101 protein-coding genes and 1 tRNA gene (1 of these 102 running past the window's edge) are annotated in these 114,374 nt (G+C 68.7%); 62 read left to right on the top strand and 40 right to left on the bottom strand.

The window, feature by feature from the left end; genetic code table 11:
• A protein-coding gene (locus PV762_RS17320; protein WP_421036246.1) for a methyl-accepting chemotaxis protein crosses the window boundary here: on the top strand, positions 1-588 show its 3' end. 969 nt of this gene lie to the left of the window's left edge; 588 of the gene's 1,557 nt are visible here — the last part of the coding sequence; its start codon lies beyond the left edge, outside the window; it ends in the stop codon at positions 586-588.
• Positions 589-681: 93 nt separating this feature from the next.
• On the opposite strand, the gene PV762_RS17315 is transcribed toward PV762_RS17320, so the two are convergent.
• Complete coding sequence (locus tag PV762_RS17315) at positions 682-1,947, bottom strand: MFS transporter (protein WP_421036245.1); 1,266 nt, start codon at positions 1,945-1,947, stop codon at positions 682-684.
• A gap of 78 nt (positions 1,948-2,025) precedes the next feature.
• On the opposite strand from PV762_RS17315, the gene PV762_RS17310 reads away from it, so the two are divergent.
• From PV762_RS17310 to PV762_RS17185, 26 genes are all read left to right on the top strand, one after another.
• On the top strand, positions 2,026-3,078 hold the full coding sequence (locus PV762_RS17310) for an AraC family transcriptional regulator (RefSeq protein ID WP_421036244.1): 1,053 nt from the start codon (positions 2,026-2,028) through the stop codon (positions 3,076-3,078).
• A gap of 294 nt (positions 3,079-3,372) precedes the next feature.
• Positions 3,373-4,080 (top strand): PPC domain-containing protein, encoded by a 708-nt coding sequence (locus tag PV762_RS17305; protein ID WP_421036243.1) that lies wholly within the window; start codon positions 3,373-3,375, stop codon positions 4,078-4,080.
• A 10-nt stretch (positions 4,081-4,090) separates the two neighbouring features.
• On the top strand, positions 4,091-6,022 hold the full coding sequence (locus PV762_RS17300; protein ID WP_421036242.1) for a S8 family serine peptidase: 1,932 nt from the start codon (positions 4,091-4,093) through the stop codon (positions 6,020-6,022).
• A gap of 341 nt (positions 6,023-6,363) precedes the next feature.
• Positions 6,364-9,084 carry an RHS repeat domain-containing protein gene (locus PV762_RS17295; RefSeq protein ID WP_421036241.1) on the top strand — a complete coding sequence of 907 codons (2,721 nt, stop codon included), beginning with the start codon at positions 6,364-6,366 and terminating at the stop codon, positions 9,082-9,084.
• Positions 9,085-9,087: 3 nt separating this feature from the next.
• Positions 9,088-11,454 (top strand): RHS repeat domain-containing protein, encoded by a 2,367-nt coding sequence (locus PV762_RS17290; RefSeq protein WP_421036240.1) that lies wholly within the window; start codon positions 9,088-9,090, stop codon positions 11,452-11,454.
• A 13-nt stretch (positions 11,455-11,467) separates the two neighbouring features.
• On the top strand, positions 11,468-11,980 hold the full coding sequence (locus PV762_RS17285) for a hypothetical protein (protein ID WP_421036239.1): 513 nt from the start codon (positions 11,468-11,470) through the stop codon (positions 11,978-11,980).
• Between the two features lie 525 nt (positions 11,981-12,505).
• A complete protein-coding gene (locus PV762_RS17280) occupies positions 12,506-13,498 on the top strand; it encodes an EpsD family peptidyl-prolyl cis-trans isomerase (protein ID WP_421036238.1) in 993 nt (330 codons plus the stop codon).
• Positions 13,495-14,364, top strand: a complete 870-nt coding sequence (gene epsE, locus PV762_RS17275) for a polysaccharide export protein EpsE (protein WP_421036237.1) — start codon at positions 13,495-13,497, stop codon at positions 14,362-14,364. Before PV762_RS17280 ends, epsE begins: the two co-directional genes overlap by 4 nt.
• 64 nt (positions 14,365-14,428) lie before the next feature.
• Positions 14,429-15,841, top strand: a complete 1,413-nt coding sequence (gene epsF, locus PV762_RS17270) for a chain length determinant protein EpsF (protein WP_421036236.1) — start codon at positions 14,429-14,431, stop codon at positions 15,839-15,841.
• Positions 15,841-16,764: a polysaccharide biosynthesis tyrosine autokinase gene (locus tag PV762_RS17265; protein WP_421036235.1), complete on the top strand. Its 924-nt coding sequence runs from the start codon at positions 15,841-15,843 to the stop codon at positions 16,762-16,764. Before epsF ends, PV762_RS17265 begins: the two co-directional genes overlap by 1 nt.
• A 145-nt stretch (positions 16,765-16,909) precedes the next feature.
• The gene (gene xrtB, locus PV762_RS17260) at positions 16,910-17,845 is read left to right on the top strand and encodes an exosortase B (RefSeq protein ID WP_421036234.1); all 936 of its coding nucleotides are present in this window, start codon (positions 16,910-16,912) and stop codon (positions 17,843-17,845) included.
• A 53-nt stretch (positions 17,846-17,898) separates the two neighbouring features.
• Positions 17,899-18,654, top strand: a complete 756-nt coding sequence (locus PV762_RS17255; RefSeq protein ID WP_421036233.1) for an exosortase C-terminal domain/associated protein EpsI — start codon at positions 17,899-17,901, stop codon at positions 18,652-18,654.
• Positions 18,651-20,156: an O-antigen ligase family protein gene (locus tag PV762_RS17250; protein WP_421036232.1), complete on the top strand. Its 1,506-nt coding sequence runs from the start codon at positions 18,651-18,653 to the stop codon at positions 20,154-20,156. Before PV762_RS17255 ends, PV762_RS17250 begins: the two co-directional genes overlap by 4 nt.
• Positions 20,153-21,145, top strand: a complete 993-nt coding sequence (locus PV762_RS17245; protein WP_421036231.1) for an acyltransferase family protein — start codon at positions 20,153-20,155, stop codon at positions 21,143-21,145. Before PV762_RS17250 ends, PV762_RS17245 begins: the two co-directional genes overlap by 4 nt.
• 19 nt (positions 21,146-21,164) lie before the next feature.
• On the top strand, positions 21,165-22,850 hold the full coding sequence (locus tag PV762_RS17240) for an Atrophin-1 multi-domain protein (RefSeq protein ID WP_421036230.1): 1,686 nt from the start codon (positions 21,165-21,167) through the stop codon (positions 22,848-22,850).
• On the top strand, positions 22,847-23,548 hold the full coding sequence (locus PV762_RS17235) for a serine acetyltransferase (RefSeq protein ID WP_421036229.1): 702 nt from the start codon (positions 22,847-22,849) through the stop codon (positions 23,546-23,548). Before PV762_RS17240 ends, PV762_RS17235 begins: the two co-directional genes overlap by 4 nt.
• Positions 23,545-24,750, top strand: a complete 1,206-nt coding sequence (locus PV762_RS17230) for a glycosyltransferase (protein WP_421036228.1) — start codon at positions 23,545-23,547, stop codon at positions 24,748-24,750. The genes PV762_RS17235 and PV762_RS17230 overlap by 4 nt, the downstream gene beginning before the upstream one ends.
• Entirely contained in the window at positions 24,743-25,951 is a 1,209-nt protein-coding gene (locus tag PV762_RS17225; RefSeq protein ID WP_421036227.1) for a glycosyltransferase family 2 protein, read from the top strand. The genes PV762_RS17230 and PV762_RS17225 overlap by 8 nt, the downstream gene beginning before the upstream one ends.
• 16 nt (positions 25,952-25,967) lie before the next feature.
• Positions 25,968-26,813 carry a WecB/TagA/CpsF family glycosyltransferase gene (locus tag PV762_RS17220; RefSeq protein WP_421036226.1) on the top strand — a complete coding sequence of 282 codons (846 nt, stop codon included), beginning with the start codon at positions 25,968-25,970 and terminating at the stop codon, positions 26,811-26,813.
• A gap of 41 nt (positions 26,814-26,854) precedes the next feature.
• Positions 26,855-28,069 (top strand): acyltransferase family protein, encoded by a 1,215-nt coding sequence (locus PV762_RS17215; protein WP_421036225.1) that lies wholly within the window; start codon positions 26,855-26,857, stop codon positions 28,067-28,069.
• Positions 28,066-28,974: a hypothetical protein gene (locus PV762_RS17210; protein ID WP_421036224.1), complete on the top strand. Its 909-nt coding sequence runs from the start codon at positions 28,066-28,068 to the stop codon at positions 28,972-28,974. Before PV762_RS17215 ends, PV762_RS17210 begins: the two co-directional genes overlap by 4 nt.
• Before the next feature lie 32 nt (positions 28,975-29,006).
• Positions 29,007-30,467: a lipopolysaccharide biosynthesis protein gene (locus tag PV762_RS17205; RefSeq protein ID WP_421036223.1), complete on the top strand. Its 1,461-nt coding sequence runs from the start codon at positions 29,007-29,009 to the stop codon at positions 30,465-30,467.
• Between the two features lie 34 nt (positions 30,468-30,501).
• Complete coding sequence (locus PV762_RS17200) at positions 30,502-31,707, top strand: glycosyltransferase family 4 protein (protein ID WP_421036222.1); 1,206 nt, start codon at positions 30,502-30,504, stop codon at positions 31,705-31,707.
• A 61-nt stretch (positions 31,708-31,768) separates the two neighbouring features.
• The gene (locus PV762_RS17195; RefSeq protein ID WP_421036221.1) at positions 31,769-32,707 is read left to right on the top strand and encodes a hypothetical protein; all 939 of its coding nucleotides are present in this window, start codon (positions 31,769-31,771) and stop codon (positions 32,705-32,707) included.
• Positions 32,708-32,879: 172 nt separating this feature from the next.
• The gene (locus PV762_RS17190) at positions 32,880-33,887 is read left to right on the top strand and encodes an NAD-dependent epimerase (RefSeq protein ID WP_421036220.1); all 1,008 of its coding nucleotides are present in this window, start codon (positions 32,880-32,882) and stop codon (positions 33,885-33,887) included.
• A gap of 70 nt (positions 33,888-33,957) precedes the next feature.
• A complete protein-coding gene (locus tag PV762_RS17185) occupies positions 33,958-35,295 on the top strand; it encodes a UDP-glucose dehydrogenase family protein (protein WP_421036219.1) in 1,338 nt (445 codons plus the stop codon).
• Between the two features lie 125 nt (positions 35,296-35,420).
• Here the strand turns inward: PV762_RS17185 and PV762_RS17180 are convergent, their stop codons facing one another.
• Entirely contained in the window at positions 35,421-37,112 is a 1,692-nt protein-coding gene (locus PV762_RS17180) for an Atrophin-1 multi-domain protein (RefSeq protein WP_421036218.1), read from the bottom strand.
• A gap of 576 nt (positions 37,113-37,688) precedes the next feature.
• Between PV762_RS17180 and kdsA the strand changes: the two genes are divergently transcribed.
• The gene (gene kdsA, locus PV762_RS17175) at positions 37,689-38,528 is read left to right on the top strand and encodes a 3-deoxy-8-phosphooctulonate synthase (protein WP_421036217.1); all 840 of its coding nucleotides are present in this window, start codon (positions 37,689-37,691) and stop codon (positions 38,526-38,528) included.
• Positions 38,529-38,564: 36 nt separating this feature from the next.
• Here kdsA and PV762_RS17170 read toward each other — a convergent pair whose 3' ends face one another.
• From PV762_RS17170 to PV762_RS17120, 11 genes are all read right to left on the bottom strand, one after another.
• On the bottom strand, positions 38,565-39,758 hold the full coding sequence (locus PV762_RS17170; RefSeq protein ID WP_421036216.1) for an acyltransferase family protein: 1,194 nt from the start codon (positions 39,756-39,758) through the stop codon (positions 38,565-38,567).
• Positions 39,759-39,824: 66 nt separating this feature from the next.
• Entirely contained in the window at positions 39,825-41,066 is a 1,242-nt protein-coding gene (locus PV762_RS17165; RefSeq protein ID WP_421036215.1) for a UDP-N-acetyl glucosamine 2-epimerase, read from the bottom strand.
• A gap of 7 nt (positions 41,067-41,073) precedes the next feature.
• Entirely contained in the window at positions 41,074-41,625 is a 552-nt protein-coding gene (rfbC, locus tag PV762_RS17160) for a dTDP-4-dehydrorhamnose 3,5-epimerase (protein WP_421036214.1), read from the bottom strand.
• Positions 41,625-42,515, bottom strand: a complete 891-nt coding sequence (rfbA, locus tag PV762_RS17155) for a glucose-1-phosphate thymidylyltransferase RfbA (protein ID WP_421036213.1) — start codon at positions 42,513-42,515, stop codon at positions 41,625-41,627. Before rfbA ends, rfbC begins: the two co-directional genes overlap by 1 nt.
• A gap of 13 nt (positions 42,516-42,528) precedes the next feature.
• Positions 42,529-43,410, bottom strand: coding sequence for a dTDP-4-dehydrorhamnose reductase (rfbD, locus tag PV762_RS17150; protein WP_421036212.1), 882 nt, complete (start codon positions 43,408-43,410; stop codon positions 42,529-42,531).
• Positions 43,411-43,422: 12 nt separating this feature from the next.
• On the bottom strand, positions 43,423-44,481 hold the full coding sequence (gene rfbB / locus PV762_RS17145) for a dTDP-glucose 4,6-dehydratase (protein ID WP_421036211.1): 1,059 nt from the start codon (positions 44,479-44,481) through the stop codon (positions 43,423-43,425).
• 58 nt (positions 44,482-44,539) lie between these two features.
• Positions 44,540-45,820 (bottom strand): nucleotide sugar dehydrogenase, encoded by a 1,281-nt coding sequence (locus PV762_RS17140; protein ID WP_421036210.1) that lies wholly within the window; start codon positions 45,818-45,820, stop codon positions 44,540-44,542.
• Between the two features lie 102 nt (positions 45,821-45,922).
• Complete coding sequence (locus PV762_RS17135) at positions 45,923-47,332, bottom strand: mannose-1-phosphate guanylyltransferase/mannose-6-phosphate isomerase (protein ID WP_421036288.1); 1,410 nt, start codon at positions 47,330-47,332, stop codon at positions 45,923-45,925.
• 127 nt (positions 47,333-47,459) lie between these two features.
• Complete coding sequence (galE, locus tag PV762_RS17130; protein WP_421036209.1) at positions 47,460-48,482, bottom strand: UDP-glucose 4-epimerase GalE; 1,023 nt, start codon at positions 48,480-48,482, stop codon at positions 47,460-47,462.
• Positions 48,483-48,495: 13 nt separating this feature from the next.
• On the bottom strand, positions 48,496-49,680 hold the full coding sequence (locus PV762_RS17125; protein ID WP_421036208.1) for a hypothetical protein: 1,185 nt from the start codon (positions 49,678-49,680) through the stop codon (positions 48,496-48,498).
• Positions 49,681-49,732: 52 nt separating this feature from the next.
• Positions 49,733-51,127, bottom strand: a complete 1,395-nt coding sequence (locus tag PV762_RS17120) for an undecaprenyl-phosphate glucose phosphotransferase (RefSeq protein ID WP_421036207.1) — start codon at positions 51,125-51,127, stop codon at positions 49,733-49,735.
• Positions 51,128-51,264: 137 nt separating this feature from the next.
• On the opposite strand from PV762_RS17120, the gene PV762_RS17115 reads away from it, so the two are divergent.
• Positions 51,265-51,798, top strand: a complete 534-nt coding sequence (locus PV762_RS17115; protein WP_088403180.1) for a hypothetical protein — start codon at positions 51,265-51,267, stop codon at positions 51,796-51,798.
• 8 nt (positions 51,799-51,806) lie between these two features.
• On the top strand, positions 51,807-53,360 hold the full coding sequence (gene ubiB / locus PV762_RS17110) for a ubiquinone biosynthesis regulatory protein kinase UbiB (protein ID WP_421036206.1): 1,554 nt from the start codon (positions 51,807-51,809) through the stop codon (positions 53,358-53,360).
• Between the two features lie 102 nt (positions 53,361-53,462).
• Here ubiB and PV762_RS17105 read toward each other — a convergent pair whose 3' ends face one another.
• The 4 genes from PV762_RS17105 to PV762_RS17090 form a co-directional block, all read right to left on the bottom strand.
• Positions 53,463-54,260 (bottom strand): sigma-70 family RNA polymerase sigma factor, encoded by a 798-nt coding sequence (locus PV762_RS17105; protein ID WP_421036205.1) that lies wholly within the window; start codon positions 54,258-54,260, stop codon positions 53,463-53,465.
• 148 nt (positions 54,261-54,408) lie between these two features.
• Entirely contained in the window at positions 54,409-54,678 is a 270-nt protein-coding gene (gene sctS / locus PV762_RS17100; protein ID WP_421036204.1) for a type III secretion system export apparatus subunit SctS, read from the bottom strand.
• Between the two features lie 10 nt (positions 54,679-54,688).
• A complete protein-coding gene (sctR, locus tag PV762_RS17095; RefSeq protein ID WP_421036203.1) occupies positions 54,689-55,393 on the bottom strand; it encodes a type III secretion system export apparatus subunit SctR in 705 nt (234 codons plus the stop codon).
• Positions 55,375-56,472 (bottom strand): FliM/FliN family flagellar motor switch protein, encoded by a 1,098-nt coding sequence (locus PV762_RS17090; protein WP_421036202.1) that lies wholly within the window; start codon positions 56,470-56,472, stop codon positions 55,375-55,377. Before PV762_RS17090 ends, sctR begins: the two co-directional genes overlap by 19 nt.
• A gap of 130 nt (positions 56,473-56,602) precedes the next feature.
• Between PV762_RS17090 and PV762_RS17085 the strand changes: the two genes are divergently transcribed.
• The 7 genes from PV762_RS17085 (at position 56,603) to PV762_RS17055 (ending at position 65,755) form a co-directional block, all read left to right on the top strand.
• Positions 56,603-57,430 carry a FliH/SctL family protein gene (locus PV762_RS17085; RefSeq protein ID WP_421036201.1) on the top strand — a complete coding sequence of 276 codons (828 nt, stop codon included), beginning with the start codon at positions 56,603-56,605 and terminating at the stop codon, positions 57,428-57,430.
• 110 nt (positions 57,431-57,540) lie between these two features.
• Complete coding sequence (sctC, locus tag PV762_RS17080) at positions 57,541-59,334, top strand: type III secretion system outer membrane ring subunit SctC (RefSeq protein ID WP_421036200.1); 1,794 nt, start codon at positions 57,541-57,543, stop codon at positions 59,332-59,334.
• 67 nt (positions 59,335-59,401) lie between these two features.
• On the top strand, positions 59,402-60,631 hold the full coding sequence (locus PV762_RS17075; protein ID WP_421036199.1) for a hypothetical protein: 1,230 nt from the start codon (positions 59,402-59,404) through the stop codon (positions 60,629-60,631).
• A gap of 58 nt (positions 60,632-60,689) precedes the next feature.
• The gene (locus tag PV762_RS17070) at positions 60,690-62,843 is read left to right on the top strand and encodes an FHIPEP family type III secretion protein (RefSeq protein WP_421036198.1); all 2,154 of its coding nucleotides are present in this window, start codon (positions 60,690-60,692) and stop codon (positions 62,841-62,843) included.
• A gap of 16 nt (positions 62,844-62,859) precedes the next feature.
• On the top strand, positions 62,860-63,930 hold the full coding sequence (locus tag PV762_RS17065) for a hypothetical protein (protein WP_421036197.1): 1,071 nt from the start codon (positions 62,860-62,862) through the stop codon (positions 63,928-63,930).
• On the top strand, positions 63,924-65,279 hold the full coding sequence (locus PV762_RS17060; RefSeq protein WP_421036196.1) for a FliI/YscN family ATPase: 1,356 nt from the start codon (positions 63,924-63,926) through the stop codon (positions 65,277-65,279). The genes PV762_RS17065 and PV762_RS17060 overlap by 7 nt, the downstream gene beginning before the upstream one ends.
• Before the next feature lie 80 nt (positions 65,280-65,359).
• Positions 65,360-65,755, top strand: coding sequence for a hypothetical protein (locus PV762_RS17055; protein ID WP_421036195.1), 396 nt, complete (start codon positions 65,360-65,362; stop codon positions 65,753-65,755).
• A 37-nt stretch (positions 65,756-65,792) separates the two neighbouring features.
• Here PV762_RS17055 and PV762_RS17050 read toward each other — a convergent pair whose 3' ends face one another.
• The 9 genes from PV762_RS17050 to PV762_RS17010 all read right to left on the bottom strand — a co-directional run bounded on the left by PV762_RS17050 (position 65,793) and on the right by PV762_RS17010 (position 71,482).
• Positions 65,793-66,935, bottom strand: coding sequence for an EscU/YscU/HrcU family type III secretion system export apparatus switch protein (locus PV762_RS17050; RefSeq protein WP_421036194.1), 1,143 nt, complete (start codon positions 66,933-66,935; stop codon positions 65,793-65,795).
• 19 nt (positions 66,936-66,954) lie between these two features.
• The gene (locus tag PV762_RS17045; protein ID WP_421036193.1) at positions 66,955-67,761 is read right to left on the bottom strand and encodes an EscT/YscT/HrcT family type III secretion system export apparatus protein; all 807 of its coding nucleotides are present in this window, start codon (positions 67,759-67,761) and stop codon (positions 66,955-66,957) included.
• Between the two features lie 9 nt (positions 67,762-67,770).
• On the bottom strand, positions 67,771-68,469 hold the full coding sequence (locus PV762_RS17040; RefSeq protein ID WP_421036192.1) for a GNAT family N-acetyltransferase: 699 nt from the start codon (positions 68,467-68,469) through the stop codon (positions 67,771-67,773).
• A complete protein-coding gene (locus PV762_RS17035) occupies positions 68,466-69,185 on the bottom strand; it encodes a hypothetical protein (RefSeq protein ID WP_421036191.1) in 720 nt (239 codons plus the stop codon). The genes PV762_RS17040 and PV762_RS17035 overlap by 4 nt, the downstream gene beginning before the upstream one ends.
• A complete protein-coding gene (sctJ, locus tag PV762_RS17030; RefSeq protein ID WP_421036190.1) occupies positions 69,182-70,003 on the bottom strand; it encodes a type III secretion system inner membrane ring lipoprotein SctJ in 822 nt (273 codons plus the stop codon). The genes PV762_RS17035 and sctJ overlap by 4 nt, the downstream gene beginning before the upstream one ends.
• Positions 70,000-70,356 (bottom strand): hypothetical protein, encoded by a 357-nt coding sequence (locus PV762_RS17025; RefSeq protein ID WP_421036189.1) that lies wholly within the window; start codon positions 70,354-70,356, stop codon positions 70,000-70,002. Before PV762_RS17025 ends, sctJ begins: the two co-directional genes overlap by 4 nt.
• A gap of 13 nt (positions 70,357-70,369) precedes the next feature.
• A complete protein-coding gene (locus tag PV762_RS17020; RefSeq protein ID WP_421036188.1) occupies positions 70,370-70,906 on the bottom strand; it encodes a hypothetical protein in 537 nt (178 codons plus the stop codon).
• A 92-nt stretch (positions 70,907-70,998) separates the two neighbouring features.
• Entirely contained in the window at positions 70,999-71,238 is a 240-nt protein-coding gene (locus PV762_RS17015) for a hypothetical protein (RefSeq protein WP_421036187.1), read from the bottom strand.
• Positions 71,239-71,299: 61 nt separating this feature from the next.
• Positions 71,300-71,482, bottom strand: a complete 183-nt coding sequence (locus PV762_RS17010) for a hypothetical protein (protein ID WP_421036186.1) — start codon at positions 71,480-71,482, stop codon at positions 71,300-71,302.
• 184 nt (positions 71,483-71,666) lie between these two features.
• Here PV762_RS17010 and PV762_RS17005 point away from each other — a divergent pair, with 184 nt between their 5' ends.
• The 5 genes from PV762_RS17005 (at position 71,667) to PV762_RS16985 (ending at position 78,320) form a co-directional block, all read left to right on the top strand.
• Positions 71,667-73,112, top strand: coding sequence for a sodium:solute symporter family protein (locus PV762_RS17005; RefSeq protein WP_421036185.1), 1,446 nt, complete (start codon positions 71,667-71,669; stop codon positions 73,110-73,112).
• A 114-nt stretch (positions 73,113-73,226) separates the two neighbouring features.
• Positions 73,227-73,586, top strand: a complete 360-nt coding sequence (locus PV762_RS17000; protein ID WP_421036184.1) for an FmdB family zinc ribbon protein — start codon at positions 73,227-73,229, stop codon at positions 73,584-73,586.
• A gap of 21 nt (positions 73,587-73,607) precedes the next feature.
• Positions 73,608-74,282 (top strand): DUF502 domain-containing protein, encoded by a 675-nt coding sequence (locus PV762_RS16995; protein WP_421036183.1) that lies wholly within the window; start codon positions 73,608-73,610, stop codon positions 74,280-74,282.
• 172 nt (positions 74,283-74,454) lie between these two features.
• On the top strand, positions 74,455-76,248 hold the full coding sequence (gene aspS / locus PV762_RS16990; protein ID WP_421036182.1) for an aspartate--tRNA ligase: 1,794 nt from the start codon (positions 74,455-74,457) through the stop codon (positions 76,246-76,248).
• 479 nt (positions 76,249-76,727) lie between these two features.
• Complete coding sequence (locus PV762_RS16985; protein ID WP_421036181.1) at positions 76,728-78,320, top strand: hypothetical protein; 1,593 nt, start codon at positions 76,728-76,730, stop codon at positions 78,318-78,320.
• Between the two features lie 35 nt (positions 78,321-78,355).
• Here the strand turns inward: PV762_RS16985 and PV762_RS16980 are convergent, their stop codons facing one another.
• From PV762_RS16980 to PV762_RS16970, 3 genes are read right to left on the bottom strand one after another with little or no spacing between them, the layout of a single operon-like run.
• A complete protein-coding gene (locus PV762_RS16980; protein WP_421036180.1) occupies positions 78,356-79,054 on the bottom strand; it encodes a flagellar basal body L-ring protein FlgH in 699 nt (232 codons plus the stop codon).
• Positions 79,055-79,065: 11 nt separating this feature from the next.
• On the bottom strand, positions 79,066-79,626 hold the full coding sequence (locus PV762_RS16975; RefSeq protein WP_421036179.1) for a cell division protein FtsI: 561 nt from the start codon (positions 79,624-79,626) through the stop codon (positions 79,066-79,068).
• Positions 79,627-79,628: 2 nt separating this feature from the next.
• A complete protein-coding gene (locus PV762_RS16970) occupies positions 79,629-80,042 on the bottom strand; it encodes a hypothetical protein (protein ID WP_421036178.1) in 414 nt (137 codons plus the stop codon).
• A 303-nt stretch (positions 80,043-80,345) separates the two neighbouring features.
• On the opposite strand from PV762_RS16970, the gene nudB reads away from it, so the two are divergent.
• Genes nudB through clsB form a run of 3 tightly spaced genes read left to right on the top strand, consistent with a single transcriptional unit; the run spans position 80,346 to position 82,992 of the window.
• The gene (gene nudB / locus PV762_RS16965; protein ID WP_421036177.1) at positions 80,346-80,897 is read left to right on the top strand and encodes a dihydroneopterin triphosphate diphosphatase; all 552 of its coding nucleotides are present in this window, start codon (positions 80,346-80,348) and stop codon (positions 80,895-80,897) included.
• On the top strand, positions 80,894-81,721 hold the full coding sequence (locus tag PV762_RS16960; RefSeq protein WP_421036176.1) for an endonuclease/exonuclease/phosphatase family protein: 828 nt from the start codon (positions 80,894-80,896) through the stop codon (positions 81,719-81,721). Before nudB ends, PV762_RS16960 begins: the two co-directional genes overlap by 4 nt.
• A complete protein-coding gene (clsB, locus tag PV762_RS16955; protein ID WP_421036175.1) occupies positions 81,718-82,992 on the top strand; it encodes a cardiolipin synthase ClsB in 1,275 nt (424 codons plus the stop codon). The genes PV762_RS16960 and clsB overlap by 4 nt, the downstream gene beginning before the upstream one ends.
• Before the next feature lie 121 nt (positions 82,993-83,113).
• On the opposite strand, the gene PV762_RS16950 is transcribed toward clsB, so the two are convergent.
• The 3 genes from PV762_RS16950 to hutU are packed head-to-tail and all read right to left on the bottom strand — an operon-like array spanning position 83,114 to position 87,851.
• Entirely contained in the window at positions 83,114-84,475 is a 1,362-nt protein-coding gene (locus tag PV762_RS16950) for an alpha/beta hydrolase (protein WP_421036174.1), read from the bottom strand.
• Between the two features lie 49 nt (positions 84,476-84,524).
• Entirely contained in the window at positions 84,525-86,084 is a 1,560-nt protein-coding gene (hutH, locus tag PV762_RS16945) for a histidine ammonia-lyase (RefSeq protein ID WP_421036173.1), read from the bottom strand.
• 60 nt (positions 86,085-86,144) lie between these two features.
• Positions 86,145-87,851 carry a urocanate hydratase gene (gene hutU / locus PV762_RS16940; protein WP_421036172.1) on the bottom strand — a complete coding sequence of 569 codons (1,707 nt, stop codon included), beginning with the start codon at positions 87,849-87,851 and terminating at the stop codon, positions 86,145-86,147.
• 101 nt (positions 87,852-87,952) lie between these two features.
• Between hutU and hutC the strand changes: the two genes are divergently transcribed.
• The 7 genes from hutC (at position 87,953) to PV762_RS16905 (ending at position 96,222) form a co-directional block, all read left to right on the top strand.
• On the top strand, positions 87,953-88,687 hold the full coding sequence (gene hutC, locus PV762_RS16935) for a histidine utilization repressor (protein WP_421036171.1): 735 nt from the start codon (positions 87,953-87,955) through the stop codon (positions 88,685-88,687).
• A 122-nt stretch (positions 88,688-88,809) separates the two neighbouring features.
• The gene (locus tag PV762_RS16930) at positions 88,810-89,364 is read left to right on the top strand and encodes a HutD family protein (protein ID WP_421036170.1); all 555 of its coding nucleotides are present in this window, start codon (positions 88,810-88,812) and stop codon (positions 89,362-89,364) included.
• A 62-nt stretch (positions 89,365-89,426) separates the two neighbouring features.
• Positions 89,427-90,638 (top strand): imidazolonepropionase, encoded by a 1,212-nt coding sequence (gene hutI, locus PV762_RS16925; RefSeq protein WP_421036287.1) that lies wholly within the window; start codon positions 89,427-89,429, stop codon positions 90,636-90,638.
• Positions 90,639-90,665: 27 nt separating this feature from the next.
• Positions 90,666-91,490, top strand: a complete 825-nt coding sequence (hutG, locus tag PV762_RS16920; protein ID WP_421036169.1) for an N-formylglutamate deformylase — start codon at positions 90,666-90,668, stop codon at positions 91,488-91,490.
• Positions 91,487-92,860 (top strand): formimidoylglutamate deiminase, encoded by a 1,374-nt coding sequence (gene hutF, locus PV762_RS16915; protein ID WP_421036168.1) that lies wholly within the window; start codon positions 91,487-91,489, stop codon positions 92,858-92,860. The genes hutG and hutF overlap by 4 nt, the downstream gene beginning before the upstream one ends.
• Before the next feature lie 123 nt (positions 92,861-92,983).
• Positions 92,984-94,540: a methyl-accepting chemotaxis protein gene (locus PV762_RS16910; protein WP_421036167.1), complete on the top strand. Its 1,557-nt coding sequence runs from the start codon at positions 92,984-92,986 to the stop codon at positions 94,538-94,540.
• A 125-nt stretch (positions 94,541-94,665) separates the two neighbouring features.
• A complete protein-coding gene (locus PV762_RS16905) occupies positions 94,666-96,222 on the top strand; it encodes a methyl-accepting chemotaxis protein (protein ID WP_421036166.1) in 1,557 nt (518 codons plus the stop codon).
• Between the two features lie 69 nt (positions 96,223-96,291).
• Here the strand turns inward: PV762_RS16905 and PV762_RS16900 are convergent, their stop codons facing one another.
• Entirely contained in the window at positions 96,292-97,974 is a 1,683-nt protein-coding gene (locus PV762_RS16900) for a diguanylate cyclase (RefSeq protein ID WP_421036165.1), read from the bottom strand.
• Positions 97,975-98,085: 111 nt separating this feature from the next.
• On the opposite strand from PV762_RS16900, the gene PV762_RS16895 reads away from it, so the two are divergent.
• Both PV762_RS16895 and PV762_RS16890 read left to right on the top strand, forming a co-directional pair.
• Positions 98,086-99,051, top strand: a complete 966-nt coding sequence (locus PV762_RS16895) for a DUF429 domain-containing protein (RefSeq protein ID WP_421036164.1) — start codon at positions 98,086-98,088, stop codon at positions 99,049-99,051.
• Positions 99,048-99,977 carry a ketopantoate reductase family protein gene (locus PV762_RS16890; RefSeq protein ID WP_421036163.1) on the top strand — a complete coding sequence of 310 codons (930 nt, stop codon included), beginning with the start codon at positions 99,048-99,050 and terminating at the stop codon, positions 99,975-99,977. The genes PV762_RS16895 and PV762_RS16890 overlap by 4 nt, the downstream gene beginning before the upstream one ends.
• Here PV762_RS16890 and PV762_RS16885 read toward each other — a convergent pair.
• The 5 genes from PV762_RS16885 to PV762_RS16865 all read right to left on the bottom strand — a co-directional run bounded on the left by PV762_RS16885 (position 99,967) and on the right by PV762_RS16865 (position 104,723).
• Positions 99,967-100,494: a spore coat U domain-containing protein gene (locus PV762_RS16885; protein ID WP_421036162.1), complete on the bottom strand. Its 528-nt coding sequence runs from the start codon at positions 100,492-100,494 to the stop codon at positions 99,967-99,969. The two genes, PV762_RS16890 and PV762_RS16885, sit on opposite strands and share 11 nt — an antisense overlap.
• Before the next feature lie 347 nt (positions 100,495-100,841).
• Positions 100,842-101,762 (bottom strand): arginase, encoded by a 921-nt coding sequence (rocF, locus tag PV762_RS16880; protein WP_421036161.1) that lies wholly within the window; start codon positions 101,760-101,762, stop codon positions 100,842-100,844.
• Positions 101,763-101,804: 42 nt separating this feature from the next.
• On the bottom strand, positions 101,805-102,713 hold the full coding sequence (locus PV762_RS16875; RefSeq protein ID WP_421036160.1) for an LOG family protein: 909 nt from the start codon (positions 102,711-102,713) through the stop codon (positions 101,805-101,807).
• Positions 102,714-102,809: 96 nt separating this feature from the next.
• Positions 102,810-103,559, bottom strand: coding sequence for a HesA/MoeB/ThiF family protein (locus tag PV762_RS16870; RefSeq protein WP_421036159.1), 750 nt, complete (start codon positions 103,557-103,559; stop codon positions 102,810-102,812).
• Between the two features lie 3 nt (positions 103,560-103,562).
• Positions 103,563-104,723, bottom strand: coding sequence for a S1C family serine protease (locus PV762_RS16865; protein ID WP_421036158.1), 1,161 nt, complete (start codon positions 104,721-104,723; stop codon positions 103,563-103,565).
• 13 nt (positions 104,724-104,736) lie between these two features.
• Between PV762_RS16865 and PV762_RS16860 the strand changes: the two genes are divergently transcribed.
• Positions 104,737-105,489 carry a Nif3-like dinuclear metal center hexameric protein gene (locus PV762_RS16860; RefSeq protein WP_421036157.1) on the top strand — a complete coding sequence of 251 codons (753 nt, stop codon included), beginning with the start codon at positions 104,737-104,739 and terminating at the stop codon, positions 105,487-105,489.
• Complete coding sequence (gene pdxA / locus PV762_RS16855) at positions 105,486-106,514, top strand: 4-hydroxythreonine-4-phosphate dehydrogenase PdxA (RefSeq protein WP_421036156.1); 1,029 nt, start codon at positions 105,486-105,488, stop codon at positions 106,512-106,514. The genes PV762_RS16860 and pdxA overlap by 4 nt, the downstream gene beginning before the upstream one ends.
• Before the next feature lie 24 nt (positions 106,515-106,538).
• On the opposite strand, the gene PV762_RS16850 is transcribed toward pdxA, so the two are convergent.
• Both PV762_RS16850 and mscL read right to left on the bottom strand, forming a co-directional pair.
• The gene (locus PV762_RS16850; RefSeq protein WP_421036155.1) at positions 106,539-108,959 is read right to left on the bottom strand and encodes a DUF1631 family protein; all 2,421 of its coding nucleotides are present in this window, start codon (positions 108,957-108,959) and stop codon (positions 106,539-106,541) included.
• Positions 108,960-109,076: 117 nt separating this feature from the next.
• A complete protein-coding gene (mscL, locus tag PV762_RS16845; RefSeq protein ID WP_421036154.1) occupies positions 109,077-109,520 on the bottom strand; it encodes a large conductance mechanosensitive channel protein MscL in 444 nt (147 codons plus the stop codon).
• A 220-nt stretch (positions 109,521-109,740) separates the two neighbouring features.
• On the opposite strand from mscL, the gene petA reads away from it, so the two are divergent.
• The 6 genes from petA (at position 109,741) to PV762_RS16815 (ending at position 114,105) form a co-directional block, all read left to right on the top strand.
• Positions 109,741-110,337 (top strand): ubiquinol-cytochrome c reductase iron-sulfur subunit, encoded by a 597-nt coding sequence (petA, locus tag PV762_RS16840; protein ID WP_421036153.1) that lies wholly within the window; start codon positions 109,741-109,743, stop codon positions 110,335-110,337.
• 32 nt (positions 110,338-110,369) lie between these two features.
• Positions 110,370-111,770, top strand: a complete 1,401-nt coding sequence (locus PV762_RS16835) for a cytochrome b (protein ID WP_421036152.1) — start codon at positions 110,370-110,372, stop codon at positions 111,768-111,770.
• A gap of 26 nt (positions 111,771-111,796) precedes the next feature.
• On the top strand, positions 111,797-112,579 hold the full coding sequence (locus PV762_RS16830) for a cytochrome c1 (protein ID WP_421036151.1): 783 nt from the start codon (positions 111,797-111,799) through the stop codon (positions 112,577-112,579).
• Positions 112,580-112,746: 167 nt separating this feature from the next.
• Positions 112,747-113,364, top strand: coding sequence for a glutathione S-transferase N-terminal domain-containing protein (locus PV762_RS16825; RefSeq protein ID WP_067276593.1), 618 nt, complete (start codon positions 112,747-112,749; stop codon positions 113,362-113,364).
• 14 nt (positions 113,365-113,378) lie between these two features.
• Positions 113,379-113,942 carry a ClpXP protease specificity-enhancing factor gene (locus PV762_RS16820; RefSeq protein WP_421036150.1) on the top strand — a complete coding sequence of 188 codons (564 nt, stop codon included), beginning with the start codon at positions 113,379-113,381 and terminating at the stop codon, positions 113,940-113,942.
• An 87-nt stretch (positions 113,943-114,029) separates the two neighbouring features.
• Positions 114,030-114,105 (top strand) — tRNA-Thr (locus tag PV762_RS16815).
• The last annotated feature ends 269 nt before the right edge of the window (positions 114,106-114,374 follow it).

The raw sequence follows: 114,374 nt of genomic DNA, 5'->3' as shown, positions 1-114,374 counted from the left end.
CAGCAGGCGGACCGGCTGGCGCGTTCCGCCAGCGAGGTGGCGCAGCGCGGCGGCGCGGTGGTGACGCAGTTCGTCGAGACCATGCGCGGCATCGAGGAGAGCAGCCGGCGCATCGCCGACATCATCGGGACCATCGACGGGATCGCGTTCCAGACCAACATCCTCGCCTTGAATGCGGCCGTCGAGGCGGCGCGGGCGGGCGAGCACGGCAAGGGCTTCGCGGTGGTGGCGTCGGAGGTCCGCGCGCTGGCGGGGCGCAGCGCGGAGGCCGCCCGGGAGATCAAGCTGCTGATCGCCGCGAGCGTCGAACGCGTGGAGCAGGGCACGGGGCAGGTGGAGCAGGCCGGCGCCACGATGTCGGAGATCGTGGCGGCGATCGGTCGGGTGACCGATGTCGTGGGCGAGATCAGCAGCGCGACGCGCGAGCAGTCGCAGGGCGTGAACCAGGTCGGCGAGGCGGTCAACCAGATGGACCAGGTGACGCAGCAGAACGCCGCGCTGGTCGAGGAATCCGCCGCCGCCGCGGAGAGCCTGCGTCAGCAGGCGCAGGCGCTCGTCGCGTCGGTGGCACGATTCCGGCTCGGGTAACACCCGTCCGCTCGGTCGGACTCCCTCTCCGGCACTGCGGGAGGAGGCGGGGGGGAGGGCCAGCGGCGGTGGCGGTACGGCAGCCCTGACGTCTCAGACCTTGGCGACGCGCGGTCCGTGACGCAGCGTGAGCAGTGTGCCCAGCGTGATCGCCGCCGCGGCGAAGGCCGGTCCGCCGAGCGCGCCGATGTGGTCGACCAGCATGCCGCCGCCGATGGCGCCGCTGGCGATGGCGATCTGGAAGGCGGCGACGAGCAGCCCGCCCGCGCCCTCGGCCTGGTCCGGCGCGGCGCGCACGATCCAGGTCTGGAAGCCGACCGGGAAGGCGCCGAAGGCGAAGCCCCACAGCACGACCGCGACCGCGGTGACCCAGGCCGAGCTGCCCGCCATCAGCAGCGCGGCCGCAAGGACGACGATGAGCGATCCGCCCGCGACGATGGCGCGGCGCTCGCTGCGCTCGGCCAGGAAGCCGCCGACGAGGTTGCCGAAGAAGCCGCCGATGCCGTAGCCGAGCAGCACCGCCGAGATCATCGAGACCGGCAGGTGGGTGATGTTTTCCATCAGCGGCCGGATGTAGGTGAAGCCGGCGAAGTGACCGGAGATGACGAGCAGCACCGCCAGCAGCGCGACGCGCACGCCGGGGCGGGTGAGCAGTTCGCCGAGGACGCGCAGGTTGGGGTTGTCCTTGGGCGGCAGCCTGGGCAGGGTCAGGAGTTGCGCCGCCAGCGTGACGAGGCTGAGCACGCCCGCCGCGACGAAGGCGCTGCGCCAGCCCCACATCTCGCCCATCCAGGCGCCGATGGGCGCGGCGCAGACGGTCGCGACCGAGACGCCGGCCAGGATGACCGACATCGCGCGCGCGAACAGGTGCATGGGCACGAGTCGCATCGCCAGCGCCGCGGCCATGGACCAGAAGCCGCCCAGCGCGACACCCAGGATGACGCGCGCCGCGAGCAGCACGCCCAGGCTGGAGGCGGTGACCGCCATGACGTTGGACAGCACCAGCAGCAGCGTCAGCGCGATGAGGACGAGGCGCCGGTCGAAGCGTTTCGTCAGCAGCGGGACGGACGGCGCGGCGACGGCGCCGACCAGCGCGGTCGCCGTGACCGTCTGGCCGGCGGCGCCGGCGCTGATGTTCAGGTCGGCGGCCATCGCGGTGAGCAGGCTCGCGGGCAGGAACTCCGCCGTCACGAGACCGAAGACCCCCACCGTGAGCGACGCGATCGCCGCCCAGTGGGCGGGTTCCTCCGCCGCGGGGGAAGAGGCAGTGGGGGAGGTGGCAGTGGGGGAGGTGGCGGTGGGGGAGGTGGCGCCAGCGACAAGGGGGGCGGCCGGAGGGGCGGTGCGGGAGGGAGACACGGCGGAGAAGAGGGGACAGTGGGTATGGCCTTCAGCTTATGGGTAGGATCCAGGCGTTTCCATGCCGGAATAGCCGAAATGCTTGACGATTCCTCCAGGGCGCCCACGGAGCCCTTGCCGCCGACACCGCTGAAGCCTGCGGACCTGCTGACGCAGATCCTGCTGGGGCTGCGGCTGGAAGGCGTCGAGTACGGCCGCTGCCTGATGCGTGCGCCCTGGGCCATCGCCTTCCCGGCGCGCAAGGAGGCGCGCTTCCACTTCCTGGCGCGCGGCACCGCGTGGCTGAAGACGCCGGGCAGCGATTGGGTCCGGCTCGATGCCGGCGATGCGGTCCTGCTGCCGCGCGGCAGCGCGCATGTGCTGGCGAGCGCGCCGGACCTGCCTGCGGTCGAGATCGACGCGATCGCGCGTCGCACGGTGGCGGAGGACATCTACCTCGTCGGCGCCGAAGCCGTGGCGATGGCAGGCGCCATGACGGCGGCGGGCGCCGATGCGCCCGCGGAGACCGCTCCGGCGGAGGAGTCGCCCGACGTCATGTTCTGCGGCGCGATGCGCTTCAACCTGGACCCGCTGCACCCCTTGCTGGCGATGATGCCGGACGCGATGCGGGCCAACGATCTGGCGCGCCGCGACCCGACGGTGCCGACGCTGCTGGAGGCGATGGAGCGAGAGGTGGCGCTGGACCGCATCGGCGCCTGCGGCATCCTGTCGCGGCTGGCCGACGTGCTGGCGGCCAGCATCATCCGCGCGTGGGTGGAATGCGCCTGCAACGACGCCAGCGGCTGGATCGCCGCGGTGCAGTGCCCGGGCATCGGCAAGGTCATCGCCGCGATCCACAACGAGCCCGAGCGCGACTGGAGCGTGCCCGAGCTGGCCGGCCTGATGGGCGCGTCGCGCTCCCGCTTCGCCGAGGCGTTCACGAAGACGGTCGGCGAGAGCCCGGCCAAGTACGTGGCCAAGGTCAAGATGTTCCAGGCCCGCCGCTGGATCGCGCACGAGGGCATGCGCGTCGCGGTCGCGGCGGACCGGCTGGGTTACGACTCCGAGGCCTCGTTCAGCCGCGCGTTCAAGCGCATCGTGGGGCAACCGCCCGGCGCGCTGCGCCGCTCGGCCGCGCGCCCCCCGGGTTGATCCGCGGCGCCACGCGCCTCGCGCCGTTCGCGGGCCGACGCGGGCGGCAGAGGTCGTACGACCCGGGCTAACCCGGAGTCGGCGGGCTTTACACCCCTGTGTCGCGGGGGATCCCCATGGATCGGGGTGTATCCGGCAGGACGCTCGCAAACTCCGATGGCATCGGAGTTTCCAGCGATGTCCCTCGAAAAATCGTGACAGTTGGCACAGCTTGTGCAGCCGTTCCCTCCGTTCAGCACCGCACCGAGCGCGGTTGTGCCGCGCGGGGTGTCCAACCTTTCAGGGGAACGTCCGATGTTCACGCGACTCAAGAGCTTCAAGAGCCTTCAGAACCAGTGGCTGCCGATGGCGGCCGCAGCAGCCCTGGCCTTCGGCGCGGCGTCGTCCGCGCAGGCCGCCGCGGTCTTCGTCGAAGGCGGCGATGCCGGTGAAACGATCATCACGGCCAAGACCTTCCTGGGCAGCGGCCCGATCGACGCGATCCAGGGGACGCTGGACGGCGACGCGGACCTGTTCGCGATCTACCTGACGGCGGGCACGGCGTTCTCCGCCACGACGACCGCATCGGGCATCGACTACAACTTTTTCGACACGGTCCTGTACCTGTTCGACGCCGCGGGCAAGGGCCTGATCGGCAACGACGACGACGGCGTCGTGGGCGGCTCTCAGTCGACGCTGAGCAACTACATCCCGACGGTGAGCGGCCTGTACTACCTGGCCATCACCGGTGCCGGCTACACGCCGGTGAGCGGCGGCACGCCGATCTTCCCGTCGCTGCTGGGGCAGGGCGGCAACGTCGCCGCGATCGGCGGTTCCGGATCGCTGACCGGCTGGAGCAGCCTGACCAATGAATTCGGCGATTACGAAATCCAATTGGTCGGTGCAAGCGCCGCCGCCGCCTCCGACGTGCCCGAACCCGGCAGCCTGCTGCTGGCCGGCGCCGCCCTCGGCGCGGCCGGGCTGATCCGCCGCCGCAAGCCCGTCACCCCCGTTCAAGCCTGAGGAGCCGCCCATGACGACTTCCATCCGTACCGCTTCCCCTGCTGCTTCCCGCACCGCTCCCCGTCTGCGTGTCCTGAGCGCGCTGCTGGCCCTGGCCGCCTGCGGCGGCGCCTACGCGCAACACGCCAAGCTCGACAGTGCGCTGTCGGACCTTGTCGACCAGCAGTCGCGCCGCCAGCTGCGCTCGCTGGCCGTCGATGCCGACGAGTTCAAGCCCTACGTCCGGTCGCTGTCGGACGCGCAAGGACGCGTGCTGGTCGACATCTATCTGGAGGCGGGCACCTCGATCGACGACTTCAAGGCCCAGCTCGAGGCGTCCGGCGCGCGGGTGACCGGCGTCAACCGCGCGTTCAACCACGGCGCGCTCTCGGCCTACGTGCCGAGCTCGGCGCTGGCCTCGCTCTCGGGCACCAGCGGCCTGCACCTGGCCAAGCTGACGCGTCGTCCGCACAAGAACGTCGGCCTGACGACCTCGCAAGGCGCGCCGGTGCTGCGCAGCAACGTCGCCAACGCGGCGGGCTGGACCGGCGCGGGCATCACGGTGGGCGTGCTGTCGGACTCCTACGACGACTCGCCGTTGAGCTTCACCACGGTGCGCGCGGCCAACGACATCGCCTCCGGCGACCTGCGTCCGCCGAAGTGGGTGCTGGACATCGGCGCCGATCCGAGCAACTCGGACGAAGGCCGCGCGATGATGCAGATCGTGCAAGACGTGGCCCCGGGCGCCGACCAGTGCTTCGCCACCGCCTTCGCCGGCGAGGCTGCGTTTGCCGACAACATCCGCCGGCTGCGCACGGAACCGGCCTGCCGGGCCGACGTGATCGTCGACGACGTCTTCTACTACGACGAGCCCTTCTTCTCCGACGGTCAGGTCGCGCAGGCGGTCAACGACGTCGTCACCAGCACGACGCTGCCGGGCCGTCCGGTCTCGTACTTCTCGTCGGCGGGCAACCAGGGCTCGGCGGGCGGCGGCGGCGCGATCGACGTGCCGGTCGCGACCTTCTCGACCTCGCCGACCAACCTGGGCAACGTCAACCTGGCGTCGCTGAACACCTGCACGAGCGCGCCGGCGTCGGGCAGCACCAAGGCCAACCAGGGGGGCGGCTTCCTGGACTTCGGCGGCGGCACCTACGCGCTGCCGGTGACCTACAGCGGCGCGGGCTCGACGCTGCTGCTGCAGTGGGACGACCTGTTCTATCAAGGCAAGGTCACGACCGACCTGAACTTCTACCTGATCAACGCGGCCGGCAACTGCGTGTTCACCTTCGCGACCAACAACATCGCGGCGGACTTCGGCGAGGAGATCGTCGGCCTGTCGGGCGGCGCCAGCGGCACCTACCGCATCATGATCGGCCGCACGAGCGCGGGCACCAAGCAGGCCTCGCGCGTGCGTATGGTCAACCTTGACGGCTGGGGCGGCGCGCCGTTCCAGGTGCGCAGCGGCCCGACGACCTTCGGCCACAGCGCGGCGGCCGGTGCCAACAGCGTGGCGGCCTACCGCTACACCTTCCCAGCGACGCAGCAGACGCCGTTCATCCCGGCGTTCGAGAGCTTCAGCAGCCCCGGCCCGGTGACGATCGCGTTCGATGCGGCGGGCAACCGCCTGGCTGTGCCGGAGACGCGCAAGAAGCCGGACTTTGCCGCGCCGGACGGCGGCAACACGACCTTCTTCTATCCGAGCTCGGATTACGAAGGCGACGGCTTCAACAACTTCTTCGGCACCAGCGCGGCCGCGCCGCACGCCGCTGCGGTCGCGGCGCTGATGCTGCAGAAGGCCGGCGGCCCCGGCTCGCTCACGCCCAAGCAGGTCAAGAGCCTCCTGCAGGGCACGCCGGCGGCGCGGGTGATCCCGTTCTCCGGCGGCAACGCGGTGAAGGGCTGGAGCCTGTACGACGGCTTCGGTCTGATCGACGCGGTGAACGCGCTGAACAAGCTGCCCTGATCGAGCCTGCCATCGTCCCGGGATGACCGGGACGATCGAAGGTCTCCGAGGCCGCCGTCCGAAAGGTCGGCGGCCTTTTCCTTTCTGGTGCTCGGTGGCACGCAAGTCCTGACCCCGTGACGGTGCGCTGACATGCGGCATCCCTCTTTGGAGGGTGCTGTTCCTGCGCGCAAGCTCATAGCAGAATCCGCGCGTTCATTCACGGGGAGGACGTCGTCCATGCGCAAAGACGCGTGACGACGGCGAGGTCGGCGCGATGCGTTCATCGTGCAGGACGCCGCTGCATGTCGTTTCCTCCTGCCGGATGCCATTGCCGGACATGAGCCGGGGAGGAAACGTCAATGAGTTCGGGAATCACGTCTCGCCACGATGCTGCGCCGCATGGTGCTCATTGCGGTGCCACCAGCGGGCGCATCCGCGGTCGCAGCGACTGGATCGGCGCCGTCGTCGTCCGGTTGATGGTCGGTCTGCTTGCCGCGCTGCTCCTGCAGCCGGCGACGGCCCACGACCGGCGGCTGCCCCCGATCAAGTGGGACGACGCTCACGTGACCTTCTACGGCGCGTTTGCCGACGGGCCGGGCGGCTGCCCGAGCGACAGCCGGTTCATTCCCGATATCTCCTGCAACTACACGATCCGGGTCACTTCCAAGGCGCCGAGCACGCCTGAACTGACGCTCGCGCAAGCGATGGCGTTCCGCTCCTCGCGCCTGAACGGGCAGGACAAGTGCAGCACGCCGGTCAGCTGGTCGGTGGGGGCCTGCACGGTGAATGCCGCTGGCGTGAGCTGGGGGGTGTTGAGTTGCCCCATCACAGGGACGGCGACGACCATAAATTCCGACCCTTCGTGCAGCACCACAACGCCGGGCGAAGCCGTGGTCTACAACAACACGCTGTCGATTCAGAAGACCTGCGCCAGCCCGATAGGCAACTCCGCGGGCATGGCGTTCGACCCGGAGACGCGGGAGTGCGTGTGTACTGAAGGGGTTTACGACGCCGGTCAGATGGCCTGCGTCCGTGTGCCTGACAAGGCGTACCAGGCGCCTTGCGACCTCTGCAAGGGCAATCCCATCATGCCCATGACCGGCGCCAAGACGCAGTCGGTCGACCTGGGCTGGCAGCCGTGGCTGCCCCTGCGCCTGACATACAACTCGACCCGGCGCATCCCGTACCAGGCCGGCAGCGGAGATCCGTTCCTGCGTTCCGAGTCGACTTCGGTCAGTCCGGACTGGACGCTGAGCCTGGACCGCCAGCTGCTCATCAACTCATCGGACTACGTCCGCATCGTCAACGTGTCGCGCGGGGACGGCATGTGGACCAGCTTCACGCGAGCCGCTTCCACTGTGTTTGCGCCGGCTTCCAGCGCGAGCAACGACCGCATCCGCGTGATCGTCCCGGGGCCGCTGTTCCTGTACTTCGATCAGTCCGCGATGACGATCGAGACCTACACGTATCTGGGTCGCCTGCTCAACATCACGCACATCGGCGGCGCGGCGATGAACTTCCAATACAGCAACGCGTCGTTCTTGACCGACCAGGTCCGCGAGGGCGGCCTGCTGGTCTCGATGAAGGACCACTTCGGGCGCGAGTGGAAGTTCGGGTACGAGGACCGCGGTGAGGACCTGCGCTCGCGCATCAACGCGATCGTCGATCCGGGCAATGGCATCACCGCGCTGGAGTACGGCGCGGGCGACGGCGTGAGCAAGGTGACCTGGAGCGACAGCACCTCGCGCCAATTCCTCTACGAAAACACCAATCTCAGCTGGGCGCTCACGGGTTACCTCGACGAGAACGGCGTGCGTGCGGGTCGCTACGCCTACGACAGCGACGGACGCGCGATCTCGACGGAGCGCGCGTTGGGCTTGGACCGCTATTCGGTGGCGTGGACGGCGCCCAGCCGGTGGCAGGTCAACGAGAACTGGGACTCGTACACCGGATGGATGCTGCGCGATCACGTGCTGACGCCGCCGACGGGCATCGTCGTGACCAACCCCAACGGACAGACGGAGGCCGTCACGGCGGCCGGCTCGCTCGGTCAGGTGAAGTGGACGTCCAAGGCTCAGGCGGCGGGGGCGGGCAGCGCTGCCGCGACGACTAGCCGCGTGCTCGACGCCAACCGGAACGTCGTCCAGCTGGACGAATACAACGGCAACCGCAGTTGCATGGCCTACGACATGGACCGCAACCTGGAGACCTCCCGCGTGGAGGGACTCTCGGCCGCGACCGCCTGCGAGGCGGCGCAGGTCGCGCTGCCGACGGGCGCCCGGCGCGTGAGCACGCAGTGGCATCCGGATTGGCGCCTCGCGGTGAAAACGGCGGAGCCGCGCCGCATCACGACGCTGGTCTTCAACGGTCAGCCCGACCCGTTCAGCGGCGGCGCGGTGGCGAGCTGCGCGCCCACCAGCGCGCTGCTGCCCGACGGCAAGCCGCTCGTCGTGCTGTGCAAGCGCGTGGAGCAGGCGACGACCGATGAGACCGGAGCGCAGGGGTTCACTGCCGCGTTGCAGTCCGGCGTTCCGGCCCGCACCGCGAGCTGGACCTACAACGCGACGGGTCAGGTGTTGACCGAGACGGACGCGCTCAACCAGATCGTCGTCACCAACGAGTACTACGTCGACACGACGGTCGACCACACCTTGGGCGATCTCAAGACCTCCACCAACGGCGCAGGTCATGTCACGCGCTTCACGCGCTACGACGCCTACGGCAAGCCGCTTGAGGTGATGGCGCCCAACGGCGCGACGACCACCTACGCCTACGACCAGCGACAGCGCGTGACGTCGATGACCACCAACGGCAAGGCGACCTCCTATGAGTACTTGCCTACGGGGCTGCTCAAGCGCTCGGTCCAACCGGGCGGAGGCGCGGTGAACTACGAATACGACGACGCGCAACGCTTGCTCGCCGTCTTCGACTCGCTGGGTAATCGGATCAGCTACACGCTGGACGCGAGCGGCAACCGGACCAGCGAGGTCGCCAAGGACCCGCTGGGCGCGCTGAAGCGGACGATGAGCCGCACCTTCGACGCGCTGAACCGCGCGCAGCAGACGACGGGGAGGGAATGAGCCATGAATCGCATCAAGACGAATTCGAAGTGGATCGGGCTCGCGCCGATCGTGGTTGCGCTGATCAGCGTGATCGGCTTCAACGCACATGCCGCCCCTCTGCCGCCTCCGCCGGTCTCTCCGGCGCCGGTCACCGACTACGAGTACGACGCCAATGGCAATCCGACCAAGGTCACCAAGGCCAAGTGGATTCCCGGTTTCGCGTTCTCGACGACCAACGCGTACGACGCGCTGGATCGGGTCAAGACCAGCACGGACGCCCGCAGCGGCGTGACGAAGCTGGGCTACGACGGCATCGATCAGCTCAAGCAGGTCACGGACCCTCGCAATCTGGTGACGAGCTACCAGCGCAACGGCCTGGGCGACATGAGCCAGCTGGCAAGCCCTGACACCGGCATTGCCAACAGCACCTTCGACGCGGCCGGGCGCTTGATCACGCGGACCGACAGCCGCAACGTGCAGGCGACCTACGGGTATGACGCGCTCAACCGCCTGACCTCGGCGATCTACACGCAGAGCGGCCAGACGGCGCTGAACTACGCGTGGACCTACGACCAGACGGACGGCGACTTCGGCGCAGGCGTCGGCAAGTTGACGACGGCCACCAGCCCGTCGGGGAACACGAAGTACGGCTACGACCTGGACGGCCGCCTGATCACGGCGATCCAAACGGTGGGCACGACGGTTCTCACGACGCGCTACGGCTACGACGACGATGGTCGCGCCACTCGGATCACGTATCCCTCGGGCCGCGTGCTGACGATCCATTACAACGCCGAGCGGCCCGTGGCCATGAGCCTGGCGCCGGATGCGTCGAGCGCCGCAGTGCCGCTGATCAGCGACATCCAGTGGGAGCCGTTCGGCCCGGTGCGCAGCTGGCAGATGCAGATGGCCAGCGGCACGAAGCTGCAAGAGCGCGTTTACGACGAGTTCGGTCGACTGGTCCGATATCCGCTGGGCGAGGTCGTGCGCGACATCACCTACGACGCGGCGGACCGCATCGTCAGCTACACGCACCTGGACGCAACGACCGGCCAGTCCACGGCAGCCGCGCAGGCGATGAACCAGAGCTTCGGCTACGACGAGCTAGGGCGCCTGACGAGCATCATCACGCCGAGCAACTCATGGGCGATCGGCTACGACGCCAACGGCAACCGGACCAGCGTGGCGATCAACGGCGCGTCGCGCGGCTACACGACGGAGACGACGAGCAATCGGCTCACGAGCATCTCCAATCCCGCGCGGGGCTTCGGCTACGACGCAGCCGGCAACACGCTGAGCGATACGGGACTGGCCTACACGACGACGTATCGGCTCGACAACCGGATGGGCACGCTGACCAGAAGCGGCCTGACCACGACCTACCAGTACGACGCTGGCGGCCAGCGCGTGCGCAAGGAAAACAGCGCAGGGCTGCGGAACTTCGCGTACGACCAGGAAGGGCACCTACTCGGCGAGTACAGCGCGACGGGCGTGGTGCAGGAGTACGTGTGGCTGGGTGACACGCCGGTGGCGGTGATTTCAGGAACGGTTACAGCACCGCTGCCGATGCTCGTGTACACCGATCACTTGAATACGCCGAGGGTGCTGGTCGACAAGAACGACGCTGCGCGGTGGCGGTGGATCAGCGAGCCGTTTGGGACGGGGCAGCCGGAGCAGGCACCGGCGGGGCTGGCTCAGATCGTCTTCAACCTGCGCTTCCCCGGCCAGTTCTTCGACAGCGAGTCAGGGCTGTATTACAACTACTTCCGGGACTATGACCCGACGTTGGGGAGGTATGTGCAGAGTGATCCGATTGGCCTGGAGGCTGGCATCAATACTTATAGTTATGTTGATTCGAGCCCGCAGAGCGCTGTCGACCCGTTGGGTTTGGACCGGTGGGGAGACACGATGTGTCTGCCGACCCATATCTATGTTGTGCAAAGCACGGGCAATGGAAAGGACGGTCCGACTTGGGGAGCGTCAGGATCCGCATCAAACGAATCGCCTGAATCAGCCGCGTTCATGAGCTTTCCAGCGAATTCGTTTCCAGACAAATCTTATGGCAGCCCCGGGATTGTCGACGGCACATATTCTGGACAATATGGACGCACCGCGCATGGCTTTCCTAGTGTCAAAAAGCGCGGACAGGGAATTGTGCTGAACAATAATGATCCCATCTCTACACTCGGTGCCAACCCGGCACAGGGGGGCATGCCCGTTGCGGACTACGTTCACATGCATTGTCAGAATTTTGGGCAAGCGCGCAGCGACACTAATAGAGGATCGGCCGGATGCGTCACCGTTCGTGGCGACTATTGCGCGCAGCTTTGGGATCTGGTGGAAAAGCAATGCAACAAGAACGTGATTGTCCATGTCATCCGAAATTAGGAGCGGTGTAAAAATGAAGCGGACTGCCACTTCCCTTCTTCTGCTACTGTTAATCAGCACCGCTGCAAGCGCGGGCTCAAAGTCTTCCGCGGTCGCAGAGCTTCGCGCCCGGCTGGATCGGAGTGATGTTGCAGCCGTCAATGCGTATCTTTCGGCGCATTGGGAATCGCGTATGGCGCCGCTTGCCACGGCTGTTCAGAGGTGCGATCGTGAGGCCCTTGATTTGAGTGTCCGCTTGCTGGATACGACCAATCTGGAGGCTCTTCAAGGACATACATATTCCTTGGAACTAGCGATGGGAAAGTGCCCTGAAAAACTATTGCCTTTGGTTCGTGTGGATCAGGTGGCAATGCTCTGTGCAGTGAATGCCTTTTCTGAAGGACATCCCTCCGTCAAGATTGATCGAGAGTTGGATCGACGGATGACGGCTTTGAGGAGGCATCGCGTCGTCGCGGAATCGCAAACGGGGTCCGCCTGCCTGGATCGCTATACAGAGCTGCGCGCCTCCCTTGATGGCGGTGGCTAAGGTAAGCAGATCTTCGAATTGAAGCGGCATGGCGCGCGTGATGTGGCAGACACTCGGCAACGCTTTTGTGCTGGTCGTGATCAGAGACGGTGCGCTCGTGCGCGTGCCGTCTCGGTGATGCTGCAAGGGATCCATCGGACGCCGTGAGGCGTGCTGACTTTTGCTGGACATCGGCATCGCCGACCGGGTCGGTCGCCCCGATTTCCCGTGCCTGCCACCCCGCGTTTCCGCTCACCCGCTGACGGCTTTTTCACGTCGTTGCAATGACGACTTCAGAGGCGGTTTTTCATCCGTCTTTACAGCGCGCATCCCCCTTGTTCATGGGGTCTCCGACCGCCCGGAGCCTTGGGCCGGGACCCATTCTTGCTATGGACCCCTGCGAACCCGGGATGGGGGCTTCCAAGCCCTCCGGAACGGGTAAGTTCAGTCATGGTGCAGGGCTACACTCGCCGCTCGCGTACGCGTAGAGCACCCCAAAAGGGGCCGCCGGACAGACACAACATCAAGGTCGACACCATGCTTGCGATGAGGACTCGGGATCACGGAATTCAAGAGCGACGGGCCACTCCGGCCCTCGCCGTCACCACGGCCGTCCTGGCCGCCGTGCTGCTCGCCGCCTGCGGCGGCGGCAGCGGCGCCAAGGCCTCGCAGACCGCGGCCAAGGTGAACAAGGAAGAGATCACCGTCCACCAGATCAACTTCGTCCTGCAGCGCCAGCCCAACGTCAAGCCCGAGCAGGTCGACGCCGCCTCGCGCCAGATCCTCGAGCGCCTGATCGACCAGGAACTCGCCGTCCAGAAGGCCCAGGACCTCAAGCTCGATCGCGATCCGCGGGTGGTGCAACAGATCGAAACCGCCAAGCGGGAGATCATCGCCAGGGCCTATGCTGACCACCTCGGCGACACGGCCAGCAAGCCCACCGACGAGGAAATCAGGAAGTACTACAACGACAAGCCGGCACTTTTTGCCGAGCGTCGCATCTACAACTTGCAGGAAATCAACATCGAGGCGAAGCCGGATCAGTTCGAAGCGATCCGCACCAAGCTGCAGGCCGCCAAGACCCTCCCCGAATTCCTCGAAGCGCTCAAGACCGACAACTTCAAGTTCGTCGGCTCCCAGATGGTGCGCTCGGCCGAACAGATCCCGCTCAACAACCTCGACGCGATCTCCCGGCTCAAGGACGGCCAGTTCATCATGAACGGCAATCCCAACGGCATCTCCGTGCTGTTCCTCGCCGGCTCGCAACGCCAGCCCGCCACCGAGGCGCAGGCGCGTCCGTCCATCGAGATGTTCCTCCTGAACCAGCGTCGCGCCGAGCTCGTCGCCAAGGACATCAAGTCCATGCGCGACAACGCCAAGATCGAATACGTCGGCAAGTTCGCCGAGGCCGCCTCTGCCCCCGCGTCCTCGCCGGCCTCCACCCCGACCGCCGTCTCCAATACCGCCTCCGATCCCGCCGCCGGCGTGATCGCCCCGGCGGACTCCAGTTCAACTTCCAAGGGCCAAGGCATCCAATGAAGCACCTGCGTCGCCTCTCCATCCTCGCCATCGCCGCGCCGGCCCTCCTGGCCGCGGCTCTCTCCACCGGCGCGTTCGCGCAGACCGCCACGCGTCCGGCCACCTCGCCGGCCCCGGTCGGCCTGTCCACCGGCGGCGCCGCGGAATATCGGCTCGGGTCGGGCGACGCGATCAAGATCAGCGTGTTCCAGAACCCGGACATGACGCTGGAATCGCGCGTGTCCGAAGCCGGCACCATCAGCTTCCCGCTGCTGGGCGTCGTGAAGATCGGCGGCCTGTCGATCAGCGAGGCCGAAGCCCGCATCGCCGACGGCCTGAAGAAGGGCAACTTCGTCAAGCAGCCCCAGGTCACCATCCTGGTGCTGAAGGTCACCGGCAACCAGGCCAGCGTGCTGGGCCAGGTCAACCAGCCGGGCCGCTACCCGCTGGAAGTCGCCGACACCCGCCTGACCGACCTGCTGGCCAACGCGCGCGGCGTCTCGCCCGCCGGCGGCGACCTGCTGGTGCTGACCGGCCAGCGCGCCGGCAAGCCCTTCCGCGTCGAGATCGACCTGCCCACGCTGTTCGGACCGAACGGCCGCGAGCAGGACGTGGTGGTCCTCAACGGCGACGTGCTGTGGGTCGACCGCTATCCGATGATCTACATCTACGGCGAAGTCCAGAAGCCCGGACAGATCCGCCTGGAACGCGGCATGACCGTGCTGCAGGGCCTGGCCGCCGGCGGCGGTCTGACGCTGCGCGGCACCGAGCGCGGCATCCGCGTCCACCGCAAGGACGGCGCCGGCAAGGTGCAGGAAGTGAAGCCGGCCATGGACGAGTCGCTCAAGGACGGTGACGTGATCTTCGTCCGCGAGAGCCTGTTCTGAGTTTTTCCCCGATCCTGTCCTCGCGCAGTAACCCCGGGCCCCGCGCCCGGCGAAGGAGTGCATGGTGACGCCCAGCAAATTGATGTCGATCATCCTGGCCCGCTGGCAGCTCGTGCTGCTGGTGGTCCTGGTGACCACCGTGACGGCGCTCGGCGTCAGCCTCGTGCTGCCCAAGCGCTACCTGGCCAGCGCCTCGGTCGTGGTGGACGCCAAGCCCGACCCGGTGTCGGCGCTGATCTATCCCGGCATGGCTTCGCCCGCCTACATGAACACGCAGGTCGACGTGATCGCCAGCGACCGCGTGGCGCTGCGCGTCGTGCGCGACCTGCGCCTGACCGAGCAGCCCGAGCTGCGCGAGCAGTGGCAGTCCCAGGGCGCCGAAGGCAGCATGGAGCAGTGGGTCGCCGCGTTCCTGCAGGCCGGCATGGAAGTCAAGCCGTCCAAGGAGAGCAACGTGCTGGTGGTGACCTACCGCTCGCCGTCGCCGCAGGTCGCCGCGCAGATGGCCAACGCCTTCGTCAAGGCGTACATCGCCACGACGCTGGACCTGCGCGTGGAACCCGCCCGCCAGTACGCCGGCTACTTCGACCAGCAGGCCAAGGCCGCCCTGGAGCGCCTGGAGCAGGCCCGCGGCAAGCTCTCCGCCTATGAGCGCGAGCACGGCATCCTCGCCACCGATGAACGCCTGGACGTCGAGAACGCGCGCCTGAACGAGCTGTCCTCGCAGCTGGTGGCGCTGTCGTCGATCGCGACGGAGTCGCGCAGCCGCTCGGGCCAGGCCGCGCGCGGCGGCGACCAGCTGCCGGACGTGCTCGCCAACCCGGTGGTGTCGCAGCTCAAGGCCGACGTCAGCCGCGCCGAAGCCAACCTGCAGCAGCTGAGCACCCGCTACGGCGACAACCACCCGCAGGTGATCGAGGCCAAGGCCTCGGTGGCCGACACCCGCTCCAAGCTGAACGCGGAAATCCGCCGCGTGACCGGCTCGGTCGCGGTGACCAGCAACATCAACAGCGCGCGCGAGGCCGAGACCCGCGCGCAGATGGACGCGCAGCGCGCCAAGGTCGTCAAGCTCAAGGAAGCCCGCGACGAGGCCGGCGGCCTGATGCGCGAGGTCGAGAGCGCCCAGCGCGCCTACGAGAACATCACCACGCGCCTGACGCAGACCAACCTGGAAAGCCAGTCCACGCAGAGCAACGTGAACCTGCTCGCCGAGGCGACGCCGCCGCTGCGGCCCGCGTCGCCGCGCGTGGCGCTGAACACCGCGCTGGCCTTCGTGGCCGGCCTGGTCCTGGCGGTCGGCATCGCGCTGCTGCTGGAACTGCGTGATCGCAAGGTCCGCGACGCCGACGACGTCATGGCCGTGCTGCCGCTGCCGATGCTGGGCGTGCTGCCCGCGCCGGGCAAGCGCGCGCAACTGCCGTCCGCCGAACGGCGCCTGCTGGGGAGCAATCCCCGCCCCAGCCGAGGAGCCGCCTGATGTCGGATCTGAAGGAACCCATTCCCCTGGCTCACAGCAAACCCGTGGACGGACCTCTCAACAAAACCCCCGGAAGCGGTGCCGGCGTGCACGACCGCTCGATCGGCGCGATCATCGCCGAGACCCGCAACCTCAGCGCCGACCAGGTCGAGCGCGTGCTGCAGTACCAGCGCGAGCGCGGCATCCGCTTCGGCGAAGCCGCCGTGGCGCTGGGCTACGCGAACGCCGAGGACGTGCTGGAGGCGCTGTCCAAGCAGTTCCACTACCCCTACACGCCGAACGAGCGCAAGGCCCGCAGCCCCGAGCTGGTGGCGCTGAACCAGCCGTTCTCGTCGCAGGCGGAAGTCTTCCGCGCGATCCGCAGCCAGATCACGATGCGGCTCTACCGCGAGGGCGATTCCCGCCGCGCGCTGGCCGTCATCAGCCCCGACACGATGGACGGGAAGAGCTACTTCACCGCCAACCTGGCGGTGACGCTGGCGCAGCTGGGCGGCCGCACGCTGCTGGTCGACGCGGACCTGCGCCGTCCGCGCCAGCATGAGATCTTCGACGTCAACAACCAGGCCGGCCTGTCCTCGATCCTGTCGGGTCGCAGCGAGCCGCGCGTGATCCAGCAGGTGGAGGGCCTCAACAGCCTGTTCATCCTGCCGGTGGGGGCGGTGCCGCCCAACCCGGTGGAACTGCTGGAACGGCCCGCGTTCGGCATGCTGATGCGCGAGCTGGCCGGCAAGTTCGACCACGTGCTGGTGGACACCTCCGCCAGCCGCTACGGCGCGGACGCGGCCATCGTCGCGTCGCGCTGCGGCGCGGCGCTGGTGCTGGCGCGCCAGAACCAGTCGCGGGTGAGCGCGCTGCAGGATCTCACCGACAGCCTGGACGGCGTTTCCACCACCCTGGTGGGCACCGTCATGAACCAATACTGACACCGGATACCGGGCGAGACATCACAGCGGCCGCAGAGCCGCGCGTGCGTCGATAGCATCGACGGCAACGACAGCATGGAAGGCAGGGCCACGGGGCCTTGCCGCCGCATGTCCGGAACCATCAGCAGGGATCGCAGTGAACGCCATGACGCAAGATGTCCTCCCCGGCGCGACGGGCCGCCCGGGCGCGCCTTTTCCGGCTTTCTGGGCCGCCAACCGGGTCGCGCTGATCGCGCTCGCGATCGGCCTGGCCGCGATGTACGCGCCGACCATCGTCGACTTCCTGCGCGGCCCGTGGCGCGGCGACCGCAACTCGCACGGGCCGATCGTGCTGGCGCTGTCGGCCTGGTACTTCTATTTCCAGACGCGGCGCATGGCGCGCCAGGGCAAGCCGTTCCGCGCCCGGCCCGCGCCGGTCGCCGGCTGGACGCTGGTCGCGCTGGGCCTGGCGGCCTACGTGCTGGGCCGCTCGCAGTCGATCGCGGTGCTGGAGATGGGCTCCATGATGCCGCTGCTGCTGGGCCTGGCGCTGGTGCTGCTCGGCCCCGAGATCGCGCGGCGCTACGGCTTCGCCTTCTTCCTGCTGCTCTTCGCCGTGCCGCTGCCGGCCTCCATCGTCGACGTCATCACCCAGCCGATGAAGCTGGCCGCCTCCTGGGGCGCCGAGCACCTGATGTACGCGCTGGGCTACCCCATCGCGCGGGCCGGCGTGATCCTGCAGATCGGCCCCTACCAGCTGATGGTCGCGGACGCCTGCGCGGGCCTGAACTCGCTGTTCACGCTCGAGGCGCTCGGCCTGCTCTACATGAACGTCGTGCGCCACGAATCGGTGTTCCGCAACATCGCGCTGGCGCTGCTGATCGTGCCCATCTCCTATTGCTCCAACGTGATCCGCATCCTGATCCTGGCCCTCCTGACCTATCACCTGGGCGACGACGTCGGCCAGGGCTTCATGCACGAGTTCTCCGGCATGGCGCTCTTCCTGATCGCGCTGATGCTGATCGTTGGCGTCGACGGCCTGCTGCGCGGCCTGTCGCTGCGCTGGAACCGCCTGCGTGGCACGACGGAGGCCGCGCCATGAGCTCGCCGATGCCGCCCGAGCCACCGGTTCAGCCGGTTCAGCCGGATCTGCGGATGGCGCCCACGAAGGGCACACCGCCCAAGCCCACCGGAGAGTCCCCGTCCGGCGAGCCGCTGCCGCGCTTCTCGCGCCGCACCTGCCTCACCGGCGCCGCGCTGATGGGCGTGGCGGCCGTGGGCGCGTGGCTGGCCACGCCGCGGCTGCAGGCCGTCACCGGCGCGCCCAGCCTGGACGCGGTCGTGCCGAAGGCCTTCGGCGACTGGCGCGTGGTGGCCGACTCGACCGCGCAGGTCGACGTGTCCCAGGGCGTGGAAACGGTGCTGGAGCAGCCCTACGACCAGACGGTGATGCGCACCTACGCCAACAGCCGCGGCGAGCAGGTGATGCTCGCGCTGGCCTGGGGCGAGCGCCAGCGCCAGGACGTCAAGGTGCACCGGCCCGAGGTCTGCTACCCCGCGCAGGGCTACGCCGTGCGCGTCAACGAGGCCGGCCCGCCGATCGCCACGGACGGCCGCGCGCTGCCGGTCCCCACGACGCAGCTGCTGGCCGAAGCCCGCGGCGGCGGTTTCGAGGCGGTGCGCTACTGGATCCGCATCGGCGACAGCTACGGCGGCGACGGCCTGGCCGCGCGCTGGTACATCCTGAACGAAGGCCTGGCGGGCCGCGTCCCCGACGGCATCCTGGTGCGCGCGTCGCAGCGCATGGCGCAGGCCGCGTCGGCCGTGGCGTCGCAGGCGCTGATGGCGCGTTTCCTCGCCGAGCTGGTGGCAGCCGTCCCGGCCGGCGCGCGCGGGATGCTGGTCCGATGAGCGCGGCGACCAATACGGCGAGCCCCGCGCGGGGCAGGGGCCTGAACCCCTACGGCAACGAACGCCGCCGGCGCCTGCCGGAATGGCGCACGCTGCTGTGGGCGCTGGTGATCGCCGGCGGCTGCATGTTCCTGGGCCTGGTGTGCGTCGTCATGGGCGACATGGTGGCGCAGAAGCCGGTGTTCTTCGTGGTGCTGCCGGTGGCGCTGGTCGTGGTCTTCATGTTCCTGGCCAATCCGAAGTCGCTGCTATTCACCATCATCCTGCTGCGCGCCATCGGCAACCCGGTGCTGGAGGAGGCGCGCTTCGCCAGCTTCGGCGGCCTGGGCGGCCTGATGAACCTGGCGGTGATCCTGCTGGCCGTGGTGTTCTGGATGCGCGAGCCGCGCCGCATCCCGCGCGTGGCCTGGATGGTCTGGGTGCCCTTCATCGCGATGCAGGCGGTGGGGCTGCTGTACTCGCCGGACCGCCTGCCGGAGCTGCGCACCTTCCTGGGCACGCTCAGCACCATGGCGATGTTCGTGGTGGCCTTCTACGTCGTGGACGACTGGACCTCCTTCGACCGCATCCTCAAGCTGGTGATCTGGTCCTCGGTCCCGGTGGCGATCTACACGCTGATCGCGATCGCCCGCGGCGACGTCCACATCTCCAACGACCCCGCCGCGATGGGCCGCTACAAGGGCCCGTTCTCGCATCCCAACATCCTGGCCTTCTACCTGGTGCTGATGCAGGGCGTGCTGCTCTACCTGTGGAAGAACGCCCGCACGCTGGCCAACTCGACCACGGCCCAGCGCCTGGCGATGGCCTTCTACCTGCTGATCCTGCTGGCGCTGCTGGGCGCGACCAAGACGCGCAGCGCGTGGATGGCCGCCGGCGCGATGTTCTTCCTGTACGGCCTGCTGTTCGAGCGCCGCTTCCTGCTTTACCTGCTGCTGGTGCCGCTGCTGGCGCTGCTGGTGCCCGACATCCGCGACCGCGTGCTCGACATCGGCCAGGGCAACGTGGTGGTGCAGTACGCCAAGCTGAATTCCTTCACCTGGCGCCGCGTGCTGTGGGAGGACGCCATCGCCTGGATGGCGCCGATGCGCTACGCCTTCGGCTACGGCTCGGGCGGCTTCTTCTTCAACTCGCCGACTTTCTTCAGCCTGAGCGGCGGCATGACCACCGGCGCGCACAGCGTGGCGGTGCAGATGCTGTTCGACGTCGGCGTGGTCGGCCTGGCCGCCTACTACTGGAAGTACTGGCGCGCGGGGCAGATCTTCTGGCGCTTCCGCCGCGAGGACGCGCTGCTGTCGGCGATGTTCATCGCGCTGCTGATCGGCTACGTGGTGGTCTCGCTGTCCGACAACATGCTGAGCTACCTCGTCTTCAACTGGTTCTTCTGGTTCGTCATGGGCGCGGGCTGCGCCATCGTCTGCCATGAGAAGGCCGACATCGGCCGCCGGCCGCGGCGCGTCGTGCGCCGCGTGGCGCGACCGTGGGCGGTGACGGAGCCGGCATGAGCACCGCCGGCGCCCGTTCCCCGGTCCTGGACGGCGTGCGCGGACTGAGCATCGTGACCGTGCTGGTCGCGCACCTGCTGCCGCTCAACGCCCTCGGCCCCCGGCTCAACGAATCGGTCGGCATGCTGGGCATGGCGCTGTTCTTCGTGCTGTCCGGTTATTTCATCGGCAAGCAGGTGCTGGTCCACGTGCACCCGCTGGAGTTCGTCGCCAAGCGGCTGCTGCGCATCCTCCCGCTGGCCTGGCTGGTGGCGGTGGTGGTCGCGGCGATCTGGCACTTTCCGCCGGAGGCGCTGGCCTCGCACCTGCTGTTCTACGCCAACCTCAGCGACGCCGGCATGCGCGTGCCGCTGGACCACTTCTGGAGCCTGTGCGTGGAGCTCCAGTTCTACGCGCTGGCCACGCTGCTGCTGTTCTTCCGTCCCGCCGTGGCCCGCGTGGCGATCCCGGTGCTGCTGGTCGCGGTGACCAGCTACCGCGTCTACATGAGCGGCTACAGCGGCAGCATCACCTGGTACCGCATCGACGACATCCTGGCGGGCTTCGTGCTGGCGATCCTGCTGCACTCGCCCAGCCGGCGCGAGGCGCTCGCCTTCTTCGAGCGGCCCGTCGTGCTGTGGGGCGCGGCGCTGATGCTCTGCCTGGCCTGCTACAACGTGGACGGCAACATCGCCTCGTTCGTGCGGCCGTATGCGGTGCTGGTGCTCACCGGCGCGCTGATGTGCCAGCCGCGCTCCGCGCCGTCGGTGTTCCTCTCGCGCCCGTTCTGGGCCTACCTCGCGGCCGTGTCCTTCGCGGTCTACGTGCTGCACGTGCCGCTGGAGCACACCTGGCTGGGCTCCGGCGATGTCACCGAAAAGTACCTCAAGCGGCCGCTGCTGCTCGGGGCCGTTTTCCTGCTCGCGCATCTGTCGACGTTTTACTTCGAGCGACACTTTATTGCGATGGGCCACCGAGTGAGGATGTCCAATGCGGTTCGTAGTACTTGAGGCTGGACGGATGTCGTCGATGCTCACAATCCGTTCCGTCACCTTCCGCCCCGCCGCCTGGTTGTTGCCCGTCGCTGTCGCCGCTCTGGCGGCGTCGACCGGCCTCGCAACGACCGGCGCCTTCGCCGCGCCGCAGGCGGCCGATCGCGGCGCCAAGGCCGAGGCCTCCGACAGGAACGACCCGCATGCCCGCGCGGTGCGCCAGCTGCGTTTCGGCACGGCGGACCGGCCGTTCGCGGCGGACTCGCCCTGGAACGCGCGCCCCATCGGCGTGACGCTGGGCACCGACGAGATCCCCAAGGCCAAGAACTATCCGACGCTGGAAGACGGGAAGTGGTCGACCGGCGTGTTCGTCGCGTCGCCCGACGACAAGCCGGTGACGGTGCTGCCGCTGCCGGGACGCAAGGGCATCTGGGATCCGGACGCGGAAACCATGCGCGACCAGATCACGATCCCGCGCTGGCCCGCCGGCGTCGAGCCCGCGAGCGCGGCCGACGGCCACGGCGACATCGTCGATCCGGTGGACCGGATGATCCATTCGTTCAACGTGCTGCGCTTCATCGACGGCCAGTGGCGGGCCGACCAGTACGCGTGGACGAAGCTCGACGGCCGCGGCTGGGGCGAGCCCGGCCACTACTTCCAGGGCGCGCGCGCCGCCGCGGTGCCGACCATGGGCGGCCTGGTGCGCGCCAAGGAGATCGACGACAACGACGAAGTGTTCCGGCACGCGCTGGCGATGTCGCTGACGCACACCGGCCTGTCGCCGGATCCCGCCTACATCTTCCCCGCGACCTCGGCCGACACCGGCGCGAAGTCCAACACCGGCAAGGTGCCGCAGGGCGCGTTGATGATGCTGCCGCCGGACTTCGACACCGAGCGCATCAAGGATCCGCTGCTGCGCAAGGTCGCGCGCACGCTCAAGGTCTACGGCGCCTACGTCGTGGACCGGAACGTCGAGACGCCTTACGTGATCTACGTCGAGATGGGCGCCAACAAGTCGCCGATGAAGCGCGGCTGGCATCCCGAGTTCGCGGCCGAGCTGGACCGCGTGCGCGGCGGGCTGCGCCAGGTGATGTCGGTGGATCGCTGGGTCGACGGCAACGGCCGGCCGATGTCGATGGACACGCCGCAGAACCGGTTCTCGCTGCGCGGCCCGTGGAAGCGCGGCGGCAATGACGCGGCGATGAAGTCGGCCGCGACGGGGACGACCGCCACCGCGGCCGCCGGCGGCGATCGCACTGGCGCCGGTTACGACACGCGCCGTCAGGCCGTGGTGTTCCCGGCGGGCGAGGGCGTGACGGTGCTGGTCAACGACTCCGGCCGCAGCCTGCAGCCGGTCACCTGGGCGAAGCCCGAGGCCGGCAAGCGCTACAAGCTGACCGCGACCGCCACCGGCGGCGCGAAGCTTCAATTGCAACTGCTTGATGCAGGCCGACGCACGACGCTGTTCGACAGCGGCGAGCTGGCCGACGGGGCGAGCAGGACCTTCGAATGGCCCGAAGGGCAGGGCGCCGTGCGGGTCACCGTGCGCAGCGGCCCCGGCCCGGGCGAATCGTCGGTCGGCGGCGCGCTGGTGCCCGTGGACGCGAAGGACGATTCGAAGGATGTCGCGCCGGACAAGTCCGACAAGTCCGACAAGTCCGACAAGTCGGACAGGACCCGCGCGAAGACGCAGGACAAGGCTTCTCCGGGGAGTGCCCGATGACGCTGCGCGCGCACCGCGACCCCGACTGGGCCGCCGACGTCGCCCGCTGGGGCCTGGGCCGCATGCCGCTGCGCGAGCAGTCGATGTGGGCGCTCTGGGTCTACCGTTACGGCCGCCGCGTCGACGCGGCGCCGGCGGGCGTCGGCCAGAAGCTGCATCGCAAATTCCACTTGCTGCTGCACACGGTCGTCGAGACGCTGACCGGCATCAGTCTGCCCAAGCAGACGCGCATCGGGCCGGGCCTGCAGATCTGGCACTTCGGCGGCATCTTCGTGAATCCGGGCACCGTGATCGGCGCCGGCTGCACCTTGCGCCAGGGCGTGACGCTGGGCAACCGCGTCGACGGCGGACCGTGTCCCGTGCTGGAGGACGGCGTCGAGCTCGGCGCGTATGCGCAGGTGCTCGGCGGCGTGCGCCTGGGCGCCGGCTGCAAGGTCGGCGCGATGAGCGTCGTGCTGCAGGATGTGCCGCCCGGCGCGACCGCCGTCGGCAATCCGGCACGCATCCTGCATAAAGCGCCGGCCGGATCCCCGGTCGGCACGGCGTCTTCATCGGCTTGCGCCGCGAGCGGTGCCGTGAACGACGCCGGGAACGATGCTTGCCCTCGCGACGAGGTCCCCGGCAGCGATGCCGGACCGCACAAGAACAAGCTTCCGGCCCCCGTGAACGGTCAGGAGTCTGGGAGTTTGACCCTTTGAAGATCGCCTACCTCGTCAATCACTACCCGAAGGTCAGCCACACGTTCATCCGCCGCGAGATCCTCGCGCTGGAGAAGCAGGGCCAGGACGTCCTGCGCGTCGCGGTGCGCGGCTGGGACGATCCCGCGCCCGATGCGCAGGACCAGGCGGAGAAGTCCCGCACGCATTACCTGCTGCGCGGCGGCGCGCTGTCGCTCGGCGGCGCGCTGGTCCGTGAGGCGCTTCGCGCGCCCGGACGTTTCTTCGGTGCGCTCAAGCTCGCGCTGCGCATGGGCCGTCGCGCCGACCGGCCGCTGCCGCTGCACCTTGTCTACCTCGCCGAGGCCTGCGTCGCCTTCAAGCTGATGCGCGAAGCCGGCGTCACGCACGTGCACGCGCACTTCGGCACCAACTCGACCGAGGTCGCGATGCTGCTGCATGCGCTCGGCGGTCCGGGCTACAGCTTCACCGTCCACGGTCCCGAGGAATTCGACAAGCCCGAGTTCCTGCACCTGGGCGAGAAGATGCGCCGCGCACGCTTCGTCGTCGCGATCACGTCCTTCTGCCGCAGCCAGCTGTTCCGCTGGGTCGAGCGCGCGCACTGGGCCAAGGTGCAGGTCGTGCACTGCGGCCTGGAGCCGGGCTTCCACGCCGGCGCCGACACGCCGCCGACGGGCAAGCGTCTCCTGGCGATCGGACGCCTCGCCGAGCAGAAGGGTCACCTCTTGCTGATCGAGGCCGCCGCGCTGGTAGCGAAGCATCGCCCTGACTTCGAGCTGGTGCTGGCCGGCGACGGCGAACTGCGTCCCGCCATCGAGGCGCGCATCGCCGAGCTCGGCCTGCAGCGCACGGTGCGCATCACCGGCTGGATCGGCAGCGACCAGGTCCGCGCCGAGCTGATGGCCGCGCGCGCGCTGGTGCTGGCCAGCTTCGCCGAGGGCCTGCCCGTCGTCGCGATGGAAGCGATGGCGCTGGGCCGTCCGGTGGTGAGCACCTCCATCGCCGGCATCCCCGAACTCATCGTGCCCGGCACGCACGGCTGGCTGGTGCCGGCCGGCGACGCGCAGGCGCTGGCCGACGCGATGCGCGATTGCCTCGACTGCGACGACGCGCGCCTGGCCGAGATGGCCGAGGCCGCGCGCACCCGGGTGCTCGCGCGTCACGACGTGGACACGGAGGCCACGCGCCTGCTCCGCCTCTTCAGCGAGTACGCCCATGCTTGACACCGTGCTGACCGTGATCCACGTGCTGCTCATCCTGGGCACGCTGCTGCTGGCCTTGCCCGCCGGGCTGCTGCTGACGCAGGTCGCGCTGGCGATGAAGCGCCCGGACCCGCTGCCCGCAGTACCGCGTCCGGCCCGCATCGCCGCGCTGATCCCGGCCCACGACGAGGGCCACGGCGTGCGCGCGACCATCATGCAGACGCTGTCGCAGCTGGGCCCGGACGACCGCGTGCTGGTCGTGGCCGACAACTGCAGCGACGACACGGCGGACCAGGCCCGCATGGTCGGCGCCGAAGTCGTCGAGCGCTCCGACGCGGAGCGCCGCGGCAAGGGCTGGGCGCTGGACTTCGGCGTGCGCCACCTGGAGATGCTGGCGCTGCGCGAGGGCCATGCGCCCGACGTCGTCATCGTGCTGGACGCCGACTGCGTGCTGTCGCCCGGCCTAATTCCGCGCCTGGCCGGACTGGCGCAGGCGCACGGCCGGCCGGTGCAGGCCAGCTACCTGATGAGCGCGCCCACGCCCGGCCTCAAGGCCCGCGTGGCCGAGTTCGCGATGCGCGTGAAGAACCTGGCGCGTTCGCGCGGCATGTTCCGGCTCGGCCTGCCGTGCCAGCTGCTCGGCACCGGCATGGCCTTCCCGTGGGCGGTGGCGCAGCGCGCGCCGCTGGCCAGCGGCCATCTGGCCGAGGACATGCAGCTTGGCGTGCGCCTGGCCAGCGACGGCACGCCGCCGCTGTTCTGCGAGGACGTGCTGGTCACCAGCGTCTTCGCCGCCAGCCAGGAAGGCGAACGCAGCCAGCGCACGCGCTGGGAGCACGGCCACCTCTCGCTGCTGGTGGGCGAGGGCCCCAAGCTGCTGTGGGACGCGCTGCGCCGCGGCCGCTTCGCGCAGGCGATGCTGGTGATGGACATGCTGGTGCCGCCGCTGGCGCTGCTGGCCGGCCTGCTGGTCGTCGCCACGCTGGTGCAGGCCGTCTGGGCGCTGGCCACCGGGCTGGTCGCCGGGCTGGTGATCGCGCTGCTGGGCGTGTTCGCGCTGGCGACGGCCATCTTCGCGGCGCGGCATCGCTTCGCGGACGACCTGATCGGACTGGGCGAGCTGCTCAAGGCGCCGATGTACGTCCTGGCCAAGCTGCCGATCTACATCAGCTTCGTGGTGCGCCGCCAGACCGAATGGGTGCGCACCAGGCGCGACCACTGACGCGCCGGAACGCACCATGACGGACACCGACACCTCTCTCCACGCACGGGCGGCCTCGCCGGCCGCAGCGACCGCGTCTGCCGCTTCTGCCGCGTCCGCCGGCGCGACCTGGATCGCCCGCTGGAGCGCCATCCTGGACGCGCTGACCGTGGTCGACGACGAGCGCGCCGTCGATGACGGCCTGCTGCGCGATTTCACCGGCGTGCTGCGTCCGCGCGTGGTGGCTTTCGTCAATGCGCACGCGATGAACTCGGCGGCGACCGATGCCGGCTTCGCCGCCGCGGTGGCCGAGGCCGACTGGGTGCTGCGCGACGGTTCCGGCATGAAGATGCTGATGAGCCGCCTGGGCCGCGCGCCCGGCCTGAACCTGAACGGCACCGACCTCATTCCGCGCGTCATGGCCCGTTACGCCGGCCGTCGCATCCTGCTGCTCGGCACGCGCGATCCGCAGCTGTCCCTCGCGGCCGCGAAGATCCGCGACGAGCTCGCCCCCGGCGCGACCGTCGACGCGCTCGACGGCTTCCGCGCGCCGGAGGTCTACGTCGAGCAGGCGCTGGCCTTCGCGCCCGACCTGATCGTGCTCGGCATGGGCATGCCCAAGCAGGAGCAGGTCGCGCAACTGCTGCGCCACGCGATGCACCGCCCCTGCCTGATCGTGTGCGGCGGCGCGATCCTCGATTTCCTCGGCGGCGGCGCGACGCGCGCGCCCGCCTGGATGCGCCGCTCGGGCATCGAATGGCTGTACCGCCTGGCGCGCGAACCGCGCCGGCTGTTCAAGCGCTACGTGCTCGGCAATCCCCTGTTCCTGGCGCGTGCGCGGCGTTACGCCGCCGCGACCGCCGACCAGCGTTCGTCAGCCTGACATGCCAGCGACGCCCCTCGCCCGTTCCGGAGGTACTCCCCATGTCCCAGCCTGATCCACAACCTCAGCCGATCGTGCATGCCAATCCGCGGCAGCAGCACGTCATCGCGATCGACCTGGTGCGCTTCCTCGCCGCAGTGCTGGTGCTGTTCTCGCACCTGGCATTCAGCATCGGCGACCGGCCCGACAGCCGGCCCTACGAGCTCAGCGGCGGCACCTTCTCGCAGCCGCTGATCCCCTGGCTGTCCTTCTACGGATGGATCGGGGTGCAGGTCTTCTTCGTGATCTCGGGCATCGTGATCGCGTACTCGGCGCGCGGCGCCACGCCCTACGCCTTCCTGCGCAGCCGCGTGGTGCGACTGGTGCCGGCGGCCTGGGTCTGCTCGACGCTGACGCTGGCCGTGCTGGCCTGGCACTACAGCGGCTTCACCACCGAGCTGATGCGCGGCTACCGCCACAGCATGCTGTTCATGCCCTGGTACCCGTGGATCGACAACGTCTTCTGGACGCTGGGCGTGGAGATCTTCTTCTACGCCTCCGTCGGCGTGCTGATCTGGCGCGGCAAGGAGAAGGCCATCGGAACGCTGGCCGCGGCGCTGGGCTGGATCTGCCTGGCCTACTGGGTCGCGTACAGCCTGGGCCAGAGCGGCGTGGTGCCGGCGCTGACGGTGCTGCACAAGACGCTGCCCTATCTGGTGGAACGGGTGCTGGAGCTGCTGCTGGTGAAGCACGGCGCCTTCTTCGCCGCCGGCATCTTCATCTGGGCCGTGCTGATCGACCGCCAGAAGCGGCCGTCCTGGGCGACGCTGATCGCCACCGCCGCGGCCTGCGTGGTGCAGATCTACTGGACCAACGTCGACGCCAACGGCCCGCGCACCAACCCGTGGTGGCCGGCGCTCGCGATCTGGCTGATCAGCCTGGCCGTGATCTTGCTTGGCATCCGGCACAACGCGACCTGGCGTTCGAGCGCGTCGCTGGTGAGCCTGCTGCGCGTGCTGGGCCTGATGACCTACCCGCTGTACCTGGTCCACCAGAACATCGGCGCCGTCGTGATGGGGATCATGCGCCGCGCGGGCATCGAGCCGGCCATGACGCTGTTCCTGGCCAGCGTCGTGGTGCTGCTGCTGAGCTGGCTGGTGGTGACCTATGCCGAACCCGTGGTCAAGCGCTGGGTCGGCGCCGTGATGGACCTGGTCCGGCTGCGCCTGACGGGCGTGCGTCCGGCGACGGACGCCGCCCATCGCTCCAAAGGATGAGTTCCCTGGTTATGGACATCGATCTGCTGATCTCGAAGATCCACCGCAAGCTGGTCTACAAGTTCGCGCCGCGGCTCGTGCCGGGGCAGGTGAAGGCGCTGCAGCGCCTCAATGAGACGAGCACCGAATCCGTCGTGGCCCCGGGCGGCCCGGTGGTCTCGCTGACGACCTACGGCCCGCGCATCGACACGGTGCACCTGACGATCGAGAGCATCGGCCGCGGCCAGCTCAAGCCGTCGCGGCTGACGCTGTGGCTGGACGACGAGCGCCGCTTCAAGGACCTGCCCGAAGGGCTGCGCCGCTTGCAGGCGCGCGGGTTGGAAGTGCACCTCACCGACAACCTCGGCCCGCACACGAAGTACTACCCGTACGTCGCGTCCAAGCCGCACCACGAGGTGCCGCTGGTGACGGCGGACGACGACATCGTCTATCCGCGCTGGTGGCTGCGCCGCCTGTGGAACGCCTACCGGGCCGCGCCGGAGCAGATCAGCTGCTACCGCGCGCACGTGGTGGCGCTGGAAGGCCAGGGCAAGGACGAGGCGGTCATCCGCCCGTACCGCGACTGGCCGCCCTGCGGCAGCCGCGAGCCGCGCTGGCGCCACTTCGCGACCGGCGTGTCGGGTGTGATCTATCCGCCGCGGTTCCTGGACTTCATGCACGCGCAGGGCGACGCCTTCAAGGCCGTCTGCCCGAAGGCCGACGACATCTGGCTGCATGCGATGGCGCTGCGCGCCGGCCTGCGGGTACGCCAGCTCGGCCGCCTGCCGCGCTACTTCGAAGGCTTGCCCGGGACGCACGACCAGGGGCTGGTGCACTTCAACAGTTTCAACGGCGGCAACGACCGCCAGATCGCCGCGACCTACGTCGCGTCCGACCTGCGCAAGATGGCGGAAGAGCCGGCCTGAGCCGGACCTCCCCGAGTACCCGGATCGCACGCGTGTCCATCCTCAACAACATCAAGTGGGCGGCCTTCTCGCAGCTGGCCCGCATCGGCTCGCAGATCGCCAGCGTGACGCTGCTGGCGCGGCTGCTGTCGCCGTCGGACTACGGCCTGCTGGCGATCGCGGCGATCTTCACCAACTTCGCGATGCTGTTCCGCGACTTCGGCACCGGCTCGGCGCTGATCCAGCGCGAGACGCTGACCGACGGCCTCAAGGCGTCGGTGTTCTGGCTCAACATGGCGCTGGGCGGCCTGATCTGCCTGACGCTGATGGTCGCGTCCCCGGCGGTCGCGCACTTCTACGACTCGCCCACGCTGGTGCCGGTGCTGTGCCTGATGGCGCTGTCCTTCCCGGTGTCGTGCAGCAGCATCGTCCACCAGTCGCTGCTGGAGCGGGCCTCGCAGTTCAAGCGCATCGCCGCGGTCGAGAGCGTCGCCGTCGTGCTGGCGCTGCTCGCCGCCGTGGCGGCCGCGCTGGCGGGCTGGGGCGTGTACGCGCTGGTGGCGCAGACCCTGGTCGCCGCGATCGTGCAGGGCGCGATGCTCTGGGCGATGTCGGACTGGCGTCCGGGCTGGCGCCCGCGCTGGGACGGCCTGCGCGAGATCTCGCGCTACAGCGGCAACGTGTCGGCCTTCCAGTTCGTCAACTACTTCGCCCGCAATGCCGACAGCTTCATCATCGGCAAGGTGCTGGGCTCCGCGGTGCTGGGCCTGTACAGCGTGGCCTACCGGCTGATGCTGTTCCCGGTGCAGAACATCAGCCACGTGGTGGCGCGCGCGGTCTTCCCGCTGCTGACGCAGGCGCACCAGCAGGGCGGCAAGGGCCAGATGGCCGACGTCTACCTGCGCTCGCTCAGCGTCATCACCTTCGGCACCGCGCCGGTGATGGCCGCGCTGTGGTTCTTCCGCGATCCGACGGTGGCCGTGGTCTTCGGCGCCAAGTGGGCGGGCGCGGAGACGCTGCTCGCCTGGCTCGCGCCGACCGGCTTCATCCAGTCGGTGCTCAGCACCTCCGGCAGCGCCTTCCTCGCCACCGGCCACGCCGGGCTGATGCTGCGTTACGGCGTGATCGGCTCGGTGCTGCAGGTCGCGTCCTTCGCCATCGGCATCCATTACGGCGTGGTGGGCCTGACGCAGGCCTACCTGATCGCGACGGTGCTCAACCTGCTGCTGACCATGATCGCGGTGCTGCGTCTGCTCGAGACCGGCCTGCCGCAGCTGCTGCGCGCCGTCGGCTTCCAGGTGCTGGCCGCGCTGACCGCCGGCGTGCTGGTCTGGGGCGGCGACCGCTGGATCTTCGGCGCCGCCGCCACGGGCGGCCATGAAGGCCTGTGGCGCCTGGCCGCTCAGTACGCGCTGTTCGGCGCCTGCTACCTCGGCGTCATGGCCGTGCTGGCGCCGCAGAAGATGGCTTCCGTGAAGGCCCTGTTCCGCAACAAGCTGTCCCGCGCGTCATGAGGCGCCGCATGAAACGACCCGCGAACCCCCACCCATGAGCGCTTCCCTGACCACCGAATCCCAGGCCACCGCCTCGGCCGCGCACGGCGCGATCCTGATGGTGTGCTTCACCTTCCCGCCCGAGTTCGGCGGCGCGATCGTGCAGGCGCTGCGGCTGGGCGCGGAGCTGCAGACGCGCGGCTGCGAGGTGGCCTTTTTGGCCGACAACGGCGACGGCCCCGACGGCGACCTGCGCCACGAGTCCTTCGACCTCTACCGCCGCCGCACCTTCACCGCCGCGCGTTCCAACCTGCGCAAGCTGATCTGGACGCTGCGCATCGTGCTGTTCGCGCTGGCGCATCCGAAGTTCCGCGTCTTCCATTTCCATTCGGTGCAGGGGCCGGAGCTGCTGGCGATGCCGGTGCTGAAGTGGCTGGGCCGCAAGACCATCGTCAAGCTGACGCTGGCCGAGTCCGACGATCCCGCCACGCTGACGAACCGCCGGCTGATGGGCAGGCTGTACCGCGCCTGCCTGGGCTCGGTGCACCGCTACATCGCGATCTCGCCCAGCCTCAAGCGCATGGCCTGCAGCGTCGGCGTGGCGCCGGAGCGCGTGCTGCTGGTCGCCAACGGCGTCGAGACCGACCGCTACTACCTGCCCATGCCCGACGAGGTGGCGAAGGCGCGCCGCGCGCTCGACATCCCGGACGGCGTGCCGGTGCTGGCGACCATCGGCGCGGTCGAGCACCGCAAGGGCTACGACCTGCTGATCGCGGCCTTCGAGACCATCCGGCGCGAGCGCCCCGACGCGGTGCTGCTGATCATCGGCCCGGGCAACGACAACAAGAACCCGTTCCACGTCCAGCTGCAGCAGTTCATGAAGGATCGCGGCATCGGGGGCGTGCGCTTCCTGGGCCGTCGCGACGACATCCACGACATCCTGCGCGCGGTCGACCTGTTCGCGTTCTGCTCGCGCCAGGAGGGCTTCGGCACCGCCATCGTCGAGGCGATGTGCGCCGGCCTGGCCGTCGCGGTGATGGACATTCCCGAGATCACCGGCTGGATCGTCGGCGACCGCCCGGACGCGGTGAACACGCCGTCGCGCGATCCGGAGGAGTTCGCGCGCCTTTGCCTGCAGCTGCTGGCCCAGCGCACGCCGGCCTCGTCCGCCGCGCTGGCGGAAAGCGCCCGGCAGGACTTCGGCATGTCCGCCATCGGCAACACCTACGAGGCCCTGTATGCCGAACTCTGCAGAGCTTGATCGGCATTCCCCCGACGGTTCCCCCGAGGGTTCCCCCGATGTTTCCCCTGGAGCACGCAAGATGAGCGCGGTGACCTTCCGCATCGAGCCGACCGGCAACCTGGGCAACCAGATGATGCAGCTGATGCTGGGCCACACGCTGCGCAGCAAGATCCCCGAGCTGGAGATCGTCGGCCACGACATGCCGCTGTGGGGCCTGAAGGGCGGCGAGGCGCCGGCCCCGCGCGGCAAGCCGGTGGAGCTGCGCGGCCACCTGATCGACATCCACGCCATCGCCTCGCTGGTCAAGGCCGGCCTGATGCGCGACATGACGCTGGAAGGCATCGGCTCGCGCATGGCCAACTACCTGCCGCCGTCGGCCTACCAGTCGCTGTTCCCGGCCGGCCAGGCCGAGGTCGAGCACCATGGCGCCGACGAGCTCCTGATCAGCGTGCGCGGCGCCGAGATCCTCGGCCAGTGCCACCCGGACTACGGCCCGGTGCCGCCGGCCTACTACCGCCAGCTGGCGCGCGAGACGGGGCTGCGGCCGGTGCTGTTCGGCCAGATCGAGGACGACTGGTACTCGCGCCTGCTGATGGAAGCGATGCCGGACGCGCGCGTCGTGCGCAGCCACGGCGTGCTGGCCGACTTCGAGCGGCTGCGCAGCGCGCGGCACGTGGTCACCAGCGTCAGCTCCTTCGCGTGGCTGGCGACCTGGTTCTCCAACGCCGAAACCATCCACGTGCCGGTGCTGGGCCTGCTCAACCCGGCGCAGCGGCCCGACGTGGACCTGCTGCCGCTGGACGATCCGCGCTACCGCTTCTACCGCTTCCCGATCCGTCACTGGAACGGCCAGCAGGAGGACGTGGACGGCCTGAGCCGCGAGCAGCACTATCCGCTGATGTCGCGCGACGAGGTGGCCGCGATGCTGCGCCAGGCCGACGCGGCCACGCGCGGCCAGCGTCTGGAGCTGGGGGCCAAGACCCTGGTCAAGGGCGTACTCGGGCGGCTGCGCGGATGAACACCCCCTTGCGCCTTCCTGGGAGCGGCTCGGCGGGCGGCCCCGCGATCCCCCCCGCGATCCCCCCCGTGAGCGGGGGACGGACACCGGCTTGCCGCGGGCAGTCATGGACAATGTCGACCGTTCCGTCCGGACCGTCCACGGGTCCGTCCACAGCATTGCGGGAGCGCGCTTGAAAGTCCTCGTCACCGGCGCCGCCGGCTTCATCGGCATGCATGTCAGCCAGATCCTCCTGGCGCGGGGCGACCAGGTGGTCGGCCTGGACAACCTCAACGACTACTACGACCCGCGGCTCAAGCACGACCGTCTGGCGCGCCTGACCGGCCGACCCGGCTTCGAGTTCGTCCATCTGGACGTGGCCGATCGCCAGGGCATGGCGGACCTGTTCGCCAAGCACAAGGTCGACCGCGTCGTGCACCTGGCCGCGCAGGCCGGCGTGCGCTACTCGCTGGTGAACCCGCATGCGTACATCGAATCCAACATCGTCGGATTCACCAACATCCTGGAAGGCTGCCGCCACCACGGCGTGCAGCACCTGGCCTACGCGTCGAGTTCCAGCGTCTATGGCGGCAACACGCACATGCCCTTCAGCGAGCACCACGGCGTGGACCATCCGGTCAGCCTGTACGCCGCGACGAAGAAGGCCAACGAGCTGATGGCCCACACCTACAGCCATCTCTTCAACCTGCCGACGACGGGCCTGCGCTTCTTCACCGTGTACGGGCCCTGGGGCCGGCCGGACATGGCGCTGTTCCTGTTCACGAAGGCGATCCTCGCGGGCGAGCCGATCAAGGTCTTCAACCACGGGAAGATGATCCGCGACTTCACCTACATCGACGACATCGCCGAAGGCGTGGTGCGCGTGCTCGACCGCACCGCCACCGCAGATCCGGCGTACGACCCCGTGTCGGCCGATCCGGCGCGTTCGAACGCGCCCTACCGTGTCTTCAACATCGGCAACCATGCGCCGATCCCGCTGATGGACTTCATCGGCGCGATCGAGCAGGCCGTGGGCCGCGAGGCGATCAAGGAGTTCCTGCCGCTGCAGGACGGCGACGTGCCGGCCACCCACGCCGACGTCGAGGAACTGGCCCAGTGGACCGGTTTCCGCCCGGCGATGCCGGTGCCCGAGGGCATCCGCCGCTTCGTCGCCTGGTACCGCGAGTACTACCAGCAATGAGATTCGGGACGGGCCGGCACCGCGGCCCCGTCCCTGCAGATTCAACCGGAATTCAACCAGGAGTATTGGAATGAAAGTCACGACGATCGGCACCGGCTACGTGGGCCTGGTCACCGGCGCCTGCCTGGCCGAGATGGGCAACCACGTGGTCTGCCTGGATGTGAACGCCGAGAAGATCCGCGTCCTCAACGAAGGCGGGATTCCCATCCACGAGCCGGGCCTGGACGCGGTGGTCAAGCGCAACGTGGCCGCCGGCCGCCTGCAATTCACGACCGACGTGGACCACGCCGTCAACCACGGCACCATCCTGTTCATCGCCGTCGGCACGCCGCCGGGCGAGGACGGCTCGGCCGACCTGCAGTACGTGCTGGCGGCGGCGCGCTCCATCGGCCAGCGCATGACCGACTACAAGGTCATCGTCGACAAGAGCACGGTGCCGGTGGGCACGGCCGACAAGGTCAGCGCGGCCATCGCCGAGGAACTGGCCAGGCGCGACACCAAGGTCGGCTTCTCGGTGGTGTCCAACCCCGAGTTCCTGAAGGAAGGCGCGGCGATCGAGGACTTCATGAAGCCCGATCGCATCGTCGTCGGCTCCGACGACGAGCAGGCCACGCTGATGATGCGCGCGCTGTATGCGCCGTTCACCCGCAGTCATGACCGCCTGTTCGTGATGGATGTGCGCAGCGCCGAGTTCACCAAGTACGCCGCCAACGCGATGCTGGCCACGCGCATCAGCTTCATGAACGAGCTGGCGCTGCTGGCCGAGAAGGTCGGCGCCGACATCGAGCTGGTGCGTCGCGGCATCGGCTCCGATCCGCGCATCGGCTACCAGTTCCTGTACGCGGGCGCCGGTTACGGCGGTTCGTGCTTCCCCAAGGACGTGAAGGCGCTGGTGCGCACCGGCCGCGAGCACGACCAGGCGCTGTTCGTGCTGAACGCCGTCGAGGAAGCCAACGACCGCCAGAAGCTGGTGCTGGTCGACAAGATCGTCGCGCGCTTCGGCGAGGACCTGGCGGGCAAGCGTTTCGCGCTGTGGGGCCTGGCCTTCAAGCCCAACACCGACGACATGCGCGAAGCGCCGTCGCTGGTGATCATCGAGGAACTGGTCAAGCGCGGCGCGGCGATCGCGGCCTATGACCCGGTCGCGATGAGCGAGGCCAACCGCCTGCTCGCGCAGGTGCCGGGCGTGAGCTTCTGCGAACGCGCGGAACACGCGCTGGCCGACTCCGACGCGCTGGTCATCGTGACCGAGTGGAAGGAGTTCCGCACGCCGGACTTCGACCGCATCAAGTCGGAACTCAAGCAGCCCGTGGTCTTCGACGGCCGCAACCTGTATGAGCCGGCGCTGATGAAGACGCTGGGCATCGAGCACCACGCGATCGGGCGCGGCACGCGCAAGCCGCAGTAAAGATTCGCGCGATCCGCGCGTTCCCCCCGGAACGACAACGCCGCGGCCCGTGAGGGTCCGCGGCGTTGTGCCTTTCGGGCGCCGCTTCCGCCGGGCCTCGCGGCCCGGAGACGGCAATGCCGGGATCAGGAGGCGCAGACGCGCCCCGCGGCCACGCCGCTGCCGGTCTTGACCAGCGTCGGACGCAGGGTCGACTCGACGCCGTCGATGCCGCTGCGGCCCCAGGTCGTGACCTTGAAGCCGGTCACGCTGGGCCAGGCGAAGGTCACCGACTGGCCGTCCGCGAGGTAGCCGCTGTCGTAGACGGTGGCGCCGGTCGCGCGGTCGGCGATGGTCATGCGGAAGGTCGCGCCGCCGGTGCCGGCGACGGAGAGGCGGAAGGACTCGCCGGTCGCGGGCGTGGCCCAGGTCACCGGATTCACCGCCCGGCCGGTCGCGTTGGCCTGCTCGATCAGCGTGGTCGTCGCCGGGAACACCAGCGCCTGGCGCCAGGTGTCGAACTCGCCGCTGACGGTGCCCTTGGTGCGCCACCAGGCGCCGCGCATCGACAGCAGGTTCATCGCGGTGCTGGTGACCGTCGAGCTGTTCTTGTTGTTCCCGTCCACCCACCAGGCGGCGCTCTCCAGCGGGCGCAGGGCGGCGCGGATCGCGTCCAGGTCGTTGGCGGTGCTGTTGCTCCAGCCGTTCTTGTGCAGCTTGAAGTCGGCGCCGATCTCGACGTAGATGACGAAGGGCGTGCCGTTGTTGCGGTCGACGACGTAGGCGCCGTACTTCTTCAGCGTCTCGGCGATCTTGCGCAGCTCCGGCGTGGCCAGCGCCTGCGCGTCGAAGGTCGACGGCAGCATCAGCAGCGAGCCCATCGGGATCTGGCCGCTGTTGGCGGTGGCGGCGTTGGAGTCCGCCGAGGTGGCCGGGAAGCGGTAGGTCGGGCTGTTGCTCAAGCCGTTGAAGTCCAGCGACATGGCCAGCGCGTGGTTGTACATCGCGGCGCCGTCGTTGACCTCATGCTTGCGGACCAGGCCGCCGAGCGTGGACACGCCGGCCGCGCGCGAGCCCTGGTAGTAGTGGGAAGGGTCGCCCACGCCGCGGCCCGACAGCGGCGTCCAGGCGTACTGCACGGTGACCCAGGCGCCGTTGACCTGCTTCAGGCCCCAGAAGGAATGGACGACGCCGGCGGCGGCATCGACGATTTCCGCATGGCCGTCGTTGCCGGTGGCCGGCTGGGTGTTGGCGGGCCAGTGCGGGATGGTGATGCTGGGACGGTAGATCTCGCTGTCCGGATCCCACACGCCTTGCGCGTTGACGCCGGTGACGACCATGGGCGCGTCGGTCTCGGCCGCCTCGAAGGCCGCGCTGGACCAGGTGCCGCTGTCCACGGACGGGTAGTAGGTCGAGGTCGGGATCGTCGCGGTGCCCAGCACCGCGCCGACCGGGCGGCTGTTCCAGGGCGAGTCCGGGCTGAACGGACGCTGGAAGGTGCCGAAGTTGCCGACGGTGCAGGCCGCGGCGGCGGCGGGGCGCAGCTTGCCCGAGACGGCGGCGCTGGTGACGGCGCCGGCGCTGGCGCCGAACAGTGCGGACACGCCGGCGACTGCTTCGCTGGCGGCGGCGCCGGGGGCGACGCTGAGGGTGGTGACCGGCGCCGACGCGGCGATCGGCGGCGTCTCCGGATTGGTGGCGCCGGTGCCGGCGATGCCGACGGTCTGGCTGCCGGCGGCGCTGCCGCCCCCGCCGCAACCCGCCAGCAGCAGGCTGGTGGCCAGCGCGCAGGCGCTCAGGCAGGTGGAAACTCGCGAAGTCGAAGAGATATTCGTCATGGTGATTCGGAAAACTAGGAATGCGCAAAATGCGCGTTGACGATCGACTGCCTTCAATCTCTTCTTCTTGCGCGCCGGTGATGGGATCCATTCACCGGGCGGGATTCTTGTTACTGGATGTTGGCGCCCCGGAAGTGGTCTGCTTCATTTCCTCCCTGCCGGGACAGGTGTTGCAGCCACGATTCAGTATGGGGATCCGAGGTCCCGTTTTTCCATAGGAGACATCGGTACCACGGCGCGATTCCGGGAATAGTCGACGGCCTGTCGGAGGTACGGTTTGAAACATCGACGTCGAGGATTGACAACCCCACGGATGTCTCGGATCCACCCCTTATTGCGGGCGGTTACATACTCGGATGTCGGGTTTCCAGATGCACGTGAATGGGGCGCGTGATATTGAGGTTCAATATTCGAAGTCACTGTCGGCAAACGCACTACAGGCGGTTTGCAGGCGGTGTGGACAGGCATCGTCCATCCTCGAAACTCCTGTCCGGGGCACCGTCGATCGAGGGGGGGCGCGTCCGGAGCGCCCCAGGAGGGCGTGGGATACTGCCGCCTTCGTCTGAGGGAATCGAGATGGTCAAGATCAATGAGATCGTGGTCGACAACGCCAAGCCGTTCGTGCTGTTCGGCGGGGTCAACGTGCTGGAGTCGGAGCAGTTCGCCGTCGACGTCTGCGGCGAGTACGTCCGCGTCACGAAGGAACTCGGCATCCCCTACGTCTTCAAGGCCTCGTTCGACAAGGCCAACCGGTCCTCGATCAAGAGCTACCGCGGCCCGGGACTGGACGCGGGGCTGAAGATCTTCGAGGCGGTCAAGAAGGCCCACGGCGTGCCGGTGCTGACGGACGTCCATGAGCCGCATCAGGCGGCCGAGGTCGCCGCCGTCTGCGACGTGCTGCAGCTGCCGGCCTTCCTGGCGCGCCAGACCGACCTGGTGATCGCGCTGGCCAGGACGGGCCGGGTGATCAACATCAAGAAGCCGCAGTTCGTCAGCCCGCCGCAGATGAAGAACATCGTCGAGAAGTTCGAGGAAGGCGGCAATCCGAACCTGATGCTGTGCGATCGCGGCGCGCAGTTCGGCTACGACAACCTCGTCGTGGACATGCTGGGCTTCGGCGTGATGAAGCAGGTCAGCGGCAACAAGCCGGTGATCTTCGACGTGACGCACGCACTGCAGCAGCGCGAGTCCGGCGCCGCCGCGTCCGGGGGGCGTCGCGGGCAGGTCACCGAGCTGGCCCGCGCCGGCATGGCGATCGGCCTGGCGGGGCTGTTCCTGGAGGCGCATCCGGCGCCCGAGAAGGCGCTCTGCGACGGTCCCAGTGCGCTGCGCCTGTCGCAGCTGAAGGCCTTCCTGGAGCAGGTCAAGGCCGTCGACGATCTGGTCAAGAGCTTCCCCGCGCTCGACACGAACTGATCGCGGGCCGATGCGGGAGCCTCGGCTGGCGCGGCCTCAGGCCGGACGCTTGGGGACGACCGTCATCCTCGGCAAGTGACGCCGGATCCACGCGGTGACCGCGTCGGTGGCGTCCATGCCGGGACGCTCGATCCAGCGGAAGGTCGCGAAGCAGGTGCCGATGAGGATGGGCGTCAGCGCGGCGATCAGCAGCCAGTGGGTCACGCTGGACACTTCGGCCACCCACTCGCGGTCGAGCACGAAACGGAAGGCGATGAACAGCGCCAGGCCGTGCAGCAGGTAGAGGCTGTAGGCGAGTTCACCGAACAGGCGCGAGACGCCTCGCCGCAAGGCGCCGAAGAGATCGGTGCCGCAGGCGATCAGCGCGAACACGAGCGTCAGCAGCGCAAGGGGCGCCGCGGCATGCGGGCTGGGGAAATACGCGATCGTCGCCAGCAGCGAGAGCGTGGCCACGACCGACGCGCCCCAATGCCGCGCCAGCGCGCACACGCGAGGCAGCTTGGTCAGCAAGGCGGCGAGGATGCCGCTGGCGAAGGGCACCAGCGCCGCGAGCGGCAGGCCGACCTGCCAAGCCACCGCGACCGCCACGGCGGCCAGCAACAGCGAGAGCGCCGGCGGCGCCAACCCCAAGCACAGCGCCAGCACCGGCAGGAACAGGTAGAACAACCACTCGACGCGCAGCGACCAGGTCACGCAGGCCAGCACCAGGCAGGTGTCGGGCGTGGCGTTGAGGTCGACCGTCCCGGGGATTGTGAACGCCAGCCAGTAGAGCGATTGCTTGACCAGGCTGAGCGCGGGGACGCGCAACTGGCCCTCTGACAGCAGGGCGACGACGACGAAGAGCGCGGCGACCGCGACCAGGTACAGCGGCGTCAGCCGCATCACGCGCGACACGTAGAGCTTGAGCCAGTCGACGCCGCGCTGCCGTCCGTCGATCAGCTTCAGCGAGAACAGGAAGCCCGTGATCATGAAGAACAGCACCACGCTGGACTTGCCGAGGTGGACGTAGACGGGGCTGGGTGGAAGCTCCCATCGGCCGGTGCGCAGGTAGAAGTACCAGGCGCAGGCGTGGTGGAGGAACACGGCGAAGGCAAGGTAGCCCCGCAGGCCGTCGATGGTGGCGAACCGGCCCGCGGCGGAGGGGGCGCCGAACCATCGGGAGAGCAGTGCGACGCAGGTCAGCGCGACCAGCAGCAACCCGACCAGCGGGAACACACCCGTCGGACCCATGGCACCTCCCCAAGTGTGCCGGGAGGGTAGGGCGAATAGCGCGCGGGCGCGATCCCCAGTTTCGTATCAGGCGAGCAGGGACGCGGCCAGCACGGCCACGATGCGAGGCGCGGCCTGGCCGTCCCACAGCGGAGGGCGGCGCCCCTCTCCGCTCCCTCTCCCGCTTGCGGGAGAGGGCAGGGGTGAGGGTCGCTCGATGTCGTCGAGCCTTCGCATCGCCAACGCCAGGATGCGCGCCGGATCCGTGCCGGCGATCTCGTTGGTGCCGAGATCGACCGTCACCGGGCGCTCGGTGTTCTCGCGCAGCGTCAGGCAGGGGATGCCCAGCGCGGTCGTTTCTTCCTGCAGGCCGCCGCTGTCGGTCAGCACCAGCGCCGCGCGGCGCCACAGCGCCAGGAACGGTTGGTAGGGCAGAGGCGGCAGCAGGTGGAGTCCGGGCGCCGCCGCGATGCCCAGCGCCGCCAAGCGTTCGCGCGTGCGCGGATGAACCGGGAAGAGCAGCGGCAGTCTTGCCGACAAGGTGCCCAGCGTGGCCATCAGCCCTGAGAGCTGGACCGGATCGTCGACGTTGGCGGGTCGATGCAGCGTCACCACCCCGAAGCGTCCGCCGATCGCGTCGCCAGCGCGGATGCTGGCTTCGGTGTCAGTGACCACGCCCACGCCCCAGCCCATGCCCGCACTCACGCCAGCCGCATGCAGTGCCGCTTGCGCCGTCTGCCGAGCTTCCAGCGCCTGGGCATCGCCGGCCTCCAGGCGCGCGAGCTGGTACAGCAGGTTGTCGACCATCACATGGCCGACCTCATGGATGCGGCTGTCCGGATGCCCTTCGCGCCGCAGATGGGCTGCGGCGCTCGGCTCGGTCGTGAAGAGCCAGTCCGCGATCGCGTCGGTGGCGCGGCGGTTGATCTCCTCGGGCATGGTCATGTCGCCGCTGCGCAGGCCGGCCTCGACATGCGCCACGCGCACGCCGAGCTTGCGCGCCGTCAGCGCGCAGGCCAGCGTGGAGTCGACGTCGCCGACGACGACGCAGGCCGCGGGCCGGTCCGCGATCACGTGCGGCTCATACGCCTGCATGATCCGCGCGGTCAGTTGCGCGTGACCGCCGCCATGGCAGTCCAGCGACACATCCGGCGGCGGCAGGCCGAGTTCGTCGAAGAACACGCCGCTCATCGCGGCGTCGTGATGCTGACCGGTGTGGATCAGCTTCCACTGGAGCCGGCCATCGGCCCGAAGCGCCCGCACCAGCGGCGCGAGCTTCATGAAATTCGGCCGCGCGCCCGCGATGAGGTGGATCAGCGGCGCGGCCATCGGCAGGTCAATCGAAGGATTTCGCGTCCGCGAGCAGCGGCGCCTTCGCGTCCTTCTCGGCGAGCTTGAATTCGACGGGCAGCCTGGGCCACTCGATGCCGATCGCCGGATCGTCCCAGCGCACCGATCCCTCCGCCTGCGGCGCGTACAGGTCGGTGGTCTTGTAGAGGAAGTCCGCCGTCTCGCTCAGGACCAGGAAGCCGTGCGCGAAGCCCGGCGGGATCCACAGCTGGCGGTGGTTCTCGCCGGTCAGCTCCACGCCGACCCACTTGCCGAAATTGGGGCTGGAACGGCGCATGTCGACGGCGACGTCGAACACCGCGCCCGCCGTGCAGCGCACCAGCTTGCCCTGCGCATGCGGCGGCAGCTGGAAGTGCAGGCCGCGCAGCACGCCCTGGCTGGAACGTGAATGGTTGTCCTGCACGAAGCGCACGTCGTGGCCGCAGGCGGCGTTGAACTTCGGCTCGGTCCAGCTCTCCATGAAGAAGCCGCGCGCGTCGCCGAAGACCTTCGGCTCGACGATCAGCACCTCGGGCAGCGCAGTGGGGATCACATTCATCAGAACACCTTCTCGTTGAGCACCTGCTTCAGGTATTGCCCGTATCCGTTCTTGAGCATCGGCTGCGCCAGCTTCTCGAGCTGCTCGGCGGTGATCCAGCCCTTGCGGAAGGCGATCTCCTCGGGGCAGGCCACCTTCAGGCCCTGGCGCTTCTCCAGCGTGGCGATGAACTGGCCGGCTTCCATCAGGCTGTCGTGCGTGCCGGTGTCCAGCCAGGCGTAGCCCCGGCCCATGATCTCGACGCTCAACTGTCCCTGCGTCAGGTAGCGCGCGTTGACGTCGGTGATCTCCAGCTCGCCGCGCGGGCTGGGCTGGATGTCGGCGGCGATGTCGCAGACCTGGCGGTCGTAGAAGTACAGGCCGGTCACGGCGTAGTTGCTCTTGGGCGCCTGGGGCTTTTCCTCGATGCTGACGGCACGCTTGTCCGCGTCGAACTCGACCACGCCGTAACGCTCGGGATCGTGCACGTGGTATGCGAAGACCGTGGCGCCGTCGGTCTGCGCGTCGGCGCTGCCCAGCAGGCCGGCGAAGTCGTGGCCGTAGAAGATGTTGTCGCCCAGCACCAGCGCGCTCGGCGCGCCGCCGATGAAGTCCTTGCCGAGGATGAAGGCCTGCGCCAGGCCGTCCGGGCTGGGCTGCAGGCAGTACTGCAGGTTGATGCCCCAGCGCGAGCCGTCGCCCAGCAGCGCCTCGAAGCGCGGCAGGTCCTGCGGCGTGCTGATCAGCAGGATGTCGCGCATGCCCGCCAGCATCAGCGTGCTGAGCGGGTAATAGACCATGGGCTTGTCGTAGACCGGCAGCAGCTGCTTGCTGATCGCCAGCGTGGCCGGGTGCAGCCGCGTGCCGGAGCCGCCGGCCAGGATGATGCCCTTGCGGGTGTCGTTGCTCATCAAAGGTCTCCGATCACAGGATCTCGTCGAGCAGCCGGTCCACGCCGGTCTGCCAGTGCGGCAGGACCAGGCCGAAGCGGTCCTGCAGCTGGTGGTTGTCCAGGCGCGAGTTCAGCGGGCGCGGGGCCGGCGTCGGATAGGCGCTGCTGGCCAGCGCCTCGACCTGCTCAGGCTGCACCTTCAGGCTCACGCCCTTGTCCCGCGCGCGCGTCAGCACGTGCTTCGCGTACTGGTGCCAGCTGGTCTCGCCGCTGGCGACCGCGTGGTAGATGCCGCACAGGGCGCGGTCCTTCAGCGTCGCGCGGATGACGTGGGCGGTGACGTCGGCCAGCAGGTCCGCGCCGGTGGGCGCGCCGATCTGGTCGGCGACGACCTTCAACTGATCGCGCTCAGCAGCGAGCCGCAGCATGGTCTTGGCGAAGTTGCCGCCGCGCGCCGCGTAGACCCAGCTGGTGCGCAGCACCAGCGCGTCCGCGCCGCTCGCGGCGATCAGCCGTTCGCCTTCGAGCTTGGTCTTGCCGTAGACGCTCAGCGGGCCGGTGGGCGCATCCTCGAAGCGCCAGTCGCTGCCGGCGCCGTCGAAGACGTAGTCGGTCGAGTAATGCACCAGCAGCGCGCCCAGGGCCTTGGCCTCCTCGGCCAGTACGCCGGTGGCGAGCGCATTGATCTGGCGGGCGGCCTCCGGCTCGCTTTCGGCCTTGTCCACGGCGGTGTAGGCCGCGGCATTGACGATGACGTCGGGCGCGACGCGGCGCACCGTGGCGCGTAGCGTGTCGCTGTCGCCGAGGTCGCCGCCTTCGCTGCGGTCCGGCGCGACGAGTTCACCCAGCGGAGCGAGGGCGCGTTGCAGCTCCCATCCCAGCTGGCCGTTCTTTCCAAGCAGCAGAACTTTCATGTCGTCTCGGGCTCAGCCGCCGTACTGCTTGGACACCCACTCGCGGTACGCGCCCGAGAGCACGCGCGAGGACCACTCCTCATTGGCGAGGTACCACTGCACCGTCTTGCGGATGCCGGTCTCGAAGGTCTCGGCGGGGCGCCAGCCCAGGTCGCGCTCGATCTTGCGCGCGTCGATCGCGTAGCGGCGGTCGTGGCCGGGGCGGTCCTTGACGTAGGTGATCAGGCGCGCGTACGGGCCGGCCGGGTCGGGGCGCAACTCGTCCAGCAGCGCGCACACCGTCTTGACGATGTCGATGTTGGCCTGCTCGTTCCAGCCGCCGATGTTGTAGGTCTCGCCCAGCGTGCCGCCGGCCAGCACCGCGCGGATGCCCGAGCAGTGGTCGGTGACGTAGAGCCAGTCGCGGATCTGCTGGCCGTCGCCGTACACGGGCAGCGGCTTGCCGGCCAGCGCGTTGACGATCATCAACGGGATCAGCTTCTCGGGGAAATGGTACGGACCGTAGTTGTTGCTGCAGTTGGTGGTGACCACCGGCAGGCCGTAGGTGTGGTGCCAGGCGCGGACCAGATGGTCGCTGGCCGCCTTGGACGCCGAGTACGGGCTGTTGGGCTCGTAGGCGTTGGTCTCGGCGAAGGGCGGGTCGTCGGCCTTCAGCGAGCCGTAGACCTCGTCGGTCGAGACGTGGTGGAAGCGGAAGCCCGTCTTCGCATCGCCCTCGAGCGCGGACCAGAACGCGCGCGCTGCTTCGAGCAGCGTGAAGGTGCCCTCGACGTTGGTGCGCATGAACGCGCCCGGGCCGTGGATGGAGCGGTCGACGTGCGACTCGGCGGCGAAGTGCACGATCGCGCGCGGGCGGTGGGTGCTCAGCAACTGGTCGATGAGCGCCCGATCGCAGATGTCGCCCTGGACGAAGACATGACGCGGATCGTCCTTCAGCGAGGCCAGGTTCTCCAGGTTGCCCGCGTAGGTCAAGGCGTCGAGGTTGACCACCGGTTCGTCCGAGGACTTGAACCAGTCGAGCACGAAATTGCTGCCGATGAAACCGGCGCCGCCGGTGACGAGGATCGTCATGGAACTTCCCTGAAACGTGAGGGCGTCGCTCCCCCGACAGGGCCGGCGACGCGTTCGATTACAACCGCCAGACCTTCAGGCCGGCGGCGCGGAGTTTGTCGCCGTTGAATGCAGCTTTCACATCGATGAAGGCGCCGCCTTCCACCAGCTTGGCGGCGAGTTCGTCGGCGCTCAGCGCCTTGTACTCGCGGTGGGCGACCGCCGCGACGATGGCGTCGGCGCGGGGCAGGTTGTCGTAGGCGTGCAGTCGCACGCCGTATTCATGCATCGCTTCCTCGGCCTCGGCCGCGGGGTCGGTCACCAGGACCTCGACCCCATAGCTCTGCAGCTCATGGATGATGTCGATCACCTTGGAGTTGCGCAGGTCGCCGCAGTCCTCCTTGAAGGTCAGGCCCAGCACGTTGACCTTGGCGCCCTTGACGTGGGACCCCGCCGCGATCATCTGCTTGATGGTCTGCTCGGCGATGAACTTGCCCATGCCGTCGTTGATGCGCCGGCCCGCCAGGATCACCTGGGGGTGGTAGCCCAGCATGTCGGCCTTGTGGGTCAGGTAGTACGGGTCCACGCCGATGCAATGGCCGCCGACCAGGCCCGGCTTGAACTTCAGGAAGTTCCACTTCGTGCCCGCGGCCTCCAGCACCTCGGAGGTGTCCAGGCCGATGCGCTCGAAGATGATCGCCAGCTCGTTCATCAGCGCGATGTTGAGGTCGCGCTGCGTGTTCTCGATGACCTTCGCCGCCTCCGCGGTCTTGATGCTGGACGCGCGGTGCACGCCCGGCACGATGATCTTCTCGTAGGTCTTCGCGACGATGTCCAGCGTCTCCGGCGTGTCGCCGGAGACGATCTTGAGGATCTTCGTCAGCGTGTGGTCCTTGTCGCCCGGATTGATGCGCTCCGGGCTGTAGCCGACGAAGAAGTCCTGCTTCCACTTCAGGCCGGACTCGCGTTCCAGCACCGGGATGCAGACCTCCTCGGTCGCGCCGGGGTAGACGGTCGATTCGTAGACCACGACCGCGCCGCGCTTCATGTGGCGTCCGACGCTGGTCGAGGAGCCGATCAGCGGCTTGAAGTCGGGGATGTGGGCCTCGTCCACCGGTGTCGGCACGGCGACGATGATGACGTCGGCGTCGGCCAGGCACGCCGGGTCGCTGTGGTACTCGGCATGGACGGCGGCCTGGACTTCCTCGTCCGTCAGTTCGCGCGACGGATCGGTCCCGGCGCGGCATTTGGCGACCTTGTCGACGGCGATGTCGAACCCGATCGTGCGGCCGTGCTTGCCGAACTCGACCACCAGCGGCAGCCCCACATATCCCAACCCGACGACGGCGATCACGGACACGGTCTTCTCCTGTTCTTTCCGAGGACGGCTTTGTATCCGAGTTTCATCCGACTTTCGTATGCTCGCCTGCCGCGTCCCCCCGGGTGAGGGTCAGCGTCGTGGTCAGTTGCGGCCGTAGGTGTCCTGGTAGCGGACGATGTCGTCCTCGCCCAGGTAGGAGCCGGACTGCACCTCGATGATCTCCAGCGGCACCTTGCCCGGGTTGGACAGGCGGTGGACCTGGCCCAGCGGGATGTAGGTCGACTGGTTCTCGGTCAGCAGCAGCGTCTTGTCGCCGTTGACGATCTCTGCGGTGCCCTGGACGACGATCCAGTGCTCGGCGCGGTGGTGGTGCATCTGCAGGCTCAGCGAGGCGCCGGGCTTGACCATGATGCGCTTGACCTGGAACCGCTCGCCCATGTCGATGCTGTCGTACCAGCCCCAGGGGCGGTGCACCTTGCGGTGCAGGTTCTGCTCGTCGCGCTGCGAGGCCGTCAGCTGGTTGACGATCTTCTTGACGTCCTGGCTCTTGCTGCGGTCGGCGACCAGCACCGCGTCCGGCGTCTCGACCACGACGATGTTGTCCAGACCCACCGCCGACACCAGGCGGCTGGTCGCATGGACCAGCGTGTTGCGGCTGTCCGCGATGATCGCGTCGCCGCGGCTGGCGTTGCCGGATTCATCCTTCTCGGCAACCTGCCAGACCGCTTCCCAGGCGCCCAGATCGTTCCAGCCGGCGTCCAGCGGCACCATGCGCAGCGCGATCGCGCTGCCGGGGCAGCGCTCCATCACGGCGTAGTCGATGGATTCGGACGGCACGGCGGCGAAGGCTTCCTTGGCAGGACGCACGAAGGCGCCGTCGACGGCCTTGCCGTCGAAGGCGGCGCGCGTGGCCTGGTCGATGTCGGGCCGGAACTGCTGCAGCGCCTGCAGCCAGACGCTGGCGCGCAGCACGAACATGCCGCTGTTCCAGTAATAGCTGCCCTGGTCCAGGTACTTCTGGGCGGTCGCGGCGTCGGGCTTCTCGACGAAGGCCTCCACGCGCAGGCCACCGCCTTCGGTGCCGGCGCGGATGTAGCCGTAGCCGATCTCGGGCCGGTCGGGTGTGATGCCCAGGATCACGATGGCGCCGTCCCGCGCCTGGCGCACCGCGTCCTGCAGCGCGGTGGTGAAGGCGGCGCTGTCGGTCACGGTCTGGTCCGCCGGGGTCACCACGAGCACCGGGTCGGCGCCGCCATCCAGCGCCTGCAGTGCCGCCAGCGTGATGGCCGGCGCGGTGTTGCGCCCGACCGGTTCCAGCACGACGGCGCTGGGCGAGAGCTTCTGCTCACGCAACTGGTCCAGCACCATGAAGCGGTGTTCCTCGTTGCCGACGACGATGGGCGCGTTCACCGCGATGTCCTCGGCGGACAGGGCGGCCAGGCGCTCCGCCGCCTGCTGGAACAGGCTGGTGTTGCCGTTCAGCACGAGGAACTGCTTCGGATAGCCCGCGCGCGACAGCGGCCACAGCCGCGTGCCGCTGCCACCCGCCATGATCACCGGCTGCGTGTCGATCTTGCTCAAGGTACTGCTCCCTCTGTCTGGTCCGGTCGGGCCGTCGGGCCGACGCTGTGTGGTTCTGCGGTTTTTCGGAAAGGGCGGTAGTGTCGCCGAAGGCCGTTCAGCCCTCGAAGCCGTTCGGATTGGCCGACTGCCAGCGCCAGCTGTCCTCGCACATGCGGGCCAGGTCGTGCTTCGCGGTCCAGCCCAGCTTGTCGCGCGCCAGTGCCGGGTCGGCGTAGCAGGCGGCGACATCGCCCGGGCGGCGGGCGACGATGTCGTACGGGATCTCACGGCCGCTCGCCGCGGCGAAGGCGTTGACCAGCTCCAGCACGCTGTAGCCGCGGCCGGTGCCGAGGTTGACCCAGATCGACTCGTCGCCACGCAGCAGGAAGTCCAGCGCCGCGACGTGGCCCTCGGCCAGATCGACGACGTGGATGTAGTCGCGCACGCCGGTGCCGTCGGGGGTGTCGTAGTCGTCGCCGAAGATGGCCAGCTTCGCGCGGCGGCCCACGGCCACCTGCGTGACGTAGGGCATCAGGTTGTTGGGGACGCCGCGCGGGTCTTCGCCGATGCGGCCGCTCTCGTGCGCGCCGACCGGGTTGAAGTAGCGAAGACAGGCCGTCTGCCAGTGCGGGTCGGCGGCGCCCAGGTCGCGCAGGATGCCTTCCCCGATCAGCTTGGTCGCGCCGTAGGGATTCACCGCCATCAGCGCCGCGTCCTCGCGCAGCGGCAGCGATTCGGGCTGGCCGTACACGGTCGCGCTGGACGAGAACACGATCCGCTTGCAGTCGTGCCGGCGCATCGTCTCGCAGACGGTCAGCAGGCCGTCCAGGTTGTTGCGGTAGTAGCTCAGCGGCTTGGCGGTCGACTCGCCGACCGCCTTGAAGGCGGCGAAATGCACCACGGCCGCCGGACGGTATTCATGGAAGATCGCATCCAGCGCGGCGCCGTCGCAGACGTCGAGTTTCTCGAACTGCGGCGTCTGGCCGCTGAGTTCGTCCAGGCGCTCCAGCACCTTGGGCGAGCTGTTGCTGAAGTTGTCCACGCCGACGACGCGGTAGCCCGCCGCCAGCAGCGCGAGCCAGGTGTGGGAACCGATGTAGCCGGTCGCGCCGGTCAGCAGGATGGTGTCGTTGGCCATGGAATCGTAGGGTTCAGCGGATCATGCCCTGCACGTAGCAGCCGGCGGTGTAGGCGTTGTAGGAGTAGATCACGTCGGTCGTGTCGCGATCCAGGCGCGTGTACTGGCAACCGACGGTGACGTTGCGCAGCGCTTCCCAGGCCAGGCCCAGGCTGTACTGCTTGGAGTTGTCCTTCGAACGCACGCCGCCCAGCGCGATGTCGTGATCCCGGCTCAGGCGGGTGACGCCGAGGCCGGCCTGCGCAGTGAGCTTGCCGGTGATGCGGTAGTTGAACTGCGTCTGGAAGGCCGTCTGCACGCGGTTGAAGTCGGCCAGGCCGTTGTTGATGCCGAGCGCGTAGGTCTCGACGCCGGTGTCCCGCGACAGCTTGGTGTTGAGCGACCAGCGGCCGCCCGGCGACCAGGTCCAGTTCAGCGCGCCGGTCAGCCCGGTGAAGGTGTCGGAGGTGCTTCGGCTCAACCGCGCGTTCAGGCTGCTGGCGCCGGTCGCGCGCCAGAACGCGGTCAGGTCGATGTCCTTGCGGTCCCACTCGAAGCCGTTCACCGGCACGCGGCCCTTCGTGTAGCGGCCCGCGACGCCGAAGCGCCAGGCGCTGCTGGCGTTGTAGAGCAGCCCCAGCGAGGAGGTGTTCTGACGGTATTCCTGCGGCTCCCACAGGGCCAGGGAATAGTCGCGCTGGCGCCGCATGAAGGTGCCTTCGAGCGTGAACGGCGACAGCCCCGGCAGGCCCAGACGGACGGCTCCGCCCAGGCTCTGGTCGGTCTGCAGGTTGCGTTCGGTGGTCGGGGCGATGCCGGTGTTGCTGTTGAAGTCGGCCAGCGTGCGGGCGGTCGTGTAGTCCACGTTGCCCGACAGGTTGCCCGCGGTCTCCCAGTCGATCCCGGTGTCCAGGCTGTAGCCGCGGTTGTCCAGCCGGCTGTTGTCCTGGTAGCGGTTGTCGTTGAAGCGTCCGTCCGCGTGGAGCCGCTGGCGGCCCAGGCGCGTGTCCACGCCGGCCAGCAGGCTCAGCGAGGTCAGCCGGTCGCTGTTGGCCGCGGCGTTGGAGCGGTATACGTTGTTGGTGTAGTAGTGACCCAGCGAGGCGCCGAGGTACCAGGGGCTGCCCTGGTCGCTCTGGGCCCAGGCGGACGTGGCGGCGAGCAGCGAGAGCGGCACTGCCAGGGGCAGCGCCAGCCGGTGTCGAGGGAGGCGGTTCATCGTCGGGGAGTCTCCTGCTTTGCGCATCTCAGCATGTCAGCATGTCGGCCTGTCAATAGGCGTGGCGGTCAAACAGCACCAGCCTCACGGTCCGCACGATGATCTGGAGGTCCAGCCCGAGCGACCAGTTGCGCAAGTACTCGAGATCGTATTCGACGCGCGCCTTCATCTTGTCCACGGTGTCGGTCTCGCCGCGCAGACCGTTGACCTGCGCCCAGCCGGTGATGCCGGGCTTGACCTTGTGACGCACCATGTAGGCCTTGATCAGCTGGCGGTATTCCTCGTTGTGCGCGACGGCGTGCGGGCGCGGGCCCACGATGCTCATGCGCCCTTGCAGCACGTTGAGGAACTGCGGCAGCTCGTCCAGCGAGGTCCGGCGGATGAAGGCGCCGAACGGCGTGATGCGCGGGTCGCCCTTGGTCGCCTGCTTGACGACGGCACCGTTGTCCATCGAGCGCATCGAGCGGAACTTGTAGACGATGATCTCTTCGCCGTCCAGGCCGTTGCGGCGCTGCTTGAAGATCACCGGTCCGGGCGAGCTCATCTTCACGCCGATCGACAGGATCAGCAGGATCGGCGAGATCAGCACCAGGATCAGCGAGGCCAGGATGATGTCGCTGATGCGCTTGACGACCTCGTTCACGCCGGTGAACGGCGTCTCCAGGATGCCGACGACCGGCACGCCGTTCACGTCCTGCAGACGGCCCTGGATGATGCTGATGCCGAAGACGTCAGGGACGAAGAACAGCGACGCGGTCGTCCCCTGCAACTGCTCCAGCAGACGCAGGATGCGCGGCTGCGAGCCCAGCGGCAGCGTGATGTAGACCTCGCGCACGCCGTGGGTGCGCACGTAGTCGCTCAGCTGGGGCAGCGTGCCGAGCACCTTGCCCAGACAGTCCGGATGGAGCCGGTCGTCGGTGCGGTCCTCGAAGAAGCCCAGGCAGTCGGCGCCGCCGACGGTGCCGAACTGCAACGCCCGCGCGACTTTCGCGCCCAGCGGCCCGGCTCCCACGATGACCGCCGTGCGGCGGATCCACGGCTGGCGAGAGCGCCAGCGCAGCACGCGCCGTCCGATCTCTACCGCGATGATCTGCGCCAGCGGCGTGACCGCTGCCCACCACAGCAGGACCGGTCGCTCGAAGTAGTGGAAGCTGCTGGTCGCATAAGCGAACATCCCCAGGATCAGCAGCAGCATCAGCCAGGAGCCGACGATGTCGGTGATCGCGCTGGCGGGGTGGTCCGCGAAGCGGTTGCGCCCCGGGAAGGTCAGCGCGAACACCAGCATGCACAGCGTGTAGGTGGACCGCATAACCGGCTCGCCGAACCAGGCCAGCAGCACCAGGTAGACCAGAACGATCAGCGTCGGTTCCAGGAAGGCCGCGATGAAGGATTGGACCGACTGCGGCGCGCTGTAGAAGGTTCTCTTGTAATTTCGGTCCTCAAACATCACCCAGTGGTCCTTCCCCGGCCTTAGCCGGAAATTCTCGCTCAATTCGATTCGCGGACTCGTAACCGGACCCCCTAGCTTTGTCACCGGTTCCGCCGCGCCCAGGTCGCCTTCGCGGCCTGCCTACAATCCGCCCCATGCTTCAAGAATGGTCCAAGCTCCTCGCCCCCGCGGTCCAGGATCGCATCACGCTGTTGCTCAACCATGTCATGTCCCGCGAGCCCGTCGCCACCGCGCGCCTGGCCCCGCACACGGGCAAGACGTTGCGACTGCGCCTGTCCGGCTGGCCGGCGATGCTGCCGGCCGCACCGGATCTGCGGTTGCGCATCACCCCGGCCGGTCTGCTCGAACGGATGGGCGACGAGGATGCCCCTAGGCAAGAACCGGACCTGCTCATCGAACTGGACGCGTCCAACCCCGCCGCCGCCGCGTTCGCGGCGCTGTCCGGCGCCCGTCCGGACGTGCGCGTCCAGGGCGACGCGCAACTGGCCGGCGACTTCAACTGGCTGATCGATCACGTGCGCTGGGACATCGAGGACGACCTGGCGGCCATCACCGGTCCGGCCGTGGCGCATCAGCTGGGCCGGTTCGGCCGGGCGGCCGCCGCGGCGATGGCGACGCTGGCCCGCACGGCGGGTCGCTTCATGCCCGACGGCCAAGGCCGGGCATGAGGTCCTGAATGAGGTATCTGTCCCGCCTGCTGGTCATCGTCTGGACCCTGTATCGACATGGGCTGGACGAGCTGGCGCTCTCGACGCTCAAGCGCCGCCGGTTCCGCTTCCTGCGCCGGCTGATCACGGTCGGCCGCGCCTGGGACCAGCCCCGCGGCACTCGCCTGCGGCTGGCTCTGGAGCGGCTGGGGCCGATCTTCGTCAAGTTCGGCCAACTGCTGTCCACGCGCCGTGACCTGGTCCCGCCCGACATGATCGAGGAGCTGTCGCGGCTGCAGGACAACGTGCCGCCGTTCCCCGCCGAGCTGTCGCGCGAGCTGATCGAGCGCGCCTTCGGTCGCCGCATCGAGGCACTGTTCGCCACCTTCGATGCCGAGCCCGTGGCCAGCGCGTCGATCGCGCAGGTCCACTTCGCGACGCTGCACGACGGGCGTGAGGTGGCGGTCAAGGTGCTGCGGCCGGGCATGCTCGACATCATCGAGGACGACCTGGCGCTGATGCGCACGCTGGCGGGCTGGGTGGAGCGTTTTTCGGCCGACGGGCGGCGGCTGAAGCCGCGCGAGGTCGTGTCGGAGTTCAACACCTACCTGCACGACGAACTGGATCTGGTGCGCGAGGCTGCGAACGCGGCCCAGCTCCGCCGCAACATGCAGGACCTGCATCTGGTGATGGTGCCGGAGATGATCTGGGAACTCTGCCGGAGCGAGGTCATCGTCATGGAACGCATGCGCGGCGTGCCGATCTCGCAGCTCGAGCGGCTGCGCGAGGCGGGCGTCGACATCAAGAAGCTGGCCCGCGACGGCGTGACGATCTTCTTCACGCAGGTGTTCCGCGACGGCTTCTTCCATGCCGACATGCATCCCGGGAACATCCAGGTCAGCCTGGATCCGCACACCTTCGGCCGTTACATCGCGTTGGATTTCGGGATCATCGGCACGCTGACCGAGGTCGACAAGGACTACCTGGCGCAGAACTTCATCGCCTTCTTCCGACGCGATTACAAACGTGTCGCCGAGTTGCACATTGAATCGGGTTGGGTGCCGCCTGAAACGCGCGTCGATGAACTGGAAGGCGCGGTACGGACCGTCTGCGAACCGCACTTCGACAAGCCGCTGAAGGACATTTCGCTGGGTCAGGTGCTGATGCGCCTGTTTCAGATCTCCCGCAGATTTAACGTGGAGATTCAGCCGCAGCTGGTTTTGCTGCAAAAAACGCTGCTCAACATTGAAGGATTGGGTAGGCAGCTCGATCCTGATCTGGATCTCTGGGCGACTGCCAAGCCATTCCTCGAGCGCTGGATGGACGAGCAGATCGGCTGGCGCGCCTTCCTCCGCCAGTTGAAGAAGGAGGCGCCGCGCTTCGCGCAGATGGTGCCGGAATTCCCCCGGTTGATGCACGAGGTGCTGCGCCAGCGCGCCGACGACGGCCATTCCGACCTGACCCGCCAACTGCTGGTGGAACAGCGCCGCACCAACCTCCTGCTGCAGGCACTGCTGTGGGGCGTGGGCGGCTTCATGCTGGCCCTGGTACTGACACAACTGGCCATGCGCTGGATCGACTGAGACGGCAATACGCACGAAGCCAAGGCGACAGCCGGCCCTGTGGGGCGACTGTCGAGGGGAAGCCCGGCGTCATCCCCTCGGGGCGCGTTGCAGCGCCGAGGGTCAGGTCGCGTAGTCGGCGAATCCCTGCTTGAGTCGCGAGCGCAGCAGCGTGCGCACCCGGTTCACGCGTGAACGCACCGTGCCGATCGGAATCGCCTGGATCTCGGCGACATCGCGGTAGGACTCTTCCTGCAGGCAGGCCAGGTCGAACGTGCCGCGCAGGTCCGCGGACAGTCCCGACAACGTGACGTCGACGATGCCGGCCAACTGCCGGTAGGCCACCTGCTGGCTCACATCCATCGATGAATCGCGCGGCCGATGTGCCGATTCGGCGTCCATCATGTGCGGCGACTCATCCAGGCTTTCCATCTGGCCGCTGCGCTTTGAGCAGCGCGCGACGTGGTTGCGTGCGACGTTGGCGGCGATCCCGAAGAACCAGGTTTCCACCGACGAGCGCGCCTGGAAGCGGTCCGCGCAGCGCGTGGCCTCGAGCATCGCATCCTGGATGATGTCGTCGAGTTCGCCCGGCGAGCGCTCGTAGCGGCGCAGGAAGCGCTTGAGCTTGCTGGAGTCGCTGCGTGAATCCCGAGCGATCTTGACGATGTGGGTCAGCACCAGTTGCTGGCGCTGGCGCACGAGTTCGGGATCCACGGGTTCGATGGCATCGACTGGTTCGTCCGACTCCTCCTGCTCGCTTTGTTCGTTCTGCTCATCTGAATCGATGAGCGCCTCGAGCGCCGCGCTGGCGTCGTCGCCGGCGAGATCAAGCGCGGCCGCCGGAGTGGGGGTGGCGGTCGTTGCGGGCTCTTGCGAGTGGGCGTCGCCCATTTCGCCCATGGCTTCGGTAGTGTGGTTCATAGACAGACTCGAAGAAGGTCCGGGTCCCCGTTCGGCTCGGTCTCGGGCGCGCGCCCGACGGGGATCTTCCGGAGCCGGGGGCTCCCTAGGACGGAGGAGAAGTCGCGCCGCGCCGGGCGCGTGACAGGAAAGTGGAGCGGCGCGGCGGTCATGGCCGGCCTCCGAAGGTGACGAGGGCCGCCAGGGCTTGGTCGCCGAGCGCGAGCAGCTGCAGCGCCATCCAGCGTCCGGTGGCGGCCAACACCAGGCCGACGGCGAACAGCTTCACGGCGAAGGGAATGCTCTGGTCCTGCATCGACAGCACCGTCTGGACCAGTGACACCAGCACGCCGGCCAGCACCGCCACGATCAGCGGCGGCAGCGACAGCCAGATCACCATGAGCAGGCCCTTCTGAAAGAACGCGATGGTTTCGATCACGGCGTGGCTTTCAGGCGTAGGAACGGACCAGGCCGTCGAAGAGTCGCGTCCAGCCGTCGAGCAGCACGAACAGCAGGATCTTCAGCGGCAGCGAGACGACCATCGGCGAGACCATCTGCATGCCGAGTGCGAGCAGCAGGTTGGACAGCAGCAGGTCGATGACCACGAAGGGGACGTAAAGCACGAAACCGGCTTTCAGCGCGAGTTCCAGTTCGCTCACGACGAAGCACGGGATCAGCACGACGTAGTCGCGGTCCTGGGGCGTCGCCATGCGGCCTCCCCACTGCTGGTGAGCGAGGTCAACGAACTTCTGCCGCTTTTCCGGGAGCGTGTTCGCCAGCATGAAACCGCGCATGGGCTCGAACGCCTGCGCCAGGTCGGCCAGGCCCAGGCGCGCCGACTTCGGGCGCTGTGGCGCCTGCGCCTGCGCGGGCTGGCCGGCAAGTCCGGGGAGATCCATCGGCAGCCGCGACACGACCTCGTTGAGCACCGGGGCCATCACGAACAGCGTGGCCGCGAGGGCCATGCCGTTGAGGGCCATCGTCGGCGGGACCTGCTGCACGCCCAGTGCGTTGCGCACGATCATCAGCACCACGGAGATCTTCAGATAACTCGTCGTGCAGACCAGCAGCAGCGGCAGCAGCGTCAGGCCCGCCAGCAGGAATGCCAGCGAGAGGGGGTCGAAGCCGCCGCCGCTCACCGCGGACTCCCCCACTGCAGGATCTCGACGGCCAGCCGTCCTTCGACCTCGACCAGTTGTCCCGCGCCGAGCTCGGTGCCGTGGGCGACGATGCGCACCGTCGCCGGGGTCAGCGCTTCCAGCGGGACGATCTGGCCGGCCGCGAGAGCGCTCAATTCGCCGACGGTCATGGCGACACGGCCAACGATGAAGTCCAGGTCTACGGTCAAGGCATCCACGTTGCGGGGCTCCGTTGAGGGTGAAAAGGCATGAAGGGAATTGGACGGCGAGGTCCCCATCGAGCCCCATCCCTGGAACTCGCGTGTGAGGTGGTCGACCTGACCTAAATGAATCAGTCGCCTCCCAGAAACGAGGCATAGCGGCCCGTTTTGGGCTCGCTCATCGGAGGGAAGCCAGAAGGCATCGCCCGTCCGGACCGCGCTCAGCCGTGCGTGCCGTATCGCGATGCGCCCCAGCCAGAGCCCCACCGTCAAGGCGATCGCGGCGACGGATGCCGACATCGGGCCTCGCGCGGGGAGCGGCCGCCATCCGGGTGCCGACGCCCACGCCAGGAGCGTGCGCCGCGAGGCCCGTAAAGGCAGGACTTGCCGACTGCCGTCGCGACTGACCAGCGTCAAGACAGCGGCAATGGGCTGCTCCATGCCAGATGGCGGGGCGTCGTGGTCGAAGGGAAGCGGGATCGGGACATCGCCGAGCGCCTGCGCGAGCGCCGGACACCAGGCGGTGCAGGCCAGGCGGAGAAGACCGTCCCTCGCAAGGTCGTCGACGTCGTGCGGGAGGTGCAGTCCGGTCGCGATCGTGACGAGGGTGTCGTCACACAGGTGGAGGACTCCATGCGCGGTCGTGAGCGCCGGTGCGGCCCGGATCGGCGCGTTCGCGCCCGCCTCGCCGGAAGACGCGAGCGCCAGCTCGAAAGAGGCCCAGGGAGCGTCCGGGTCGCCGACGATCCACTGGACGCCACGCTGAAGTCGCTGGCGGAGCCGGATGTCCTCGGCCGCCCGCTTCGGCATCTGGATCGGTGAGGGTGCCGCGCGCGCGTGGGTCATCGAGGCGGCGCGTGTGGCGGCGGGTCTGTCAATCGGGTCGGCGAGCATCGGAGGGGCCGTCGGCATACCGGCGGTGTTTGGGGGAGGTGCGGGTCAGTGCGATGTCAAAGGCATGCCGTTCTCGGTGTGGCGCGCCACCGCCGGAACCTCGCCGGCTTGTTCGCGTACTAGGGCCCGAATGAATCCCGCCTGGATCTCCCAACGCGTGCCGCTCATCGGACTTGCCCTGCGCATCGACGATGCGGAGGAGGGGGAGGCGTGCCCCGTCGTGCTGAAGCGCGAGTCGCTGGCGGTCGTGCGCTCGGCGGGTGACGTGGTCCGGGCCGCCAGATCCGGCTGCGCGATGCGTCTGCGGGCGGCGCGCAAGCGCGAGCGCCTCTGGCGCCAACGGGCACGCGACCAAGTCACGGACAGGCTCGCCCTGGAAGTAGCCGAACTCAGGGCCGCGGCATTCGCGGACGCGACGCGTATCGCAAGCGCGCTGAAGCAGGATCGCGAACAACTGCTCGCGGGCGCGGAGACTTTGTTGATCGACATCGCGCGACACGCAGCTCGACGACTGCTACTCGACCTGCCCGCCGAGGTTGTGGCGCAATCCAGTGCCCGCCTGTTGCGTGAGGAATGGCGCGCAATGCGCGGCGAAGGCGAATCCCGATTGCGCGTATCGCCTGACGAAGTGCAGGCCTTGACGGACATCGCGGCCGATGCTGGGTGGACGCTGGTGCCTGACGCTCTGATGGCGCGAGGTCAGTGCGTGCTTGACCATCCTGCCGGCAGCCTCCACGCCACCTATGTCGAGAACGTCCGGGCGCTGATCGACGCGTTGCCGGTTCCGGTTTCCTCATCGTCGTCCGCCAGTCCTGTTGACTCAGTCCTTCTTCCACCCCCTTCGCAGGAGACTTCTCATGACCTCGATCACCCCCACCGAACGCCTGCTGCAGACCGCGATGTCGCGCTCGAACCGCCTGTCCGAAGCAATGCAGCGCATCGGGCCGCAGGACCTTGAGCGAGCCGTCGGGATCCAGCTCCGGCAGCAGGTCGAGATCGCGACGATGAAGCAGGCCGTCCAGCTGCATCGGAGCGTCGAACGCAAGATCCTGAACGAGCAGCGTTGACATGAAACGGCCCGCCACGCTGTTCGCATATCCGCTACGTGCCGTGCTCTGCGCCGCAGCGTTGGTCGGACCATTCGGCCCCGCGCTCATGGAAGCGCGTGCGGTGGCGCCGGCCGCCTGGCGGGACGCGCTCTACAGCTATCGCGCCGACGAGGAATTGACGGTGACCCAGGTCCTGGACCGCTTCTCGTCGACGTTGGGCCTGGAAGTGAAGCTCGCCGACCCCGCGCTGGGTCGGCGCAAGCTGAGACTCAGCGGCAAGGGCGCCTCTCCGGCGGTCTTCCTTGATCGACTGGGCGATTCACAAGGGCTGGACTGGTTCATCTATCAAGGCGTGCTTCACATCTCGGCGCGGTCGGCCGCGACCAGCGAGCGGATCTCGCTCGGACCCCAAAGCCCCTCCGACGCGAAAGACGCATTGGTCGGCATCGGACTTTTCGAGAGTCGCTTCGGTTGGGGCGAGTTCGATTCCGACCCGCCCACTGTGCTCGTGTCCGGGCCGCCGGCGTATGTGAGCCTGGTCCGGCGGATGCTCGCGGTGCCCGAGGACCGGATGCCGAAGCGGGAGCATCCGCGCATGATGGTCTTCCGACTGAAACACGCCGCCGCCGCCGATCGGGAGATGCGCACGCGCGACCGTAGCGTCACCTTGCCGGGACTGGTGACCACCTTGAACCAGGTCCTGCCGAACGCTCGTTCCGTCAATCTCCAGACGCGTTTCGCGAATGCAGGCGTGGGGAGGAAGGCCTCGCTGTCCGGCGTCGAGGATCCCTGGGCGGCGCTGGCGCGGGAGATGGCCGGCGGCGACGTGTCCGGCGACATCGCGCTGACCGGCGTCCCCGCCGCTCGACTTCCCCTGGCCGCGTCCGCCAGCGGTAGTTTTCCCAGGCGCGTTGGCCCCCAGGAGGGAGCCTCGGAGGGCTCGATCGAGGCGACTGCGCCGCGGCGCCGATCCGCGCGCAGCGACGATGCGGACGAGCCCGATTTCACGCCGTCGATCGCCGCCTACACGCCGCTCAATGCGGTGCTGGTGTGGGACCTGCCGTCACGTCGCGAGGACTATCGCGAGCTCATCGATTCGCTCGATGTTCCCAATCGCTTGATCGAGATCAACGTCACCATCCTCGACGTCAGCGCGGATGCGCTACGGGATTGGTCTGTGGATCTCCGCGCAGGCTCGGGCGCTGCGCAGGTGGCAGTTGGCGCCGACGGGAACCTCGGCGTGACCTCCGCCGATACCGGCGTCAAGGGATCGACGATGGTGCTATGGGCCTCGAACCGACTCGCCTTGCGGGTGCGTGCGCTGGAATCGCGCGGGCAGGCGCAGGTGCTCTCCCGTCCGTCGGTGCTGACCCTGAACAACGTGGGCGCGCTGCTCGACATGAACCAGTCGGCCTACGTGAAGCTGGTCGGCGAGCGCAGCACCGACCTGCGCACGATCACCGCCGGCACCCTGCTCAAGGTGACGCCGAGCATCGTCGGCGACGACGCCAGCGGCGGCGCGGAGCAGGGCATACGCGTCACGCTGGACATCGAGGACGGTCAGTTGACCAAAGCAACCTCCGATCAGGGCACGCCCAGTGTCGGCAACAGCGCGGTCAGCACCGAGGCGGTGGTGAAGCCCGGCGAGTCGCTGGTTGTCGGCGGCTACCGACGGCAGGATCGCCAGGTCTCCAACGCCCGGGTGCCGGGCCTGTCGTCGATTCCAGTCATCGGTGGGCTGTTCCGAAGCGACAGCGCCGTGAACAGCGAACGCGAGCGCCTCTTCATCCTCACGGCGCGCGCGCTTCCCTGAACGCCCGACTTCCGGCGCCCCTCCGGTCGTCCTTCCGTATTTTTCCTTCCGTATTCCTCCTTTCGTCATGACCACCATCCCCTCTCGCCCAGGCAACGTGTTCGAGCCGGTCCCGGAGGCGCCAACGGGCGTCCGGGGGGCAGTCTTTCAGGAGTCCCCTCGACAGTCAGCACCGGAGCGGCCTGCCGCGCCCACACCTTCCGATCTGGCGCAGATCGCCGAGCGCCGCGCTGCGCTTCGCGCCGCGGCGGATGCCGCGTCGAACTCCGGGGGGCTGGGAAGTAGCGCGGAGGAGATCACCTTCGGTACCAGCGAGCGTGCCGAGCTGGAAACGCACGACGAGTCCCGCGACGCGCGCGAGCGCCAGGACGAGCGCATCGAGGCCCTGATGCGCATCGGCGAAATCCAGGCAATGCTGAAGCAGCTCACGGGTGAGCAGGGGTTCGCGTGTATCCAACAGCGCGCTCAGCGTTTTGCGTTGTTGTGGGCGCAGGGCAGGTCGCAACAGGCGATCGAGGAATTGGACGCCAACGTCTCTGTGGGAGCGGAGCGGAAAGCGTTGTTTCACATGGCGCTGGAGCAATTGCCGCCGGGGGCGGATGTCGGGTCGTTGAACGCCCTGATGGAGGACTTGTCGTGCGATCCTCACGACACCGTGCGGGCATTGATGCGGACGGCCGTGTCGAAGAAGGATTCCCCCGCCGCCAAGGGGGCCCTCGCGCCGAACTCGCCGCTGCTTTCGCTGCTCCAGTCGCCGCTGACGCCCAGGGTGGTCCTGGATGCGGCCACCGGCCTGGGCCGCGAAGGCCTTGGTCAACTGGAGGCCATGGCGGTGCGTCCCGGACGCGTCGACGGGCGCCTCTCGAGCGGCAGGGACGTGTTCCTCTCGCTGACCTTGCTGCGCACGATCCAACAGCTCCGCCAGGTCGAGCAGACCAGTGTTGGACTGATGAAAGCCGGTGCCGCCGGACCCTGCCCGGCGGCCGACAATCCGGAAGAAGTCCGCAAGACGGCGCGCTGGCTCCTCGAGACGACCTTCGCGCCCGCGCCGCAGTCGGCTCTGGCGCGCATGGGGACGGTGTTGAAGGTCAACGGCGAGGCCCTGGCGAGGGCGCGTCGCGAGATGCAGCGCGAGTTGCGGCAACTCCCGGAGGGCGTGTGGCTGAACGCGGATACCAAGCAGCTCGTGAGCAATGAGTTGAAGAATGCGAATACGGCCAACCTGGAGCATCACGGACTGCTGACCCGTGCCGGGCTGAGCAGACGAACGGATCGCCCGACCGCGCCCGGGGCATGACAAGCCTGCAAATTCAGGTGGCGAACCTCGCATGAACGCACTCGACTGAGCGTTCACCATGCCTCTGCCACCACCTTCCAGCGCCCCCCGTGGCGCCCCCCGCGTCACTGCCGCGGGCGCGATCCTGTCACCGGCGCAGGCCCTCGCCCGGCAGATCGCACCGCGCGGCGAGCGGGCCGAGATCGTCGTCACCGCGCTGGTCGTCGCGGTGGTATTCGCGATGCTGCTCCCGGTCCCCACGTGGCTGCTGGACCTGCTGATCGCGACCAACCTGTGCGTGTCCGCGTTCCTGATCGTGCTGGTGATGCAGGTGAAGCAGACCACCGGGCTGTCGGCCTTCCCGTCGCTGTTCCTCGTGACCACCCTGTTCCGCGTCGCGTTGAGCGTGGCCAGCACCAGGCAGATCCTGCTCAACGGGGAAGCCGGGCACATCATCGCGGCCTTCGGCGAGATCGTCGTGGGCGGGAACCTGGTCGTCGGCCTCGTCGTCTTCCTGGTCCTCACGGTGGTGCAGTTCATCGTGATCACGAAGGGATCGGAACGCGTGGCCGAGGTCAGCGCGCGCTTCTCGCTCGATGCGATGCCCGGTCGGCAGATGGCCATCGACATGGAGCGCAAGGCGGGCGGCATCACGCAGGAGGAAGCCAAGGCGCAGCGCGACGGGTTGACGGAGGAGAGCCAGTTCTTCGGCGCCATGGACGGGACGATGAAGTTCGCGAAGGGCGACGCCATCGTCGGTATCGTCATCGTGCTGGTGAACCTGCTGGGCGGCCTGTCCGTGGGCGTGCTCCAGCGGGGCATGTCGGCCGCGGACGCGCTGCAGGTGTACGCGATCCTGACCATCGGCGACGGGCTCGTCGCGCAGATCCCGGCGCTGCTGATGTCGATGACCGCCGGCCTGCTGGTCACGCGGGTGTCCAAGCCCACGGGCGGCCGTGCGATCGGCAACGAATTGACCGCGCAACTGCTGCACCAGCCCAAGGCCTGGGTGACGGCCAGCGGCGCGATGCTGGCCTTCGGACTGCTGCCCGGCATGCCGCTGCTGGCGTTTGCCGGTCTGGCGATCGGTTCCGCCGCGGTCGGCCTGACGATGATGCATCGGAAGCTGAAGACGGAACGCGAGGAGGCGCAGCAGCGGGAGGCTGTCGTGGAGGCCCTGCGCGATTTCGATCTGGTCCGCCCCTTCGCGCTGAGGGTCAGCGGTCGCATCGACCCCGAGCGCGCGCAGCGTGCGCTCAACCTGTGCCGGCAGGTCCGCAACCGCCTGGTGCGTCGTCTGGCGCTGGTGACCCCTCAGATCGACTTCGACGCCGATGTGGACCTCGATCACGCGGACCTGGAGTTCTGCCACGGTGAAGTGCCGGTGTTTTCCCTGCGGCTGCACGAGGATCTGCGAACCTGCACTTGGACCCGGGGCGATGCGATCGACCTTGGGCTGCCGGCCGACCAGATCGAGCCGCGCGGCGGCCTGGCCTGTGCGCCGCGTGTCTGGCTGTCCGAGGCCCAGGCGCTTGCACTGGACCCGAAACCGACGGACCTGCGCGACTGCTGGGAACGTCTGGACGAACTCTGCGAGGAGACCCTGCTGCGCGTCGGTGCGATGTATTTCGGCATGGAGGAGACGCAGAAGATCGCGGCCTGGTGCAACCGCAAGACGCCCGAAGTGGCGAAGGAACTGGAGCGCGCCGTCCCATCCAGCCGGATGGCCGAAGTGCTGCGTCGGCTGCTCACCGAGAACGTCAGCATCCGCAACCTGCCGATGATCATCAATGCGCTGATCGATTGGGGACCGCGCGAACGCGATCCCTCCGTCCTGACGGAGTGCGTCCGGGCGGCGCTGCAGCGCGAGATCTGCGACGCCCATGCGGTGCGCAAGGAATTGCGCGCGCTCATGTTCGACAGCGAACTGGAGGCGCAGATCCGCGCCGCCATCCGCCAGACCGCTTACGGTGATTTTCTTGCGCTCGATGCCGATCTGACGGACGCGATCCTCGACGAGACCGCTGAGGCGTATCTCGCCAACCACGAGGGCGCACGCCTGGTCATGATCTGCGCGCAGGATGTGCGTCCGCACATCCGCAAGCTGGTGGCCGACCGCATCCCGCCGCTGGCTGTGATCGGCATGTCCGAGCTGCCGCCGGACTTCCGCGTGAATGTCCGCTCCGTGATCAGCGTGCCGTTGGACGGACGCGCCCTGCCGGAGACGTACTGAGATGCAGGCCCGCACCTTGGAGGCAGATACCCTGGAACTTCGCGTCCTGAGCGGCCTGCAGTCGGGTGCCGCGCTGCCGTTGGAGGATGCGCTGGCCGTGGGAGCCGACGATGACGCCGACCTGCTGTTGCTCGGCGATGGTGGCGGACCCGCGCGATTGCTCGTGCGCCTGGATCCGGGCGGCGGCTTGATGCTGGACACGCCGGAGGCGGGCGTCGTCCTGGCCGATGGACGCACCCTCGCCGAGGGCGCGTCGACGCCGCTGCAGCCCGGAGAAGGCTTCCGCACCGGCGATGTCTGGTTGACCGTGCGCGCGTCGTCCGACGCCTGGGATGCGTGGACGCCGCCAACGATGGACGCCGCCTCGAAAGCAACGACGGGGGCGTCGTCGCGGGATGGCGACGAGGCGCACGTCGCCGCGGCCGCGCCGGTCATGGTCGCGGACGTCCGCCCGTTCCGCAAGGGCCGCGGCGCCCGGTTGCCCGCGGCGCCCCGTCGCATGCGTGCCGTGGGCAGCGTGATCGTCGCGGCGGGCCTGCTGTCGACGATGCTGGGCGTGGCCGCGCTGGTGCGACAGGCCGCGGAAGCGGAGACCCTGGCGGGCCGGGAGGTGGGCAAGCGGGAGACCGGCGTTGCGTCGAACGGCATGGCACGCGCGATGTCGCCGGCGCGCGCCGCATCGTCGACCGCCGTCTCCGCGCCTGCTGCGGCAGCCGCCGCATCGGCGGCATCGGCGTCTGTGACCCCTCAACCGCCCGCGGCGGTCATCACGAGTGCCGACCCGCAAGCCGTACAGCGGGAGGCCGCGGCCGCGGCGCCGCGCGCGCCGGCGGTCGAGGTGAATCGCGGCGCGACGTCCGACCGCAGCGGCGGTCACGACCGTCTGCTGGTGAATGTGCCGGGAGACGGCATCGTGATCCTGCCGTTCGATATCCAGGAAGTGTTGCTCGGCTCCCATAGCCAGGTGACGCTGACGGACGGCCGCCGGCTGGAGCCCGGTGATCGTGCCGGCGACTGGCGGCTGGCCGAGATCCGGCCGGGCGCGCTGGTTTTCGACGGCCCCCGCAAGGTGCAGGTCGGATGGTGACGCCGCGCGAGATCGCCGCCCGCGAAGCGGCGCGCATCGCTCCCGCGATGGCGGCGGTGTCCTTGACCCGCCAGTTGGGCCGGGTGCATCGCGTGCTGGGCATGCTGATCGAGGGCACCGTGTCCGGGGCGAGCATCGGCGAACTCTGCGAGGTCTACCACCCGGACGACCCCGGCAGGATCTGGCGCTGCGAGGTGGTCGGCTTCACCGGCGCCAACGTGCTGTTGTCGTCGCTGATGGCGCTCGAGGGCATCTCCGGCGGCTGCGTGATCCGGCCGTTGCGCACCGTGCACCACGTCGCGGTGGGTAGACCCCTGCTGGGACGCATCCTCGACGGCTTCGGCGATCCGCTGGATGACGGTCCACCGCTGCGACCCGGCGAGGACGGGCTGTCGCTCCGTCGTGTCATCGCGGACGCGCCGCCGCCGGTCGAGCGGTGGCGCATCAAGGATCGATTCCCCACCGGCGTGCGCAGTCTCGACACGCTGTTGACGATCGGGCAGGGACAGCGGGTGGGCCTGTTCGCCGGCCCCGGTTGCGGCAAGACCACGCTGATGGCGGCGGTCGGTCGCGGCAGTCCGGCCGACGCGATCGTCGTCGGGCTGATCGGCGAGCGCGGTCGCGAAGTCCGCGAATTCACCGAACATGAATTCGATCCGGACTTGATGGCGCGCACGGTGATCGTCTGCGCGACGTCGGACCGCACGTCGATCGAGCGCGTACGCGCCGCGTTCACCGCCACGGCGATCGCCGAGGGCTTGCGCGATCAAGGCTTGAACGTGCTGCTGATGGTGGATTCGCTGACGCGCTTGGCCCGCGCGCAACGCGAGATCGGGCTGGCCGCCGGCGAGGCGCCCGCGCGCGCCGGCTTTCCGCCGTCGGTCTACGCGCTGCTGCCGCGGCTCATCGAGCGCGCGGGCAACGCGGCCGGCGGTTCCATCACGGCGCTCTACACCGTCCTGCTGGAAGGCGAACTCCGCTCGGATCCGATCAGCGAGGAAGCGGTCTCGCTGCTGGACGGCCACATCGTGCTGTCGCGCAAGCTGGCCGAGCAAGGGCAATACCCGGCCGTCGACGTGCTGGCAAGCCTGAGCCGGGTCATGTCGAACATCGTGCCTCGCGAGCATGGCCGGGCGGCCAACCGGATCCGACAGGTGCTGTCCGGCTATCGCGACATGGAGTTGATGGTGCGGCTGGGCGAGTACCGGCCCGGTCTGGATCCCGAGACCGATCGGATCGTCGCCGACTATCCCAAGGTCATCGACTTCCTGCGCCAGGACACGCGCACGCCCGTATCCCTGGAAGACAGCCTCGCGATGCTGAAGTCGCTGACGGCCGGCGCGGTGTGAGCATGCCGGATCACCCCGCGCCGCGCCGCGCGCCGCACGATTTCGAATCGCCTCCTCCCCCTGACCCCAGGATTGCGGGTGTGCGCCGCATCGGCGCGCTGGCGAGCCGCCGCGCGACCCTGGCCGAGGCCGAACTTGCCCGCGCCCAACGTGCCGCCGAGGAGGCGGCGCACGCCTTGACGGAAGCGGAACTGGCCTTGAGCGACTGCATCGCCGATGTCGCCGCGCAGCGCGAGGCCTTGCGCGCGGCCTGTCAATCGGAACCCGGCGGTGCGCCGGTCCTGCGACGTTGGCGACGGGACGATCAGGCGCAGATCGACCGGATCGCGCCGGCCCGCCAGGCCGTGACCGATCGCCAGAGCGAGCGCGATGACGCCGAACTGGCGCTGGGCGAGGCGTCCGCCCGGCACCGCGCCCTGGCCAGGCGACGCGAGAAGTACGCGCTGCTGGAAGAAGAGCTGCATGACGGCGCATGACGGCGCATGACGGCGCGCGATCTTCGACGCGCCTCGTTCAGACGAGATCCAGCATCTCCTGTCCGATCTGGTCGTCCACCGAGGCCAGGTCCAGGCGCAGTTCGTCCTCGCCTGGCCGCAGCGTGGGCCGCAACAGCGCCGGCGCCTGCTTCTCGTACTCCTCGATCACGCGCAGCAGCAGCGCCACCGCGCGGAAGGTGTGTTCCGGGACGGGCTGCCCGATTTCGCCCGACGCGAGCAGATGCCGCGCCAGCCCCACGTATCGGACGACGGGCACGCCGTTCTCACGCGCCTGTCGTCGCAGGGCGAGTGCTTCCTCGTCGCTGCGCTTGTCCAGGATGACCGGCATCTCGGTGATCTCCGGGTCGTAGAACAGCGAGACGGCGACGTGTTCCGGATTGACCACCACCGCGCTCGGGCGCCGCTGCGCAGGATCCTGGTCGGACATGACGATCTCCTTGGCGATCTGCTTGCGCGTGCCCTTGAGCATCGGGTCGCCCTCGTTCTGCTTGTAGTCGCGGCGGACTTCGCTGATGTCCATGCGCAGCTGGCGGTAGATCAGGTAGCGCTGCAGCAGGATGTCGGTGACGATCAACAGCACCAGCACGACGATGCACTGACGCTCCAGACCCTTGAGCATCGCCAGGGACAACGACCACCCCTGTGGGGCGTCGACCCGGAAGCTCTGCGCGATGTCGGGCAGTTCGGCGTGGATCTTCAGCCACACCACCGTCAGCAGCGTGAGGCTGCGCACCGGCCCGATCACGGCCATGACGAGCTTCTGTCCCGAGATCAGGTTCTTCAGGTTGTTGCCCGGATTGAGCTTGTCGAAGCCTTTTCCGAGCGCCTTGCCGGCGACGTTGAAGCGGGTCTGGGCCAGGGTGCCCAGCACGGCGACGAGCGCCGGCAGGACCGCGAGCACGAGCAGCGCGATCAGCACCGGGACGAAGGAAGACCAGCTCATCGCGAGGCGCTCGTCCATCGGTCGCGCTGTCTGACGCAGGGCCGCTTCCAGCAGTGCGTCGACCAGTCCCCGCCACAGCGGCTCGGTGGCGAAGGCGACCTCCGCCATCAACATCAGGCGCAGGATCTTCAGCGAGTCCTGGCTGACGCCGACCTGCCCGTCCTGGCGTGCCTGGCGCTTCTTGGACTCGGTCGGGGGGAGGTTCTTCTCGGACATTCGACGGCTCGTCCACCGGTCAGCGCGCGGCCGGGAGCGCGAGGCCGAGGGTCTCCAGCATGCCCTCCTGCCACCAGCGCAGCGAGTCGTCGACGACCTTGTCGAACAGCGGCACCGCGATCAAGGCCAGGATGAGCAGGGCGGAAACCGACTTCACCGCCATCGCGGACGCGTAGACGTCGAAGCCCTGGACGGCCGTGCTGGCGATGGCCAGCCCCAGTTCGATCATCAGCAGCAGCAGCAGGGGCGGACCGGCCAACAGCAGCGCCTGGGTCAGCGTACCGGCCAGCGCCTGGAGCAGCCCGCGCTGGTGCGCGGCATCGAGCGCGGGGAACAGATCCAGCATGGGCCATTGCGCGTGGCTGACCGACAGCGCGGCAAAGGTGGTCTGCAGCAGGCCCAGGTCCACGAGGAGCGCGATCAGGGCGCGCTCGGCGAGCTCGCCCAGCAGGGTGGCGTCCGCCTGGAGCGCCGGGTTGGCCTGTTGCGCGGCGTTGGCGCCGCGCTGGTTGTCGATCAGCGTCCCCATGCCGCGCACGGCCCAGAACGGGATCGCCGCCAGCATGCCCAGCAGGCTGCCGATCAGGCCTTCCTTGAGTGTCAGCAGGAGGAGTGCCTCGGGCGGAGGCGGGGAGGCCGCGAACACGGGCCAGACCTGGAAGGCCGCCGGCAGCGACAGCGCCAGGCAGAGCGCTCCGCGCACGGCGGCGGTGGTCTGTTGGCGTGTCAGGAAAGGCAGGAAAACGATCATGCCGCCCACACGGGCCATGGACAGCGCCATGACCTGCCCGACCACGAACAGCGACAGCGGCGACGCGGTCGGCATGGCGCTGCTTCAGGCAATCGCCGGCTGGGCGACGGGGGCTGCCGGGATCGGCGCGGACGTCGCGCCGTCGGCGGACGCCCGACGCGCGCCCCGGGCGCGTTCCAGACGGGCGTGACGACGATCCAGGCGGGTCATATGGGCGAGCCACGCCGGATCGTCGAGGCGGCAACCCCAGACCTCCAGGTCGAAGCGCAGGCCGCCGTAATCGACCACCGCGGGCATCAACGCCCAGCGTTCGAGCCGGCAGGCGCGGACCAGCGAAAGGCTGCGCCGGTTAGCGCCCAGGATCCAGCACGTGACGGTGTCGAAACCGTAGCGGCGGCATTCCCTGAAGACGCCGCGGATCATGCGCATGGCGATGCCGCTGCCGTGCCAGGCCTCGGCCACGTAGAGCCAGAGGTCGCCGACGCTGCGGCAGGCTTCGGGCGCCCAGACGATCGCGCGCATGTGGGCCCAGGCGATCGGGGTGTCATCCGGCGCCGCCATCACCCATACCGGCCAGCCCTTGCGGCGGCCCAGCGCGATGATGGTCTGCATCTCCTGCGGGGTGCCGTTCGCCAGCGTCGGCGAATGGCCGCCGCCCGCCACCGACTCGTTGTAGATGCGGATCAGATGCTCCGCGTCGGAGGCTCGCGCCTGGCGCCAGATCAGCGAGGTGAGGTCCTGGGGCGCAGACGCGGCGGCGCGCGACGGTGTCGAAGTGTTCATGGTGTGGCGGAGGTGTGGTCCGGCCCGGCGGCAGCGCTGCGCCAGATGCGCCAGACCTGACGCCGCAGCGCGGCGGCGGAGTCGGGGATGTGCGGCACCGTCCCGGCCGCGCGCAGGTGTCCGGGGTCGCATCGCAGGCGCAATCTCGACCAGGCGCCCGGCAGGGCGTCCTCGATCAGGCGACCCATCAGCGGCAGCGCCCAGCGACGCAGGTCGGCGTCGGACGCCCCCCTCGGCGGCGCGGCGCCTTCGAGACGCAAGGGGCGTGCCTTGGCCTGCCGGAGCGCGTCGCGCCACAGCGGCGCGTCGCCGCGGTGCGGGGAAAACAGATCGGCCAGATCGCGGTGCGCGCCGGCCAGGCAATGGCTGGCATGGGCGACACGGCCAAGGGCCAGGGCGGCGCGATCGAGCGCGCCGCCGTCCAGCGGCAGATGGTCCGGCATCGCCGCGAGGCGGTCCAGCGGCAAGGGCAGCTCGGCGTCGATGTCGAAACGGGCGCAGAACCAGCGATACGCGAGTCGCAGCAACGGACCCGGTGAGCGGAAGCGGTCCAGACATGGCGTCTCATCGCGTCTGTCGCCGGTCGCGGCCGCGTCGTCCAGCCATCCAGGATGCATCCGGTACCAGGGCTCGTACCAGAGCGCCAGCCAGCCGGCCGGCGCTTGCGGGGAGTTCGCGAGGCTCGCCTCGGCGCCTGGGGCGATGGCCGCCGTCATGGCGTCGCGGCGCCTGTCAGCGGATCCGCATCGGAAAGGCCGAGCGGATCTTCGCCAGCGGACGCCGTCGAGGCGGCGCTCCTTCGGCGTTGCCACAGCAGCCAGCCGAGGGGGGCGCCGACGCCCAGCACGACCGCCAGCACGCCGGTGACCCAGCCCAACAGCGCGTTCTTGCCGCCACCTGCGTCGCGGCCGGCGGTCGTCGCAGCGGCCGTGGCCGCGATCGTCTCGGCCGGCACGAACACGACCGCCACCTTCTCGGGGGCGTCGGCCAGACCCGGAATGCTGGTGACGACCAGCTTGCGGATGCGCGGCTCATAGGCGGCCGTATTCCAGCCCGCCACATGCTTGATCAGGATTGAGCAGGACGAAGGCAGCACCGGTTCCCCGGGCACGACGCGTTCCGGCAGCACCGGATGCACGCGCGCGAGCACCACGCCGTCGATCTGCGACAAGGTGCTCTCGAGTTCCTGGGCCAAGGCCGAGAGGAAACGGGCGCGTTCCTCGGTCGGCGTCGAGATCATGCCGTCCTTCTTGAACACGTCGCCCATCCGCGTGAATGAACTGCGCGGCAGGCCGGCGGCCTGGAGGATCGCGACGGCGGAGGCGAAGCGGTCCTGCGGCACGCGGACCGCGAAAAGCTGCTTGCCGCCCGGCACCTTGGACGCGTCCACGCCGTGGCGATCGAGTTCCGCAGTGATCTCGTTGGCATCCTTTTCGTTCAACCCCGTGTAGAGGTCGGTCGCGCCGGAGCAGCCGGCGAGCAGCGCCGCCAGCGACAGCGATGCGACCAGGAGACGTCCGGCGCGGCGCATCATGCGGCCGTCGCGATTTCTTTGATCGTGGAACCGATCTTCCCCAGGGTCTTGGCGGCCACGGTCGTCTGGTAGTCCAGCTCTTGCATCTGCTGCGCGACCAGCGGCGCCAGGCTGATGTCGCTGTTGTGCTGCATCTGCCTCTGCAGACGGGACAAGCGGTTCTTGGCCTCGTCCACCGACGCCATCAGCCGCACGCCGGCGTTGGGATCGCGCGCCTGGGCGAGCGCGGGCGACAGCGGACCCCCGATGCGGGCCACCTGGGTGACCGCCTGTTCAAAGCGCGTTCCGGCGGCCGACCGCGCCGGGAGTTGGACGGCATCGACGGCACGGCCGGCTTGGATGGGAGAGGTCACGGCGGTCTCCCTGTCAGCCCTGGCGCATCGCCTGATCGAGATCGATCATCACGATGCGCTTGGCAGTTTCCAGCAGGTCCTGCATGAACGGCGTTTCCGCAGGCAGGGAACTGAAGCTGGCTTCGATGGTCTGATGCAGTTCGCCGCCTTCGGCGAGACCCATCTTGACGGCGGTCTTGTACAGCGACATCGCGCGGGCCATCGTGGCGACTTCCTCGTCGGACGCGTCCGGCGAGGCGAGCGCCAGCACGGCGGGATCGGGCTCCAGGTCGCCGAGGCCTCCCTCCTTGGCCATGTCCAGCGCCGACTGCATGTCGAAGTCGGACGGTGTGCGGTCCTGGGCGGAGCGGATCGCCTGCACGATGCGGCCGGTGGCCTGGTCGAGGATGCGTTCCTCTCGTTCGTCGGGGGCTTCGGACTGCTCTGCGAAAGCAGTCCAGGTGCCGGCGCTCGTCGGCGCGGCGAAAATGTTGGGATGTCCATCCATGAGAGCGGCGATGCAGGCGCGTTTCTCCTGGATGTGAGCCGGTGCGGGAGCAAGTTCAGTCATGGCGATTTCGAAGGCGAAGGGCGACGCGTCGCGGCGCGGAAAGGGCGGCGCCAAGCGGCGCCGCCCTGACGCTAGGTCTAGGGATCAGGCCGTCACCAGCCGAATCGGCCGAATCCACCCAGGCCCATGCCCATGCCCATGCCCACGCCCATCATTCGCATGCTGAGGCCTTGCATCAGGCCGTTGCCGAGAGAATTGATGAACTGGGAGCCTTGATTGAAGGCGCCGCCGCCCATCATCATCATGTTTTGCAGGAAACCGTTCTGCTGTTTCAGGGCGTCGTTCTGGCCTTGGGTGTAGCCGACGGCGTAGGGGGAGGGACTTGCTGCCATGGGGAGCTCCTTTCTCGAAGACGGATGGGGTGTTTTCAGTGGACGGATGCCGGAATCGCCCTCACAGCTGGACGCTGCCCAGGATCTGCTTCTTCGCATTCGCGTCGTTGACCTTCTGCTGAAGCTGCGCGTTGTCGTTCTGCGTTTGCAGCGCCTGAGAGGTCATTCCGCCAAAGTTGGTCGAATTGAATTGCCCTTGCATTTGGGCCATATAGTTCGTCATCTGGGATGGATCGGGGTACATATCGAATTCCTTTCATGAGCGCACGGATGCGCTGAAACGATCAGTGAAGAGGCTTTGGATCTCGGTTCTCGGGCCCGGGAGGACCCTCGGCAGCAAGCCTTGACGTTCCGGGGATAATCCGCGCGCATTTTTGTGTGCGGTACCCCCGCGCTTTTGCATCCCGCCATCCCCAAGGCCCGCCGCCATGCTCCTGACCCTGGTCATCCTCTACCTGCTCGTCACCATCGCGATCGGCCTGTGGGCCGCCCGGCGGGTGAAGAACACCGCGGACTTCGCCATCGCCGGCCGGCACCTGCCGCTGGTGATGATCATCACGACGACCTTCGCGACGTGGTTCGGCTCCGAGACCGTGCTGGGGATCCCCGCCAAGTTCGTGCAGACGGGCCTGAACGGCGTCGTCGAGGATCCGTTCGGCGCGGGATCGTGCCTGATCCTGGTGGGCCTGTTCTTCGCGGCCAAGCTCTACAAGATGACGCTGCTGACGATCAGCGACTACTACCGCGAGCGCTACGGCCGCGTGGTCGAGGTGGTCTGCAGCTTCATCATCATCCTGTCCTACCTGGGCTGGGTGGCGGCACAGGTCACGGCGCTGGGCCTGGTGTTCAAGCTGCTGTCGGGCGGCGCGATCAGCATCCCCGTGGGCATGATGATCGGCACCGCGTCCATCCTGGCCTACACGCTGTTCGGCGGCATGTGGTCGGTGGCCGTGACCGACTTCATCCAGATGATCATCCTGGTGGTCGGCCTGTCCATCATTGCCTGGTTCGCCGCCGACATGGCCGGCGGCGCCGACAAGGTCATCACCCTGGCCAGCAGCCAGGACATGTTCCGCTTCCTCCCCGAGCCGAGCTTCCACGACATCGTGTTCTTCCTCGGCGCGGCGGTCACCATGATGCTGGGTTCGATCCCGCAGCAGGACGTGTTCCAGCGCGTCATGTCCGCCAAGGACATCAAGGCCGCCACGCGCGGCCCGGTCATCGGCGGGATCTGCTACATCCTGTTCGCCTTCGTGCCGATGTTCATCGTGGTCAGCGCGCTGATCATCATGCCGGACGCCGCCAGGCAGCTGATCGCCGAGGATCCTCAGCAGGTCATCCCGCGCCTGGTGATGGACCGCATGCCCTTCATCATGCAGGTGATCTTCTTCGGCGCGCTGCTGTCGGCGCTGAAGTCGACCGCGTCGGCCACGCTCCTGGCGCCGTCGGTGACCTTCGTCGAGAACATCTGGCGCCAGTTCTTCCCGCGCGTGTCGGACAAGCAGGAACTGCGCACCATGCGCATCGCGGTGCTGCTGTTCTCGATCTGCGTCTGCGGCTATGCGATCGCGCTGCAGGGCACCTCGATCTACGAGATGGTCTCCGGCGCCTACCAGGTGACGCTGGTCGGCGCCTTCGTTCCGCTGGTCTTCGGCCTGTACTGGAAACGCGCCACGACGCAGGGCGCGATCTTCGCGATCGCGCTGGGCGTGGTCGCCTGGCTGCTGTTCCTGCTGACGCCCGCCGGAGAGCAGTTCCCGGCGCAGCTGGCGGGCCTGCTGGCCGGCATCGTCGGCATGCTGATCGGCTCCCTGGGGCCGCAGGCGATCCCGAACTCGCACGGATCGCACCACCGCCTGGCCGGCGGCGCCTGAGCCGGCGGCGCGACGCCCGGCCCGTGCGGTCCTTGGCCCGGGCTGTGCACCCGCGCGGGCGTCGTCGGCGCTCTCTATATAATTTCGGGTTTTGACCCGGTAGTCCCCACCCCCATGCCGATCTACGCTTACCGCTGCGGCGCCTGCGGCCACGCCAAAGACGTGCTGCAGAAGCTGTCCGACGCCCCGCTGACCGTCTGCCCTGCCTGTGGCGCGGAGAGCTTCTCGAAGCAGGTCACGGCCGCCGGCTTCCAGCTGAAGGGCTCGGGTTGGTACGCGACCGACTTCCGCGGCGGATCGGGCGGCGCCGGCGCGCCGGCCGCGGCCCCCGCGGGAGGTGCCTCGGCTGCCGCCGCGGGCGGCACCGCAGCCGCCACATCGTCCACGGCCTCCGCGGCCGCATCGTCGTCCGACGCCTCCGGCCCGTCGGCCTCCTCCGGCACGTCCTGCGGCGGCGGCTGCGCCTGCCACTGACTTCGAGGCCCGGACCCCGGCATGCGCAAGTACATCATCACCGGCCTGCTGGTCTGGCTCCCGCTCGCGATCACCGTCTGGGTGCTGCTGTGGGTGCTGGGCATGATCGACGGCGTCTTCGTCTGGCTGCTCTCGGCCGTCGGCGCCGTGCTGCCGCTGGCCGCCCAGCAGTCGCTGAGGCAGCTGCACGACATCCCCGGCCTGGGCGTGCTCGTCATGGTCGCGCTGCTGATGCTGACCGGCATGTTCGTGGCGAACATCTTCGGCCAGTGGTGGTTGCGGCAGTGGGACCGGCTGCTCTACAAGATCCCCATCGTCAAGAGCATCTACAGCTCGGTCAAGCAGGTCTCGGACACGCTGTTCTCGTCCAGCGGCAATGCCTTCCGCGAAGCGGTGCTGGTGCCGTATCCGCACCAGGGCTCGTGGACCATCGCCTTCGTCACCGGCACGCCGCGCGGCGAGGTGGCCCAGCAGCTGGGCACGCTCAGCGGCGCCGAGGCCGACGAGCACGTCGCCCTGTACGTGCCGACGACGCCCAACCCCACCTCGGGCTTCTTCCTGATGATGCCCCGCGCGCAGCTGCGGCCTTTGGCGATGAGCGTCGATGAAGCGCTCAAATACATCATCTCGATGGGCGTCGTCGCTCCTCAAGGGGATCCCGCGATCGTCCTGACCAGCGAAGCCGCCCGAAATTGACCGGGCTGAGCGCCCCGGCAAGCGCTCAGTCCTGAGGGTCCGCAGGACCCCGCCAGCGCCCTTGGCCCGAATGCCCTTCCGCTGGCCGCGCCGTCACCGATCGCGCTTCGCGCCGACCCTGATGACGGGCCGCCAGCCCGCCCCGAACACTGAAGAATTTCCGGAGAACCCCATGCGTACCTGCTATGCCGGCCAAGTCAGCGAGAAGCTGCTGGACCAGACCGTGACCCTGATGGGCTGGGCCCATCGCAGCCGTGACCACGGCGGCGTCATCTTCATCGAACTGCGCGACCGCGAAGGTCTGGTGCAGGTCGTCTGCGACCCCGACCGCCCCGAGATGTTCAAGGTGGCCGAGAGCGTGCGCAGCGAGTTCTGCATCAAGGTCATCGGCAAGGTGCGCGCGCGCCCGGCCGACAAGCAGAACAGCAACGTCGCCAGCGGCAAGGTCGAGGTGCTGTGCCACGAGCTGGAAGTGCTGAACCCGTCGGTGACGCCGGCCTTCCCGCTGGACGACGAGAACATCTCCGAGACCACGCGCCTGACGCACCGCGTGCTGGACCTGCGCCGCCCGTACATGCAGAACAACCTGATGCTGCGTTACCGCGTGGCGATGGAAGCGCGCAAGTTCCTGGACGAGCACGGCTTCGTCGACATCGAGACGCCGATGCTCACGAAGAGCACCCCGGAAGGCGCGCGCGACTACCTGGTCCCGTCGCGCGTGCATGACGGCATGTTCTTCGCGCTGCCGCAGTCGCCGCAGCTGTTCAAGCAGCTGCTGATGGTGGCGGGCTTCGACCGCTACTACCAGATCACCAAGTGCTTCCGCGACGAGGACCTGCGCGCCGACCGCCAGCCCGAGTTCACGCAGATCGACATCGAGACCTCGTTCCTGGGCGAGGAAGAGATCCGCGCGATGTTCGAGGGCATGATCCGCCACGTCTTCCGCAAGGCGCTGAACGTCGAGCTGGGCGACTACCCGGTGATGAAGTACGCCGAGGCGATGCACCGCTTCGGTTCCGACAAGCCGGACCTGCGCGTCAAGCTCGAGTTCACCGAGCTGACCGACGTGATGGGCGACGTCGACTTCAAGGTCTTCTCCGGTCCGGCCACGACGCCGGGCGGCCGCGTGGTCGCGCTGCGCGTGCCCGGCGGCGCGACGATGAGCCGCGGCGAGATCGACAGCTACACCGAGTTCGTCAAGATCTATGGCGCCAAGGGCCTGGCCTGGATCAAGGTCAATGAAGTCGCCAAGGGTCGCGAAGGCCTGCAGTCGCCGATCGTCAAGAACCTGCACGACAAGGCGGTCGCGGACATCCTGGCGCGCACCGGCGCGCAGGACGGCGACCTGATCTTCTTCGGCGCGGACAAGGCCAAGGTCGTCAACGACGCGATCGGCGGCCTGCGCCTGAAGATCGGCCACAGCGAGTTCGGCAAGACCACCGGCCTGTTCGAGGACAAGTGGGCGCCGCTGTGGGTCGTCGACTTCCCGATGTTCGAGGAAGACGAGGAGAACAAGCGCTGGGCCGCCGTGCACCACCCGTTCACCGCGCCCAAGGACGGTCATGAGGACCTGATGGTCACCGATCCGGGCAAGTGCGTGGCCAAGGCCTACGACATGGTGCTCAATGGCTGGGAACTGGGCGGTGGTTCGGTGCGTATCCACAAGGCCGACGTGCAGGCCAAGGTCTTCGAGGCGCTGAACATCAGCCCGGAGGAACAACGCGTGAAGTTCGGCTTCCTGCTGGATGCGTTGCAGTACGGCGCGCCCCCGCACGGCGGCCTGGCCTTCGGCCTGGACCGTCTGGTGACGCTGATGACCAAGGCCGAGTCGATCCGTGACGTGATCGCGTTCCCAAAGACGCAGCGCGCGCAATGCCTGCTGACCGGCGCGCCGTCCTTCGTCGACGAAAAGCAGCTGCGCGAACTGCACATCCGTCTGCGCAACCCGGGCGCGGCGACGGCCTGACCTCTGCTTCTCGGTGGTGGCGCTGAACGCGCTGCCGCACGAGGCGCGCGACAAGAATGACAACGCCCCGAGGCTCAGGCCGTCGGGGCGTTGTCGTTTGGCGGGTCGACGGGCGTGCGGCGAATCACGCGACGGTGGGCAGCACGATGACCAGGCCGAAGATCGCCGCGGTGATCACCGTGGAGAGCACGATGGCGCAGGCGGTGCGGGTGGGTTGAAGATCGGGCGTTGTCATGGGGAGGAGGGCTTCGAAGAAAAACGTCGATCCTCCTGTGTTCACCTGCTCCTCTTCAATGGCATGAGTGAGTGGCGGATTCGCGGCTAGTGACTCGAATGGGTTGGTTGGCGCCACATGTCAGTTGGAAGCGCTGAAACCAGCGCTGAAATGAGCGCTGACAGACCAGAGGTCGGAGCGATCCGCCCAAGACGTTTATGCTCCAGCCGTTCCCCGGAGCGGGGCTGCATGGAACGGGACGGACATGGCGACGGGCGAGCGAGGCGAACGCGGGAACAAGGGCAGGGATGGCCGCGTGCGGCAGGCGGGCACGCGACGCGCCGCTGATCCGGGCGGGCGCCCGCCGTTGACCCCGCAGGCGCGCTGGGAGCGCCTGGTGATGCGTCGTCCCGGGCTGGCCCTGCCTCGCCTGCAGCGTTTGATCGCGCGGGAGGGTGAGCCGCCGTTCCAGGCGCTGCTGGGCGCTTTCTTCATCCTCGAACGCTGGGGCCGCGGCCCCGAGCTGCAGGCCGAACTTGAACGCGCGATCGCGCGTGCCCTGCAGCACCGGCTGCTGGAGGAGGCGGCGGAACTCAGCGAAGCGTTGGGCCGCATGCACTATCAGCGCGGCGACTACGTGCAGGCCTGCAACGCCTGGAGCCAGACGCTGGAGCTCGCCGACGACGAGACCCGCTGGGCGTGCCTGGCGCGCATCGGTCTGGCGCATCTATGTTTCGCGCTCGGCGACTGGGCGCGCGGCGGTCGCGTGCTGGACCAGGCCGAGTTGCACTATCCGCAGCTGGGCGACGACCCTTACATGCGTTCCAAGATCGCGCTGAACCGCGCCGTGTCGCTGCGTGCGACGCAAGGGCCGCAGGCGGCGTTGCCGCGTCTGGACGAAGCCCGCGCCGATGCGCGCGCCGTCGGGCATCGCGACTACGAGGCCGAGGCGATGTGGCATCACGCCCGTTGCGCGCGCGACAGCGGGGCGGTCGAGCACGCCCTGACCCTGGCCGCCGAGGCGGAGGATCTCTCGCGTCGTTGCCGCTACCGCTGGCTGCAGGCGCAGACGCTGCTGCTGGTCAGCGAGCTGCGCCGCGGCGCCGAAGCCGTACCGCCCGCGCAGCAGGCGCTGGCGCTGGGCGAGGAGATCCAGTCGCGCTCCCTGCAGGCGGCGGCGCACGGCCGTCTGGGGCAGCTGATGGCGGAGCAGGAGCAGCTCGGGCCGAGCTGGTATCACCAGCAGCAGCGGCAGCGGCTGGAAGCGACGCTCGGACAGACCGAACTGCCCGCGCGGCTGGAGCAGCTCGCCCGTTTCGACACGGACCCGCACGGTGCGGAAGGCCTGCTGCTGACCCTGGGACGTTCCGGCGCGACGGTGGCCACCGTCGCGGATGTCGAGTCGCAATGGCAGCAGGCGCGTCCCCGGCTGCTGGAAGCCCTGGCGCTGACGGCCCTGGAGCTGCGCTGGACGGCGGGCGGCGCGCCGGCGCTCATCGGCGCCGCGGCGCGCGCGGGGCGTTCGGCCCAGGCGCTGTCCTTGCGCCATGGGTCGGGCGCGGTGGTCGGCGAACTCGTGCTGGAGCGCCCGGAAGGGGCCGTCTGGTCGCGCGCCGACCGCAGCCGGGCCGAGCGGCTCGCCGGCTGGCTGCAGCGGCTGATCGCCCAGTTGCCTGCCGCGGAGACCGGGGCCGGCCCGGCCGACGCGGTGGATCCGGGCGCGCAGGCGCGTGCGCTGGTGTCCGTGCTGGAGCGGCTCGCTGGCAGCGCCGCGGGCGATGCGACAGACGATGCGCGACGCCCGGATCTATCGGAGGCGCTCGAACTCGCGCGACGACTCGCCGCACGGCTCGCCTGAGCGGACGCAGTGCCGCGGATCGGCCGATCCGCCGCTCACCAGATCGCCAGGCTGGATGTCAACACGCGTTGAAGCCAGCTGCGCCGCGCGGCCTCGGAGACCTCGCCCTTGCCGGCGATCTCCATCCGCGCGTTGACGACGTCGGCCGACTGGACCTGGTTGCCGGTGCGGATGTCCTGCGGACTGACCACGCCCGAGAAGCGCAGCGTCTGCAGCCCGCCGTTCATCGCGATGCTGCGCTCCCCGGCGACGACCAGGTGGCCGTTGGGCAGCACGTTGATCACGGACACGGCCATCTGACCGCTGAGAGTGCCGCTGGCTTCGGAGTCGCCGCTGCCCTTGTACGAGTCGCTGCCGGAGGCGGTGGCGTCGGCCTTGAGCAGCCGGTCGACGATCCCGACCTTGCTGGAGCCGCCCGGACCCTTGACCGCGAGCTTGTTGTCGCGGCTGGTGTCGGTCTTGCTCTTCTGCGAGGCGCTGAGCGACTCGCTGATGGCGACCTTCAGCGAATCGCCGACCTGGCGCGCGCGACGCTCGGTGGTGAAGAGCGATGCCGCGGCCATGCCGGGCTGGTAGATGGCGCCGTTGTTGACGCGCTCGACATAGGCGGCATCGGGCTGGGGCATCACCTGCACCGGCCCCTGCACCAGCGCCTCGTTCGACACACAGGCGCTCAGCAGGGCGCCGGACAGCAGCAGTCCGCCGCGTCGCGCGGCCATGGAAATGGTGAACATGACTCTCCCCCTCAACCTTCAAATCCGGTGAGCAGCGCCCGCACCACTGGCGCGAGCTTGTTGCGCGTGGTGGCCCACTTGCCCAGGCCCAGCGTCGCGTCGTCGCTGCGGTAGCTGCTGGCGGCCATCAGCCGGCCGCCCGCGTCGTGCAGGCTGAGCGTCGCCTGCGAGAGATACGGCCGGACCTGGTCCGACAGCGGCGGCTTGTCCCACTGCTGCAGCCCCTGGTAATGCACCCAGGCGGGGCAGGCCTCATCGCCGGGGCGGACGCCGGCTTCGAAGACGCGGGCCTGGACCTCGTGCTCGCGCAGCTCCGCGATCAGCGCCGGCACGAATTCGGGCAGTGCGAGCGAGCGGTTGTATTCGATGCAGACGCGCTCTGGCAGCGCCGCGTCATGGAAGACCGTCTGCGTCGCGCGCGTCGGCCCCTGGCCGATCGCGACTGTCGCCATGCCGGCCGTGGCCTTGGCCAGTTCGATGCCGGGCATGGGACTCAGCAGCGAGCAGCCGGCCAGCGGCAGCATCGCCCCCGCGCCGAATGCGAGCCTCGCGATGAAGGCGACGGCGCGCATGATCAGAGGATCTCGTCGATCAGCGCCTTGCCCGCGACGGCGCCCGCGGCCAGGTAGCCGCCGACGGTGGCGCCGACGTCGCCGATCTCCTTCATCACCGTGCTGGTCCCGCTGGCGACGGCGTCCTTCACGTCGCCGGCCAGTTCCTTGACGTCGGACAAGCCGGTGGAGAGCGCATGGCCGACGCCCCTGGCGCCGTCCTCGAGCGCCTGCAGGCCTTCCTCGCTCCAGTGCACGACGGTGCTCACGGCGTTCTCGCCGCCCTGATAGGCCGCCTGGGCCAGTCCGATCGCGCCTGCGGCGACGGTGCCGTATTCCCGGGCGTTGATCTCGAAGCTGCCGCTGGGCCGGCTCACGAGCTGACGGGATGCGACCAGCCGGGCGCCGGCGCCGGACGTGGTGTTGACGTTGGTCATGACCCCTCCTGGGTATCGATTGCGATGGAGGCCATTCTTCCGGGGGCCGGCACGGCGGATGCCCTCATGACAGGCGGCGTCCGACGGCTCTACAAACTTTCTATATTTCCTGCCGCACATCTGCCGACGACCTTGTTCGCCGACTGTGAACAAGCATTGCCCGTTCGGCCGCGCCACATGTCGAACGGCGCGATGCGCCCGTTCGTGTCCGGTGTTTGTCGGTCGTGTGGGAGTCCATGTCGGCGGCGTGCCGGACCCGGCACACGCCGACCGTGCCATGACCCTGGGATATGCTTGCCCGCTATGCGCGACGTGCCTCTCGCCCCTGCCGCCACCCCGCTCCCGGCCGATGCCCGGACGGCCTCCGCCGAACCGTCTGCGCGCGCCTACAAGATCCCGGAATCCGTGCTGGTCGTGATCCACACCGACGCCCTGGACGTGCTGATGCTGGAACGCGCCGACCGGCCCGGCTTCTGGCAATGCGTGACCGGCTCCAAGGACGCGCTCGACGAGCCGCTCGCCGAGACCGCGCGGCGCGAGGTGCTCGAGGAGACCGGCATCCGCCTGCAAGACCTGGCCCCGGGGGCGCTGGTCGATTGGGAACTCGCCAACGTGTACGACATCTATCCGGTCTGGCGTCACCGCTATGCGCCGGGCGTGACGCGGAACACCGAACATGTCTTCGGACTGACGGTGCCCGCGGGCAGCGCGGTGACGCTGGCGCCGCGCGAACACCTCGATTTCCGCTGGCTGCCGTGGCGCGAGGCGGCGGACCTGTGCTTCTCGCCGTCCAACGCGGAAGCCATCCTCCAGCTGCCCGCCCAGCGGGCCCGCGACGAAAGGGCCGCCCCATGATCCGCCGAACGCCGCGCCACGCGGCCCTGGCCAACTCGGCGACCACCGACACCTCGCCGGCCGACAGCGTCGGACGCCTTCGCGTGGCGACCTACAACATCCACAAGGGCGTGCGCGGCATGGGGCTGGGCAAGCGCCTGGAGATCCACAACCTCGGCATGGGCGTGCAGGCGCTGGATGCGGACCTGGTCTTCCTGCAGGAGGTCCGCCTGTTCCACCACCGCGAGGCGCGGCAGTTCGATCGCAGCTGGTTCGGCTGGCCGGAGCAAGGCCAGGCGGAGTTCCTCGCGCCGGAAGGCTACGAGGTGGCCTACCGGACCAACGCGGTCACGCGCCACGGCGAGCACGGCAATGCACTGCTGTCGCGCTACCCGATCGGCGACGTGGGTCATCACGACGTGTCGGACCACCGCTTCGAGCAGCGCGGCCTGCTGCACGTGCCGGTGCGCTGGCAGGGCACCGAGGTGCATGCGGTCGTCGCGCACCTGGGGCTGATCCACGGCAGCCGGGTGCGGCAGATCCAGAAGCTGGCCGCCTTCATCGAGGAGCACGTGCCGCACGGCGCGCCGCTGGTCGTGGCCGGCGACTTCAACGACTGGGGCGAGCGGCTGGAAGAGTCCATGCGCACGACCGGCCTGAGCCGGGCGATGCTGCCCGGCGCGAAGCGCTCGCTGCCGACCTTCCCGTCGCGGGTGCCGGTGTTCGCGCTGGACCGGATCTACACGCGCGGCCTGCGCTGCGTCGACATGAAGGTGCCGCGCGGTCCGGCGTGGGCGCGGATGTCTGACCACTTGCCGCTGCTCGCCGAGCTCGTGCTGACTTGAAGCGGACGCCGGAACCCCTCTTCCCGTGGACCCTCGGGTCCCAGCCGAGCTTCACCGGCGGCAACGCGGTGCGGCTGCTGTGCGGCGGGGATGCGTTGTTCCCTGCGCAGATCGAGGCGATCGACCAGGCCGAACACGAGGTCTGGCTCGCCACCTACATCTTTCACGACGACGAAGCCGGCGCCGCGACTGTCGAGGCCTTGAAGCGCGCGGCGCAGCGCGGCGTGCGGGTGAGGGCGGTGGTGGACGGCTTCGGCTCGAAGGGCAGCCTGGACTGGATGCGGGCGCAGCTCGAAGGGACGGCGGTGGCGCTGGCGGTATTCCGCCCGATCGACCGGTGGTGGAATTGGCTGCATCCCGGCCAGTTGCGGCGGCTGCACCAGAAGCTGTGCGTGGTCGACGGCCGCGTGGGTTTCGTCGGCGGCATCAACGTGATCGACGATCGCGTGGACCTGCACCACGGGCGTACCGAGCTGCCGCGGCTGGACTTCGCCGTCAGCGTCGGCGGACCGGCGGTGCGGGCCATCGAGCAGGCGGCGCGCGCGGTGTGGACGCGGGCGTGGCTCGGGCACGACTTCGGCGACGAGATGCGGGCGATGATCCGGAGCGCCTCGCCGGCGCGGCGCGCCAAACGCCTGATGCGGCGCATCCGGATGCCGCGCGGGGAACATCGCCGACGCGACCCGGGCCGCCTGCCGCCGGTGCGCGCCGCCTTCGTGCTGCGTGACAACCTGCGCCAGCGCCGCACCATCGAGCGCGCCTACGTCGACGCGATCCGCGCCGCGACCGCGCGGGTGGACCTGATCACGCCGTATTTCTATCCGGGTCAACGCTTCCGCCGCGCGTTGAAGGAGGCCGCCCAGCGCGGCGTCCAGGTGCGGCTGCTGCTGCAGGGCAAGGTCGACTACAAGATCGCCGCGATCGCCGCGCACGCGCTCTACGACGAACTGCTCGGGCACGGCGTGCAGATCTACGAATACACGCCGGCGTTCCTCCACGCCAAGATCTGCGTCGTCGACAACGACTGGGCCACGATCGGCAGCTCCAACATCGATCCACTGTCGCTGCTGCTCAACCTCGAAGCGAACGTCGTGGTGCGCGATGCGCCGTTCGCGGGGGATGTGGCGCGGGAGTTCGACGCGGCGGTGGCCCAGTCGCTGCGCGTCGAGCAGACAGCCGGGCGCGGCCTGCGCGGCTTCCTCGGCCGTGCCCTCGTCGCGTGGGTCGCCTACGTCTACCTGCGGGTGGCGGGAGCGACGGGGCGCTACTGACTGCTGTCGCCAGGCGCGGGCACTCCACGCCTCAGGGGGGCGTCCCTCCGGTAGCCCCCAGAAGCATTCCGGCCCCACTCGCAGTCGCTGACTTCTGCGATCTGGGACCGGGGCGTGCGGGTCAGTACGTGCCCTGACCCTTGGGCATCGGCGGACGAGCGTCCACGGGATACGGGCTCTGCTGTGTGGCGTTGCCTGGCTTGGCATTGAACTGCCTGTCGACGAATCTCAGCATCGGCTCGACCCGTGCGGCCCAGCTGCCTTCGTCATGACCCGCCCCTTCGGCCTCCAGGTAGCCGATGTCGGCGCCCGCCCATCCTCGCGCCGTCAGCACCGCGCGAAGCTTGCGCAACTGCTTGATCGAATCCGCGCCTTCGTTCGTCCCCATGTCCAACCACAACTTCGGACGCGGCACCGACATCGGCAGCGGCGTCTTCTGGGCATCGCGGATCGGGAACTCGTCGTCCCACCACAACGAGGGCGACACCACCAGCGCCGCGCCGAAGACGTCGCCGTGATGCACCGCCAGCCACAGGCTCACGATGCCGCCCAGCGACGATCCGCCCACCGCCGTGTGGGCTGCGTCCGGAACGGTGCGGTAACGCGCGTCGATCGAGGGCTTGAGCTGCTCGATCAGGTAACGCGCATAAGCGGGCGCCAGGCCGCCGCGCGTGTTGCCCTCGTACTTCATCGCCGTCGCGGTGTACTCGTCGATGCGGCGCGAGGTGTTGTGCACCGCCACGATGATCAGCGGCTGGATCTGGCCGTCGACGACCAGGCGCTGCGCGGTCTCGTCGACCTGCCACTCGGCGCCCGCCGCGGCGGCGTCGAAGACGTTCTGGCCGTCGTGCAGGTAGAGCACCGGATATCGGCGCCCGGTGTCGCGTTCATAGTTGGGCGGTAGCCAGACCTGCACCGGACGCTGACCGACGAAGTTGCCGGGCAGCGGCGCCAGCCGTTCGATCGTGCCGGCTCGGCTCAGCGAGATCGGCGCGCCCGGCGCGTTGAAGGCGCGCGAGACGCGCACCTCATCGGAGACCAGTTCCAGCGAGCGGTTGGAGCCGGACTCCCAATCGCCTTCGGGGTCGTTCTGCCCCGGATGCTCGACGTGGAACTTGTAGGGAACGTTGCCGCCCGGCGGGATGCGCTCGAAGACGACCGAGACGCTGTACCAGCCCTCGCGGCCCGGCCCCGCCGCCGGCGCGACCACCGAGCGTCCCCAGTTCAGCGGCGCCGCGCCGCCGCGCACGCCGACGAGGTCCTTGGAGGGGTCGAAGCGGCCGCCGGCGATCTCGTCGCGCATGTCGATGTCGAAGACCACCTTGGTCGCGGCGAATGCGCGCGGCGCGAGGAGCATCGCCGCGATCAGCAGCAACAGTCCCGCAATGAAGCGCACAAGCGGGGGCGAGGCGCGTTCCGGCGTGGACAGGGTGGAAACGCGAACGGCGCGCGGAGGGCGCGCCGTCGAGGCGGTGTGTGGCATGCGGAGCTCGCGGGGAGATGGCGGGCGAGGCCCGCCGATGCCCCGGATATTAGTCCAGCACGACCATCTCCGTGCGTGCGCGCAGCAGCGCCGCCGGGCCGCGCGGACCGTCGTCGTTGACCAGCACGAAGGCGCGCTCGATGTCCGGTGCCAGGTAGTGGTCGGTGGACATCGCCGGGCAGCGCTCGCGCAGCAGCGCGTGCACGTCCTCGAGCGGCGCGGAGCTGCGCAGCGGACGCAGGAACTCGATGCCCTGCGCGGCGGCCAGCAGTTCGATCGCGACGATGTGCGCGGTGTTGTCCAGCATCGGACCCAGGCGACGCGCGCCGAAGGTGGCCATCGAGACGTGGTCCTCCTGGTTGGCGGAGGTCGGCAGGCTGTCGACGCTGGCCGGATGCGCCAGCGACTTGTTCTCGCTGGCCAGCGCGGCGGCGGTGACGTGCGCGATCATGAAGCCGGAGTTGAGGCCGGCGTTCTCGGTGAGGAAGGCGGGCAGGCGCGAGACGCCGGTGTCGATGAGCATCGCGATGCGGCGCTCGGCGATGGCGCCGACCTCGGCGATCGCGCAGGCCAGCGCGTCGGCGGCGAGCGCCACCGGCTCGGCGTGGAAGTTGCCGCCGCTGATCATCGCGGCCGGGCCGTCTTCCGGCGCGAACACGAGCGGATTGTCCGTCACCGCGTTGGCCTCGCGCAGCAGCACGTCGCGGACGTAGCGCGACTGGTCCAGGCAGGCGCCCATGACCTGCGGCTGGCAGCGCAGGCAGTAGGGGTCCTGCACGCGGTCGTCGCCGTCGCGATGCGACTGGCGGATCGGACTGCCGGCGAGCAGCGCGCGGTAGGCGGCCGCGGCCTCGATCTGGCCGGGCTGTCCGCGCACCTCGTGGATGCGGGGATCGAAGGGGCCGTCGCTGCCGCGCGCGGCATCGAGGCTCAACGCGCCGCTGACGACGGCGGCCGCGTAGACGGTTTCGAAGCGCAGCAGGCCTTCGAGCGCGAGCGCCGTCGAGGTCTGCGTGCCGTTGATCAACGCCAGACCTTCCTTTGCTTCGAGCACCAGCGGCTTCAGGCCGGCTTTCTCCAGTTCGGCGAGCGCGGGCTTGCGCTGACCGTCGACCAGCATCTCGCCTTCGCCCATCAGGGCCAGCGTCATGTGCGACAGCGGTGCCAGGTCGCCCGAGGCACCCACCGAGCCCTGCGCGGGCACGTAGGGCACGAGACCGGCGTTGAAGGCGTCGAGGATGCTCTGCACGACCGACTCGCGCACGCCGGAGCATCCGCGCGCCAGCGAAGCCGCCTTGGTCGCCAGCATCAGCCGCACGACCGGCGGCGCCAGCGGCGCGCCGACGCCGACGCAGTGCGAGCGGATCAGGTTGCGCTGCAGGGCGGCCAACTCGTCCTTGCCGATGCGCTTGGAAGCGAGCTTGCCGAAGCCGGTGTTGACGCCGTAGACGGGGTCGTCGCCGGCCGCGGCGGCCTGCACGACGGCGGCGCCGCGGCGGATCGCCGGCCAGGCGTCGGCGTGCAGCGCGAGCCTCACGTCGCCGGCGCGGATGCGACGCAGCTGTTCCAGCGAGAGCTTGCCGGGAATGAGTTCGAGGGAAGTCGTCATGGGAACTCGGATCGAAGTCGGATGCGGGTGTCGGGGAAAGGGCGGTTCAGCGCGTCGCGCTCAGCGGCCGAGCATCGGCAGCTTCAGGCCGCGCTCCTGCGCGGTCTTCTGCGCCAGCTCGTAGCCCGCGTCGGCATGGCGCATGACGCCGGTGCCGGGGTCGTTCCACAGCACGCGGGCGAGGCGCTTGTCCGCCGCTTCGCTGCCGTCGCAGACGATGACCACGCCGCTGTGCTGCGAGTAGCCCATGCCCACGCCGCCGCCGTGGTGCAGCGAGACCCAGGTCGCGCCGCCGGCGGTGTTGAGCATCGCGTTGAGCAGCGGCCAGTCGGAGACGGCGTCGGAACCGTCCTTCATCGATTCGGTTTCGCGGTTCGGGCTGGCGACCGAGCCGGAATCCAGGTGGTCGCGGCCGATGACGATGGGCGCCTTCAGTTCGCCGGTACGGACCATCTCGTTGAAGGCGAGGCCGGCCTTGTGGCGCTCGCCCAGGCCCAGCCAGCAGATGCGCGCGGGCAGGCCCTGGAAGGCGATGCGCTCGCGCGCCATGTCCAGCCAGCGGTGCACGCCGGCGTGCTGGGGGAACAGCGCCTTGATCTTGGCGTCGGTCTTGTAGATGTCCTCCGGATCGCCGGAGAGCGCGACCCAGCGGAACGGGCCGCGGCCCTCGCAGAACTGCGGGCGCACATAGGCGGGCACGAAGCCGGGGAAGTCGAAGGCGTTCTTCACGCCCTGGTCGAACGCGACCTGGCGGATGTTGTTGCCGTAGTCGACGGTGGCGATGCCCATGGCCTGGAAGTCCAGCATCGCCTGCACGTGGACGGCGCAGCCGCGCGCGGCGGCGGCCTTGAGATCGGCGTGCTTCGCAGGATCGGCGGAAGCCGCCTTCCATTGCTCGACGCTCCAGCCCGCCGGCAGGTAGCCGTTGATCAGGTCGTGCGCCGAGGTCTGGTCGGTGACCAGGTCCGGCTTGATCGCGCTGCCTGCCTTCACGCGGGCAACCAGGGCGGGCAGCACTTCCGCCGCGTTGCCGAGCAGTGCGATGGACACGGCCTTCTTCTCCGCCGTGTACCTCGCGATGCGGGCCAGCGCGTCATCCAGGTCGGTGGCCTGCTCGTCGACGTAACGCGTCTTCAGGCGGAAATCGATGCGCGACTGCTGGCACTCGATGGTCAGCGAGCAGGCGCCGGCGAAGGTCGCCGCCAGCGGCTGCGCGCCGCCCATGCCGCCCAGGCCCGCGGTCAGCACCCAGCGGCCGGCCATGTCACCGCCGAAGTGCTGGCGGCCGGCTTCCGCGAAGGTCTCGTAGGTGCCCTGCACGATGCCCTGCGAACCGATGTAGATCCACGAGCCTGCCGTCATCTGGCCGTACATCATCAGGCCCTTGCGGTCGAGCTCGTTGAAGTGCTCCCAGTTCGCCCAGGCCGGCACGAGGTTGGAGTTGGCCAGCAGCACACGCGGCGCGTCGACATGCGAGGGGAAGACGCCGACCGGCTTGCCCGACTGGATCAGGAGCGTCTCGTCCTCATCGAGGTTCTTGAGCGAGGCGAGGATCTGCTCGAAGCAGTCCCAGTTGCGCGCCGCCTTGCCGATGCCCCCGTAGACCACGAGCGCATCGGGGTTCTCGGCCACGGCCGGATCCAGGTTGTTCTGGATCATCCGGTAGGCGGCCTCGATCAGCCAGTTCTTGCAGCTCAGCGTGGTGCCGGTGGGCGCGCGCACCGGGCGCGGCTGGGCGGAGGAGGCGGGGGGCGTGGGGGTCGTCATCGATGTCTCCTGGTGTGCGAGGCGAGGGGCCGATGGGGCGCGATCATAGGAGCGGTTTTCCTGGTTGTCTATACAAGTACAGTCAAGTAGGATCGCGACTCATGGCGACCCCCTCATCGAGCGCGGCCGGCGGCGGTCCCGCGCCGCAATACCTGAAGGTGAAGACGCATCTGCGCGAGGGCATCGCCGGCGGCCGGTGGCGCGCGGGCGAGCGACTGCCGTCCGAGGCGGAACTGACCGAGGTCTTCGGCGTCAGCCGGATGACCGTGAACCGCGCGCTGCGCGAGCTGCATCAGGAAGGCATGATCGAGCGGGTGCAGGGCGTGGGCACTTTCGTCGCCCAACTGCACCGGATCGCATCGACGCTGACGGTGCGAGACGTGCACGAGGAGATCGCAGAACGCGGTCACCTCCACGAGGCCAGGGTCCACGTGCTGGAGTCCTTGAAGGCGAGCGCCGAACACGCCGCGATGCTGGGTCTTCGCGCCGGTTCGACCTTGTTTCACAGTGTCATCGTCCATCGCGAGAACGGCATCGCGATCCAGTGCGAGGACCGCCTCGTCAATCCGGCGTGCGCCCCGGCCTACATGGACCAGGACTTCGAGCGCGTGACGCCGACGCATTACCTCCTCGAAGTCGCCCCGCTGTCGGAGGCCCGCTATACGATCGAGGCGGCGATGCCGAATGCGCTCGAGGCGAAACTGCTGGGCATGCCACGCGGCGAGCCCTGCCTCGTGGTGAAGCGGGCGACCTCCAGCCTCGGCCGCACGGTGACGGCGGTGCGGCTGGTGCATCCGGCCAGTCGATATTTCCTTGAGGGCAGCTTCCAGGCGTGACGCTGTTCACGAGTTGGCGAGCAAGTTGTGGCAGGAGGAACGATGTGACGTTTCGTGACGTGACGCGATGGATGACTCTTCGAAAATCCGGGGCTTCGACAAAAACCAAGAAGCTGCCGGACATGAGCTGGATGAGGATCACCGCCGATGAGGTCGCGCCGACCGCGTGGCGCAATGGAGGAGGTCGGACGCGCGAGCTGCTCGCGTGGCCCCATGTGGCGGACTGGAAGGTCCGCGTCAGCATCGCCGACATCGACCGCGACGGCCCGTTCTCGGCCTTCCCCGGCGTGGACCGGTGGTTCAGCGTGCTGTCGGGCGGCGGCGTGATCCTGCGCGGCCGGGCGCTGAAGCCGAAAGAGGGCATCGTCCATTTCGCCGGCGAGGACGCGCCGAACTGCGTGCTCATCGACGGCCCGACGCAGGATTTCAACGCCATGCATCGTCGCGACGCGGGCGTGTTCCGCGTGCAGCCGGCGGACCGGCCCGTGATTCCGCACGGGGCGCAGTGGCTGGGGCTGTTCACGCAGGACGGCGGGATGATCATCCACGGTCATCGTTCGGTGCCGCTGGCGCCGCACACGCTGGCCTGGTGCGAGTCGCCGGCCTCGCAGAGCTGCGTCTTCGACGACGGCGATCGGCACGGCCCCGCCTGGTGGCTGATCTGGAGCGAGTCATGACGGCCCCGTCCTCGACGACAGGCGCGGCCTCCGCATCGGCGTCGGCATCCGCACCGGCGGCGATGCCGCGGCGCGTGCTGTACGCCAATGCGACGCTCACCACCCTGGCGGGCGACCGCGACTGGGGCCTGGTGCGCGACGGCGCGCTGCTGGTCGAGGACGAGCTGCTGCGCTGGGTCGGCCCGATGGCGGACCTGCCCGGCGACCTGCGCGACAGCGCGGTCGAGCTGCGCGATCTCGGCGGACTGCTGGTGACGCCCGGCTTCATCGATTGCCACACGCATTTGGTCTACGGCGGCGAGCGCTCGGCGGAGTTCGAGCTGCGCCTGCAGGGCGCGAGCTACGAGGACATCGCGCGCGCCGGCGGCGGCATCCGGTCCACGGTGGCCGCGACGCGCGCGGCCAGCGAGCAGGACCTCCATGCGCTGGCGGTGCCGCGCGCCCGCGCGCTGATGGCGGAAGGGCTGACGACGCTGGAGGTGAAGTCCGGCTACGGCCTGTCGCTCGCGGACGAGGCCAAGTGCCTGCGCGTCGCCCGGCAGCTGGCGGCCCTCGGCCTGACGGTGAAGACGACCTACCTCGGCGCGCACGCGCTGCCGCCCGAATTCGACGGTCGCCAGGACGCGTACGTCGATGCGGTCTGCGCGTGGCTGCCGGAGCTGCATCAACAGGGACTCGTCGACGCGGTCGACGCTTTCTGCGAACGCATCGGGTTCACGCGCGATCAGACCCGCCGTGTGTTCGATGCGGCGAGGGCGGTCGGCCTGCCGGTGAAGCTCCACGCGGAGCAGCTCAGCGATCAGGGCGGCGCCGCGCTGGCGGCCGAGTTCAATGCGCTCTCCTGCGATCACCTCGAATACCTGAGCGAGGCAGGCATCGCCGCGATGGCGCGCGCCGGAACGGTGGCGGTGCTGCTGCCCGGCGCCTTCTACTTCCTGCGTGAAACGAAGCTGCCGCCGATCCAGGCGCTGCGCGACGCCGGCGTGCCGATCGCGCTGGCGACGGACCACAACCCGGGCAGCTCGCCGGGGCTGTCGCTGTTGCTGATGCTCAACATGGCCTGCACCTTCTTCCGGATGACGCCGGAGGAGGCGCTGCGCGGCCTGACGACGAACGCGGCGCGGGCGCTCGGTTTGCCCGATCGCGGGCGGCTGACCGCCGGCCAGCGCGCCGACTTCTGCGTCTGGGATGCGTCGCATCCGCGCGAACTGGCCTACTGGTTCGGCCGCAATCCGCTGCGGCAGACCGTGGTGGGCGGACAGCCGCGCGGCTGAGCCACCGGGAGACTCGAGGAACGAGCGATGAAGCACGACGTCTTTGAACTGCGGCGTGGCCGCACACCGCTGTTGATCAGCATGCCGCACGTGGGCCGGGAGATCCCGGGCGACCAGCATCACCGCTACGTCGAGCGGGCGCTCGGCAGCGAAGACACGGACTGGCATCTGGAGCCGCTGTACGCGCCCATCGCCGGGCAGCTCGGCGCCGGCTTGCTGGTGCCGCGCTTCTCGCGGTATCTGATCGACCTGAACCGTCCGCCCGAGGACACGCCGATGTACCCCGGCGCCTCCAACACCGAGCTGTGCCCGACGCGTTTCTTCACCGGTGAGCCGCTGTACAAGGACGGCCTCGCACCAGACGCCGAGGAGAAACAGCGCCGCCTCGAGACCTATTGGGCGCCGTACCACCAAGCGCTGCAGGGCGAGCTGCAGCGGCTGCGCCAGGAACACGGCTTCGCCCTGCTGTTCGAGGCGCACAGCATCCGTTCGGAACTGCCGTGGCTCTTCGAAGGGCAGCTGCCCGACCTGAACATCGGGACCGTCGAGGGCAGGGCCTGCAAGCAGGTCACGCGCCAGGCGATGGAGATCGCGCTGCGGGCGCAGGACCGGTTCAGCTGGGTCGTCGACGGGCGCTTCAAGGGCGGCTACATCACGCGCCAGTACGGTCGCCCGGAGCTCGGCCAGCAGGCCGTGCAGCTGGAGATGTGCTACCGCTGCTACATGGTCGAGAACGACATGGGCTTCACCGGCTACGAGCTGGACGCCGCCTGCGTCGAGCGCGTCCGACCGGTGCTGACGACGCTGCTGCAGGCCTACTTGCTGGCCAATCCGGTCCGGAACGCCTCATGAGCACCATCGGCGGGGCATCACCGGCGACCTTCCACGCGCCGCTAGCCTGGATGGACGGCGGCTGGCAGCGAGACGTCCTGATGTGCGTCGGCGCGGACGGCCATTGGACCGGGTTGAACGCAGGACGGCCTGCGCCGGCGGAGGCTGTCCGATTGAGCGGCCCGGTGCTGCCGACCCTCGTCGACGCGCACAGCCATGCCTTCCAGCGCGCCTTCGCCGGCCTGTCCGAGCAGCGCGACAGCGTCAGCGACGACTTCTGGTCCTGGCGCGACCGCATGTACGGCGTCGCGCTGCGGGTGACCCCGGCGCAGCTCAAGACCATCGCCGCCCAGCTCTACACCGAGCTCCTGGCCGGCGGCTACACGCAGGTCTGCGAGTTCCACTACCTGCACCACCGCGAGGACGGTTCGCCTTACCCGGACGAGCTCGCGATGGCGATGGCGCTGGCCGAGGCTGCGCAGGAAACCGGCATCGGTCTGACGCTGCTGCCGGTGCTGTACGCGCATGCCGGCTTCGCCCAGAAGGGCCTGCGGGACACGCAACGGCGCTTCCGCACCGATGCCGAGTGGGTCTGGCGCGCTTGTGAGCACATCAATGCGGCGGGCCTGCCGCTCGTGCGTGCCGGGGTGGCGGTGCATTCGCTGCGCGCGGCGCACGCCGAGGACGTGCGGGCGCTGCAGGCGCTGGTTGGCGACGCGGACATTCCCATCCACGTGCATGTCGCGGAACAGCAGCAGGAGGTCGACGACTGCCTCGCCGCCACCGGCAAGCGGCCGATCGACCTGCTGGCTGACTACGGATTGGATTCACGCTGGCACCTGGTGCACGCCACGCACAGCACGCGGGAGGAGATCGCGCGCATCGCCGCCAGCGGCGCGGGCGTGGTGATCTGCCCGGGGACCGAGGGCAACCTCGGCGACGGGCTGGCGGATCTGCCCGGTTGGCTGGAGGCGCACGTGCCCCTGACGGTGGGATCGGACAGTCAGGTCACGCGCGGCTGGGTCGAGGAGCTCCGTTGGCTGGAGTACGGCCAGCGCCTGGGCCTGCAGCGACGCAATGTCGCGGCGTGGCCGGGCCGCCAGCCGTCGACGGCGGCGCGCCTGTTCGACGCCTGCGTCGCGGGCAGCGCGCAGGCGGCGGGCCTGGGCGCCTGGGGTCTGCGGAGGGACGCACGCGCCGACTTCCTGGTGCTCGACACCACCGCGAGCGGCCTGGCCGGTCTGCCGGACGCGGCGCTGCTGGACGGGCTGATCTTCGCCAGCCAGGGGCCGACCTGGCGCGAGGTCTATGTCGCCGGACAGCGCCGCGCCATCGACGATCCCGGCCGGCGAACGCGTTTCGTCGGGACGATGGACGCGCTCTGGCGCTGAGCATCGATCCGCGGCGATAGCAGCGCACGCCGGGCGAACGCGATCCCCGCGTTTCCACAGGGTGTCCGGCTGGCACGCCGGCTGCTAGGCTTTTCCTACTCCTTCTACACAGTGGGGAATGCCATGTGGTCCATGCGTAACTTCACGATCCGGACGCGCCTCCTGGCGCTCGGCCTGTTGTCGGTGTTCGCGCTGCTGCTGATCGGCGGCGACGGGTTGTGGGCGATGGCCCGCACAAAGCAGGATTTCCAGCACTACGTGCGGCAGGATGTCGAATCGCTGGTGCAGCTCTCCGAGATCCGGGCCGGTGTGGGCAACCTGCGACGCTACGAGAAGGACATGCTGATCAACATCGGCGATGACGCCGCCGTGCGGCGTTACCAGGACGAATGGCGCAAGGCCTTCGAGGGCGTCAACAAGAGCCTGGACGCGATCGGCCAGCTCGACATCCTTCCGGAGATCAAGTCGATGCCGCCGGCGATGAAAACTTCGCTGGGCAGCTATCGGAGCGGGCTCGACGGCATCGTGGCGCGCATCCTGAAGCAGGAGTTCGTCGACTCCGCCGAGGCGAACCGGCAGACCGAGCCGATCAAGGGCCCGGTCCGGGAGATGGACAAGCAACTGGGCGAGATGACGAAGGCGATCATGGAGCGCGGCAACCAGGAGGTGCAGCGCATCGACGCCGAGGAGCTCCGCATCCGGACGGCGCTGGGCGGCGTGATGCTGGTCGGCGTGCTGGTGATCGGTGTCTTCACCTTCTTCAACATCGCGTCCATCCTGACGCCGCTGGCGCAGGCGGTCAGCACGACCGAGCGCATCGCGCGCCAGGACCTGAGCGAGCGCGTCGACGTGCTGGGCACCGACGAGACCGCCGCCATGATGCGCGGCGTGCAAGGCATGCAGACCTCGATCCGCGAGGTGGTCAGCGGCGTGCGCAGCGCCACCGACAGCATCGCGACGGCCTCGCGCGAGGTGGCGTCCGGGGCGCACGATCTGAGCTACCGCACCGAGCAGGCGGCGTCCAACCTCGAGGAGACCGCCTCGGCGATGGAACAGCTCACCGCGAGCGTGCAGCACAACGCGGATTCGGCGCGGCAGGCCAACGCGCTGGCGGAAGAGGCGGCAGGCGCCGCGGGACGCGGCGTCGACGTGGTCGGCGAGGTGGTCCAGACCATGGGCCGGATCAGCGCGTCGTCGGCGCGCATCGGCGACATCATCGGCACCATCGACGGGATCGCCTTCCAGACCAACATCCTCGCGCTCAACGCCGCCGTCGAAGCGGCGCGCGCCGGCGAACAGGGCCGCGGCTTCGCCGTCGTCGCCGGGGAAGTGCGCACGCTCGCCCAACGCAGCGCCGAAGCGGCCAAGGAGATCAAGCAGCTGATCACCGCCAGCGGCGAGAGCGTCTCCAGCGGCGCCGCCCTCGTCGAGCGCGCCGGGCAGACGATGAACGAGATCTCCGATTCGATCTCCCGCGTCTCGCGCATCGTGGCCGAGATCAGCCACGCCACCACCGAGCAGAGCGGCGGGATCAACCAGATCGGGTCGGCGATCTCCCAGCTCGATCAGATGACGCAGCAGAACGCGGCGCTCGTCGAAGAGTCCGCCGCCGCGGCGCAGAGCCTGCAGCACCAGGCGGATGCGCTGTCCCGGACGGTGGCGGTGTTCAAGCTGGTTTGACGTCCCGTTCCGTGACATCCGTTCGGAAGGACTCCACGGTCGGCCGGGTTTAGAGCGCTGCGTCCTCTGGCGCTGGCATGGCGGCTGCTAGTCTTTTCCCCATCGATCGATCTCGTTGGGAAAACATGCAGTCTCTGCGCCATTACACGATCCGGACCCGCCTGCTCGGTCTGGGTCTCCTGTCCGTTCTTGCCCTGCTGCTCATCGGCGGCGCCGGCCTCTGGGCCATGGGCAGCTCACGCGCCGATTTCCAGCAATACGTCGCTCAGGACGTGGGCGCGCTGACCCAGCTTTCCGAAGTCCGCGCCGGCATCGGCAACCTGCGCCGCTTCGAGAAGGACATGCTCATCAACATCGGCGACGACGGCACCGTCAAGCAGGCCCAGGCCGATTGGCAGAAGACCTACGCCGGCGTGATCCGCTCGCTCGATACGCTGTCGGCCCTCGAGATGAGCCCGGAGATCCGCAGCCTGCCACCGAAGCTCAAACAGTCGCTGGAAGCCTACAAGGCCGGCGTCGACGACATCGCCAGGCGCATCCTCAATGCCGACTTCGTCGACGCCGCTGAAGCGAATCGCTCCACCGACGCGATCAAGGCGCCTGTGCTGGCCATGGACAGCGGCGTCGGTGAGATGACGACCGCGATTCTGCGCGAAGGCCAGGACGAGGTGCGGCGCCTCGGCACCCGTGAGCTGAGCGTGCGCGGCGTGCTCGGCGTCGTCATGGCGATCGGCGTGGCGCTGATCGCGCTGCTGACCGTGCTCAACATCCGCTCCATCCTGGCGCCGCTCGCCCAGGCGGTGAGCACGACCGAACGCATCGCACGCAAGGACCTGAGCCAGCCGGTCGAGGTCGAAGGCGCGGATGAGACGGCCGCGATGGCGCGCGGCGTGCAGGGCATGCAGGCGTCGATCCGCGAGGTCGTCAGCGGTGTGCGCAGCGCCACCGACAGCATCGCCACGGCGTCGCGCGAAGTCGCCGCCGGCGCGCACGACCTGAGCCAGCGCACCGAACAGGCCGCGTCCAACCTGCAGGCCACCGCGTCGGCGATGGGACAGCTGACGTCCAGCGTGCAGCACAACGCGGCTTCCGCCGGCGAAGCGAAGGCGCTCGCAGAGCAGGCCGCCGAGGTCGCCGTGCGCGGCGTCAGCGTGGTCGGCGAGGTCGTGCAGACGATGGGGAAGATCAGTTCGTCGTCGGCGCGCATCGGCGACATCATCGGCACCATCGACGGAATCGCCTTCCAGACCAACATCCTCGCGCTCAACGCCGCCGTCGAAGCGGCGCGCGCCGGCGAGCAGGGCCGCGGCTTCGCGGTGGTGGCGAGCGAGGTGCGCTCGCTGGCGCAGCGCAGCGCCGAGGCCGCGAAGGAGATCAAGCAGCTGATCACCGCGAGCGGGGAGAGCGTCTCCAGCGGCGCGGCGCTCGTGGGGCGCGCCGGCGAGACGATCAACGAGATCTCCGACTCGATCTCGCGCGTGTCGCGTATCGTGGCGGAGATCAGCCACGCGACCGCAGAACAGAGCGGCGGCATCAATCAGATCGGCTCGGCGATTTCGCAGCTGGACCAGATGACGCAGCAGAACGCCGCGCTGGTCGAGGAATCCGCCGCCGCCGCGCAGAGCCTGCAGCATCAGGCCGATGCACTGGCCCAATCGGTGGCGGTGTTCAAGCTGAGCTGAGACCGGCTGACCGGGCGGGTCTGAACTATTGGCCTGAAGTGCGGACCTGAACTGCAGGCCTGAAACGGGTCAGCAGCCCATGACCTGCACGCGGTTGCGACCCGCGTGTTTCGCGGCGTAGAGCGCCTGGTCGGCGGTCTCGACCAGCAGGGACGGCTTGGCGGGCGCCTCGCCCGCCGCCAGTCCGATGGAGACCGTGACCTGCAGCCCCTCCGCCAGTTCGCCCCAGTCGTGGCTGGCGATGGCGCCGCGCAGCCGCTCGCAGATGTCCTGCGCGCGCTCCGGCGGGACGCCGACGAAGACGAGCATGAACTCCTCGCCGCCGACCCGCGCCAGCAGGTCCGCGCTGCGCAGCTGGCGCCGCAGCACCTGCGCGACCTTCTGCAGCGCCTGGTCACCGACACCGTGTCCGAAGGCGTCGTTGACCTGCTTGAAGTGGTCGATGTCGAGCAGCCCCAGGGAGATCGGCTTGTCTTCCTGCCTCGCCCGTTCCAGCAGGAGCGGCAGCGCGAACTCGGCGTGCCGGCGGTTGTTGAGGCCCGTGAGCGCGTCTTCATGCGCCATGCGTCCGAGCTCCGCGGCCTGGCGACGCAGGCGTTGCTGCTCCTGTTCGGCGAGGTCCGCGCGTTCGCGCTCGCGCCGCAGGTCCTGCATCGCGTGCTCGGCACGCGCCTGCGCCTGCTGGAACTCCTGGCGGATCAGCATGGCCTCGGTCTGCAGCGCCATCGCGCTGCGCGCCGACTGGCGCTCCAGGACGGTGAGCTGTTCGTGCGCGGCCAGGGCCCGCACCGCATCGCCGCGCAGCTTGTAGCCCCGGTAGATTGCCAGCGTGAGCTGACGCCGCAGGCGCGCGGGCAGCGATTGCGGCGATTGCTGGCCGACCAGGTCCTGGAGTGTTTCCAGCGCCGGCAGCGCGTCCTGCGCGCCGGCGGTGTCGTCGCGCTTGAGCTGCAGCAGGGCCCGCTGCGCCCGCGCCTGCAGGACCATGCCCGCATAGCCGTGCCGCTGCGCCAGACGCTCGTATTCATCGGTGATTCCGAGCGCCTCATCGATCGCGCCGGTCCCGAGCTGCAACTCGACCAGATTGGACAGCGACACGACGACCAGGAAGGGGTTGCCTTCCTCCCGGACCAGCGCGGCCGCCCGCACCGCATAGGGCCCGGCCTGCGCAAGCGCCTCGGCGGCCGCCGTCCGGTCCTCGTCACGGATCGCCTCCGCATGCGCCTGCAGCCAGAAATGGGCGAGGTTGTTCAGGCACGACAGCAGCAGTTCGCGCTCGCCCGGCGCCTGCTGCTGGGCGATCTCCAGCGCCTGCAGGGTGTGCTGGCACGCCTGTTCGACCTGGTCCGAAACCGCGAAGGCGACCGCGAGCCGGTTCAGCGCCCAGGCTTCGCGCGCGGCATCCTCGGCGCGTCGGGCGGCCGCCAGCGCCTGCCAGCCGGCCTGCATGGCGTCCCGCCCCATCTGGAACTGCGCGTAGACGTAGCAGAGCTCGGTGAGAGCCTCGGCCGTCCAGCCATCCTGGTCGGGACCGTCGATCAGCCGGACCAGCGCGGCGGCCTCGCTCGCGCGCCGCAGCGCGCCCTGGAGGTCTCCCTGCCTCGGCAGGTTGTGGGCGATGAGGATCAGCGCCCGCGCGCGGTCCCGCGCCGTGTCGGCGGCCACCAGGGACAGCTCCAGGGCATCGGTCGCGTCGCGGTACGCGCCGCGACGGCTCAGGTGCAGGGCTCGCGCCAGCTCGCGTTGGAACAAGGCGGACTCTCCTCCGTCGATGTCGTCGACCTCGATGGTCACAGCATTCGCCGCCGCATAGCGCACGTCAATGGCGGCTCGCCCCAGTGGACGATGGATACAGTCGCAGGCATGCCAAAAGTCTCGAAAGCGCCACGCGCATCCGGCCGTGCCGGCGAACCGCCGTCCCCGGCGCCGGGGACGATCCCCATTCCCCGGGAGGGCGGCTCGTCGATCGGGACGGTGGCGGCGGTGGATCGAGCCCTGGTGGGCGTCGACTTCACCAGCGCGCCGACGGCCCGCAAGCCCATCCGTCTGGCGTTCGGGCGCCGGCAAGGCGGCGTCGTGAAGCTGGAACGCCAGAGGGCGCTGACCTCGCTGGACGCCTTCGAGAACTGGCTCTCGGAACCGGGGCCGTGGCTGGGCGGTTTCGACCTGCCGTTCGGGCTGCCGCGCGAGCTGATCGAGACACTGGGCTGGCCGACCGCGTGGGCGCCGTTGATCGCGCATTACGCGAGCCTCTCGCGCGCCGAGATCCGGGACACCTTCGCCGCCTTCTGCGACGCGCGTCCGGTCGGTGGCAAATTCGCGCACCGTGCCTGCGACGGCCCCGCCGGCTCCTCGCCGAGCATGAAGTGGGTCAACCCGCCCGTGGCCTACATGCTGCATGCCGGCGTGCCGCGCCTGTTGACGGCGGGCGTGCATCTCCCGGGGCTTCATGCCGGAGATGCGACGCGTGTGGCGCTGGAGGCCTATCCGGGACTGCTGGCGCGCGAGCTGATCGGCTCCCGCAGCTACAAGAGCGACGATCGCGCCAGGCAGACGCCCGAGCGTCTGATCGCCCGCAAGGACATGATCGAGGCGCTGGAACAGGGCCGCAGCCGATTGGGCCTGCGCCTGAGGCTGAGCCACGCGCAGCGGGACGAACTGGCCGACGACGGCAGCGGCGACAAGCTCGATGCGGTGCTGTGCCTGATGCAGGCGGCCTGGGCCGATGCGCGCCCGGACTACGGCCTGCCCGTCGGCATGGATCCGTTGGAGGGCTGGATCGTCTGCGCCCCATTCACCGACATGCCCATCGCGAGGATGACGCCATGACCGCCATCGACAACACCGCTTTCTCGCAGACGCCGCTCCAGGTCGCCGTGATGGGCGCTGGCGCGGTGGGCTGCTTCTTCGGCGGCATGCTGGCGCGCGTCGGCCATGACGTGACGCTGATCGGCCGCCCGGGTCATGTGGAAGCGATCCGGGACCGCGGTCTGCGCATGGAGACAAGGATGTTCGATGAGCAGATCCGTCTGCGTGCCGACACCGAGCCTTCGGCGGCGCGCGGCGCGCAGGTGGTGCTGTTCTGCGTGAAGTCGACCGACACGGTGTCGGCGGCCCAGGCGCTGGCGCCGTACATCGGCGCGGACACGCTGCTGCTGTCGATGCAGAACGGCGTCGACAACGCCGAACGGCTGCGCGCGACGGTCCCTCAGCCGGTCTCGGCGGCGGTGGTCTACGTCGCGACGGAGATGGCCGGACCCGGCCATGTGAAGCATCACGGGCGCGGGGAACTGGTGATCGAGCCGGCGCCCGGCGCCGAGCGTGTCGCGCAGGCGCTGATCGCGGCGGGCGTGCCCACCGAGGTGTCTGACAACGTGCGGGGCGCGCTCTGGTCCAAGCTGCTGATCAATTGCGCCTACAACGCGCTCTCGGCGCTGACGCAGCAACCCTATGGGGAGCTGGTGAAGGGGGAGGGCGTGTGGGCGGTGATGGAACAGCTCGTCGACGAGGGCGTGGCGGTGGCCGCGGCGGATGGCGTGACGCTCCTGGGGGATGTGCGCCAGGCCGTGCGCAAGATCGCGGAGACGATGCCGGGGCAGTTCTCGTCAACCGCGCAGGACATGGGCCGAGGCAAGCGCACGGAGATCGATCACCTGAACGGCTTTCTCGTGCGCCGCGGCGAGGTGCTGGGCGTGCCCACGCCCGCCAACCGCGTGCTTCACACGCTGGTGAAGCTGGCGGAGATCAGTAGGTGATGGTCAGCGTGACCGTGTCGGAGTAATTGCCGGGCACGATGCCATTCAGCGACGGCAGCCGGCCGTAGACGGTCAGTTGCTGCTGGCTGCCGGTGCCCGTGCCGGTGTACACGCCGCTGCCGTTGCCGTCGCCCCAGACCTGGGTGCGACCGGCGTCGAGGTACAGCTGGTACGGCAGGTTGTTGTTGCCGCTCTTCATCACGCGCGAGCCGAAGGCCGACGCATTGCCTGCGTTGGCACCCGCGCTCAGGGAGACGCTGTAAGGCGTGGTCTTCGTGCAGGTGAGGTTGAGCGCGGTCGACGCATCCACCGGACCGGGTGTCTGCAGCGGATCGATGGATCCGCCGAAGGTCAGCGTGCTGCCGGTGATGTTGCAGGCGACCAGGATGGTGGCGCCGACCTGGAAGGTGCCGGACCCGGTCGTCGGGGAGGCCGCGTAACTGGTGGAGACGGCGCCAACGATGGCCGCGGCGATGGCCACCGTTCGCGAAATCACTGAAGTCAGACGAGACAACATGGTTGAAGGATTCGTTCGTGCATCGCGGGTGTACGACGGGCTGCTATGACCTCGGCGCGATGCGTTCCGATGTCGGGCCTCTGTGCCGTCCCTGGGTATCAATTGGACACGATTCTGTCAGTTTCCATCCGTGAGCCAGTTCACGGATCGTGGCCATCGCCCTAGAGAGTTCCACCGAATCGGGGAGGAGTCCACCGCATTCTGCTTGTTATCGCGACCATCGCTGTCGGAAAGTGATCCAACGAGTCGGGTGTGACGCAAGTCTCGCTTCGAGCATCCCCCGTCGCCGTCACCGGTACGAGACTGGTGCGTCGTCGGTACGTCATTGGCACGTCACCTGGTGCCCCTCACTTGCGCATCAACGTGGACTTGCCGAACAGCGACTCCACCAGGTCCACCGCCACCAGTGCCGTCTTGTTGCGGACGTCCAGCGCCGGGTTGAGCTCCATGATGTCCAGCGAGCCCAGGCGGCCCGTGTCCGCGATCATTTCCATGCACAGCTGTGCTTCGCGGTAGGTCGGCCCGCCGGGAATCGTGGTGCCGACGCCGGGCGCGACGTCCGGATCGAGGAAGTCGACGTCGAAGCTCACATGCAGATGGGTGTTGGCGTCCATCGTGGCCAGCGCCAGCTCCATGGTGTGGCGCATGCCCATCTCGTCGATGTAGCGCATGTCGAAGACTTCGAGGCCGACCTCGTGCACGAAGCGCTTCTCGCCTTCGTCGACGCTGCGGATGCCGATCTGGCGGATCCACTTCGGATCGATCGCGGGCACCTTGCCGCCGATCCCGATCAGCTCCTGCGGGCCGTAGCCGCACAGGCACGCCACCGGCATGCCGTGGATGTTGCCGCTGGGCGTGAGCTTGCTGGTGTTGAAGTCGGCATGCGCGTCCAGCCATAGCACGCGCAGCTTCTTGCCGGTGTCACGGCAGTGGTGGGCCACCGCGGCGATCGATCCCAGCCCGAGGCAGTGGTCGCCGCCGAGCAGGACGGACATGCGCCCGGCGTTGAGCTCCGCGTAGACGGCGTCGTGCACCGCCTGGTTCCAGGCCGTCACCTCGTCGAGGTGGCGGTAGCCTTCGGTCGGCGGCTGCCAGGGGTTGGACGGGCCCACCAGGTTGCCGCAGTCCTTGACCTCGACGCCGTGCGCCCGCAGCGCCTCGGCGAGACCGGCGACCCGCAGGGCCTCCGGTCCCATGCTGGCGCCCCGGGCGCCGGCCCCCACGTCGGTGGGAGCGCCGATCAGGCTCACGTGTCGTGCTGCGGTCATGGTCCAACCTCTCTTGCTTGCGGAAGGCCCCCGAGGGCCGGATCAGGTGCCGTTGGCGCCGTTGTTCGAGCCGTTCGCGGTGCCGCCGATGTCGTATTCCTTCATCAGCAGGCCCCAGGCCTCGTCCGCGGTTTCAACGTAGTGGAAGAGCTGCTCGTCGCCGGGGCTGATCATGCCGGTGTCGATCAGCAGCTCGAAGTCGATCAGCCGCGACCAGAAGTCGCGTCCGAACAGCAGGATGGGACGCCGACGGCATTTGCCGGTCTGGATCAGCGTCAGCGTCTCGAACAGCTCGTCCAGCGTCCCGTAGCCGCCGGGGAAGGCCGCCAGCGCCACCGACCGCATCAGGAAGTGCATCTTGCGCAGCCCGAAGTAGTGGAAGCGGAAGCAGAGTTCCGGCGTGATGTACTGGTTCGGGCGCTGCTCGTGCGGCAGCACGATGTTCAGGCCGATGCTGCGGCCGCCGGCTTCATGCGCGCCGCGGTTGCCCGCTTCCATGATGCCGGGTCCGCCGCCGGTGACGACGTACAGCGGATGAGCGAAGTCCTTGGTCGTCTCGGTGACCAGCCGCGCGAACTGGCGCGCTTCCTCGTAGTAGCCGCTCATCACCAGGCGACGCTCGGCGCGCTGCACCGCGGCCTTGTCATTCGCTGCGCGAGCGGCGTCGACCGCCGCTTGCGCCGCTTCGCGATCCGCGATGCGGGCGCTGCCGAAGATCACCACCGTCGACTGGATGTTCAGTTCCTGCTGGATCAACTCGGGTTTCAGCAGCTCGAGCTGCATGCGCACCGGGCGAAGCTCGGGCCGCACCAGGAAGTCGGTGTCGGTGAATGCGAGCTGGAAAGCCGCCGGGGGATTGGCGTCGAAGGCCGCGTCGAGGGTAGCCTGCTGCTGGGCTTCCTCCTGCGCGGTGGGGAAGTTGCGGGCGGTGAGTTTGTCGCTTCTGATCATGATTCGATGGCCCGAGAGCTTACGGGTGTTGCCACTTAATTTCTGTTCGTTCGCCAGCGCCTTCGGCGGCCACGGGCGACGGTTTGTTGCGCGGGGTCAGGTCGTGCCGCAGCACGGGCAGCGCGGGTCGCGGGCGACCTTCAGGTCGGTCCATTCCATCCGGCGCGCGTCCAGCATCAGCAGCCGGCCCGGCAGCGTCGAGCCCATCCCGGCCAGCAGCTTGAGCGCCTCGGCGGCCTGCATGCTGCCGATGATCCCGACCAGCGGCGCGAACACGCCCATCACCGCACAGCGCTGCTCCTCGGGCGGCTGGTCCGCGGGGAACAGGCAGGCGTAGCAGGGGAAGGCGCGCTCGCGGCTGTCGTACACGCTCAACTGCGCGTCGAAGCCCAGCGCAGCGCCCGAGACCAGCGGCTTGCCGTGCTTCACGCAGGCGGCGTTGACGAGGTGGCGTGTCGGAAAATTGTCGGTGCAGTCCAGGACGACGTCGGCTTGCGGCACCAGCTCGTCGAGCAGCGCCGCGTCGGCGCGCACGGTGATGGCCTGGACGCGCGGTTCCGGGTTGATCGCCGCGAGGCCGGCGGCGGCCGATTCGGCCTTGGGCTGGTCCACGCGCGCCAGGGTGTGGGCAATCTGGCGCTGGAGGTTCGTCACGTCGACGCGGTCATGGTCGACCAGCGTGATGCGGCCGACGCCGGCGGTGCCCAGGAACAGTGCCGCGGGCGACCCCAGGCCGCCCGCGCCGATCACCAGCGCGTGCGCGTCCATCAGGCGCTCCTGGCCTTCCACGCCGATGTCGTCCAGCAGGATGTGGCGCGAGTAGCGCAGCAGTTGGTCGTCATCCATGGATCATTCCGGTACGGCGTCGTCCGTCGACTGCGGCTGCCGCAGCCCGACCTGCAGCGGCAGCTTCAGGGTGTCCTTGCCGCGTTGCACGGAGATCAAGGTCTGGCTCTCCGGCTTCAGTGCCGCGACGACGTTGACCAGCTCGCGCGGCGATCTCACCGGCTGCCCTGCCACCTCGACGACGACGTCGCCCGCCTCCAGGCCGGCCTTGGCCGCCGGACTCGCCTTGAAGACTTCCTTGACCAGCACGCCGTGATCGACGGACAGTTGCAGCGTGTCGACGACCTCCGGGTTGATGTCGCCGGTGATGACGCCCAGCCAGCCGCGCGAGACCTTGCCGTCCTTCACCAGCGCTTCCAGCACCTGGTACGCGGAGTCCACCGGGATGGCGAAGCCGATGCCCAGGCTGCCACCGCCGGTGCGCGAGTAGATCGCCGTGTTGATGCCGACCAGCCGTCCCTGCACGTCGACGAGCGCGCCGCCGGAGTTGCCGGGATTGATGGCGGCGTCGGTCTGGATGAAGTTCTCGAAGGTGCTCAGGCCGAGCTGGGTGCGGCCCAGCGCGCTGATGATGCCGGAGGTCACCGTCTGTCCGACGTTGAACGGATTGCCGATGGCCAGCACCACGTCGCCGACCTGCAGCTCGCCCGCCTTGCCCGGGTGGATCACCGGCAGCGGCGGCGGCAGCGTGATGCGCAGGACGGCCAGGTCGGTTTCCGGGTCGGTGCCCACCAGTCGGGCCGGCGTGTCGCGGCCGTCCGCGAGTTGCACGCGGATCTCGGTCGCACCGGCGACGACATGGTTGTTGGTCAGCACGTAGCCTTCGGGCGAGACGATCACGCCCGAGCCGAGGCCGGTCTGCGGCCGCTGCTGCTGGGGGCGCTTGCCGAAGTGGAAACGCAGCCAGGGATCGGCGTCGATCTCGCGCTGGCTGGGCGCGGGCTTGTTGGCCAGCACCGCGACGACCGCCGGCGACGCCGCCTGGGCCGCCGCCGCGAAGCTGAACTGTACCGACGCGCGAGGCGGGGCGCCCGCCGCGGCGGGCAGCGTGGGCACGACCTTGGGGGCTTCGTGCAGCCATTCGGGCTTGAGCGTGGCCACCACGAAGTAGCCGGCCAGCGCCACCGTGGTGGCCTGGGAGAAAATCAGCCAGGTTTGACGCAAGAGAGATCCTGTCATGGCACATCGCACGGAGCTGGAGCGGCTGCTCGCCGCCACGCTGGAGCCCACGCGCTTCAAGGATTATGGGCCGAACGGCCTTCAGGTCGAGGGCCGCGACCAGATCCGGCAACTGGTGTGCGGGGTGACCGCGAGCCTCGCGCTGATCGACGCCGCCGTCGCGTCCGGGGCCGATGCGATCCTGGTCCATCACGGGCTGTTCTGGCGCGGCCAGGACGGCCGCGTCACCGGCTGGATGAAGCAGCGCCTGTCGCGGCTGCTCACGAACGAGATCAACCTCTTCGCCTACCACCTCCCGCTGGATGCGCATCCGGAACTGGGCAACAACGCACAACTCGCGAAACATCTGGGCTGGGCCGCCGAAGGTCGTTTCGGCGAACAGGACCTGGGCAGCATCGGCGCATTGCCGGCGGCTTTCGAGTCGCTGGCGTCGCTGAGCGCCCATGTCGAGCAGCGGCTGGGTCGCGCGACGATCCAGGCCGCCGGCGACGGCCGTCCGCTCAAGCGCGTCGCCTGGTGCACCGGCGGCGCGCAGGGCTACTTCGAGGCGGCCATCGCCGCCGGCGCGGACGTCTTCATCACCGGCGAGATCTCCGAGCCGCAGGCTCATTACGCGGCCGAGACCGGCGTGGCCTTCATCGCCGCAGGACACCACGCGACCGAACGCTACGGCGTCCAGGCGCTGGGCCGGCAGGTGGCCGACCAGCTCGGTCTTCAATACCGCTTCATCGACATCCCGAACCCCGCATGAAGGACGACGTCGAGAGTTCCCGCCCGCTGCTGCTGACGATGGGCGACCCCTGCGGCATCGGCCCCGAGATCGCGGTCGCCGCCTGGGCGCGCGATCGGGGGGCGGATCTGCGTCTGGTGGGCGATGTCGGCGTCTTCCGGCGCGCGCTGGACGTCATGGGCGTGAGGCTGCCGGTGGCGGAGCTGGTCCGCGCCGACGGTCCGGTTCCGCCCGACTGCCTGCCGGTATGGCAGCCGGCGGGCCTGCCGCAGGATCTGCTCGAGCAGCCGATCGGTCAGGTGAGCGCGGTCGCAGGCGCTGCCGCGGCGCGCTGCATCGTCGCCGCGACGAAGGAGCAACTCGCCGGGAGATCGCGCGCGCTGGTGACGGCCCCCATCCACAAGGAGGCCCTGCATGCCGCCGGTGTCGACCATCCGGGCCACACCGAACTGTTGCAGGCCCTCTGCGCGGACGCCGACGGCCGGCTGCCGCCCGTGCGCATGATGCTGGCGAACGACGAACTTCGGGTCGTGCTGGTGACCATCCACGTGGCACTGCGGCAGGCGGTCGACCAGATCACCACCGGGCGCGTGCTGCAGACGATCCGCATCGCCGATGCCGCGCTGCGTCGCTCGGGGATCGCCGCGCCGCGCATCGCGGTGGCGGGTCTGAACCCGCACGCCGGCGAAGGCGGACTGTTCGGCGGCGAGGAGATCGAGCACATTGCGCCGGCAATCGCGCAGGCCCGTTCGCTGGGCATCGACGCCAGCGGCCCGTTCGCGCCGGACACGGTCTTCATGCGGGCGCGTCACGCGCCGCCGAAGCACCCCGGCGAGTTCGACGCGGTGATCGCGATGACGCATGACCAGGGGCTGATCCCGGTGAAGTACCTCGGCGTGGAGGAGGGCGTCAACGTGACGCTGGGCCTGCCGCTGGTGCGCACCAGCCCTGATCACGGCACCGCGTTCGACATCGCCGGGACGGGTCGTGCGGACCCGTCGAGCCTGTCGGCGGCGATCCGCATGGCGCGGACGATGTCGAGCTGATCCGCTGAAGCGGCGCAGGGCCGTTCAGTGCTTCGCGCCGAGCGCGGCCAGCTGCTGGCGCGCGCGCGCGGTGGCGCGTTCGAGCAGGTGGGCGTGTTCGAACGCCCGCAGCCGTCCGCCCTCGCACAGCTTGTGCAGCATGCGCGAGGTCATCGTCAGCGTCTCCTGATGCTTCGTCCCGTGGGTGAAGATGAAGAAGCTGCGCGTGCCGCTGATGTGGGCGAGCCGCACCTTGATCCAGTCGCCGTCGCGATGCATCCGGTAGGCGGTGCCGATCTGGAGGTGGTCGATCAGCAGCTCGCCGGACGGCGGCGAAGGCGCTTCTTCCGCGGCGGGCAGGCCGTCGATGCTGATGTCGACCGCCTGCAGCGGTCGATGTTCGTCGGCACCCAGGTCCAGGTCGATGTCGACATGGCCGTCCCAGTCGACGTGCGCGTCCTCCATGAAGCCGAGCCGCTTCGCCTCTTCGTCGGACAGCTTTTCGCTCAAGTCCAGATCCAACGGAACGGCCCCGGGCGCGGGCAGGTCCTGCTCGCGCGGCGGCGCCATGCTGAAGACGGATTCCAGCTGCTTGGCGAGGAGGTTGTATTCCAGCGGGCTCAGCGCCTGGCCCTTCAGCGACTCGGCGTGCGCGGGCAGCAGTTCGGCGAAGAACTTCTTGCGGTCGGGCTCCGGCCAGCGGACCAGGTCCAGCCCTTCGTTGAGCGTGCGCATCAGCACCGGCAGCGAGGCCAGAAAGCCCTGGCGCTGCTGGGGCGTCGTCTTCGGCTGGACCGACAGCACCAGGTCGCGGCCCATGTTGCGCAGCCGTTCGACCAGCGCGGCGTCCAGGTCCGGATGGCGCGAGGCGTGCACCAGGACCTCGCTCCAGGTCTGGGTGAGGAAGTCCCGCAGGAAATCGCGCATGTCCACGCTGGACATGGCCTGCTGCAACTGCTGCATGTAGCGGCGTTGCAGGCGGAGTTCGGTCTCCTTGCGCTCCAGCAGGGCCGCCGTGTCGCCCTGCGACTTCAGCGTCTGCGCGGTCTGGTCCTGGATGAACTGTTCGAGCTGGCCCAGCTTGGACTCGTACAGCTCCATCCGGTCGAAGTCGCCGCTGACGACATCCTGGATCAGGTCGCGCACCAGCGTGAGGTAGGACTTGCCAGGGTCTTCGGTGAAATCGTCGTAGGCCGCGGCCAGCGTCGCGATGCGATTGACCAGGCGTCGCACCGGATGCCGGCGCGAGGAGAAGAAGGAGCGGTCGCCCAGCGCCGCGCGCAGCACCGGCAGTTGCAGCCGCGCGATCTGCTGCGCCATCAACGGCGGCAGTTTGGCGTCGGACAGGATCTGGTCGAACAGGCCAGCGACCACGTCGATCACCATATGGTCCAACGAGCCGCTGGCGGCCTGCCGCAATTCCTCGCGGTGCAGGTGGATCAGGTTGGGCGGCAGCACGATCGGGCCGCCGTCGACATAAGCGGCGGGATCGCCGTCCCAGCCTTGCCACTGGCTGTTCACCGGCAACGGGCCGCCGCCTGTCGCAGGCATCCCCATGGCTGGGCTCACAGCCAGACGGCGCATCAGGTCCATCAGCTGCGGATCGACCGACCAGCCCATCCCGCCGCCGGACTGGCCGCCGCCGGTGGTCACGTAGCCGTCAGCGCCGCTTCCGCCGTGGAATCCGCCAGCCACGCTGTGCAGGCCCCCGGCGCGGCTGCCATGGACGGCCGGATGCAGGGCGCCCGGAAGCGTCGCGTAACGGCTGTCGTGCAACGGGACACCGGACGTCGTGCCGCCGCCGTGCAAGGACTGACCCCGCGTGGCGCCCGGGACGCCGCGCACGCGCAGATCCTGGGGACGCAGACCGCGGCTGCGGAACAGGCCGGCGACGTCGGCATAGCAGGCGCGCATCTCCAGCGCCAGCGCCCGGGTGAGTTCGTCGGTCAAGACCTGGCGCGTGTCCGGATCGTCGGTGACCGCGTTCACCGCCTCGATCAGTGCCTGGGCGACGGCCTGCGGGCGTAGCGGGTGACGGTCCTCGTCCACGCCGGGGATGTCGCCCATGTAGGAATTGACCTCGCGCAGCTCCCATTCGCTCTGGTGGCCCAGCGCCAGGCCGATGCGATCGGTCGCGACCAGGGTGTTGACCTGGTCATCGTCCATGAGGGACAGCTCGTCCCATTGCGTCGCCTTGGGCGCGGCACGCGCATTGCCGGACGCAGCGCTGCCGGAGGCCGGGGCCTCGGCCGCCTGCTGACGCATGGACTGGTCGAAGCGCTGCGAGAACAGCGCCTGGTGTTTGCGGAAGATGAATTGCGCGGACAGCAGCGCGTCCCGCCGCTTGGCCTGCCCGGAGGACAGTGCGGCGAGACCCAGACCTTCAGCGCCGCGCTCCGCGGCTTGTTCCGCCGCGAGGCGCACGCGCTGGAGCGCCGCGTCGACGTGAGGATTCAGACGGTTCATCAAGGCATCAGGCACATTGTGGTGACCGCACCACACGCCAAGTATCGGCGATGGCCATCCCCCGTCCGGGTGGGACTCACCCGGCTTGTGCGCAAAAGGTGAGCTTTGACTGCAGATTTACGCTTTGTCACGCCTCAGTGCGTCGCGGATCTCTCGCAGCAGCTGGATGTCTTCCGGCGTCGGCGGCGGTACGGCCGGCGCGGCGGGCGTGTCGCGCTTGAGCCGGTTCACCTGCTTCACCATGACGAAGATGATGAAGGCCAGGATGATGAAGTTCACCAGCACCGTCAGGAAGTTGCCGTACGCGAACAGCGGCACGCCGGCCTTGGTCAGGGCCTCGTAGGTCATCGGCCCGGCGTAGTTGGCCGGCGGGTCCGACAGCATGATGAAGTAGCTGCTGAAGTCCAGCCCCCCGACCGCCTTGCCGACGAACGGCATGATCAGGTCCTTGACCACCGAGTCGACGATCTTGCCGAAGGCGGCGCCGATGATCACGCCCACCGCGAGGTCCATCACGTTGCCCTTGACGGCGAACTCACGGAATTCGGTCAAAAAACCCATCGCTTGCTCCTTGTGCTCCGCGTGTGCGAAGGCGTCCACTACCAATCGCTTTCCCGGGTAGCCCTCCGCCTCCGGGCAAGCATCCTAACGGCGTTTGCGCTACGACAAATGTCAACGTGGTGCACCGATGCACATCGGTAGAGCGCCTAGGGGCGAACCGGAACTTTCTTACCTAGAATCTTTGGTTGCCCCTGATCAGAAGTTCCCTGTAAGGACCCTCATGAGTGACCCACAAGTGGACCAAGGCAAGCGCACCTGGCTGATTGCAACCGGTTGCGCGGGAGCAGTAGGCGGCGTGGCCACCGCCGTCCCGTTCGTCAGTACCTTCGCTCCGAGCGAGCGCGCCAAGGCGGCCGGCGCCGCCGTCGAGGTGGACATCGGCGGCCTCGCCCCCGGTCAGAAGCTGACCGTCGAGTGGCGCGGCAAGCCGGTCTGGATCGTGCGCCGGACCAAGGAGCAGCTCGACGCGCTCAAAGGCAACGATCCGGAACTCGCCGATCCGCAGTCCGATCGCAAGGCCTTCCCGATCCCGGAGTACGCCAAGAACGAATGGCGCTCGCTCAAGCCGGAGTTCCTGGTCGTCGTGGGCATCTGCAGCCACCTCGGCTGCTCGCCCAGCGACAAGTTCCAGTCCGGTCCGCAGCCCTCGCTGCCGGACAACTGGCACGGCGGCTTCCTGTGCCCCTGCCACGGCTCGACCTTCGACATGGCCGGCCGCGTCTTCAAGAACAAGCCCGCGCCCGACAACCTCGAGGTGCCGCCTTATGCGTTCCTGTCCGACACCCGGCTGTTGATCGGTGAAGACAAGAAGGCCTAACTCCCCAGGAACAGGACCGAGGCAGACAACACATGGCTGAATTCAAGGAAGCACCCGCCGGAGCCCCCTTGGGCGTCAAGCTGATGACCTGGGTGGACAACCGGTTCCCCGCGTCCAAGCTCTACAAGGAGCACATGTCGGAGTACTACGCTCCGAAGAACTTCAACTGGTGGTACATCTTCGGGTCGCTGGCACTGCTGGTGCTGGTGATCCAGATCGTCACCGGGATCTTCCTGGTGATGCACTACAAGCCGGACTCGACGCTCGCGTTCGCGTCCGTCGAGTACATCATGCGGGACGTCCCCTGGGGATGGCTGATCCGCTACATGCACTCCACGGGCGCATCGGCGTTCTTCGTCGTCGTGTACCTGCACATGTTCCGCGGGCTGCTGTACGGCTCGTACCGCAAGCCGCGCGAACTGGTGTGGATCTTCGGCTGCGCGATCTTCCTGTGCCTGATGGCCGAGGCCTTCATGGGCTATCTGCTGCCGTGGGGCCAGATGTCCTACTGGGGCGCGCAGGTGATCGTGAACCTGTTCGCCGCCGTGCCCTTCGTGGGCAACGACCTGGCGCTGCTGATCCGCGGCGACTACGTGGTGGGCGACGCGACGCTGAACCGCTTCTTCAGCTTCCACGTGATCGCGGTGCCGCTGGTGCTGCTCGGCCTGGTGGTCGCACACATCATTGCGCTGCACGAGGTGGGCTCCAACAACCCGGACGGCGTGGAGATCAAGGCGAAGAAGGGCGCGGACGGCCATCCGCTGGACGGGATCCCGTTCCACCCGTACTACACGGTGCACGACATCTTCGGCGTCGGCCTGTTCCTGATGGCCTTCTCGGCGGTGATCTTCTTCGCGCCGGAGCTGGGCGGCTACTTCCTGGAATACAACAACTTCATCCCGGCCGATCCGCTGAAGACGCCTGCGCACATTGCGCCGGTCTGGTACTTCACGCCGTTCTATTCGATGTTGCGCGCCACGACCGACACGATGGTCCAGGTGCTGTGCGGCGTGATCGCGTTGTCGGCGATCATCACGCTGGTGCGCGGCGGGCTGTCGACGCTGGGCAAGGGGATCGTGCTCGTCGGCGCGGTGGTCGGCATCGCGCTGCTCCTCGCCTTCGATGCCAAGTTCTGGGGCGTTGTCGTCATGGGCGGCGCGGTCATCATCCTGTTCTTCCTGCCCTGGCTGGACCACAGCCCGGTCAAGTCGATCCGCTACCGTCCCGACTGGCACAAGTACCTCTACGGGATCTTCGTGGTCTTCTTCCTCGTGCTCGGCTACCTGGGCGTGAAGCCGCCGTCGGACGTGGGAACGCTGGTGTCCCAGATCGGCACCCTGTACTACTTCGGCTTCTTCCTGTTGATGCCGTGGTGGAGTCGGGCCGGCCAGTTCAAGCCGGTGCCCGATCGCGTCACGTTCCACCCGCACTGAACCGCCAACGCCACGGAGTCGATCGAATGAAGAAAATCATCGCCACGCTGCTGACGTCGCTGTGCCTGGGCGCGGGTCTGACGTCGACGGCGCACGCATCGGAGGGCGGCATCGAGTGGGACCGTTTCCCGACGTCCAAGATGAACGATCTGGCCGCGCTGCAGCACGGCGCCAAGATCTTCGTCAACTACTGTCTCAACTGCCACAGCGCGAGCTTCATGCGCTACAACCGGCTGAAGGACATCGGCCTGAGCGACGAGCAGATCAAGGGCAACCTGCTGTTCGCCGGAGAGAAGGTGGGCGAGACCATGAAGGTCTCGCTGGACCCGAAACAGGCCAAGGAATGGTTCGGCGCGCTGCCGCCGGACCTGACCGTGATCGCCCGCTCGCGGGCCGACGGTGCGAAGGGAACAGGGGCGGATTACCTCTATACCTACCTCAGAAAATACTACCGGGACGAAACCAAGGCCACGGGATGGAATAATCTCGCTTTCCCCAGCGTGGCCATGCCGCATGTGCTGTGGGAGCTCCAGGGCGTCCGCACCGCCAGGTTCGAGGAAGAAAAAGACCCGCATGACCCGAGCAAGGTCACGCATGTCTTCAAGGACTTCGTACAGGTGACGCCCGGGACGATGACGCCGCAGCAGTACGACGAGTCCGTTGCCGATCTGGTCGCCTATCTCCAATGGATGGGCGAACCGGCGCAGGGGACGCGTTTCCGGCTCGGCATCGTCGTGGTGCTGTTCCTGCTGGGGTTCACCGTGTTCGCCTGGCGCTTGAATGCCTCCTTCTGGAAGGACATCAAGTAAGAACCGATGACCCGGTCCAGCACCGGGTCCTCAAGCGCAGTGGGGCGCCGAACAGGCCCCCACTGCGTTGTCGTTTGTCTGTTCGGTCTTTTGACCGCGCCGGCGTTGAACTGTGTTGTTTGTAGAAATCGATGAAGCCGAGAGGCTTCGATCAGGAGTCCACTGCCATGATGGTGCTTTATTCCGGAACCACTTGCCCCTACTCGCACCGTTGCCGGTTCGTGCTGTTCGAGAAGGGCATGGACTTCGAGATCCGTGATGTCGACCTCTTCGCCAAGCCCGAAGACATCGCGCTGATGAACCCGTACAACGAGGTGCCCATCCTCGTGGAACGCGACCTCATCCTGTACGAGTCGCACATCATCAACGAGTACATCGACGAGCGTTTCCCGCATCCGCAGCTGATGCCTGGCGACCCGGTGGCGCGCGCCCGCGTGCGGCTGTTCCTCTTCAACTTCGAGAAGGAACTGTTCGCCCACGTCAACGTGCTGGAGAACCGCGGCCAGACGGTCAAGCCGACCGAGAAGCAGCTGGAGAAGGCACGTTCGCAGATCCGCGACCGCCTGACGCAGCTGGCGCCCATCTTCCTGAAGAACAAGTACATGCTGGGCGACGACTTCTCGATGCTGGACGTCGCGATCGCGCCGCTGCTGTGGCGCCTGGACTACTACGGCATCGACATGTCGAAGAACGCCGTGCCGCTGCTGAAGTACGCGGAACGGATCTTCTCGCGCCCGGCCTACATCGAGGCGCTGACGCCGTCCGAGAAGGTGATGCGCAAGTAATACACTGGCTCCCCATGGATGACAGCAAGGACGGCGGCGGTCTCGCCGCCAGCTCGACGCGGCCGTACCTGATCCGCGCCCTGCACGAGTGGTGCACGGACAACGGGTTCACGCCCTACGTCGCGGTGCACGTGGATCGCACGGTCCAGGTGCCGATGGAGTACGTCAGCAACAACGAGATCGTGCTCAACGTCGGTTTCGACGCGACCAGCAACCTGGACCTTGGCAATGACCTGATCCAGTTCAAGGCCCGGTTCGGTGGCGTGGCGCGCGAGATCATCGTGCCGGTCGATCACGTGGTCGCGATCTATGCACGCGAGAACGGCCAGGGCATGGCTTTCCCGCCGCCGAGTCCGGACGACGCCGCCACGCGCCAGCCGGCGACTGGCGCGCCGAACGCGCAGAGGGGCCTGCGGCTGGCGTCCGATGCGAACGGCGGTGCTCCTGGCGCCGCGCAGGGCGAGTCCAAACAGGAGCCGGTCAAGCCGGCTACCCCGGCGGCTGCGACGCCGCCGGAGGACGACGATCCGGGCGCGGGTCCGTCGGGCGGACGCCCGGCGCTCAAGCGCATCAAGTGATCGTCGGTTTTTCGCTCCGGACCGCTCGAAGCTGCGTCTAGAATGCAGCCCGCGCCGCAGAGTCTGCGGCGCGCCAGTTTTCTTTGTGCCGGCTTAGCTCAGTTGGTAGAGCAACCGCCTTGTAAGCGGTAGGTCATCCGTTCGAGTCGGATAGCCGGCACCATGAATAACTTCACGATTCGGTGGCCCACTCCACTGTCGTCGTTTCGGGGAATTCCAGTCGCGACAACAACTTAGCGCGATTTCGGCCGCGCCCCGTACCGCCGCGCCGAAGCTTAATACCCCCACAGTCTACTGTGCCAGTCGCGGGCAGAGGCGGGCATCCGCGACCCCCATTTGTCAAATGGGCACCAAATGCTTTCGGACGCCGGCCCGATATAAAGCCCGTTGGCTACCAGTTCCAGGACCACCCACCTGGAGCTGAAGAATGGA

It is taken from the genome of Mitsuaria sp. CC2, assembly GCF_048957715.1.
GTDB lineage: Bacteria > Pseudomonadota > Gammaproteobacteria > Burkholderiales > Burkholderiaceae_C > Roseateles.
This window is presented reverse-complemented; position numbering and strand designations above follow the sequence as displayed.

What these genes read in the sequence shown, in the direction of transcription:
- PV762_RS17060 (WP_421036196.1), top strand. Translation starts at nt 63,924, where the DNA reads ATGGTGACGCCGCGCGAGATCGCCGCCCGCGAAGCGGCGCGCATCGCT.
- PV762_RS16885 (WP_421036162.1), bottom strand. Translation starts at nt 100,494, where the DNA reads ATGTTGTCTCGTCTGACTTCAGTGATTTCGCGAACGGTGGCCATCGCC.
- PV762_RS17310 (WP_421036244.1), top strand. Translation starts at nt 2,026, where the DNA reads ATGCTTGACGATTCCTCCAGGGCGCCCACGGAGCCCTTGCCGCCGACA.
- sctC (WP_421036200.1), top strand. Translation starts at nt 57,541, where the DNA reads ATGAAACGGCCCGCCACGCTGTTCGCATATCCGCTACGTGCCGTGCTC.
- PV762_RS16950 (WP_421036174.1), bottom strand. Translation starts at nt 84,475, where the DNA reads ATGCCACACACCGCCTCGACGGCGCGCCCTCCGCGCGCCGTTCGCGTT.
- PV762_RS16995 (WP_421036183.1), top strand. Translation starts at nt 73,608, where the DNA reads ATGCGCAAGTACATCATCACCGGCCTGCTGGTCTGGCTCCCGCTCGCG.
- PV762_RS16970 (WP_421036178.1), bottom strand. Translation starts at nt 80,042, where the DNA reads ATGACCAACGTCAACACCACGTCCGGCGCCGGCGCCCGGCTGGTCGCA.
- PV762_RS16975 (WP_421036179.1), bottom strand. Translation starts at nt 79,626, where the DNA reads ATGCGCGCCGTCGCCTTCATCGCGAGGCTCGCATTCGGCGCGGGGGCG.
- hutF (WP_421036168.1), top strand. Translation starts at nt 91,487, where the DNA reads ATGAGCACCATCGGCGGGGCATCACCGGCGACCTTCCACGCGCCGCTA.
- PV762_RS16870 (WP_421036159.1), bottom strand. Translation starts at nt 103,559, where the DNA reads ATGGATGACGACCAACTGCTGCGCTACTCGCGCCACATCCTGCTGGAC.
- aspS (WP_421036182.1), top strand. Translation starts at nt 74,455, where the DNA reads ATGCGTACCTGCTATGCCGGCCAAGTCAGCGAGAAGCTGCTGGACCAG.
- ubiB (WP_421036206.1), top strand. Translation starts at nt 51,807, where the DNA reads ATGAGGTATCTGTCCCGCCTGCTGGTCATCGTCTGGACCCTGTATCGA.
- PV762_RS17240 (WP_421036230.1), top strand. Translation starts at nt 21,165, where the DNA reads ATGCTCACAATCCGTTCCGTCACCTTCCGCCCCGCCGCCTGGTTGTTG.
- rfbD (WP_421036212.1), bottom strand. Translation starts at nt 43,410, where the DNA reads ATGAAAGTTCTGCTGCTTGGAAAGAACGGCCAGCTGGGATGGGAGCTG.
- galE (WP_421036209.1), bottom strand. Translation starts at nt 48,482, where the DNA reads ATGGCCAACGACACCATCCTGCTGACCGGCGCGACCGGCTACATCGGT.
- PV762_RS17170 (WP_421036216.1), bottom strand. Translation starts at nt 39,758, where the DNA reads ATGGGTCCGACGGGTGTGTTCCCGCTGGTCGGGTTGCTGCTGGTCGCG.
- PV762_RS16830 (WP_421036151.1), top strand. Translation starts at nt 111,797, where the DNA reads ATGAAGAAAATCATCGCCACGCTGCTGACGTCGCTGTGCCTGGGCGCG.
- nudB (WP_421036177.1), top strand. Translation starts at nt 80,346, where the DNA reads ATGCGCGACGTGCCTCTCGCCCCTGCCGCCACCCCGCTCCCGGCCGAT.
- PV762_RS16820 (WP_421036150.1), top strand. Translation starts at nt 113,379, where the DNA reads ATGGATGACAGCAAGGACGGCGGCGGTCTCGCCGCCAGCTCGACGCGG.
- PV762_RS16890 (WP_421036163.1), top strand. Translation starts at nt 99,048, where the DNA reads ATGACCGCCATCGACAACACCGCTTTCTCGCAGACGCCGCTCCAGGTC.
- PV762_RS17135 (WP_421036288.1), bottom strand. Translation starts at nt 47,332, where the DNA reads ATGGCGGGTGGCAGCGGCACGCGGCTGTGGCCGCTGTCGCGCGCGGGC.
- rfbC (WP_421036214.1), bottom strand. Translation starts at nt 41,625, where the DNA reads ATGAATGTGATCCCCACTGCGCTGCCCGAGGTGCTGATCGTCGAGCCG.
- PV762_RS17295 (WP_421036241.1), top strand. Translation starts at nt 6,364, where the DNA reads ATGAGTTCGGGAATCACGTCTCGCCACGATGCTGCGCCGCATGGTGCT.
- PV762_RS16860 (WP_421036157.1), top strand. Translation starts at nt 104,737, where the DNA reads ATGGCACATCGCACGGAGCTGGAGCGGCTGCTCGCCGCCACGCTGGAG.
- PV762_RS17075 (WP_421036199.1), top strand. Translation starts at nt 59,402, where the DNA reads ATGACCACCATCCCCTCTCGCCCAGGCAACGTGTTCGAGCCGGTCCCG.
- PV762_RS17235 (WP_421036229.1), top strand. Translation starts at nt 22,847, where the DNA reads ATGACGCTGCGCGCGCACCGCGACCCCGACTGGGCCGCCGACGTCGCC.
- PV762_RS17215 (WP_421036225.1), top strand. Translation starts at nt 26,855, where the DNA reads ATGTCCCAGCCTGATCCACAACCTCAGCCGATCGTGCATGCCAATCCG.
- PV762_RS17045 (WP_421036193.1), bottom strand. Translation starts at nt 67,761, where the DNA reads ATGCCGACCGCGTCGCCGCTGTCGCTGTTCGTGGTCGGGCAGGTCATG.
- PV762_RS16985 (WP_421036181.1), top strand. Translation starts at nt 76,728, where the DNA reads ATGGCGACGGGCGAGCGAGGCGAACGCGGGAACAAGGGCAGGGATGGC.
- PV762_RS16850 (WP_421036155.1), bottom strand. Translation starts at nt 108,959, where the DNA reads ATGAACCGTCTGAATCCTCACGTCGACGCGGCGCTCCAGCGCGTGCGC.
- PV762_RS17035 (WP_421036191.1), bottom strand. Translation starts at nt 69,185, where the DNA reads ATGACGGCGGCCATCGCCCCAGGCGCCGAGGCGAGCCTCGCGAACTCC.
- PV762_RS17005 (WP_421036185.1), top strand. Translation starts at nt 71,667, where the DNA reads ATGCTCCTGACCCTGGTCATCCTCTACCTGCTCGTCACCATCGCGATC.
- PV762_RS16875 (WP_421036160.1), bottom strand. Translation starts at nt 102,713, where the DNA reads ATGATCAGAAGCGACAAACTCACCGCCCGCAACTTCCCCACCGCGCAG.
- PV762_RS16960 (WP_421036176.1), top strand. Translation starts at nt 80,894, where the DNA reads ATGATCCGCCGAACGCCGCGCCACGCGGCCCTGGCCAACTCGGCGACC.
- PV762_RS17220 (WP_421036226.1), top strand. Translation starts at nt 25,968, where the DNA reads ATGACGGACACCGACACCTCTCTCCACGCACGGGCGGCCTCGCCGGCC.
- xrtB (WP_421036234.1), top strand. Translation starts at nt 16,910, where the DNA reads ATGACGCAAGATGTCCTCCCCGGCGCGACGGGCCGCCCGGGCGCGCCT.
- PV762_RS17195 (WP_421036221.1), top strand. Translation starts at nt 31,769, where the DNA reads ATGAGCGCGGTGACCTTCCGCATCGAGCCGACCGGCAACCTGGGCAAC.
- PV762_RS17200 (WP_421036222.1), top strand. Translation starts at nt 30,502, where the DNA reads ATGAGCGCTTCCCTGACCACCGAATCCCAGGCCACCGCCTCGGCCGCG.
- hutC (WP_421036171.1), top strand. Translation starts at nt 87,953, where the DNA reads ATGGCGACCCCCTCATCGAGCGCGGCCGGCGGCGGTCCCGCGCCGCAA.
- hutG (WP_421036169.1), top strand. Translation starts at nt 90,666, where the DNA reads ATGAAGCACGACGTCTTTGAACTGCGGCGTGGCCGCACACCGCTGTTG.
- rfbA (WP_421036213.1), bottom strand. Translation starts at nt 42,515, where the DNA reads ATGAGCAACGACACCCGCAAGGGCATCATCCTGGCCGGCGGCTCCGGC.
- PV762_RS16835 (WP_421036152.1), top strand. Translation starts at nt 110,370, where the DNA reads ATGGCTGAATTCAAGGAAGCACCCGCCGGAGCCCCCTTGGGCGTCAAG.
- PV762_RS17125 (WP_421036208.1), bottom strand. Translation starts at nt 49,680, where the DNA reads ATGAACCGCCTCCCTCGACACCGGCTGGCGCTGCCCCTGGCAGTGCCG.
- kdsA (WP_421036217.1), top strand. Translation starts at nt 37,689, where the DNA reads ATGGTCAAGATCAATGAGATCGTGGTCGACAACGCCAAGCCGTTCGTG.
- PV762_RS17085 (WP_421036201.1), top strand. Translation starts at nt 56,603, where the DNA reads ATGAATCCCGCCTGGATCTCCCAACGCGTGCCGCTCATCGGACTTGCC.
- PV762_RS17265 (WP_421036235.1), top strand. Translation starts at nt 15,841, where the DNA reads ATGTCGGATCTGAAGGAACCCATTCCCCTGGCTCACAGCAAACCCGTG.
- PV762_RS16980 (WP_421036180.1), bottom strand. Translation starts at nt 79,054, where the DNA reads ATGTTCACCATTTCCATGGCCGCGCGACGCGGCGGACTGCTGCTGTCC.
- PV762_RS17185 (WP_421036219.1), top strand. Translation starts at nt 33,958, where the DNA reads ATGAAAGTCACGACGATCGGCACCGGCTACGTGGGCCTGGTCACCGGC.
- PV762_RS16905 (WP_421036166.1), top strand. Translation starts at nt 94,666, where the DNA reads ATGCAGTCTCTGCGCCATTACACGATCCGGACCCGCCTGCTCGGTCTG.
- epsE (WP_421036237.1), top strand. Translation starts at nt 13,495, where the DNA reads ATGAAGCACCTGCGTCGCCTCTCCATCCTCGCCATCGCCGCGCCGGCC.
- PV762_RS16930 (WP_421036170.1), top strand. Translation starts at nt 88,810, where the DNA reads ATGAGCTGGATGAGGATCACCGCCGATGAGGTCGCGCCGACCGCGTGG.
- PV762_RS17305 (WP_421036243.1), top strand. Translation starts at nt 3,373, where the DNA reads ATGTTCACGCGACTCAAGAGCTTCAAGAGCCTTCAGAACCAGTGGCTG.
- PV762_RS16895 (WP_421036164.1), top strand. Translation starts at nt 98,086, where the DNA reads ATGCCAAAAGTCTCGAAAGCGCCACGCGCATCCGGCCGTGCCGGCGAA.
- petA (WP_421036153.1), top strand. Translation starts at nt 109,741, where the DNA reads ATGAGTGACCCACAAGTGGACCAAGGCAAGCGCACCTGGCTGATTGCA.
- hutH (WP_421036173.1), bottom strand. Translation starts at nt 86,084, where the DNA reads ATGACGACTTCCCTCGAACTCATTCCCGGCAAGCTCTCGCTGGAACAG.
- PV762_RS17050 (WP_421036194.1), bottom strand. Translation starts at nt 66,935, where the DNA reads ATGTCCGAGAAGAACCTCCCCCCGACCGAGTCCAAGAAGCGCCAGGCA.
- PV762_RS17000 (WP_421036184.1), top strand. Translation starts at nt 73,227, where the DNA reads ATGCCGATCTACGCTTACCGCTGCGGCGCCTGCGGCCACGCCAAAGAC.
- PV762_RS17020 (WP_421036188.1), bottom strand. Translation starts at nt 70,906, where the DNA reads ATGACTGAACTTGCTCCCGCACCGGCTCACATCCAGGAGAAACGCGCC.
- PV762_RS16910 (WP_421036167.1), top strand. Translation starts at nt 92,984, where the DNA reads ATGTGGTCCATGCGTAACTTCACGATCCGGACGCGCCTCCTGGCGCTC.
- PV762_RS17165 (WP_421036215.1), bottom strand. Translation starts at nt 41,066, where the DNA reads ATGGCCGCGCCGCTGATCCACCTCATCGCGGGCGCGCGGCCGAATTTC.
- PV762_RS17245 (WP_421036231.1), top strand. Translation starts at nt 20,153, where the DNA reads ATGAGCACCGCCGGCGCCCGTTCCCCGGTCCTGGACGGCGTGCGCGGA.
- PV762_RS17290 (WP_421036240.1), top strand. Translation starts at nt 9,088, where the DNA reads ATGAATCGCATCAAGACGAATTCGAAGTGGATCGGGCTCGCGCCGATC.
- PV762_RS17300 (WP_421036242.1), top strand. Translation starts at nt 4,091, where the DNA reads ATGACGACTTCCATCCGTACCGCTTCCCCTGCTGCTTCCCGCACCGCT.
- PV762_RS17090 (WP_421036202.1), bottom strand. Translation starts at nt 56,472, where the DNA reads ATGCTCGCCGACCCGATTGACAGACCCGCCGCCACACGCGCCGCCTCG.
- PV762_RS17010 (WP_421036186.1), bottom strand. Translation starts at nt 71,482, where the DNA reads ATGTACCCCGATCCATCCCAGATGACGAACTATATGGCCCAAATGCAA.
- PV762_RS17255 (WP_421036233.1), top strand. Translation starts at nt 17,899, where the DNA reads ATGGCGCCCACGAAGGGCACACCGCCCAAGCCCACCGGAGAGTCCCCG.
- PV762_RS17115 (WP_088403180.1), top strand. Translation starts at nt 51,265, where the DNA reads ATGCTTCAAGAATGGTCCAAGCTCCTCGCCCCCGCGGTCCAGGATCGC.
- PV762_RS17105 (WP_421036205.1), bottom strand. Translation starts at nt 54,260, where the DNA reads ATGAACCACACTACCGAAGCCATGGGCGAAATGGGCGACGCCCACTCG.
- PV762_RS17210 (WP_421036224.1), top strand. Translation starts at nt 28,066, where the DNA reads ATGAGTTCCCTGGTTATGGACATCGATCTGCTGATCTCGAAGATCCAC.
- hutI (WP_421036287.1), top strand. Translation starts at nt 89,427, where the DNA reads ATGCCGCGGCGCGTGCTGTACGCCAATGCGACGCTCACCACCCTGGCG.
- PV762_RS17040 (WP_421036192.1), bottom strand. Translation starts at nt 68,469, where the DNA reads ATGAACACTTCGACACCGTCGCGCGCCGCCGCGTCTGCGCCCCAGGAC.
- PV762_RS17180 (WP_421036218.1), bottom strand. Translation starts at nt 37,112, where the DNA reads ATGACGAATATCTCTTCGACTTCGCGAGTTTCCACCTGCCTGAGCGCC.
- rfbB (WP_421036211.1), bottom strand. Translation starts at nt 44,481, where the DNA reads ATGACGATCCTCGTCACCGGCGGCGCCGGTTTCATCGGCAGCAATTTC.
- sctJ (WP_421036190.1), bottom strand. Translation starts at nt 70,003, where the DNA reads ATGATGCGCCGCGCCGGACGTCTCCTGGTCGCATCGCTGTCGCTGGCG.
- PV762_RS17250 (WP_421036232.1), top strand. Translation starts at nt 18,651, where the DNA reads ATGAGCGCGGCGACCAATACGGCGAGCCCCGCGCGGGGCAGGGGCCTG.
- pdxA (WP_421036156.1), top strand. Translation starts at nt 105,486, where the DNA reads ATGAAGGACGACGTCGAGAGTTCCCGCCCGCTGCTGCTGACGATGGGC.
- hutU (WP_421036172.1), bottom strand. Translation starts at nt 87,851, where the DNA reads ATGACGACCCCCACGCCCCCCGCCTCCTCCGCCCAGCCGCGCCCGGTG.
- rocF (WP_421036161.1), bottom strand. Translation starts at nt 101,762, where the DNA reads ATGACCGCAGCACGACACGTGAGCCTGATCGGCGCTCCCACCGACGTG.
- PV762_RS17225 (WP_421036227.1), top strand. Translation starts at nt 24,743, where the DNA reads ATGCTTGACACCGTGCTGACCGTGATCCACGTGCTGCTCATCCTGGGC.
- PV762_RS17015 (WP_421036187.1), bottom strand. Translation starts at nt 71,238, where the DNA reads ATGGCAGCAAGTCCCTCCCCCTACGCCGTCGGCTACACCCAAGGCCAG.
- PV762_RS17120 (WP_421036207.1), bottom strand. Translation starts at nt 51,127, where the DNA reads ATGTTTGAGGACCGAAATTACAAGAGAACCTTCTACAGCGCGCCGCAG.
- mscL (WP_421036154.1), bottom strand. Translation starts at nt 109,520, where the DNA reads ATGGGTTTTTTGACCGAATTCCGTGAGTTCGCCGTCAAGGGCAACGTG.
- PV762_RS17280 (WP_421036238.1), top strand. Translation starts at nt 12,506, where the DNA reads ATGAGGACTCGGGATCACGGAATTCAAGAGCGACGGGCCACTCCGGCC.
- PV762_RS17070 (WP_421036198.1), top strand. Translation starts at nt 60,690, where the DNA reads ATGCCTCTGCCACCACCTTCCAGCGCCCCCCGTGGCGCCCCCCGCGTC.
- PV762_RS16825 (WP_067276593.1), top strand. Translation starts at nt 112,747, where the DNA reads ATGATGGTGCTTTATTCCGGAACCACTTGCCCCTACTCGCACCGTTGC.
- PV762_RS17285 (WP_421036239.1), top strand. Translation starts at nt 11,468, where the DNA reads ATGAAGCGGACTGCCACTTCCCTTCTTCTGCTACTGTTAATCAGCACC.